Below are 115,343 nucleotides of genomic sequence, written 5' to 3'. Positions count from 1 at the left end.
AGTATTAGTTCAACACTTTACGATGCACAGGCTTGGTCGGCTGATAGCGATACCTTTTTTCAAGAAATTTGGAAATCTACCCTGTTTGCATCCACCTCTCAGCCTGACGATGCTGTCTATCCACTTGGTATTCTAAAGATTATCAACCTCTCTTACGACACAATAACAGTTATAACATCAAAAAAATTAAACAGTAGACTGGAGATTACAGTTCCACCGAATTCCGAAGCCATACTTTCTTCCAGTTCTTTAGCCGATGTCCAGGCTAGTACAAGTGGCAGAGCAAGCAGAGTCAACTTTCTCTTTCATATCTTTTTCTCTCGCGAACCAGCTAGAACTTCCCTCATGCCATTACAGAAATAACAAAAAGGTAATCTTGCCTTTAAATTCTTCTATATTTTTCAACCGGAATAATGTAATCATTACCATGACACATAAAAGGATTTGTTACATGAAATGCAAACACATAAAGTGAAACTTTAATCAGTGGGGATTTTCTTCATCCCCCACTGATTATTAGCCCTCACCAATCGGGCTTTTACGGGCAGTTGGTCCCCCACCTATCTTCCTCGTTTCTCTCTAAATCTTGAGGTGGGGGTCTTACTGCCCGTTAATGCGGGATAAATAAAAAAGGTACATCACCATTATCGCTGATGTACCTTTCATTTCTACAACATAAAAAGTGATAATGCCTACTCCTTTGTCTTTATAAGCTCAATATTATACGTCTCCACATCATTCAACTCTCCTGTATAATACGGATTTTCACGATACCACGACTGCTTTAAAAAGTATAATTGCATACCTTTCGTTTGAAAAACATGCCCATGCCGAGCATATATTTCATTTCTCGCGATCCGCAATTGTTCTTTTGTTAGGGACTGCAGCTCTACACTTGTTAACTTACGAATATGACTATCAGGAAAGAAAAATCCGTTATATACATATTTTGTTGTCACAGTTGATGAAGAAGAAAAGGTTTCTTGTTTTTCAGGCGTCTTCTGAAACGAAAGTGTATAATATTGACTTGTCGATATATTTTCCACCTTTGTTTGTTCTTTTCCATTTGCACCTTCTTTTTCTAAATAAATAGAGACGCTCCCATCCGTAGCTACCGGTCCCCACTTAAATTCTTCCCCTGTCAGTGTCGTAATCGGTTTCTGGTTCGCATATAATGTTGCTCCCGCTACATTTGTTTGAATGGTAATGTAGTGACCTTTTAACGATAAGTCAACTGTTACATTATTTTGATTTTGTTTCATAAGTACAACCTTTTCTTCACGCGCTAGCTTCACATAATCATTTTTAAACTCTGATTGAAACGTTTGAATACCTGGGAAAAATGGTCCATATTGCTTTTCAAACATTTTATCAGCTGTCTTACCTAACTCTTTTCCATTTATTTTTAACAGCGCATCTTTTTCATTCGTAAGGAGCGTTGCATAATAGGTTTTTGCTTTCAATTTATATCGATCAAATAGAAAGAGGTATTTTCCATCCTTAGTTAATACAAAATCTACTTTTTCTACATCATTTTGCTTCTTCTTTTGCTGTTGTATAGAAGCTTTTAAATCATTAACATAGGACGGATATTCTTTTATATACGAAAACAACGGTCTTACACTCTCTTTATCTACTACAAATTGTGGGTCATCTGTTGTAACAATATCAATGAATTTTCCCGTAGCTCTGTCTTGTAAAATCGTAACCATTCTATCAATTTGTGCTTCTGCAGAATAATACTTTGTTCCATACAGGTACGCTCCGCCAAAACCGACAATAAAAAGAATCACAAGCCCAATCCATATCTTCTTCCCCTTGCTCATTTTCTTTCGTATCTGTGGTTCCTTTTCGTTCCCTACTCGCTGGTGCTCATCTCTTCTAGCCCCACACTTTTGACAAAATTGCACGCCATTCTCTAACTGTGCACCGCACTTTACACAAACATTCATCCATTCATCCACCTTTTCATTAGAAGTTTGTTAAACCTCCAGTTAAGGTATCAAGTATTGTTTTTATATAGGACCAAAGCACAATCCAGCTCGCAATTGAAATCAAAATATTTGCGATAATAAGTGTATACACTGGATCTAATCCACCTCTGTCTAACTTTAATATTGAAACAATTGTGCAAATCGTCATCCCTGTTACAGCGAATCCTAAAAATAGTGGAGATAGGAAGCCTAACAAAAAGCTAAATAACAATGCAAGAATAAGTATAGCGACAACCGGTGTTGAAATTGTTCCCCATACCCCTAATGCTTCTAAAAAAGAAAAAGATGATTTCATGAGCCTTCCACTTACAAAAATTACACCCCCAACAAATAGAAATAAAATTAATAAAAATAAAAAGACCTTAGCTGATTCCCCCAAAAAAGAAGGCTGTTCTTCAGGTACAAATCCAGCCCTACTTATAATTCCAGTTGCAATTGATGCCGTTGCACTCATCAGCCGGTAAAACATACAAGCAAAAAAGAAACAAATAAGAACAAGACTTGTAATCCCATTCCTTACCTCAATATGTCCACTTTTCATAATTGCTGTTGGAGCTTTTAATGCATTCTTAAAAAACTGAAAGTAATCACTTGCAAATTGCTTTGCTTGCTCTACCGTTTCATTCGAACGGTTTTCCTGTACAGGTGCTGGTTGGGACAACTGCTGTTCTCCCTGTTCTGCATGATGCTCTACAGCTTGCTCCATAAGTGAATGTCCACAATTACCACAGAATTTCACTTCACTTGCATGCTCAGTTTTACACTCTGGACACATCATCTTACCATCTCCCTTGCATGTATCTTCTAAGCTGCTACAAATTCAATATATGTATAAGGACAGAAAACATGCCTACAAGAAAAAGCTATATATGCTATACATTTCCACCCTATCTATTCTAGTAATCTATTCACAAAGTGGTATGATAAACAGTAGTAAAATACATAGATTGGATGAAGAATATGGAACTAGCATACTCAATTTTTCATATATTCCTTACAAGCTTAATACAATTATTTTCATTACTTGGTGTTATCATTTTAGTTGGTTTTCTATTAGGATATTTAGAATCTCTTACACGAACGTATTGGACGAGGGCTTTTGGTAGAAAAGGATTTCTTTTATCAGCTTGGATTGGTGTTCCTATTCATGAATTAGGACATGCGATTATGTGTGTCGTATTTAGGCATCAAATTGTGGCAATGCAGCTCTTTCCAACCAATACAAATAACGGTTATTTAGGTTATGTCAGGCATCAATATAATCAAAGAAGTATATATCAACGAATAGGAAATTTCTTCATCGGAATTGCTCCTATTTTCTCGGGAATGGCCGCCTTGATCCTTCTTATGTATTATTTCGTACCACAATCTTATTCGGTCTTTATACATGCTCTTGAAACAAATACTCAAACCGCTTCTATCAATATCGATATGTTACAAAATATTTTATTATCAGCCATTCTCTTATTAAAAAGTCTCTTTACAGTTAGCAACTTATTTAATCCTTTGTTTTGGCTTTTTCTTTTTATCGCGATTTGTATCTCTGCACATATTGCCTTGAGCAAGCCGGATATAGAGGGCTCATTAGATGGAATCATCACTATGTTCATTCTCCTATTTCTGTTTAATAGCATAGCAAGGCTTTTTCATTATGACAGTAATCAGCTAATAGGAAATGTAGTGAAATACAATACGTACTTACTCGCTTTCTCTAGCATAGCCATACTATTTTCATGTATCGCTGTATTCATCAGCTTTATTTGCCACAAAATTAAAACAGCTAGTTCGAGATGAACTAGCTGTTTTAATTAATTTTTGCTCTTATAGTTGCAATGCTCCACCGGAATCCGCGCATGTCCCTCTTCGTCTGTACACCAAGACTGCGACTGAAATGCGAGGAAAATGCCAACCCATTGCTGCTTTTTCTCAAAATGGATGAATAGGCCACCATCTTGCCATGTGCCATCATCCCCTTGCCACTTCTCCACATTTCCTTGATTCATATGAATATCATGTATCCCATTACCAGGTTTAAAATGAAAATATCGATCAGGTGTATCATTTTCTGGACCCCATCGTTCTCCAAATGCATAAATAATTGCCTTTTCCTCTATCGCTCGTTTCATATAATGTTCTATTTTTTCATTTAAATCATTGTCAGCTCCCGATTTTTCTGGCGGCAAAGGAATCATCTGTTTTGATTCAAATAAATTTCCCCGCACATAATCTAAAGCCACCTTTGGTTCATTATTTTTCACTTCTGTAAAACCAAAAGGTAATGTCGGTAAAATCGTAATAGCTTCTGATTTAATATTTTCACTTGCAAAATATAGTACTTCTGATGGATAACTCTGCGATTTCACATTAATTGCAATCCGGTAATCTACTCCTGATTCATCTTGCAAATGAACTTGATAATGAGGTGTTTTCCCTTTTCCAATCATAGATTGTAGTGCGATACCTTTTAAAACGCCGTAGTTTTTTAAGGGCATGGGATCATCTCCTCTTCATGTAATGGAAACACTTGTTCTTTTATAAATTATCCACTAACAAACAAAAATCCTCCCAAAGTAGAGGATTTCATCAAATATTTCATCGCAATATATACCAACCTGCAACTTCTACCACCACAATTAACACCGCTCCAAAAATCATAAGCGTTGTCTTTTTTAGTAGTTCATTCTCTCGAAACGGGATATTACATAGATAGGCCCCAAGCGTAATCCGTGACGGACAAGCAACTGTCGCTACGGATGATGCTGTATTTTGCAAAGTCGTAACATATTGCCACGGAAGTCCTACATTCTGCGCCGTTTGCATTTGTAGTTTAATAAACATCGCATTTGATCCTGCGTTACTTCCCGTTAAAAAACCACCAATTGCACCGATGAACGGGGCAACAAAGACAAATAATGTTCCAAATGTTTGCCCTGCTGCGTCCGCTAACAATGTATGCATACCAGCTGCACCCATTAATTCTGAAATGGCAATGAACATTGTCGTTGTAATCGCAAACGGTATCCATTGTTTGATCGTTTGTAATAAAGATTGGTTTATAATAGTAGAAGGAATGCGAAAAAAAACGATGCTAAATAAACATGTAACCCCAAGCCAAAATCCAGGTGAATATAATAACGCTAGTTTGTAAGAATACGATGGTAAATCAAGAATCGCGTAAGATTGTAGCATATTATGTAACGACGGAATGAGACGAGAAAGTAAAATACAAACTGTTAAAAATAAATAAGGGCTTATAATTTTCACGATAGAAACTTCTCGCTGCTTCGTGGCAGCATGCTCCGATAAAAACGCCTTCCCTTGCCTCGCTGTCATTTTAATGATAAAAAAACCAAATGTAATTGTTACAATGGAACTTAAAATCCCGGCTAATTCCACACTTACATATGCATTAGAAAGATAGATTGATATAGAAAATAAGAGAAAAAAACCGAATCCTTCCTTCCACTTTTCCTTCACAGCTTGCCAGCCGCCAACTACATACAAAGAAAGTAAGACAAAGTATGCGAAGAAAGGAATACTGAGTAATGCTGTACTAGATCCTAAGTTCACTAATGGCATGTTGATGAGCTGCGATCCAATAATCGTCCCTGTTGCCATCGCTCCCCAGGAACTCGCCAATAAACCGATAAACGATAATAAAACTGCTTGGAACGGTTTATAACCAAGCGAAAGAAAAATAGGAGCTGCCACCATAAAACCAATTCCAAACCCGCTCACTGATTCGATAAGTGGACAAATTCCAAAGCACATTAAGAGCATTTGTAATAATCGATCATGTGTCACTTGTTCGATAAAGCGTGCAACTTGATCGATGTATCCCATTTTGTTCATGAGGTGAAATAAAAGAATACCAAAAAACAGAACATATCCTACAATAAAACAAATTAACCCGCCCTTAATTGTTGCATGCATAACCTCTCCCATTTGCAGTCGAAACATTGGCGTTAGTAAAACGATTCCAGTACATACAACATAAGAAATCAGCGAGGCTTTCAGCGATGTTTGTTTAAAAATAAATAAACAAATGAAAATCATCATAATTGGAATAAGGGCTAACCATAGAGCCATACCATCATCTCGTTTCTTATAAGATACAATTGTAACTATTATATAATATATGTCAGAATATTCAATTCATTTTATAACAGTTTTTCACTATTCTTTATCAAGTGAATGATCGAAAAAACGATACACTACAAGAAATACTATATTCCTCAAAAGGGGTTATAGATATGAACAAAGGACAATTTTGGCAGCTGATTTCAGAAATGAATCAAAAAGAGGAAACGAGCGAATGGCTGGTGGAACACTTAACTTCTCAGCCCACGAGCGAAATTACAGACTTTGAAATTCATTTCCAAACCGCTCTCAAAGAATCTTATACATCTTCTCTATGGGCAGCTGCTTATATTATTTTTGGTGGATGTTCTGATGATTTATTTGATTTTTAGAGGTTGGCTCATTGCATGTGGACAAGAAACATTTGAATCCGCCCTGCAAAATCCTGAAAATCTAGCAAACTTAATTCCTGCTTATTATGAGGAGGAAGAAATTATTCCTGAATGTGAAGAAATACTATCTGTTGCCCTTGAAGCTTTTTCTTTACAAGAAACGGGAGATATAGAATGGGACGACGATATTTGGGATACATTTGATTCCTTATTAGATGAAAAGGGACATGATTCATCTATGCCTGAAATTGAGTTCGATTGGGAAGAAGACGATGAAGAAGGATTAGCAAAACGTTTTCCAACACTTTGGGAACATTTTGGTGAAAATCCTTTATTATATTAACTGAATAAATTCAAAATACTCGTATATGAAATGGTATAATTTACATAATGAATTCCATTTTATAAAGTGAAACTTTAATCAGTGGGGGTTTTTTGTCTAAAAGAAAAAGAAGATTTTCAAAGAGGCTGAGCATAAATCAAATTTTGACTTATCTCTCAGCCTTATACTATCTTTATGCTTATTGTGCCACGGCTTGTTTGTTTTTTTTCATAGTTCTCATGGATTCGGCTACTTTAACCATCATGGAACATTCTACTCTCTTACGGAAGATGTCACAGCTAAAATCGTAGATTCCATTGATGGAGCCGGTTGCGTGCAGCGCGTTAGCAGGGCAACCGCCACTGCAGTAAAGTTTTGCCCAGCAGTCCTGACATTCTGGCTTCGAATAGCAGTTGCTCTCTTTAAATTGACATTGCATCTCTTGTTTTGTAATCCCATCCCAGATGTTTCCCATACTGTATTCTTTATCCCCGATGAACTGGTGGCAAGGAAAAATCTCGCCCCATGGTGTGACAGCGCAATATTCGGTTCCTGAGCCGCAGCCAGAAATTCTCTTTTGGATGCAAGGGCCTTCTGAGAGGTCAAGCATGTAATGGTAGAAAGTGAATCCATTACCTTCTTCCTCACGCTTTAGCATTTCCTTGGCGAGAATTTCGTACTGGTTATAAATATCTGGAAGGTCCTTTTCGGTGAGTGCATATGGTTCCCGTGGATTACAGATGACCGGTTCCATCGAGAGCTTGTCAAAACCAAGATCTGCGATATGAAAAATGTCATTGGTGAAGTCAACGTTGTTATGAGTATAGGTTCCACGCACATAGTATTCTTTATCTCCACGGCTTTTGACGAATTCTTGGAACTTCGGAACGATATAATCATAGCTCCCCTTTCCAGTTACCGTTTTACGAAGGTGATCGTGGACTTCTTTTCTTCCATCAAGACTCAATACGACATTGTACATTTCTTTATTCAAAAAATCAGTGATTTCATCGTTTAGTAACATGCCATTTGTAGTAAAGGTGAAGCGAAACGTTTTTTTGTACTCTTTTTCTTTACTTCTTGCGTAAGCGACAATCTGTTTTACAACTTTCCAGGCCATGAGCGGCTCTCCCCCGAAGAAATCGATGTCGAGGTTTCGGTGATGACCGGAGTTTTCCAATAGGTAATCGATAGCTCTTTTGCCAACCTCATAACTCATAATCGCTCTGCTTCCATTGTATTTTCCTTGGCTGGCGAAGCAGTATTCGCATGATAAGTTACATGTATGTGCAACATTGAGGCAGAGGGCCTTTACATAAGTTTGGCGGTTTCTTAAATCAATTGAGAGACTCTTATATTCATCCTCAGTAAAGAGTTCCCCATCATTTTTTAGCTCTTCGATATCTGCAATGGTTTCTCGAATGTCCTTCTCAGAGATATCGGAATCATATACGTATTTTTCTAGCATCATTGTTATGATTTCTTCTGCAGCAGTAGTCTCATAAAGCGCGATGATTTCATAAGCGAGGTCGTCGACAACATGTACTGATCCACTGTAGGTATCGAGTACGATGTTGTATCCGTTTAATTTATATTGATGAATCATATTTAATAATCAAACTCCTTTTATCTATAAAGTAAAACTTCCGTTAATGGGGCTTTTACTTCTTGTTCATGCGGGATAAAAATGGCCGCCCATCTGGGAAGCAGTTGGGCGGTACGTTTCTCATTTTCTATCTGTTCATTATGTTTTCACATTTTTGATTTGCAACTCCGCAAGATGTCTTGCAAGCTGATTGGCAAGATGTTTGACATGCACCACAACCACCATGTTTTACTGTATCTGTCAGTTTACGGGTACTTAGTGTTACGATTCTTTTCATGACGTATAACTCCTTTTAAAAATATTTTTAAGAAACAAACTCAATATTTGTGAATATTTTCACATTTAAAACTACAATTTGTGAAATATTTCACATTAATTCCAGTAATAATTTTAACAACACCTTTGGTTTACGTCAATCATTCTTGATATTTTCATGTCAATTGGGGAATCAACTGCCCGTAAAAGCCAATTCGCTCAACTAATAATTAGTGGGAGATGAAGAATCCACCACTAATGTGCAAGGTCTTAATGGCTTGAAACTTGCTCATATAATATAGAGGCCCCTTAACAGGTAGCCTCTTCTTCTTATTTCACTGCAGCAATCAGTTCACAAATTTCCTCTTCTTTTTCTGTTTCTAAAAGCTCAATTACCTTACTTCCCACAACCACTCCATCACATAACGTAATCATTTCCTCAATTTGCTCAGTCGTTGAGATTCCAAATCCAGCAACTACTGGAAGATGTACATGTGCTTTTACTTTTTCTAAGTAGCTATAAATTTCTCGCTTAAAGTCACGTCTAATCCCAGTGACCCCCGCTACCGTTACCGCATAAACAAACCCTTGTGACTCCCTCGTAATCTTTTCAATTCGTTCGATTGGACTCGTTACTGTTACAAGCGGAATAAGTGCGATATGCGCATCACGAAGGAGCGGTGCGATAATATCTTGTTCTTCATATGGCAAGTCTGGAACAATAATTCCATCTACACCAGCTTCAAGACAACTTCCGATAAAACGTTCTTTACCAAATGCTAAAATAGGATTCAAGTATGTCATAAGTACAAATGGAATATTTACTTCTTGTCGGACTTCCGCTAATGCCTGAAAGATTCCTCCGAGCGTTGTTCCACTATCTAATGCTCGTTTTCCTGCCCTTTGAATTGTAGGTCCATCTGCAACTGGATCTGAAAATGGGATGCCAATTTCAACGATGCTCGCTCCTGCTTCATCTAGAAAACGAATTTGCTCCTTTAACTTCTCTAGACCTCCATCTCCTCCCATTACATAAGGAATAAATGCTTTTTTTCCATTTTGAAACGCTGCTGTAATTCTTTCTACTCCCATTTTCTACACCTCTTCCATATAACGTTTTATACTTTCAACATCTTTATCACCGCGGCCCGATAAACAAATGACAAGTCCTTCATCTTGCTTCATTGTAGGCGCAAGTTTTAATGCATACGCCACTGCGTGTGAACTTTCTAATGCCGGGATAATTCCTTCTTTTTTCGTTAGTAACTGGAATGCAGCTAGCGCTTCGTCATCTGTAATTGAGTTGTAAGAGACACGGCCAATATCTTTTAGCAGACTATGTTCTGGCCCAACTCCTGGATAGTCTAGCCCTGCTGAAATAGAGTGCGCTTCCTGAATTTGTCCTTCTTCATTTTGAAGGAGATACATCATCGAACCATGAAGAACGCCAACGCTTCCTTTTGTTAATGTTGCTGCGTGCTTTTCTGTATGAATCCCTTTGCCTGCTGCTTCTACGCCGTAAAGGGCAACTTCTTCATCATGTACAAACGGATAAAACATGCCCATCGCATTACTTCCACCGCCGATACAAGCAACAACTGCTTCTGGTAATTTCCCTTCTAGCGCTTCATATTGTCTCTTCGTTTCTTTCCCGATTACACTTTGGAAATCACGTACAATTTGCGGGAATGGATGCGGTCCAAGAACAGATCCCATAATATAGTGCGTATCGTGCACATGTGCAACCCAGTAACGAAGCGCCTCATTTACTGCATCTTTTAATGTTCCACTACCTGCTGCGACACTTTCCACTTTCGCTCCTAATAGTTCCATTCTGAAGACGTTTAACTTTTGACGTTTTACATCCTCTTCTCCCATAAAAATGACGCACTCTAAACCGAGTAAGGCGCATACCGTCGCCGTTGCAACCCCGTGCTGTCCAGCTCCTGTTTCAGCTACAACCTTTTTCTTACCCATTCTCACTGCAAGAAGCGCTTGCCCAATTGTATTGTTAATTTTGTGAGCTCCGGTATGATTTAAATCTTCACGCTTTAAATAAATCTTCGCCCCTCCGCAATACTTTGTCAGATTCTCCGCAAAATAAAGCGGTGTTTCTCTTCCGACGTACGTTTGTAAGTAATGCTCTAATTCTTGTTGAAATGCTTCATCTTGCATCGCTTCTTTATACGCTTCTTCTAATTCTAAAACAGATTGCATAAGTGTTTCTGGAACGTAACGTCCTCCGTATATACCGTAGTGACCTTTTTCATCTGGATATGCATATTGCATGTTTAACACTCCTTCGCTTTTCTAATAAATTGTTTTATTTTTTCGCTATCTTTCTTGCCATCCGTTTCTACTCCGCTGCTGACATCTACCATATACGGCTTAACAGTTTCAATTGCTTCTTTAATGTTTTCAATGTGTAATCCACCAGCTAAAATACACTTTTTACGAATTTCATTTGGCATATCATCTAGCAACTTCCATGAAAATATTTTGCCATTTCCACCATGAAACTTTTCTTTCGGGCTATCAAATAAGAGAAAATCAGCTTTATAATTTGTTGCTTGTTTTATATCTTCGCTCAAATGTACACCAATCGCTTTTATAGACGGAATATTCAATCTTCTGATATGATGATTTCCTTCATCCCCATGCAGTTGTACATGTGTTAAACCACAATCATTTACAATTTTCTGAATGACCTCTACCGATTCATTTACAAAAACACCAACTTTCATTACATCAGCTGGAAGCTCATCAATAATCTGTTTTGCTCTTTCAGGTGTAATTTCCCTTTTGCTTTTCGCAAATACAAATCCAATAGCATCTGCGCCGTATTCACACGCTTTCTTTGCTGTTTCTACATCGGTAATGCCGCAAATCTTTACTTTCACGTTGTCACCTTCAGTGATTGAAAGAAGTCTCCTACAGAAGGTGCAGTCATCAGCGCTTCCCCAACAAGAATTCCTTTTGCACCTGCCCGCTTCACACGTACGATATCTTCTTCCGTATGAATACCACTCTCACTAATCCAAAGCATATTTTCTTCATTCAATCGTTTCCCTAGATTTTCTGTCGTACTCAAATCCACTTCAAATGTTTTCAAATTCCGATTGTTTATTCCAATCACATGAGGATTTAATGCTAGTGCTACCTCTAATTCTGTCTCATTGTGAACTTCTACAATTGCCTCTAATCCTACTTTTTGCACGTATGCATATAACTCTCGTAGTTTTTCTTCTGATAGTGCAGCAACGATAAATAAAATGAGATCCGCTCCAGCTTCATATGCCCGATCAATTTGAATTGTATCGATAATAAAATCTTTACATAGAAGCGGAATATTACTATTTTCTCGTGCTGTTTCTAAATCGTGAAAAGATCCTTTAAAAAATTGATCGTCCGTTAAAACAGAAACAGCTCCGGCACCACACTCTTCATACATTTTCACTTGTTTCGGTACATCTACATGTAAATTTATATCACCTTTAGATGGAGAAGCTCGCTTCACTTCAGCAATCACTGTAAATTTCTGCAATGCTTCTACAAGAGAGTGTGACTTCCGTTGTTTCTTCACCGGCGTATATGTTTTATACAACGCCTCTACCTCTTTTTTCTTCTGCTGAACAATCTTTTCTAAAATGGTTTCCATTTAATTCACCCTCTCTAATCTTTTATTACTTGCACTAATTAATAGATTCAATTTCGATAACGCTTTTCCAGAATCAATACTTTGAGCTGCAATATGAATGCCTTCTTCAATTGTCCCTGCTTTTCCATTTGCAAAAAGTGCAAGACCTGCATTGAGTAGAACCGTATCACGGTATACACTCTTTTTCCCCTCTAGTACTTGCAGTGTAATATTCGCATTTTCTTTTGCATTTCCACCTCGGATTTCTTCATTGCTTACACGAGAAAATCCATATTCTTCTGGAATAATACTCTCTTCTATAATTTTGTTATCCTTTAAAATCACTACATGATTTTCCCCTTGCAGAGATGCTTCATCTAAAAATCCGCTCCCATTTACAACAAGCGCTTGTTTTCTACCAAGCTTTTGCAATACCTCTGCTACAGGCATTAGCATATCTCGTTTGTATATGCCAACAAACTGCGTTTCTAAATCAATCGGATTTGTAAGAGGACCAATTAGATTAAAAATGGTCGGTACATTTAGCTCTTTTCTTATTTTCATAATGCGTTTAAGTGCTGGATGCATAGCTGGTGCAAATAGAAATGCGATACCAACCTTTTCTAATAAGTAGTCAATTTCTCTTGGCGTACATGCAATATTGACACCAAGTTCTTCTAATAAATCCGCACTCCCTGTTTTACTAGAAACCGCACGATTCCCATGTTTCGCCACCTTCACACCAGCCCCGGCAAGTACGAAAGCAGATGTTGTACTAATGTTGAATGTTTGTGCACCGTCTCCGCCCGTCCCGCAATTATCCATTGCTCCTTTTATATGACTTGTAAATGGTAATGCCTTTTCCCGAAGAGCACGAACGAGGCCATATATTTCATCAGAAGTTTCACCCTTTGCCTTTAACAATGCTAAAAAAGCTGCAATTTCACTTTCTAATATATCTTCACTTAAGAGCACAAGGCCTGCTTCATACATTTCCTGTTCCGTTAAGTTCTGTCCATCTACTAATTTCCGAAGATAACTATTCATACTCGCTCCTCCTCTTTCACACTGGATAAAAATGCACGGATTAATTTTCCGCCCTCTTCAGTCGCAATTGACTCTGGATGAAACTGCAATCCGAAGAGTGGATAATAGTTATGGCGAACTGCCATGATTTCCCCATCATCCATCGCTGTTGCTAATACATCAAAACATTTTGGAATCGTATGCTTCGCCGCTACGAGTGAATGGTAGCGCATCGCAGTTAACGGTTGCGTGACATATGAAAATATCGATGTGCCATTATGCTTTACACGTGATGTTTTCCCATGTTTTATATGCTCTGCTCTTACAATTTCCCCGCCAAATGCTGAAACAATCGCTTGGTGTCCAAGGCAAATGCCAAGGATCGGAATTTGTTTATAAAAATGTTGAATCACCTGGGTGCAAATCCCTGCATCCTCTGGTTTTCCTGGTCCTGGTGAAAGAATAATTGCTTTTGGTTTCATTTCTTCGAGTTCTTGAATCGTCACTTTATCATTTCGCAGTACAACAATCTCTTCCTCATATGCCCCTAACAATTGATACAAGTTATAAGTGAATGAATCATAGTTATCGATGAGTACAATCATTTCATTACCTCCAAAAGCGCCTTTGCTTTATTTAATGTCTCTTCATATTCAGCAATTGGATCTGAATCATAGACAATACCTGCTCCCGCCTGCACATATGCTGTCTGGTCTTTTACAACCATTGTGCGAATCGCAAGCGCCATATCAAGGTTTCCAGAAAAAGCTATATATCCTACTGCTCCAGCATATACATTTCTTTTTTCCGTTTCTAATCCATTTATAATTTCCATCGCTCTAATTTTCGGTGCTCCAGATACAGTACCAGCCGGCAAACAATACGCTAATGCGTCAAAACAACCCATTTGTTTTCGCAATGTTCCGGAAACTTCAGATACAATATGCATGACATGTGAGTACTTCTCTACTTTCATATACTTATCTAGCGTAACAGAACCAATTTCGCTCACCCGTCCGATATCATTTCGTCCTAAATCTACAAGCATCATATGTTCTGCACGCTCTTTCTCATTTGCTAACAATTCTTTCGCGATCTCTTCATCCTCCGTTTTTGTTTTTCCGCGTGGTCTTGTTCCTGCAATCGGATTCGTCATCACCTTATCATCTCGTACGGAAAGTAAGCTTTCTGGTGAAGAACCAAGTACAACATAATCTTGAAAATCAATATAAAACATATACGGTGATGGATTTGCAATTCGAAGTTTTCGATATAATGCAAATGAATCGCCTATAAATTCACTTTGCAATCGCTGAGATAGTACAACTTGAAAAATATCACCATTTCGAATGTATTCTTTTGCTTTCTCCACCATTTCGCAAAACTTTTCTTCTGTTGTAGAAGAAGTAAAGGATAGAGAAGGCTGTATTTCTTTCACTTGTTCTTCTTCTCCATGTAAGACATCTTGTTTATATGCCTGCAATCTCTCGTGAACTTCTTCAAAAGAGTCCGTATCCTCTTCCCTGCATACATATACAAACGATAGTTTTTGGCGTAAATGGTCGTATACAATAAATTCTCGGTACAGTAATACATGAACTTCTGGAATATCGACCGGATCAAACAGTTCTTCTCCAATATCTTCATACTGCCGAATCACATCATAGCCAATATATCCAACTGCTCCTCCGCAAAATGGAAATGGGCTTTCTACCTCCGACGGCGCAAGGGTCTTTTGCAATACTTGTAATACATTTTCTTCTATTTGCTTAGTCCTACCATTTATCGTAATCTCTACCGCCGCACCGCTACTTTTTATTTCTCCGTATGGATCACATCCTAAATAAGAATACCGCCCTTTATCTTGATGAAGCTGTGAGCTTTCAAGTAAAAACTTTTTCTCACCTTTCATTTGGCGATATAAAGCAATCGGCGTCACACTGTCTCCTTCTTCTTCATCAATTACTAAAAATGTCTTTCCCTGCTCCTGTTGCACGTTAAATTGTTCTTTCGTTATCATAACTGTCACCTCACTATTTAAAATAAAAAAAGTCCCCTACATATCGAACTATGTAGAGGACGATAAATTTACCGTGGTACCACCTCGTTTGGATGCATAAGCATCCCACTTTATTCAGGTACAAATATATACCCTATCCTTGTAACGGCGGAACCCGGGTTGCCTACTTATTCAAGTCTGTTCAGCATACCTCTCGTAAGCCCATTCCGCATATGGCACCGCACCGGGCTCCCACCTATCCCCGGCTCTCTGGAACGTCTCCAATATACGTACTCTTCTTACTTAAACGATTTAGTTTATTCAGTTCATTTATTTTTATACACAAAAAGGGAGTACTCATCCTATAGAAAGGACGGGTACTCCCGTGGTGCCACCTTAATTCGTTACAAATGTAACGCACTTTGCCGTATCAAAAGTTAATACGTGTCTCTTGTATCGATGAGATCATGTCGCCAAAGCCTACTTCTTTCGGTTCGGTTTGGAAGCTCCGAAGGCCATTCCATATTAATTCCATACTGATTCGCACCAACCATCAGCTCTCTGACATGTTCATAATACGTACTCTTCTTCATCAACGCTTGCATTTTTTTAAGTTGCATTCATTATATTCTCTCCTTTTCCGAAAAGTCAATGCTTTTCAAAAAAAATATTTTTTTCTTCATTCAATATTATATTGACAAAACAACCTGTTTCTATGTAAATATAATAAATACTCTATTAAAATTAAGGTTTTTTGTCAGAAAATTATATATTCTAAAAATAAAACAATGTCAAAAAACGCTTACATTTCAGAAAATTCGTATTTGTATATGGATTTTCCGGAATAATCATGATAGATTATAAATATGCAAAATTCATCAAAAGATATCACAAAAGGAAGGGGAACTACATGAGTACGCAGATGTTAATTTTAACTTCTATCTCTATTTACATGCTCGGGATGCTAGTCATTGGCTATTTTGCCTATAAACAAACATCCAACTTAACAGATTATATGCTTGGCGGGCGTACACTAGGCCCCGCAGTAACAGCATTAAGTGCGGGAGCAGCTGATATGAGTGGCTGGCTGTTAATGGGATTACCCGGTGCAATGTTTAGCGTTGGATTAAGTAGTAGCTGGATTGCGATTGGCCTAACACTTGGCGCATACGCAAACTGGATCTATGTCGCTCCTCGCTTACGTACCTACTCAGAAATTGCAAACAATTCTATTACTATTCCAGAATTTTTAGAGCATCGTTTCCATGATGCATCTCATATGCTACGTCTTGTTTCTGGACTTGTTATTATGATCTTTTTCACATTTTATGTAGCTTCAGGATTCGTCTCAGGTGCTGTATTATTCGAAAATTCATTTGGCTTAAATTATCATGTTGGACTACTTATTGTTGGAAGCGTTGTTGTAGCTTACACATTATTCGGCGGCTTCTTAGCTGTAAGTTGGACAGACTTCGTTCAAGGAATCATCATGGTGGTTGCTCTTATCCTTGTTCCGGTCGTAACAATTATGAATGTAAACGGCCTTGGACCAGCATTTGATACAATTAAATCTATTGACCCAGCGCTATTAGATATTTTTAAAGGAACATCCGTATTAGGTATTATTTCATTATTTGCCTGGGGTCTTGGTTATGCTGGACAACCTCATATTATCGTACGCTTTATGGCTATCTCATCTGTAAAAGAAATTAAAAGCGCACGCCGAATTGGTATGAGCTGGATGATTTTCTCTGTAGTAGGGGCTATGTTTACTGGTCTTATCGGTATCGCTTACTATTCAAAAGCGGGATTAAAGCTCTCTGACCCAGAAACAATTTTCGTTGAACTAGGTAACATTTTATTCCATCCATTAATTACTGGATTTTTATTAGCAGCTATTTTAGCGGCTATTATGAGTACAATCTCTTCTCAGCTTCTTGTTACATCAAGTGCAGTAACAGAAGACATATATAGAACATTCTTTAAACGTTCTGCATCTGATCGTGAGCTTGTATTTGTTGGTCGTATGGCCGTTCTTGTTATCGCACTTATTGGTTGTGGATTAGCATTTAAACAAAACGACACAATCCTAGCGCTTGTTGGCTATGCTTGGGCTGGATTTGGTTCTTCATTTGGTCCTGTCGTTTTACTAAGCTTATACTGGAAACGTATGACAAAATGGGGCGCGTTAGCTGGAATGATCGCTGGTGCTGCAACTGTTATCACGTGGACACAATTTAAGTTTTTAAAAGATTTCCTATATGAAATGATTCCAGGTTTCACAGCAAGTTTACTTGCAATTATCATCATTAGTTTATTAACAAAACCTTCAAAAGAAGTTGAAAAGCAGTTCGAGGAATTTGAGAAAACTGCATAATATTTTTTTAAAAAGGAACCTCCGCTTTCATCATAAAAGCGGAGGTTCCTTTTTTTATTCATTGTTCGACAATTCTCTCCTTGAAATTAACAATTTCTTTATATTTCGTTAAATCTACCATAACACTACTTCGTTATAGTATGAGTATCAACACTTATACAGAAAGGAGACTTTAGAATAATGCCATCACTACAACACCAAAATTCAAAAAAACTATCACTTATTACAAATTCTTCTTGTCCAAACATACAGTCAAAACCTCAAATTTCACTCGCTCCTTCTGTTGTATCTGTAATTGGTGTGCATATACAAAAAAATAAATTAAAAATAAAAGTAGGGCAAAGCGCTGAATTATCTGCTTCTGTTCTCCCAGTTCAAGCAACAAATCAAGGGCTTATATGGACAAATATGAATCCTGACGTCATAACAGTCTATGCAGATGATGACAAAGCAATCATAACTGGAAGAAACCCTGGACGAGCAGTCATGATTGTAACAACTGCTGAAGGGAAATTTCGAGATTTATGTGTTGTTCATGTTCAGCCTTATATGACAAATCCGAATTGAACTCGCCCCCACTTTATTAAAGTGGGGGCGTTCAATTTTATTTAGTCTTGTGATTTAAAATAATCATGTGCCTTCTCTGCTAACATTTTACGTTCCTCTGGCTTTTGGAGATACTCTAGAACTGTCTCCGCAATCTTTTCATGGGGGACAAAAACAATTCCCGGCCACTCTACTTCATCTTCAGGGCTACTAGATTCAGAAATAATAAATTTATGATTCGCGACAGCGTGAGAAACTCTCGGTGTTTCAAGAATACCAGTTAAGTAGTAGTGTATGTTTAAAATAATTTTGGATCTTACTATAAGTTCATTTCTGAGAATTCCCCATACATTGCTTTTAAAAATAATATTTAAATCTGGTGCAAGCTTTTTTAACTGATCAAAAACTGCTTGACGGCGTCCATTCATAGCACCGATAAACAATACATCAATATCTTCAGAGATAGGCTTTATAAAAGTATCTGTTTTAATTTTCAAAGTAGGAGCATAATTCATTTTGACACGTTTCACTTCTTTTCCTAATTCTTTCTTTTTCAACCAAGCAATATTTTGAGGACTGTAATCCCACACTATCCTGTTTTTTAATATATTACGATAAATAATATTATCATACGGACACCCATCATATAGCTGCTCTAAATTATAAATAATCGCATCTTCTGGAATCTCACCAGGGGTACGGACATATGAATGTGCACCAAAAACTATTGTATCACTCGTGTTTGTTAATAGTGTTTCTGATATAATTACCGTTTTCCCCTGCTGTTCTAACTTCCACTTTAAAGCTCTGGCAACATCTATAAAACTCCCATACGTATATGGCCATATGTAAAGACAATAGTCATAATAACTGTTGAAATACGCTTCAAATGCTTCCACATTATTTTGGTAAAGAACTACTTCAGGATGCTCAGCTAGAAGCTTATCAGCATAATTTTTTCCAATCTTGTATAATCCCGCATAGTACGCTGATACACATCGTTTCAGCTCAACAATTTCTCTTTGACTCGGTGACAACTCCATTTCAAGAAGAATACCTGCAATCAAAAAGGCTTTCAAATGATCTCGATCATAATAATATTCTAATGCAGGTAATAGTTCATTGGGTGTATTACCATGTACTGAGGCTCCTAGTTCAACAGCCCATCTAATTAATTCCATTTTCTTTCCACTCTCCCCTCTGGGAAAAATTAAGTAAGGTTTCTATTTTTTACATAAAAGCAAATTTGATTCCTTTTACTATTTATGAAAATTCCGTTTTAGTTATTCGACTTTTCATACAATTCATACACATATCAACTTCACAACTTATATAGCCAGCAAATATTAAATTTCAATAGCAAAATATAAAGTGAAACTTTAATCAGTGGGAAGTCTTCATCCCCCGCCTCTCTTTCTCGTTTTCCCCTGTATCTTGAGGGAATAAAAATAAGAGTGGCCCTTGAGACCACTCTTATCAATCGTTCATTATATGATTTTCTACTTCAATTTGTGGATGGATACTTTTTAACAAAGAAACAAATTGTTGCTTATCTCGAGGGGAAACAAGGGCTGTTTCAAATTGAGAACCATAAAGTATTTCCAGTCTATCAAAAGACAATGCCGGAGCTGCTAGTGGATTTTGGGTTTTTGAAATTTTTCTTATATCTTTGATTGAAATCTTTTTTTTCATCGGCCCATATCGAATGATGATCTGTTCATTTTCTACCTTATACCCTGTTGTAAACCAGCTCCAAATAAGAAGAATTACAAAAGGAATGGTGAAAAATAGAAGAAAATAATCCCTGCCTGCCAGAAAAGGAGCTAAACAAGCAGCGACTCCCGCAAAATAAATTGGATATAACCATGCATCTTTTTTTGATGGAAAGTACATATAAAACCACCTCCATACCAATTTATACTAGAAAACTTTCGAGACTATATAAATCTATTTTTATTTTTCAACACATAAATCGAGACAGCTACCCTGCATAGACAGTACACCTTACCAAACCTCTATGAACTGTGAGAGGGTCATGCTTTTCTGGTCGAACCCAGAACCTCTAAATAGTGCTGATTGTACATAATGCCTAGAATGTTCCCAAAGGGGTCGACTACGGAGGCAGTGATGAACCCCTCGCCGCGCTCTGTGGGTGCCTCGTACTCTTTTGCTCCCATAGACAGCAGCCTTTTGAAGGTTGCTGTTACATCATCGACGTGCCAGTACACTACAGCACCGGCTGGTCCGTTCACTGAACCATAGGGTGCGTAGCGGCTATCGATTAGGCCCAGCTCGTGCTGGTAGTCACCAAGGCGAAACTCGGCATATCCTGGACGTTCGAAGTATGGTTCGATGCCCAAGAACTCGGCGTACCACTTCTTTGCCGCCGCTAAATCATCCGTCCAAAAACTGACTGTGGTAAGTCCTCGTAATGTCTGTGCGTCGCTCATAATTGATTTCCTCCTTAGTGTTGAGTAATCGGTTTCGATGCGAAACTAAATGCCATCTCCTGAATTAACTTCGATTTACTTAAGAATAATCCTTTCTCTTATTCAAGAAGATGGCACTTGAACGGAATAGCACGAATGACGTTTTTAAACATCTTTATTGTAAATGTAACGATTTTATTTGTAAGTAAACAATTTTATTGTTACTCAACAAAAAGGAGATCTTCACTCGTTTTCTCTCTTTGATTCCACTTGGCATGGGGCTAAAAAAGGCTCTGACCACTTCTATCCATCGGCGGATCCTCTCTCCCAACTAAAAAGAAAGGGGTTTATTTCGTTTTTTCAAATTGCATTTATATTAAAAAAACTACTAGGATTTCTCCTAGCAGCTTACTAACTATCTATAAATACACTACAGCTCTTGCGTAACTGCTGCGCTGTGTACTGGTTCTTTCTGCACGCGCTTTTGCCGCTGCAACAAGAAAATAAATACACCGAACAATACGAGAATACTTCCGATAATTTGCATCATATTTAACTTCTCACCAAGCAAGAAAAACGCAAGTACCGATGCTCCAACAGGCTCTCCTAAAATACTCATTGAAATCGTTGTGGCATTCACATAATTTAATAGCCAGTTATTAATCATATGTGAAGCGGTTGGTACAATCGCAAGCAAACTGAAAATCCACCAGTCCCACGTAGAATATCCTGTAAACGGCACACTCATGATTACGTTATAAATAGCGATAAATATTCCCGCAAATGCAAACACGGTAAAGCTATAAATCCAGTGCGAAACTTTTTTTACCGTTGTTTGCCCAATGAATAAATAACCAACAACTGCAATTACACTTAAAAAGGATAAAATATCCCCGAATATCGCTTCTCTGCTTAACCCTAAATCTCCCCATCCAATACACATTACACCAAGGATAGCAATCCCCATTGTGGCAATCGCTGAATAAGTCGTTCTTTCTTTAAACAGAAAAAAACCTCCAACTAGCGATACGATTGGCTGGAGCGCTAAAATAATCGTTGAGCTGGCAACAGTTGTAAACTTTAAAGATGCGAACCATAAAAGAAAATGAAGTGCTAAAAAGAATCCTGATCCTATTAAAAAACACCAATCTCGCGCTTGAATTCCGCGAAATTCTTCACGCTTTTTCCAAACAATCGGAAGCATAAAGATTACAATAATCCATAACCGATACATACTTAAAATTGAAGATGGCGCTGAGGACATCTTTACGAAAACTGCTGCAAATGAAATAGCTATAATGGAAACTGCTAATGGTAGTGCAATTGATTTTTCTTGTTTCAAAGTTGCTTTACCCCTCTCTCTTTAAAAATTCCCACTTCATTATATATAAACCTAATTTAATCTTTCAACATATAAATCTTCGTTGCGAAAAACAAAAGGGAACCCACACTTACTGCCTCGTTTTGTTTTCACTTGGGATGTGGGCTGAATCACTTCTAACCAGCGCCAGACCCTCTCTTCCGTCTAAAAAAAAGCTTTTACCTCAATCTTTCTTCCATCATATAAATACTAATTTTTTAGATTCTTCTTACCATTATGGTAAAATAGAAAATGAGAAGCACAGTAGTAGATGCATCCTTACATCTTCACTACCTGCGCTACCCTCACAGGGCAACTACAGCATATTTTTATTTAGGGGGATCATATATGAATCAAACAACAGGGAGAATAGAAGAACTTTCATTTTACAGTACATCACTTCAAGAAGAGATTACACTTCTCGTCTATTTACCAGCTAATTACACGCCGCTGCACAAACACACCGTTGTAATTGCACAGGACGGAAGAGATTATTTTCAGCTTGGTAAAGCGCACCGCGTAATTGAACGTCTTCGTGAAAATGAAGAAATTGACCGAACAATTATTGTCGGTATTCCATATAAAAATGTTCACGATCGTAAAGAAAAATACTTTCCAAACGATGTAAAAAATAGCGCATACATTCGTTTCCTTGCGCATGAACTCGTTCCATATATTGATGAAAATTATCCAACCTATCAAATGGGAAAAGGTCGTGTATTAATCGGTGATTCCCTTGGTGGTACAGTGTCCTTTATGACAGCACTTATGTATCCGCATACATTCGGTAAGGTCGTTATGCAATCACCATTTGTTGATGAAACAGTGCTTAGTCTTGCAAAAGATTTTACAGAACCACACGCATTGGAAATTTATCATGTAATTGGGACGGAAGAAACCGCTGTAAAAAGAACGGATGGACAAGTTTCTGATTTTGTAGAGCCAAATCGCGAGCTGCATGCATTACTTACAGAAAGAAACTTCATCACACATTACGAAGAATTTGAAGGCAATCATACATGGAAATATTGGCAAAATGATTTACCAAAAGCATTTTCTTATATTCTATCAATGAAATAATAGGAAGCGGTGTTCAGAATTATTTGATATAATAGAAAAAGAGATTTATTTTCTCGAAATCTAACTAGACTTACAAAGGGAGGAATATAAAGATGAAACTAGGCATTGTGATTTTTCCATCAAAAATGATTCAAGATAAAGCAAACGGATTGCGTAAGCGTTACGATCCGCATTATGCATTGGTTCCACCACATATCACATTAAAAACACCCTTTGAGGCACCAGATGAACAATTAGAAGCGATTGTACAAGAACTACATGCAATTGCAAACAAAACAAATCCGTTTACCCTTCATGTTGGAAAGGTAAGCTCATTTGCACCTGTTAATAATGTTATTTATTTCAAAGTAGAAAAAACACCTGAACTTACATTGTTAAATGAAGAAATGCATAAAGGATTCTTCACACAAGAGCGTGAATATGCATTCGTACCACATTTAACAATTGGACAAAATTTATCAGATGCAGAGCATGCTGATGTATTAGGTCGCTTACGTATGAAAGACTTTTATTACGAGCAACCAATCGACCGTTTCCACCTTCTATATCAATTAGAAAATGAAACATGGACAGTATATGAAACATTCCATATTGGAAAGGAGAACAACTAATTTGCAAGCACAAATCGTACAAACAGACGAACAGCTAAGAGACGCATTCTCTGTACGTAAACGAGTCTTTGTTGAAGAACAACATGTTTCTGCTGAAGAAGAATACGATGAATTTGAAGAAACTTCTAAACACATCGTCATATATGATAAGGATATTCCAGTTGGGGCAGGTCGTTTTCGCATTGTTGATGGCATCGGGAAAATGGAACGGATATGCGTCCTCTCTTCTCATCGCAAAAAAGGTATCGGAAAAATCATTATGGACGCGCTCGAAGCATATGCGAAGGAAGAGTCGCTAGCAAAGTTGAAACTCCATGCCCAAACACAGGCTGAATCCTTTTATAAGAAACTCGGATATCAAACCGTTTCCGATGTGTTTATAGAAGCTGATATACCACATGTTGTTATGATAAAAGAATTATGATTTTCTAAACAGGAGGTAACCCCCTCCTGTTTTTTACATTGCTATTTTCTTTTTCTTCCGCTAAAGTTAAAAGTTGATGCTATAGTTTTGAAGGTGAATATATGACTCAAGAAAAATTTTCACAAAAATCATTAACACACGCTGACGTTCCGCAAGCCACGTATCATATTCCAAAAACTTCTGCCAATTTAATTGTAGAGAAGGATAACGATGCGGCTTATTTTCGCGCCCTAGAGCAGCAAGGTGTGTATTTAAATGAAAAACAATTAGAAGCTGTGCAAACGACAGAAGGTCCTGTTCTTACATTAGCCGGAGCTGGAAGCGGGAAAACATCTGTTTTAACAACGCGCGTCGGCTATTTAATCAATGTAAAAAATGTTCATCCACGCAACATTTTACTGCTTACGTTTACACAAAAAGCTGCTGAAGAAATTCGAAGCCGTGTAGCAAACTTACCTGGCATGAATCATGCTGCAAGCCAATATGTTGTCGCAGGTACATTCCATTCCGTCTTTTTAAAATTACTTCGCAGTCAAGGATACAACCAGCAGATTTTAGCAAATGAAAAACATAAACAAATTATGATAAAGAAAATCTTAAAAGAATTGCGCTTAAAAGACGATTATGACGCTGAAACGATGCTCGCAATGATTTCACTCGAAAAAAACAAACTAAATCGTCCAAAAGATGTCAAAGCAAAAACACCTGTTGAACAAGAATTTCGTGAAGTGTATGAACGTTATGAAGATGTAAAACAAAGATATGGATATATAGACTTTGACGATATCTTACTAGAAACATTCTATATGCTTGAAAATAACGCACCTTTATTAACACAATTACAAAATAGATTCCATTACATTGAAGTCGATGAATTTCAAGATACGTCGTATGCACAATATGAGATTGTAAAACTGTTAGCTTCGCCGCGAAATAATTTATTTATCGCGGGAGATGACGATCAAGCGATATATGGCTGGCGCGGTGCAAGCCATCAAATTATCTTATCCTTTCCAAAAGAATTTGATGATACAACCATTATTGCGTTAAATACAAATTATCGTTCTAATCCATTTATCGTGGGACTTGGAAACGAAGTAATTAAACTCAATCAAGAACGCTTTAAAAAAGAATTATATTCCGTTCATGAAGAAGGTATACAGCCATTTTATGCACGTCCTGCAACTACTCTTGATGAAGCAAATCAAATCCTGCAACTCATTCAAGATAAAGTAGCGAGCGGCGAACGCGAATACAAAGACTTTTGTTTATTGTATCGTACACACTCTGTAAGTCGTTCTTTACTCGACCAGCTTACAATTCATAAAATTCCGTTTATTAAACACGGTGCAAGCCAATCGTTCTATGAGCATTCTTTAATTAAGCCCGTACTCGATCAGCTACGTCTCGCATATGAACCGTTTCGAATCGAATCGCTCTCAAGCATATTGCCGACGATGTATATCGGCCGTGATGAATGCATCTCATTTATTGAACGTGAACAATGGAAATACGGCGAAGGAAGATTCCCTTCCCTCCTACATTTCCTATTGCTGAACCCGAGTTTAAAGCCATTCCAAGTCAAAAAAATAAACGAACGAATTGACTTCATTAAATTCATTAAAGAATTAGAACCAAAGAAAGCACTAAAAGAAATTATTAAAGGTAAAGGGAAATACTTAGAGTACCTACAAAGTAATGACCGTTCTTCCTTTACGATGCATAAAGACATCCAAGAAGAAATGCTTGAAGAACTTATGGAATCAGCAACTCGTTTTACTGATATTCCTGCTTACTTAGAATTTATTAGTGCAGCTATTCAAAGCCAAAAAGAAATGGAAGCATTAAAAACAATGCAACAAAAAGATGCTGTGTCCCTTATGTCCATTCACAATGCAAAAGGACTGGAATTCCCGTGTGTCTTTTTACTCGGAGCAAGCGATGGCATACTGCCTCATTCGTCTTCTTTAAAAGATGCAAATGACCGCGTAACTGACACATCTGAAGCGTTAGAAGAAGAGAGACGGCTTATGTACGTCGCCATCACGCGTGCAAAAGAAGAACTTTATATTTCCTCCCCGCAATTTTTTAGAGGAAAAAAATTAGATGTATCGAGATTTTTATATATTGCCCGGAAAGACTTACCAAAAAATCCAGCACCTTAACATGTGGTGCTGGATTTTTTCATATCTTTCTCAAGTAATATCTGCTTATTGTCCAACACAATTTATAAAAATCTCCTAGACCTCACCTTTGTCTCCCGTAATATCAACTCTTCTCGACTCATATTCTAATAGTAAAAACTTGAGGATAGGGAAGTGAACAATATGACCTGTAATTCTAGCGACGAGCATGATACATACTTTGATGAAAGTTGTGTATGTAATATCGTCAAATTCATATATGAATTACAAGAATGTGCATCCACTGCTTATTTATCACAATATAATGCTCCATTCCTCCGTCCGCAATATACAGCAAAAGCAGCAAACACACGTCCATTTATTTTATTCACAAAATCAGGAGACCCATTTGAAGCATATGTTCCTTCTGCAAATAAAAATTGCCACTCTCCTATTTTCCGTGTAGAAAGTGTAGATGAAAATTGCTGCGCTGTACTTCGGGCATTAATCGTTATTATAGGTAAAGAACCTGACAAGAGCCCAAATCCCGTCTGTACTTACTTAACGATCCCGCATGCTAAATTACGTGCAACCTCTTCTTGTGTCACGGTTGATTTGCATTACTTTTGTGGTATTCAATGTTTACGTGATGCATTTGTTACAAACTGCTGAATATATAACAGCATAGTATAACCTTTTAACATATAATTTTTCTTGTCCATTAACTTCCCGATTCTTCACCATAGTATCTCAATATGTCCGCAAAATTAACCCTTCGCTATATGCCCTGCTTTAAAGGTATATAACTCTCCGATGCAATATAGCTTCATTGTCTTATTACAAAAATTCCTTTTCATATATTTTCATACAAAACAAAAACACTCACGATAACATGAGTGTTTTTTCAACCTTGATTTTGTTGATTAGAAATGTTCTTTTTCTTACCACAATTACAACCCTTTTTCTTTACGAAGCCTTGTTGCTGTAATTGCTGCGCTTGCTGTTGTTGCTGCGCTTGTTCTTCCTGTAACTGTTGTTGCATTTGCTGCCACTGTTGCATATCATATGGATTTGGTTGCAGGTTATCTTCCATAACAAACATCTCCTCCGCTGTGCAATTCTATCTATTCACTATATGAACAGCCTTTCCTTTCTGTTCACCTATTTTTATGTTATTAAAGTCCGATTTTCCAACTAATCATCAGTTAAAAATCCCTATTCTTCAACAAATCTCCCAATTATCGTTTCAATAATAGCCGCTGCCCCTGCGAGTGCCAACAACGCTAATACAGGTTCTGCAACTTTAGGAATCCAATGATAAAAGAGAAGTAAAAATGCACTAATCCATACACCTGTACACCAATAACAACTTAACAATTCACCAATCCATTTTTGAATTCCAGTCCCCTTCACTTTCATATATGTAGACATGGTTCCATCGTGTTCTTGAATTTGTACTTCTTCAATAAAAGGAGAGCGTATAAAGCTGGTAATTTTATCGTATACAATGAGACGCGTAAACCGAAACACAGCTAACGAAAAAATAAAGAATAAAAACCAACTATTGAAGAGCATTCTTCTCATCTCCTTATTTCCATTTACCGAAACATAAAGCATATCGCAGCATCCAACAAGCGGAAGACTTTACTCTCCTTTAAATGAGGACAAATAAAGGCTTATCCTTCTAAAAAAATCATGCTAAGAACCGTAACCGATTTGCTCCTATTTCAATACTCTAATAGTGTAAATGAAAACTAAATATAAGGAGTGAAATTCATGAGTTGTAAAGATGAAAGACATGATCATCACCATCACCGCTCAAACTGCGTATGTGACGTGGTAAAATTTATCGATGAATTACAAGATTGTGCTTCTTCCGCTTGCCCGACAGGCTGTGACGCTCCATTTTTAGGAGCAAATCAAGGTGCTAAATTCGCAAACACTCGCCCTTTTTTGTTATATACTACAGAAGGCGAACTTTTTTCTTCAGTATTCTTCCTAGAAAATGATCCTACAACACCAAATGATGATATCTGTGCACGTTCTCCTATTTTCCGCGTAGAGAGTGTAGATGATTGCTGTGCCGTATTACGGATATTAGTTCCACCTACACTTACACGAGAAACGTCCCAAACACCTGAGGATATTGTTTGTGCGTTTTTAAAACAAACAATACCACAATTAATCTCTACAAATTTATCCATCACAGTTGATTTAAATTGTTTCTGTGCTATTCAATGTTTACGTGATGTAAATGTTCCAGGCGTATAATCGCTTGATTAGAACAATTTGTAAAACTAAAAAACTATGAGGTGGTAGGTATTACTACCACCTTTTCTATATCCCCATAATTTGAATCGATACAATCTCTTCAAACTTCACATGAAATGTTTCAAATGTTTGTGGTGAATTAATAGATACATAACCATCTTGGTAATTGGTAATAAACCCTACGTATATATCCTTCTCTGCTATGACACGGCATTTTACATTTGGAATGTAATGCGGTCTATGCATAAAAAAATATATTTTCTCTTCATTGTTCATATCTTTAAACGATTTTCTCGTCAAATCCTTAAAAAAAACTTGAGATTTCCCATCCTTTCTTTCTTCCGCTTCCTCATCTACCACTTCTGTTGATTTTTCAGCTTCTTCTAGTCCCTCTGCCACATTTGTTACTTCTGTTACTTCTTCCACTTCTGTTACTTCTTCCACTTCCGCTACTTCTTCCACTTCTTCCACTTCTGCTACTTCTTCCACTTCTGCTACTTCTTCCACTTCTGCTACTTCTTCCACTTCTGCTACTTCTTCCACTTCTGCTACTTCCGCTAACTCAATACTTTCTGCAATATCTGAGCTTACTTGTTGATCTACCTCTTCATCCAATGTAACAGTTTCTTCTTGAATCAACTGTTCTACTTCGTCTTCTTTCACAACATTTTGCACGTTCTCCTTTTGTTCAGAAACGCTGTGATTCAATTTAATAATAAACGTTTGTTGTATACTTAACTTACCTTTCTCCAAATTAGGTTCCGCCGTATAAAGAAGCGGCTGGTTTTTTATCTCCTCAGTTTGCTTTTTAGTCAAGGTTCTCCCTCCTGTCAACAACACTTCTCTTCAAAGTATATTCCCAAAAGTGAAGAACTTGCTTTTAAATTTATAAACAATACGGAATCTACATCATTTTACATAAAGATATTTTAAGCTAAGTTTTGATAAAAAAAAGCGCCCTATTTTTAGAGCTACCCAGTACCATTATTTTCCACCTTTCATACAATATATACAAGTTAGACATTTTAAATTATTTTTATCAAAAAGATTAGGAGGAATTAATTTGAATAGGTTTAATAAACATAACTGCATACCGCTTAATTGTTTATTTCCTTTACCTGAACCCGGACCGACTGGACCGACTGGGCCGACTGGGCCGGCTGGGACTGGCGCTGGGCCGACTGGGCCGACTGGGCCGGCTGGGACTGGCGCTGGGCCGACTGGACCGACTGGGCCGGCTGGACCGACTGGGCCGGCTGGGACTGGCGCTGGGCCGACTGGGCCGACTGGGCCGACTGGACCGACTGGACCGACTGGGCCGACTGGGCCTACTGGACCGACTGGACCGACTGGACCGACTGGACCGACTGGGCCGACTGGGCCGACTGGGCCGACTGGACCGACTGGACCGACTGGACCGACTGGGCCGACTGGGCCGACTGGGCCGACTGGGCCGACTGGACCGACTGGACCGACTGGACCGACTGGGCCGACTGGGCCTACTGGTGGTGGTGGTACTATAGTTGCATTTTCATCTGGACTGACGCCAGCTAACATGACTGTTATTGGCCCTGGGTTAATTGGTATTCCGAGTTTCATTGGATTTGGAACTGCTACTCCTGGCGCGGTCGCATTAGGTGCTAATATAAACTTGGCGGGCTTAGCCAATGAAGCATTTACCGTACCTCGTGTTGGAATTCTTGATTCAATATTTGCCAACTACACCGCGACAGGGTTTAATGTGCCTACTACTGCAACCGTTCGAGCACAATTATATATCAATCTCGCTGTCAACAATAACACCAACGTATTTACTCCATTCGGGCCTTTGGTGACATTAGCTCCAGCCATCGTAGGAATTGTAGGTTTCTTAAATGCTGATGGTAATGCAACCGGAATAAATTTACAGGTGAATCCAGGAGATCGTTTGCTAATGGTCTTTTCTTTATTAGGCGGTACTGGTTCTGTTGCTTCTCTTCTTACAGGCAACGCAAGTGCTGGCATTTCAATTCTTTAATTTAATCATCTCACCAAAAAAATCAAAAGACATCGTTACACCTTTTCGACAAAAGAGGGAGATTCTAATCCAGTAAAGATTGAACTATTGACCTAGCGGGTAGGTATGAAAAAAGAGATGTCTTTTTAGATAGCAAGAATTCGATATTCAATCGGATTCTTGCTTTTTTCTTTATCTACTCTCTTATCGCTGTCTGTGGCTATGATTAGAACAATCAAGAGGCTACAAAGATTCCTAAAGTGCATGTGTAATTCTTGTGAAACAATCAAATTTAGTCACCTCACAAGAAAACAAAGTAATTTAGAACTATTTCGGATTAAGACATGATTTTTTTTTAAGCGCCCCTATTTCGTAGAGAGTATCCAGTACCATTATCTTCTATTATTCATACAATGTATGGATGTTTATATTTTTATTAAATTTCATACAAAAGATTAGGAGGAATTAATTTGGATAGTTTTAATCAACATAATTGCATACCACTTAATTGTTTATTCCCTTTACCTCAACCCGGACCGATCGGACCAGCTGGGCCTACTGGGCCTACTGGACCTGCCGGAACAGGTAATACTGGACCAACTGGGCCAACCGGGCCTACTGGGCCTACTGGACCTGCCGGAACAGGTAATACTGGACCAACTGGACCAACTGGACCAACCGGGCCGACCGGACCAACTGGACCAACTGGACCGACTGGACAAGGATGTTGTCCATGTAACAACCTGCTCGACAACCCTGGATTTGATGATGCACCGACAGGGGGGGCAGATCCGGTTCCAGGTTGGAATCAGTCACCGACAGGTGCCCTTGTAGTCGGTCAGCCAAACGCTCACAGTGGCATTTTACTTTCACCAACCGGTGGCACGCCACCCACTGAGCCATTACTCCGTATTCAAGCCGTGCAGATTCAACCAGGCGCATTTATTAGCCAGACGGTCCCTGTTAACCCAGGGTGTTGCTATACGCTTTCCTTTGCCGCAGATATAAGGGATGGTGGCATACTCGTAGCTTCTGTATCTTTCCCAGCCCTTGGTCAGGATTGTCCTCCTACTATTGCGGAAATTATTGCAGATGATATCCCACACATTGTACCATCTTCACCTGCACCTCAATCTGGCTTCCAGCATTTCACTCTTGTTATATGTGTGCCTACTGGCATTCCTGTTGTAGACACAGCTTGCGTCACTTTCCAAAACGCTGCTACACCAGCCTCACCAGGAGGATCGGCCTTTGTTGACAATATCGTATTTCAACCTACTGGCGGACCTTGTGATTCATGTACGCAGAATTTCTAATTTTGACGAAGTGGCAGCTCCCTAGTGGAGCTGCCATTTACAGGCTGTGGAGAAAGTCTTCCCCACAGCCTGTTTCGTGTTTGAATGCTTTTTCATCTGTCATTATGAAATCTCTATTATATATTCTCTCAGCGCTTCCTCCCATTGCCTCATAGGAGCAAAACCATTCAATTCTAGGCACAGATGCTGTAAAACCGAATAGCGTGGTCTTTCTGCTTTCACTCCATATTCTTCTGTTTTTACAGGGATGACTTTAACACCCGCTCCCATTTCCTGAAAAATACGAGTAGCAAACTCAAACCAAGAACATTCCCCCCGATTTGACACGTGGTAGGTTCCATACTGATTCGTTTGTATCATTTCGCCGGTTTTACATACTAGATCTTTTGTATAAGTAGGACACCCAATTTGATCACACACAACGCGTAGCTCCTTTTTTGTCTGAGCCAACGTCTGCATTGTCCGCACAAAATTTGGACCTTCCCCGCCATACAGCCATGATGTTCTCATAATAAAGTACCGACTGTGAAAATTTTTTACTGCTTCTTCCCCCGCTAGCTTGGAAGCACCATATACATTAAGAGGATTTGTTTGATCAAATTCGTGATAATCACGCGCTTGCATTCCATCAAATACATAATCCGTACTAAAATAAACAAGTTTCGCTCCTATTACTTCCGAAGCTACCGCTATGTTCCTTGTCCCCAATGCATTTATAGCATATGCTTCTTTCCAGTTTTCTTCAGCAGCATCTACTTTTGTATACGCAGCGCAGTGAAGGACAAGATCTGGTTTTAGGTTTTTCATGATAGGATTAAGTGACGTAGCATCTGTAACATCTAATTCTTTTCTTGTAAAACTATAGAGTGTATCCCCTTTTTCTGTAAAATAAGCAATAAATTCTTTACCAAGCTGACCTCCTGCTCCTGTAACAAGTACTTTCACTTTATCTCACCTACTCTTTAATGGCTTCCACCATTGTTCATTCTTCCTATACCATTCTATTGTATCCTCTAAGCCTTTTGTAAAGGAGTATACCGGTTTCCATCCCAGTTCTCTCTGTAACTTAGACGAATCGATTGCGTACCGCCAGTCATGACCAAGGCGGTCTGGAACGAAGGATATCATATTCTTTGATTTTCCTAGCTTTTCTAAAATCATTTCCACAATCTCTATGTTTCTCTTTTCATTATTACCTCCAACATTGTATATTTCTCCGTCCCTTCCATTATGCAGAACTAAATCAATTGCCGTGCAATGATCGAATACATGAAGCCAATCCCGCACGTTTTGTCCCCTCCCATATACAGGAAGTTCCTTATCTTCCATTGCATTTGTAATCATAAGCGGAATGAGTTTCTCTGGATATTGATATGGACCGTAATTGTTAGAGCAGCGTGTAACAATTACAGGAAGTTTGTACGTTTCGAAATAAGAAAGAGCAATTAAATCCGAGCTGGCTTTACTAGCAGAATAAGGGCTATTTGGTGAGACAGGAGTCTCTTCTGTAAAATAACCAGTTTCCCCTAGAGATCCGTACACTTCATCTGTTGAAATGTGAAGGAATCGCTGAATACCAAAAGTTTTAGCAGCTTCCAATAATACAGCTGTTCCTACTATGTTTGTCGTATAAAATTGCATAGGACCCTGTATACTTCTGTCTACGTGCGATTCCGCTGCAAAGTGCACAATACTATCAATTTTGTAATCTTGCATTACAGCTTGAATTTTCTCAGCATCTCTTATATCTCCTTGTATAAAGGTATAATTACTAAGAGGTTCTATATCCTTGATACTAGATAAATTGCCAGCGTATGTTAACAAATCATAATTAATAACATGGCAATCAGGATACTTCTTGAGAAAATAACGGACAAAGTTACTACCGATAAATCCTGCTCCTCCTGTGACTAGTACATTCATGTCAATGTCTCCTTAAATTGAAAGTAATGAGTTGTTTCTGTAAATTTAGGCAACATGCCATCTTTTTCTGATAAAATTGGGTTACTAACGGGCCATGAAATAGCAAATTCTTCATCATCCCATGCTATCCCACTATCACATGACGCGTCGTAAAATTCATCTACTTTATAATGTACAATTGTGTGAGGAACGAGTGTACAAAAACCATGTGCAAATCCCTTTGGTACAAGTAACAGTCGATGATTATCACCCGTTAGCAAAAATGATTGCCATTTCTTGTAGGTTGGGGATCCCTTCCTCAAATCTACAATGACATCAAAAATCGCACCTTGTATAACCTGTACGAGCTTTGTTTGAGCTCTTGGTTCTAGCTGAAAATGCAGCCCTCTTATCACACCCGCTTCCTTTGAATACGATGTATTGTCCTGTACAAATTTGTGGTGAATACCGAGATGCCTCAGCACCTTTTCATTATAACTTTCCTTAAAATACCCGCGCGCATCATGAAACACACTCGGCTCAATGAACTTAACATCAGAAAGAGATGCAGGAATCGTCTTCAACTCTTCCCTCCCCCTCCATTAAACTCATCACCAAAATCTACATGTTGCGCTAATGTATTCGCTTTATACAGTGAAGGGTGCGTTCCGGCATCCGTCCACCATCCTTTCAGCGTATCGTAGGTAAGTACTCCTCTTGCCAAATACTCATTATTAATATCTGTTACTTCCAATTCTCCTCGATCAGAGGGTTTTAACTGACTGATCATCGAAAACACACTGTTATCGTACATATAAATTCCGATTACAGCATAGTTGCTCTTTGGAGAAGCCGGTTTTTCTTCAATGCATACAATCTTACCATCTTGAATATGAGGAACCCCAAAACGACGCGGGTCATCTACTTCTTTTAATAAAATTCTGGCTCCTGCCCCTTGCTTTCTGTAATTTTCTACATACGGTTTCAAGCTGTCAGAAAAAACATTATCACCTAAAACGACAATCATCTTCCCATTTCCCACAAACGTTTCGCATAACCCAAGTGCTTCAGCAATTCCTCCCGCTTTCTCTTGTACACGATATGTGAAGGCCACCCCAAAATCAGCTCCACTGCCAAGAAAACTGACTACATCACCCATATGTTCTTTCCCGGTAATGACAATAATATCTGTAATCCCGCATTCCCGAAGCTTATATACCGAGTGATAAATCATTGGATAGCGACCGACGGGAAGCAAATGTTTATTTGTGACCTTTGTAATCGGGTACAATCGAGATCCAGTTCCACCGGCAAGGATAATCCCTTTCATTTTATCCCTCCCCCTTCAAACCATTTGTATTTTTGGTTCATACACTACACCCTTCAATTTTCATACATTATCAATTTAACCTTGTAAACTCTCTGCATACCCTATATATGTGCATAATGCTTTTCTATATTCCTCTTTATCTAATTCCTTGCTTTAAAGTTGATTACTTTCTGTTAAGGGACTACTAAACAACAAGAGCTTATACACTCTCCTGTTTACCATCTGAAATATTGGCACACTTACACTTAAGCTCTTACTATCTATGGTTTTATAAAAAAGGCATATACTCTTGTATAAATACCTTTCTATACGCTTCATATGAAAGCGCATCAAAGTCATCCCCGCAATAATGTATACACCATGATTCTAATTGGCTTGCTACCCCTACTTTATATCCTTTCTTAATAAACTCTAAACACTGCGAAATATCATAAAAGTGGTAGCCCGTAAACAAGTCTTCCCGCCAAGGTAAATCATATTGTGTAACCATTAACAGACCATCTACCGCTTGCACGGGCACATAAGGTATACGATGCTCGTACTGATCAAACGTAAGAGTGCGAAAAGCTCCTCTTCTCTCCTCAATAACTTTCCCAACCATCTCTTTTCCCTCCCACCATACCCCACTCTCAGGAATCTTTTTACATCCAATCATTCCAAACATACCTAATGAAGAGTCATTTTGAAATAAAGATAATACGTTAAATAAAAAATAGGGGGAAATAATGAATGTATCTTGATGTAGATAAATTTTATACTTGGCATCATGTAGCATTGCTTGATTATATCCTTGTGTCATACTCTTAGAATTACGAACCGCTAAGAATTCTATCGTATACGCTTCTGGAACGTACAAACATTGTATATGCCTCTTACATTTTTCATATAGTTGATCATCATTTATACAAGTAACAAATAAAAATGTATTTTCACTCATTATCCCAATTCACTCTCCTTAAATTTACTGTTTAAGAGCCAGTTGAAAATATAATTTGCAACTTTAAACAGCTTCATTACTTTTCATCACTGTTTAAAGTTGCATGTAATTTTGAAAGTAAACAGAGTGTAACAGCTACATTATTATTTAGAAACAGTATTTTTTATTCTCCTCAACCACTTCAACACCTTGATTACTGTGAAATTAGATCTGACTATTGTTCTAGCCATCATTTAGCTTCATTTGATAAACAATTATTTAATTTCGTCTTTTATATAAAGAAAAATACTCGCTACACACTGCTTTTTACGCTCTAACTTATCCTACGTCAGAATAACCATATGGATCTCCAAATGCCTTTAAACAACTCCTATCTTTTATTTTCCTTACACATTATATTTACTACCTACATATATATGTCTTTCGTACAAGCGATCTAGTTGAAAGCGTAAAATAAAGAAAGTTTTTTCATCACCATGGTATGTAAAAAAATAACTATCTACTAAGTTTTAGAATACCTATCATAGGAAAAGGGCTTTCTCATCAGATATAAGAAAGCCCCAGTAATTAAATATATTCTACTTTACATTTCATAATTTCGCTGTAATATTTCTTTGTTCTCTAAGACAGTTTTAAAAATTTCACTATGTCCCTTTGGAAATAGAACTCCTAATCCAAATGAATGTCTAAATTCAATAGAAGGATATTGGGTTTTTAAAGTATTCCACAATTTATAAACCCCAAATTCCCTATCCATCACAGCAATATCATGAAATAAAACAATACCCTTATCCGCTACTTTAGGTAACCACGTTTGAAAATCATGTGAAACTGCTTCATAAGAATGACACCCATCAATATGAAGAATATCAACTGTTTCATTTTGAAACATTTCTAAAGCCTCATCAAATGTATTCTGAACTAAGGTCGCTATATTAGGATAGAATTTATTGACTACTCCTTTAACTGTTTGATAAACATCTTCTCCATAAGAACCGCAATGTTGATCACCTTTCCAAGTGTCAACTGCAAAACATTTAGTTGATAAATTTCCGTCTTTCACAGCTTGACAGAAGCTATAAAACGAAGCTCCATAGTGTGTACCTAATTCAACAATTTTTTTAGGCTTCATAAATCTTACTAAATCATATCCAAAATTCAGATGTCCAGCCCATGCTGACATGCTTATCACAGTAGGATTATAATTATTTATTTCACTTAAAACATTATTATTTTTTTTCCATTCATGATGTATTAAGTCCGGATAATTTTTAAGAAATATTTGTCTTTCTTTTTCAAATCCCTCATAACTGATAATACCGCAATCATGTATGCACCACGGTGTATCTTGCTTAGGAACTCCTATATCATAACCATGATTAATAAATTCAAAACATTGAGAGACATCATAGAAATGCCACCCTTGAAATAAATCTTCTCTCCAAGAAAGATCATATTGTGTAGCCATAATTAATCCATCAATGACTTTTACCTTTTCATATTCATTTTCTACATTATACCTTCCTGTTAAAGATAATTGCCCTTTCCCTGATGGAGTATGATACACCACTCCATAAGGTTGACTACTTTCCCACCATACTCCTTTTGGTACTGTTTTTGAACCAATTACTCCTATCATTCCTAACTTAGCATTTCGATCAAACAGTTCAATTATGTTGGATATGAATTTTTTATTAATAATGGAAACATCTTGATGTATATAGACTTTATATTTAGCATCGCTTTTTTTCATTCCTTGATTATAGCCGGACGTCATACTTTGAGCTCCTTCGATGGTCACAATTTCTATTTCATAACCCTCAGGTATTTCTAATTGTTTGATATGTTTTAAAGCTATACTGTATTCAATAGAATCGTTAACACAAGATATGAAACATATTTTCTTATCATTCATTTAATCATCACCTTAACAAATTAAATTTATTTTATCCTCTGGACAATTAAACATGAAATTCATAAATCCATACATTGAGTAATGAAATACAAAATAGATTATAAAATACTCACCGACTTTAACCCTACAACCTATATACTAGCTGTATTTCGAGTTCCAGCTTCTCTCTTGCTAAAACCCTAACCTCAGTTTATATAACACCTCCCTTTTTTGTTAATGAAAAAGGGAGGATTAGGAAACTTAACGATAACAACAATCATTTTATTTATACATGCTTCTTTTGTATCAAAAGAGGTATGATTATAAAAGATTGTTAATTATACTCTCCTAATCTATTTCTAAAAAATATAGTTTTCACGGATATGATACAACATATTTTATTTTTAATATACCTTTCATCTTACCTTGTATAAAAACCCATTAGGGTGAAAAGTTACAAAGAACTTATGTTTACTCCCATCTATAACAAACTGATTATTTTCCTTTAAAAATTCTGTTAGTGCTTCCATTGGCCCTGGTCCCCAATTTGGTAATACAGGATGACCATTTATGTTCGTATCTTCTACAACTAAATAGCTTCCTGTAGTAACTACCTCACTATATAATTTTAATTCATTCAGTACATGAGTTTTGCTGTGATCGGAGTCCAAAATTACCATAACCACATCTTCCGGATTAATCATGCTTTGTACTTTTCCCATAGCTTCAGAGGATGTTGAAGATGCTCGTAAATAAGTTAATCGTGGGTGAGTAGGAAGGTTTGACTGAGGTGCTATATCAATAGAAAGAACTTGCCCTTTTTGGATTAAATCCAGCATCGATGAAAAAAACAGCGCGCTGCCTCCATCATATGTCCCACATTCAATAATAAGATCAGGCTTAATTTGATAAATTATTTCCTGATATAAAAATAAATCTAAAGGACATTTGTGAATTGGAACACCTAACCATTTGGTGCTTTTTGACCATACTAAGCTATCATAGTAATATTTATGGAACTCTTGAATAAAATCCTTCATATAAAACACCCCCTTTTAAATTTCCATTTATTTCATAAAATTACGTGACACCAAACATAATATGTTTAAAAAGAAAAATTATGAATTCATTCATTCCAGAAAGCAAAGTAACTAAGTTCAGAAAGATGCTATATAATAACACATAAGGTATAGTTCCATGCAACTTATGAAGATCTTGGCGCTGTAAAAAAATACAGATGTTCTTCGTTGTAAAGTATGCTACCTTTTCATTTCTGGGTAATTGTACCTAATATCATTTCCTCTAGGGCATTATCTTTTCTTCTAACACCCATATTCTTCATAACGTAATACAAACGGCCTATAAACATTAGAAATTATGGGTCATCTTGTTCCTTATAAAGACCTCATATTGTAATTGTCGAACTGGTTCCGTTTAAACAAGGCACGTTGGACAAAGTGACTCGCATTGTACCCGATACAGTGTAAACGAATATGATAGTCAATGACGGACATGGATTCCCAAAACTCACCAATCAACACCATAGATTAATAGATGTTTCCCACGCCCTTTCGTATGTTATTAATCGTATTTACATTAAATATGATAAAATTTAGTATACGCTTCTATGATAATTTTCAATTTTATTCTTTATGGAAAAAAGAAATCGTCTCCCTTAATCCTTGAAGCAATGAAAATTTCGGGTGCCAATTCAAATATTTTCTAGCTTTATCATTTGATAAATAACTATGAATAACATCCCCTGGTCTTTCCTCTTTGTATATTCTTTTATCTTCTATTTTCATTAAATTGCAAATTGTATCTAGCAGTTCATTAACTGAAATTTGTTGATTCGAACTAATATTACATATTTGATTGTCAGCATTTCTAAATGCCAAGAAGTTAGCATGTGCTACATCTTTAACAAAGATAAAATCTCGTGTCTGATTTCCGTCACCATATATAATTGGACTATCATTCTTAAATAAACGATCCATAAAAATGGAAATGACACCAGCTTCTCCATCTGGATTCTGCCTTGCACCATAAACATTGGAGTATCTGAGAATTGTATATTTTAAACCATAAAGCTTTGCAAATAATTGAATATATGCTTCACTGGTCAATTTTGATAAACCGTAAAATGATACAGGATTAAGATCATGGTTCTCATCAATAGGTAAGTATTGGGGATTACCGTATACAGCAGCAGTTGATGCGTAAATAATTTTTTTTACATTGTACTTTATACAAGCTTGAAGAATATTAACAGTAGCCATGACATTTTCACTGCAATCGTAAAATGGCTGTTTTACAGATTCCTGTACAGATACTTGTGCTGCTTGATGTATTACAAAATCAGGTTTTTCAACCATGAAAATTTTATCGATATTTGGATCCCTTATATCAAAATGATAGAAAGCAACTTTTGATGGAATATTATACTTATGCCCAGTAACTAAATTATCAACAACCACTGTATCTATATTGTTTTCTAATAAGAATTCAACAATATGTGAACCAATAAAGCCAGCTCCACCTGTGACTAAAACTTTCAAATATTTCCCCTCCCAAAAAGTTATATTCCCTTACATATAAGACAACTAAAAATATTCATTTCATTCAATTAATTGAATGATTATTTCTATAAAATCAATGTTGTTACAATTTATGTTGACTATATATTTTTTGATACAGTAAGCCTTATAACTATTCAATGCCGAATTAAAGAGACTCACAAAATTAAATCCGACTGCATATGATAAATCTAGCGCATGCCTAATATGGTTTCACACATAAAGTAAAACAAAATACTTACATGCTTTACTATTGTAATTAATTACGTATATGAAGTTGCACATACCCAATAGCGCCCCATTAGATTGCAAGGCGAATGATTAAAATGAGGAGAATTTGTAAGATTGAGAGTTACTAGCAATACTTTAGAGAACTTATAACTCTTTATTAGCATTTGTTCAAAGTATATAAAATCAGATGTTGTTGAACGAATAAAACCTTTTGAACAAAATAGGGGGGAAAATAGTGGCTAAAAACAAATCAAAAACAACAAAACACATAAAATCGCAAAAGAAAATATGTCTTTGTATGATTGTAAAAAATGAATCGAAAATTATAGAAAGATGTTTAAATCCGACTAAATCTATCATTGATTTTGTTTCTATTTGTGATACGGGTTCGACTGATGGAACACCTGAAATTATTGAAAACTGGTGCAGAGAAAATAACATACCTGGTACTGTGCACCATGAACCTTTTAAAAATTTTGGATATAATCGAAGCTTAGCTGTATCTTTGGCGCAAAAAACTTATCCAGAGGCAGATTATTTGCTGTTGCTCGATGCTGATATGGTCTTAGAAGTTAAGCCACATTTTGATAAATGTAAGTTAGATAAGGACCATTATTTGACTATGCAATATGATCCTCAAATAAAATATTGGCTTTCTCGTCTACTTAAGGCATCTTTGCCATGGCGATCCGTTGGAGTTACACATGAATATTGGGATTTAGATCGTTCTAAATTAAAGGCTGATCAAGTTACTTACTTTGATACAGTTGAAAAACTTGATAGTCTAATTATCAATGACCAAGGAGACGGTGGGAGTAAGAGTGATAAATTTGAACGAGATAAACGGTTGCTATTAGAAGGAATTCATGATGAAGCAACCCCGCCCGATTTAAAAATCAGATACATGTTTTACTTAGCACAAACATTATCCATTCTCAATGAATTAGATGAAGCAATCAAATGGTATAAAAAAAGAGTTGAAGCGGGCGGATGGGCGGAAGAAGTATTTTATGCCCTCTTACGAATAGGTCTCTGTTATGAACGTTTGGCAAATACGGCTTCTTTCCAACGTGAACAATTAATTACAGAGTCTGAAAAAAACAAATCAAAAGTTGATCAATCTACAATAGATACCTTCATCCATCAGGAAGAACAATTTTTTGCTCTTGCTACTACTTATCTTCAGAATGCTTGGGAGTACAGACCCTGTAGAGCGGAACCTTTGTCCCACCTTGCAAGAATGTATCGACTGAAAGCTAAAAATAATTTAAGCTTGATGTATGCATTACAAGGAAAAGAAATTCCATTCCCAAAAGAAGATATTCTTTTTGTAGATTACCACGTCTACGACTACCTTTTTGATCATGAAATTTCCATATGTGCGTATTATATCGAAAATAAACGTAATTTAGGTCGCGCTGCTCAGAAACGTCTCCAATCTAAAATCAAACAATTACCACCACATATAGCGGAGGTTGTTGAAAATAACTCGAAATTTTATTAGTTCATATAAGAAATAAAAAACACCTTTTATACCCCATTTCATTGGGTGTAGAAGGTGTTTTTTCATCATTTTATATTTTATATTTAATTACCTAAAATATGATACCCAAAATCCCCATGAATGTTCTCACCAGTAACACGACTTGCTAAGTTACTAAATAAGAATAAAGCTGGATTACCAACTTCCTCTTGTGTTACGTTACGGCGAAATGGTGCGCGCTCTTCGATTTGTTTTAAGATGCTGTTGAAATCACCAATCCTTTTTACTGATAACGTACGGATTTCTCCTACTGCCACAGGGGACACACGAATATTATGTATGCTATCCTAAGTCGTTCGCTAAATACCTTTTACTTGTGTCTAGCGAGTCTTGAATCACCCAAATATTGTTTAATGACATGTAATGTTTCTTTATTAGACTTGTCATCCATCATACAAAGTTCCCATTCATTTAAAGATTGAATACGTACACTTTCCATTGCTTTACCTACTAATACAGACTTGTTTAACAAGTAAAAATGATTACAACCTTTGAATTCAAAACCAATCCTGTATATAGTAAGTTGATTCATATAGAATTCATCAATATATATAATCTCTCAATTGAACTTTTACTCTTTAGTAGTGTATGAAGCTTTCCCGAAAACATATAGCCACTAGCAGGGCATGTTAAAGACATACTCCCTCGCTTTTTAATTATCTGCATTAGGTAATATAAACTACAAGCATAAATTTGAATTGGTATAAGAGAGTGTATTCACTAGGATGTTCTCTGCACAAAAATATACCTATAAACATATAGTATAAGTGTTATTAAATATTAACTTAATGAATAAGAAGGAGGGAACATTTTCCCATGGCATGTAACAGTAGTATCTGCCAACTGCTGTTGTTCTCCGGCATATTGCCAGGAACTATTATAACAGTTGTAGGTAAGTCCGGTTTTGTTTATGGACCTGCCAAGTTTATAAGCCTTAATATAGGAAATTGCATAGTTACATTGGAAGAGCAAGATTTACCATCTCCAGGTTTTACGACTACTATTCTAATTAGCTGTGACGATATTGAGAGCATCATAACAACAGGTGATTAGAAAATGACCACTACAATTGTTGATGTATAGTGAAGCTATTGTATATCTCTTCCGATTAACTCGGTATTTACAATTATTTAGATCAGAGTATGAAAGCTGAGCTAAGCAATAATGGCTATGAATGGACTTACTTTCATCCATCGGAGCCGATAGAAAAGCTACAATCTATTGTTGCCACGTTTTAACCACAGCTAGCCCTTACAATATTAGGAGACCGTCTTTCTGTACTAATTATTCAATATTAAAAAAAAGTGGTATAAAGCTGGCTTGTTGGATAACTGAAGATCCTTATTATTTTGATAAGACTATTCAAGTCATTAATAGATTTGATTATATCTTTACCATCGATACGGGATCTTTAAAGCACTATCAATCCGTTCATTCAAATGCCTATCATCTACTGTTAGGGACAGATCCTACTATCTTTAAGCCTCGGTTAGTGGAACATGCATACAAGAGTGATTTGCTTCTTGTAGGATATCCATATCCAACCAGGGTGAACTTCATCCATTTTCTTAAAAAACACTAACTATCAAATCACACTCATTGGAAAGGGCTGGCGTAATAGACTGCACAATTGTTCTTGTATCCGAATGTGCTCTTTTACACTTTCTAGTTGTACTTTTATGACTTCGACCGGATTCAAATTTGGATTTTCTATCATCTCTTTAATCTCAGCCAAAGCAAAACCTAACTGTTTAAGTGACATAACTTGTTGCAGCTTTGCAATATCTGTTTCAGTGTAGAGCCTTTGTCCCTTATCGGAAGACTGCGGGGGAGAAAACAACCCAATTTTATCATAATGATGGAGCATCTGTACCGTAGGTTTGCTTAGCTAACTCTCCTACTTTCCAGATTTTTCCATTCAGAATCAACCCCTCATTTCGCACGAGTTAATTTTGCCAGCAACATTACTAACCTGACACCGTGTTAGGTTCAAGTAGCTTTTTTAAACTTTTTGCTGTTTATATAAATAACGCCCTTCATATAAAACGCCTTCTTATTTAAGAATCGTGCCTGATTGCGGAATTCATAAATCTTACACCAATATAGCTTTTCAATAAAATGTAACCAAAAACACCTTCCCCTATTTACATTGCATAAAAAAAATCCATTTTGAAAAAATTGATCAAAATGGATTTTTTTATATAAATCTTTATATGGATTCTATAGAAATAACACTGTGTTACCTACTTTTTCATGTTACTTTATGACAATTTCTTGCATTTTCTTCATTTTATTTTAAAATCCCGTTCCCCCTTTTATTAATAACTGCTGAATTTCCTATACTACTCAAATGAACATTATACTGCTCCCAGTCATACCTTTTCATGCGCTATGCTAGTGAATATATCCTTAAAAATAAACGTTTTAATTTATGAAAGTACTATTTTCACGAAACTCTATCTATTTGCATATAATAGTATATATGTTATCAAATATTAACAAAGGAGGAAGATTTATTTATGTTTCTATGGATATGTAAAAGTAGCATCTGCCGTCAATTCTCCAACATACCACTTGGAACGATTATAACAGTTGTAGGTAAATCAGGTTTTGTTTATGGACCTGCCAAATTAACAAACTTTAATAAAAAAACTGGTATCGTTACATTAGAAGAAGAGGCTCTACCATCTCCAAACGTTACAAATGTTATACAAATTAATTGTAAGTGTGTTGAAAGCATCATAACAGCAAAAGATTAAAAATGATGAATACAATTGGTGATATGTAATGAAGTTATTGTATATTTCTTCTGGTTATCTTGGTATTTATGATTATTTAGATCAAAGTATGAAAACTGCGCTTAGTGATAACGGATATAAATGGACCTGCTTTCATCCATCAGAGCCAATAGAAAATATAAGGTCAATTGTTACCACGTTTCAGCCACAAGTAGTCCTAACAATATTAGGAGACAATCTCTCTATACAAGCTATCCAGTATTTTAAAGAGAATGGTATTCAATTGGCTTGTTGGATGACTGAAGACCCTTATTATTTTGATAAGACTTATCAAATCATTGATAGGTTCGACTATATCTTTACCATCGATACTGGAGCTTTAAAACAGTACCAACTCGTTCATCAGAATGCCCACTATTTACCGTTAGGTACGAATCATTCCATTTTTAAACCGCGCTCAGTAGAGCATGTATATAAAAGTGACTTGCTTCTTGTAGGATATCCATATCAGACAAGGGTAAACCTTATTCATTTCCTTCTAAAGAATACAAATTATGCCCTAACACTAATTGGAAAAGGATGGCGTAATAGACTACAAAAGGTTTGGAGAAACAACGCAAGGGTTATGATTGAAGATACATGGATGAATCCAGAAAAGGTTTCTTATTTTTATAACGGAGCTAGCATTGTATTAAACCCTCATCGAAGTAACAATTTCTTATATAATCAGAATACGTCCAAGGTTATGAACGAAAGCATTAATAATCGAACGTTTGATATTGCAGCATGTGGAGCTTTTCAATTAATTGAGGAAAAGCCTAATCTTCGTTCTTTCTTTACTGAAGAAGAAATGATATCTTATCAGGATTATGAAGATTGCCTATGTAAAGTGATTACCTATATGAATGATAAAAAAAAGAAGGAGATTATTGCTCAAAAAGCTCAAAAAATAGTTATAGGACAGCATACATTTTGCCAAAGAATAAAAGAAATGGTGAAGATTATTCAATCATAAAAATCATGTTCTACAACGAATATAACTCATCAAAAAAAATAATATCTAATATCCATTCATTACACTCTAAACAATCTGTGTTTAAACCAAAACTTATTGGGGACAAATCTTACTTTCCACATTATCAAAAAGAAAAATCATCGGTTATATTATCGATGATTTTTCTTTTTATAAAGCATTTCATTAACCTATCTTTCTCGGGATATATAAACGAAAAGATTTCAAACATATAAAAAATGCACCAAAAAACTTAGATACAACCTTCACATTCTTTTAGCTTACAAACTGAATGATAAATCATTGAATAACGTCCAACAGGTAGCAAATGTTTATTGGTCACTCTAGTGATAGGATATAATCTCGATCCTGTACCTCCAGCTAAAATAATCCCTTTCATAAAATTGCTCCCTTCTTCTCTAACAATCTAAAACGTACCCCGATGTTTTAAGTAAAAATAGAGTAATATTCATATTTCCAAAGTATCTAAAGGTCATCTTCCGTATCCCTCATCAAAACCCCCATTGTACTAATAAAATTCCTTTGCAGTATTAATACAATTCTTTAGGGCTCATTGAATTAACAATCGTAAATTTCTTTCTAACAACGGTTTCAAAACTAAATGCTATGATTGATTTATTATAAAAAAACACGCTTTAGAAACTTTGATTCTTCATTCTATGAAATAATAAAAACCCTTGTTACCAAGGGTTTTTATCTAACTAAGGAAGTTACGTTAAGCCTCATAGAAAAAAGGACTCAACTGTTATTAGATATTATTTCAAATAAATCAGGAGCTAATGTTCGAACACTCACTTCATTTTTATTCATTTCTATTAAATCCAATTTTTCAAAGAAACTTTTTATTTCTTCCTCTGAAGTCAACGTATGATCCCCTTTTATTGTAGAGAGCGCTCTTACTGAAGATTCCTCAATGGAACTTTCACCCGTGAAACTGATTGTATCTAATAAACGGATAATATTTTGATAAGCATAATTTTCTACATCCATGGACCCATAATAATTTTTTGATAGACTCTTTTTTTCTTCACCTATTTCCCCTTTAGATAAACAGAAGTCGACTAAGTTGAATACTTCACTACTATTCACTGATTTATAGGTAACTGCATTAGGTAAATATTTTTTCTCTTTTTCATAATTAATTGGCATATAAGCAATGACTGGTTTATCAAGTAGCAAAGCTTCAATGCCTGTCGTACAACGATTGTGTATCACGACTTTTGAGGCCAAAATCCACATAACCACATTACCATCATGGGCAACAAACACATTTTTATAATCCGACAATTCTTTTCGATAACTATCTACATTTTCATGAATATGAGGACGAACAACAATATTGAGATTCGGATATTTCTCACTTAATTCTTTAATTAATTGGATAAAATGTTCGTATACCTTCTTTATATAATGTTCGTTAGGATTGAACCCTCTTATAAAGTGATTATATTGCGTAAATCTTGTATTTACTAAAATAAAGTCTCCAAACCGCCGTTCAATCATTTTCACTTCATCATTATATAACCCCCGGAACTTTTTCTTGAGTAAATCGAACCGTGGATGACCAGTTAAATGAAATTTTTCCTTAAATTTAGGAAAAATATTTGTAACTATTTCCTTATGAGCATCTCCCCAGCAATATACATGCTCAAGTATTTTAACATACGTATCATCTTTTCCAAGACGACTATAATTATTACTATTAAGGAATAATCCTTCTTCTTCATCCAATTCAACAATAGAATATCCTAGTTTGTATGCACGAGTCATATATTCTTTCCTTGCATCACCATAAGGAGTTCCCTTTGAACAAATGATTCCCTTAGGTAATAACTCCAAGTGAGAGAGAATAGGCGTGTGCGTTCCCAGAATAATTCGATAATTTCCTTTAATTGCATAATAGGTTAAGAGTAATTTTGCGTCTAATTCCCTTGTTTTTGATTCGATTGGTAAGTAGAGAAACTTTTGTGACATAACCATCACCCCTTCTTATTTTTTCAATCGAAAATAACCTTGTCTTCAGTATCATTTATTATATTCTTTCTTATAAAAGATAGCACAAAGACAATAATGGCATTTATTACATAAAAGATCCCTATTTTCACTACAAATCTATTAGATATGTGGACCTTATCCTAAAATTCATTTCCTTCCCGCAAATCTCTTAATTTCTTTGCTTTTTCGTGGATTTGTTCTCTATTTTTTAATAAGTTTTTTAATAAATTTAATATTTCATTACTATTCATGTTGTCAAGAATCCATCCACACTGATATTTTTCTACTCGTTCAGCAGGGGCGCCTAGATCAAATGTAATAATGGGGTATCCCGATAACATTGCTTCACTTGTTGTATAGGAATATGTTTCAGGGCAAATGGACGGATTAATAACCAATGCTATTTCATTTTGAGCTAATATATCAGATAAATTATCCACCTGATATCTTCCTGTGACTTCAAACTTTCCTTCAGCACTTTTGTGTGGATTAAAATGAATATTTGTTATACCAATCACCTTTATATTTATTGGTAAATTTTCTTTAACAATTAAATCCTTTAGCTCATATATAATACTTGATCCTTTCGGATAATCAATGGCTCCCATAAAAGCAATATTTAAAACTTTTTTATTTAAAAATTCCTCCTTAAAGGAGTATGATATTTTTGGATTAATAACATGCTCTCTTACTTCTATCTCAATATCTTTATAGTATTTTAGAATAATATCTTTCGTGTTATGACTAGGGGTAATTACCTTTTTCGCACCCATTAAAAAAGAATGAAACGCTTCTCTCCAACCTTCAATATGAATAGCTTCTTTCGGTAATATTTTCGCAATACATCCCTGACAGATATCTACATTTGTTTCAGCATTACAATACTTCTTTTGATGATTTATTAAATTATAGCTTGGGCAAACACAATAAAAATCATGAATGTAAAAATAATAATCCACAAGTGAGTGTTTTATTAAACGAAACATTTTTTCAATGGGATACTTAAATAAATGATTAATAAAAATCAAATCAATGTTTAGAGCACTTAATAATTTTTTAAAGTTCATTTCAGTTAGTTTACTTATTTTAAGATTATAATTTATTGGTTCGGAATGATTATGATCAGTTAAAATCACATAATCTGTCCCAGGTGTTAACGTGTATATTCTCTCATCATCTTCTAATGTTTTTATATAGTTAGTTTGATAGATTGAGGCACCACCACCTAAGCCATGATCGATAAATAATCTGCCCTTTCTATAAGAATATTTATCGGCAACCATTATACTTTTCATGAATTCTCTTATATTTTTTATTGGATCCAGCCTTATAAAGTCTTGTATGATTTTATTATAATCTGGGTATCGGTTAAGTAGTTTTTTTAAATTACTTGACATTAGCTCTTGTTTACTTCCATCTATTTGATTAAAACTTACACCATGTTTATGATAAACAAACACATTTGGAATCAATATATTTTGATATCCTTTATGACGTGCTCCCATACACCAATCATTTTCCTCGCCATACCCCTTGCCAAAAACCTCATCATCAAAGATTCCGATATCATGAATAACATTTCTATTTAATGCCATACAGAAGCCTACACCTGTTGGGATTACTATCCCTTTGTTAATGACATATTTTGAAAAATAAGCATCGACTTCATTTGCAGTCATATTGTATGGCAATTCATTATCTTGAACAAAATTAGGATAGGAACAAATCGTAGCACTATTTGAGAAAGGAGTAACGGATGAAATTTTATCATTTACTAAAATAGGGTTGATTAAGCGCCGAAAACAATGAGGTGGAATTTCTGTATCGCTATTTAATAAGATGGGGTGATTCGTTGTTAAAAGTAAGCCTTTATTAATACTTTGTACATATCCTAAGTTTTTATCATTGTGTATAACCACTAATTTTTTTAAGCTTTGAGGTAATTTGTTAGATTTCAAGCTTTCCAAAAAACGATATATCTGTTGATCTGTACTAGCATCATTAATCAAAAATAAATTACAACGAATGTCTATATTATTGTATATACTTTCTATACATCTCTTTGTAAATTCGTAGCCATTATATATTGGTATAATCACATCCACTTCAGTATCTTCAAGTAATTCATTATTATATTCAATATAATTTGATTCATTTAATGTTTCTAAACTAAATTGATTACGAATAGAATCATTTAAAAAAGATGGTTTATCAGCTTCCTCGTTTGTATTCGAAATAGATTGGATATATGTTGGCTTTTCGTAGTTCCAATTTAAAATCAATCCTTGTTCGTCACCATTTAAACATTTATCCATATGGAGCTTAATCTCTTTTTCGTTTTTTGAATAACCCCAAATCCTCAAACTATTCATTTTTCCTTCAAAATATCCGTATGCTCCACATCCTCCAATACTTCCTGAGGCAAAGACATTAGTCTTAGTACTTTTTAATCCTCTTTTTACAAAACTTCCATTCACATATAAATTTGGAGTTTTATTTTCATAAACAATAGCTATATGAGTCCAATCGTCTATTTTTATTTCATATGTGAGTAGAGGAGGTAAATAATTGTGACTGTGTTCATATACCGTTATACCATTCGTTCCAACCGATATTCCGGCACCCGATTCATCTTTTCGTTCAATTACAGGATGCCCTGGACCAATAATATATCTTTGACCAAAAATTCCATGTTTTCCTTGATCCGATTCCTCATTTAATTGAATTTCCTTTTGAGGCTTTATCCAAAATTCATAGGTGAAATCATTTTTAATATTTCTAAACAAGTCCTTGGTCATTATTATTTCTTGCCCTTTAAAATTTAAAAACCCTTGAAACACATTGTTCACCCTCGCTTATATAATTCAAAAAACCAAAAAATAACTATTAAAATTAAAAGATATATATTTTTTTATTAATTAATTGCGCCATTCAACATCTATTTCAAAGTTCTTTGAATTACGTGTTTTTATTACTGAAGATACATTTCTATTATTTAAGTTTTTTAATCAACTAGTTGTACACGATCGATGTTTTTATTAATTACTAATTAGTGGTATAAACTATGCGATCGAACAATAGAAAGCAGATTTAGGCTTTTACTTTTACTATGCTATGTTTTGTTTGTCTTTTTGTATAGTTACATAGTCTAGCTTGAAAAAAGATGGTGCATTATCTCTATATTAAATACATAATCCCGCTCTGAACTTGAACAGCTTATGAACATGTAACACTTTTTGATTAGAAAGCCTGAAGATACCTCTTATATCTAAAAACGAAGATTTTGATTTCTAGCCTCTCAATAATATAGAAAACTATTTAACATATTTATCATTTCCTGAACCAAGAAATAAATCACAAAACAGTTAAAAGTAGACTTCAATCTAGGCTTATTCACCATTTCGGGAAAATTATAAGGAAATGTAGAGATGATACCCAAACGTTTTCCCGAAATATTCATAGTAATAAATAGTGAAAATGGATTCAATAAAAAAAGGCTGTGAAAAAATGGATTTAACAGAAAAAACAATTTTAGTTACAGGTGGAACAGGCTCTTTCGGAAAGAGATTTATAAAAAAAGCCCTAGAACTTGGTGTAAACAAGATTATTGTTTTTAGTCGTGATGAATTGAAACAATACGAAATGGCTCAAGAGTATACAGATTCGCGTATTCGTTTTTTTATTGGGGATGTACGTGATAAAGCTCGTTTATACCGTGCTTTTGCTGGGGTGGATATTGTAGTTCATGCAGCTGCTTTGAAGCATGTCGGTGCATGTGAGTACAATCCGTTTGAAGCAATTAAAACAAATATCTATGGCGCTCAGAATGTAATTGAAGCTGCTATGGATTGTGGTGTGAAACGTGTCATTGCTTTGAGCACAGATAAAGCTGCCTCTCCAATTAACTTATACGGTGCAACGAAATTAGCATCAGATAAACTTTTTGTTGCAGCAAATGCTTATGCAGGGAAAAAGGACACCAGATTTGCAGTGGTACGATACGGAAATGTAGTAGGCAGCAGAGGCAGTGTAGTACCATTTTTTAAAAGCATAAAAAAAACCGGAAAAATTCCTATAACGGATGAACGTATGACACGATTTTGGATAACACTTGATCAGGGAGTACAATTTGTTCTTGATAACCTTCAGCGAATGAAGGGCGGGGAAATTTTTGTCCCTAAAATCCCCAGCATGAAAGTAACAGACTTGGCAAAAGTAATTGCACCTAAATGTAAAATTGAGTTTATAGGCATCCGTCCAGGAGAGAAGCTTCATGAGGCTATGATAACTGAAGATGATGCCCGTCATACTTTAGAATTTGAAGATTATTATATCATTCAACCAGAATTTAATTGGTGGGATAAAGCGTATATAAGTGAAGGCAAACCACTTCCAGAAGGTTTTAGTTATACAAGCGACAAAAATGAACATTGGTTAACAAAAGAAGAGTTAAAACGGTTAATTAGTGAATAAGATAAAAAAACAGTCTAAATAAGTCAAAACAACATATAAGGGAGTATTAAGGATCATGAAGTATTGTTTAGCAATTCATGGAGGAAAACCCGTACGGAATCATTATTTGCCATACGGCAAGCAATCCATTGATGAAGATGATATTCAAGCCGTAATCAACGTTTTAAAAAGTGATTTTATTACAACCGGTCCAACAATAAAACAATTTGAAAATCAAGTGGCAGCATATGTAGGTGCGAAATACGCCGTAGCATTTTCAAGTGGAACAGCCGCCCTACATGGCGCCTGTTTTGCAGCGGGGATATCCAATGATGATGAAGTCATCACGACATCAATGACGTTCGCTGCCAGTTCTAACTGTGTCCTTTATCAAGGTGGAGTTCCGGTATTTACGGATATAAAATCCGACACTTACAATATTGATCCTAATTTAATAAAAGATAAGATTACAAATAAAACAAAAGCAATTATACCTGTACATTTTACTGGACAGCCAGGTGAACTTGAAAAAATTTCAAAAATTGCCCAAGAATATAACCTAACAGTAATCGAAGATGCAGCTCATGCATTAGGCTCTACTTACAAAAAGAAAAAAATTGGTTCAATTAGTGATATGACCATGTTCAGTTTTCACCCCGTCAAACATATTACAACAGGCGAGGGCGGAATCATTACAACAAATAATGAAGACTACTATCAAAAACTTCTTCAGTTTAGAACACATGGAATCACCCGTAACCCTAATAACCTAACTGAAAATCATGGACCTTGGTACTATGAAATGCAATTTCTTGGCTATAATTATCGGATGACAGATATTCAAGCTGCTCTTGGATTATCACAACTGCAAAAATTAGATTCTTTTATTGCTAAAAGAAAACAATATGTATCAATGTATAATATGGCACTAAAAGATTTACCTGAAGTTATTCTTCCAAAACAATTAGATCATGTTGATTCAAGTTGGCATTTGTATATCATTCAGTTAAATTTACCAATGCTAAAAGTTGATCGAAAAGAAATCTTTCAAGCGTTACAGCAAGAAAATATTGGTGTCAATGTTCACTACATTCCAATTCATTTACAACCCTACTATCAAAAATTAGGTTATCAAAAAGGAATTTGTCCTAATGCTGAAAAATTATATGAAAGCATCATTACTCTACCATTATTTTCAGAAATGAGTGAACAAGACGCTAATGATGTCATTCAAGCAGTTAAAAAGGTAATCAATTTCTATAAAAAATAAGTGAATAAAAAGGTGATGAAATGAAAGTTGCCGCTATTATTCAAGCTCGAATGGGCTCAACTAGACTTCCGGGGAAGATAATGAAGAAAGTTCTTGATAAAACACTATTAGAATATCAAATTGAACGAGTAAAAAGAGCAAAAACAATTAACCAAATTATTGTAGCGACTACTACAAATCAAAATGATAATCCAATCATTGAGCTTTGCGAACAACTTTCTGTTCCTTATTATCGTGGATCAGCAGATGATGTATTATCACGTTATTATGAAGCTGCAACACAATTTTCTGTAGATGTTGTAGTTCGATTAACTTCAGATTGTCCCGTTATTGATCCTGATATTATTGATAAGATAGTTAATTGCTATTTAGAACATCAAAATAAATATGATTATGTATCTAACACATTAATCCGTACTTATCCAAGAGGTTTAGATACAGAAGTTATGCCCTACCGAATTTTAAAACAAACATATGAAGAAGCAAATCAGCCATCCTATCGCGAGCATGTGACCGCATATATATATAACACCCCTAAAACGTTTAAACTGTTCAATGTCCAGAATCACTTAGATGAAAGTAAACATCGCTGGACTGTAGATACGAAAGAAGACTTTATCTTTATAAAAAAAATTATTACAGAACTATATCCAGTTAATCCCCAATTTTCTTTCATTGATATTTTAAATTTATTAAAACAAGAACCAGACCTGTTTTATATTAATAGCCATATAGAACAAAAAAAATTAGGGATATAGTTTACATGAACATACTCATTCGTGTTGACGCTTCTATAGAGATTGGAACAGGGCATGTTATGCGATGTTTAACCTTAGCAAAAGAGTTAAAAAATCAAGGACATCAGATCTCCTTTATATCTAGGGAATTGGACGGTCATATGTGTAACTTTATAAAATCTCAGGGACACACAGTATATATGTTACCCAAAATGAAGTTAGTAAGAAATAATTGTAATACTAAACATGCTCAATGGCTTCAAACGAGCTGGGAAGTTGATGCTCAACAAACAATAGAAATGATACGTAAAAGCATTCGCTTTGCTGATTGGCTCATTGTAGATCATTATGCTTTAGATAAAAAGTGGGAAGAAAAGTTAAAGGAGTTCGCCCACTATATAATGGTTATAGATGATTTAGCAGATAGGTTACATATATGTGATCTACTGCTAGATCAAAATTATTATGCAAACATAGATCAAAGATACGAAGAATTAATCCCTATAAATTGTATAAAATTATTAGGCCCCAAATATGCATTGCTAAGATCCGAATTTTTAAAAGAACGAAAAAATGTAAGAAAAAGAACAAATCCCCTTAAAACAATACTCATATTTTTTGGTGGAAGTGATCCCACTAATGAAACTTCCAAAGTAATCAAAGCTCTAGAAGCAATAGAATATACGCAGCTTCTTATTCATGTAGTTATCGGTCGATCAAATCCTCAAAAAGATTTCATCCAAAATTTATGCAAAAAGCATCCAAATATGGTCTTTCATCATAATATTGATTATATGTCTAGATTAATGAATGAAGCGGATTTAGCCATATGTGCTGGAGGTTCAACCACTTGGGAAAGATATTGTTTAGGATTACCCGCACTATTAATCTCAGTAGCACATAATCAAGTTGAAATATGTAAAACAGTAGGAGATTTAGGGATTGATTTTTACATTGGAAAATCAGAAGAAATTTACGAGAAGGATATTTGTAATGCCCTTGAGATTGTTAGGAGCGGAAACTTTGATTTAGAGGGATCTTCTAGAAAAGCATTGGAGATTGTAGACGCTTTTGGAAAAACACGTGTAGTATCAAAAATTTTACAATATTAAATGTTAAGGAAGATATTATGAACATTCTATTATTAGGATCTAAATGTAATAATTTGTACAGTTTTCTTAAATCATCTGGAAATAGTGTTGTTTTCTATGAAAATAGAATAGACATTCACTCACCTATTCTTATTAACATTGACTTTATCGTCAGCTATGGATACAGATATATGATTCCTCCTTCTATTATTGAGAAATTTAATAACAAAATTATTAATTTGCATATCTCTTATCTTCCTTGGAATAAGGGTGCTGATCCAAATTTATGGAGTTTCCTTGAAGATACACCTAAAGGGGTTACAATTCATTATGTGAATAACGGGTTAGATACGGGAGATATTATCACTCAATCGGAAGTTCCCTACAAAGAAAATGATACATTAAAAACCTCCTACGATAGACTATGCCAAGAAATAGAACGACTTTTCATTGAAAATTGGAAATTCATTTATTCTGGAAAAGTTATGAGGAAACCGCAACCTTCTGGCGGTAGTTATCATAGATTAAAAGATAAAAAAATATATTTGCATTTACTTACTAATGGATGGAATACGTCAGTAAAAGATATAATCGGTAAAGCAAAAATGAATGGTTAAAAAGGAGAAGATAAAATGAATGAAATTGAAATTAATGGAAGGAAAATCAGTCGCAACCACCAACCATTTATCATTGCTGAAATGTCTGGAAACCATAACCAGTCATTAGAACGTGCATTGCAAATAGTTGAAGCTGCAGCAAGAGCTGGCGCACATGCTCTAAAAATTCAAACTTACACAGCCGATACTATGACACTTGATATCGATAACAAAGATTTTAAAATAGAAGATACAAACAGCTTATGGAAAGGAAACACACTTTATAAACTATACCAACAAGCTTACACACCATGGGAATGGCACAAACCACTCTTTGATAAATGTACAGAATTAGGTATCATCCCATTCAGCACCCCATTCGATGAAACAGCAGTTGATTTTCTAGAATCTCTCAATGTCCCTTGTTATAAAATTGCTTCTTTTGAAAATACTGATATTCCTTTAATCCGCAAAGCTGCCTCTACCGGAAAACCTCTTATTATCTCAACAGGTATGGCTACAATTTCAGAATTAGATGAGACTGTCACGGCTGCTAGATTAGCAGGGTGTAAAGATCTTATTTTATTGAAATGTACAAGTACTTATCCTGCTTCTCCAGAAAACACTAATATTCATACAATCCCCCACATGAGAGAATTATTTCAATGTGAAGTAGGTTTATCAGATCACACATTAGGAGTGGGAGCTGCAATCGCGAGTGTTGCAATGGGTGCAACTGTAATCGAAAAGCATTTCACTTTATCTAGAGCTGATGGAGGAGTAGACTCCGCGTTTTCAATGGAAGCAGATGAACTAAATTCTCTTGTTGTTGAAACAGAAAGGGCATGGAAGTCACTAGGAAAGATTTATTACGGACCGACTGATATGGAAAAAAGCTCATTAAAGTTTCGACGTTCTCTATATGTGGCACAAGATATGAAAGCTGGGGATCTTTTAACAACAGAAAATATAAAAGCTATTCGACCTGGTTATGGTTTAGCACCAAAATACCTCCCTATTTTACTAGGAAAAAAAGTGAAAAAAGATGTTGCTAAGGGGACACCTGTAAGTTGGGATTTGATTTAACGAAAAGCCTCTTAAAAACATAAAGTAAACTTCCTATCTCTGTAAATCAAATTCTCGCATAAATTTCATCGTTCTTTTTTACCTATGAAATATTTCCTACGGGGGCTATTGTTATTTCCTGTAAAACAGCCCCCTTCACTTAATATGATTAAAAAAAGCATCTAAAAACATCTTTATCAACAATAGAACGATTTAATGCGACTCTTCTACATACACAATTATCATTTTTGAATTCGAGTTACAAAACACGATAATATCTTAATGCATCTTTTGAAAAGATTAGAAAATCCCTTTATTTTGACAGACTACTGATAGATTACCCGCTTTTTCTAAAATCTCACTGCGATTTACTAAGAGCTTTTGTAACAATTGTAAGACACTCCTACCACTCACTTCTTTCAAAATCCATCCCCCGTTATATTTTTTGATTAGCTCCGCTGGCGCTCCCATATCAAATGCAATGACAGGATACCCTGAAAACATAGCCTCATTAGTTGTATAAGAAAATGTCTCTGGACATATCGAAGAAGTTATAACGATAGCTATTTTATGTGTTGCCAAAAGATTAGAAAATTCCCTATTATCATATGGTCCTGTTACAACAAAATGTCCGCTTGGACTGACAAATCTTCTTTTGTGCCTATCTGTTAACCCAATTACTTTTATACAAAAAGGTAGCTTCCTCCTTTCAATTTCCATTTTAAGTTTATATAAAATGTGTGATCCTTTATTTTTGTATATATTTCCTACGAAGGCAACATTAAGCTGTTTTTCATTTGCAAATTCAGAGGTATATGTATAGTAGATATTAGGAGATAAAGGATGTTCCTGTACATCTATAATAATGTCAGGAAAATGTTTTTTTATAATTTCTTTTGCACTGTTGCTTGGAGCGATTACCTTCTGGGCATTTGATAAAAAAAACTCGAAATTTTTTCTCCAAGTTTGAATATCTGTTTCTCTCCCTCCATCCAAACATGCCTTACATATATTCACATCTGTTTCATTATTGCAGTAAGGGCCATTTCTTTTAATCAAGTTAACTAGAGGACATACACAAAAAAAATCGTGTATAAAATAAATATACTCAATCCCACAATATTGAATAAGGTTTATAAACTTAAATATAGGGAATTTAATGAGATGATTGATATAAATTAGTTCAATATCCATTGACTTGAGTAGCGATCGAAAACTCGTTTCATCATAATTATGAAACTCTAAATCATAGTACAAGGGGTGTTCCTGATTCATATCTTCTATACAAAACATTCCAGCTCTAAACGTCATCTTATAAATTCTATACTTATGCCGATTCTGTTCAATATACATATTTTGATAATGTTCTACTCCTCCACCTATAGGATTCATCACAAATAAAACGCCTTTCTTTTTTGGAGCACCAGCACTCTTCGACACCGCTCTCCCTCCTTGATTTAAATTTTTCATCTTATCATTTCAACTCGTTTTCTTCAATAATTTATAAATATATATTTTCGCAAACAAAAATATTTCACCATTTATTTTCACATAAAATAATAAGACGAGATTATGCCTTTCGCTTCAAGTAACCGCTACAATAAGATGAATGATTATTAAAGTTTATTTCCGTCATCTTGAGAAAATCACCTACATCCGGTTCGGTTTACTTAGACATTTTATACTTTTCATACGTATATACAATTATCAAATTTAAGTAATCCTTTTTATTACTTCCTCAACACTTGCTCTCCCATCTGAAGCATAATAGAAAAACGCTATCCTTTCTGCATATTTTTGCAAAAAGGATAGCGTTTTTTCTTTATGTTATATGAATATAAGCTTATCTTAGTTTGATGAACATGTGTGGTGCTTTTCCACCTAAAATATTACATCTAATTTCAACTCTGATTCTTCATTAACCTAAAATATGATACCCAGAATCCACATGAATGTTCTCACCAGTAACTCCGCTCGCTAGATCACTGAATAAGAATAGTGCTGTGTTACCAACTTCCTCTTGTGTTACGTTACGACGAAGTGGTGCGCGTTCTTCGATTTGTTTTAAGATGCTGTTGAAGTCGCCAACACCTTTTGCTGATAGCGTACGGATTGGTCCTGCTGATACAGAGTTTACGCGAATGTTGTGCTGCCCTAAGTCGTTTGCTAAGTATCTTACGCTTGCGTCTAGTGATGCTTTTGCAACGCCCATTACATTGTAGTTTGCTACAACGCGCTCTCCACCAAGGTATGTTAATGTAACGATGCTGCCGCCTTCTGTCATTAATGGCTTCGCAGCTCTTGCTACAGCTGTTAATGAGAATGAGCTAATGTTTTGTGCAAGTAAGAATCCATCACGAGATGTATCAACAAATTCACCTTTTAAGTCATCACGGTTTGCGAATGCGATGCAGTGTGCTAATCCGTGAACAACTCCAACTTCTTCTTTAATAGACTGGAAGCAACGCGCGATATCTTCATCGTTTGTTACATCACATGGTAACACAAGTGATTTTTGTCCTTCTAATGATTCTGCTAGATCACGTACGTTTTTTTCTAGACGCTCACCTGCATATGTGAAAATTAAGTTTGCTCCTGCCACGTGTAGTGAACGAGCGATACCCCAAGCGATGCTTCGTTGGTTCGCAACTCCCATTACGATAATGTTTTTTCCTTTTAAGTTGAGAAGATTCATTTATTTATCCCCCTAAATTTATTAAATAATATCAGTTATTAGTACCTGGTAATATATTTATATCATATCACAAATTTAAAATAAGGCAAAACAAAATTATTAGTATAACTGGTTCTTTACTTCTCTTTTGCTCTTTCACTTTCCTGCTACTACGAAAGCTCAATCTTTATTTCCTCTATTTAAAAGTACTTGCTGGATAAATCACGGCTATGAAGAATAAAAAGGAACCGCTCTCACTTCCTCCCTTTGTTTTAAACTTGGCATGGGGCGAAAATAAGCCCTAACCGCTTCTATGCATGGTCGGACGCTCTCTCCCATCTAAAAAAGAAAGGTTTTATCTCAGTTTCTCAATTTATATCTATATAATCTAACATCTCACACTCAAAATCCAAACAACATATTTGCAAACCATCCAAAATCCGCTAATATGGTAATAGCGTCTTTTTTTGTATTACGCAAAGAGCAATAGAAAGGACTACGTACGTTGAAAGATAAGAATTCTCAATATCGAATAGATTACATATTAATCCTGATTGTACTCGTAATCGGGGCTGTGAGTTGTTTTGCTATCGCAAGTGCACAACCATCTTTACCACCGGCTTTACAACAGGTAAACTTTGTTGCGAAACAAATTCAATGGTATTTCATTGGGGCCATCGCAATTTTTGCGATTATGGTTATTGATTTTGACCGATATAAACAAATCGCTTGGTACTTGTATGGATTTGCGATGATTTTACTTATTGGACTTGAATTAAAAGTTCCTGGAGCTGTAACAATTAAAGGGGCTACTGCTTGGTACAGTGTTCCAGGCCTTGGTAACTTCCAGCCTTCCGAGATTATGAAGTTATTTTTAATCATTGTCGTTGGCCGCATTATCGTCAATCATAATGAAAAGTATCCGTTTCGGACGCCGCGTGAGGATCTCATTTTACTCGGCAAAATATTTGGCGCAAGTTTACCACCACTACTTTTAATTGCGAAAGAACCAGACTTAGGAAATACAATGGTTATTTCAGCGATGCTCGCCGCGATGATTTTAGTTTCAGGTATACGCTGGCGCTTTATTTTCGGTTTAGCTACACTTGTTATAGCAGCTGGTTCTGCGTTAACGTACACTTACTTTGCGCATACAGCATTCTTTAAAGAACATATTTTAAAAGAATATCAATTAGATCGTTTCTACGGCTGGTTAGCACCTTATGAATATGAAACACAAGGATATCAGTTAAGGCAAGCTGTTTTAGCAACCGGATCAGGTGAATTACACGGTAAAGGCTGGGAGAATGGTCAAGTATACTTCCCAGAACCGCATACCGATTTTATTTTCACAAACATTGCTGAGCAATTTGGATTTTTAGGAGCAAGCGTTGTTATTTCACTGTTCTTCCTATTAATTTATCGTATGATTCATATCGCTTTAGAAAGTAATGATCCATTCGGTAGCTATTTATGTGCAGGAACGATTGGAATGTTTACATTCCAAGTATTCCAAAATATTGGGATGACAATTGGATTACTTCCGATTACAGGGATTACTCTTCCTCTTATGAGTTATGGCGGTAGTTCCTTACTGACATATATGATTGCGATTGGCTTTGTACTGAACGTACGATCGCGAACAAAAACGTTTATGTTTGATTAGACCATATCCAGCGGGTATGGTTTTTTCTATATCCAATTTAGGTATACTAAGTAAAAATAAGATGGAGGTTGTGAAATGAAGTACGATATTATCGGAGATATCCATGGCTGTTTAGAAGAGTTTCAAACATTAACAGCGCAGCTCGGTTATAACTGGGATAGCGGTCTTCCTGTCCATCCAGAGAAGAGACAACTTGCTTTTGTCGGAGATATTACTGACCGTGGCCCGGCATCCCTAAAAATGATTGAAATTGTATGGGAGCTTGTAATAAATAAAAAAGAAGCTTATTACGCTCCGGGAAATCATTGTAATAAGTTGTACCGATTTTTCATCGGACGTAACGTAACAATCGCACACGGATTAGAAACAACCGTCGCTGAATATGAAGCCCTTCAAACTCGCGAACAAAAAATAGTACAGAAAAAATTTATCGATCTTTACGAACAGTCACCTCTCTATCATGTGCTTGATAACAAAAAACTCATCGTCTGTCACGCTGGTATTCGCCAAGATTATATCGGAAGAAGTGATAAGAAAGTCCAAACTTTCGTATTATATGGGGACATTACTGGAGAAAAACATCCTGATGGTTCACCTGTCCGCCGTGATTGGGCGAAGCATTATGAAGGAGAAGCTTGGATTGTGTATGGTCACACTCCTGTGGCAGAACCTCGTTTTGTCAATCATACGGTAAATATTGATACAGGAGCTGTTTTTGGCGGGAAACTAACAGGGCTGCGCTATCCAGAGATGGAGACGATTTCAGTTCCTTCTTCGATGCCGTTTGTGCCTGAGAAATTCCGTCCAATTACATAACTAAAAAATAAAGCTGCCCTCATGTGAAGGCAGCTTATTTTAATAATTCTTTCATATCTTCTGGCACATCCGCATGAAATTTTATCTGTTTTTCTAAAATAGGATGATAGAAGGTTAAACTCGTACTATGGAGCGCTTGTCGTTTCATCTGCGACTTACTTCCCCCATACAAGTCATCCCCTAATAGCGGATGGCCTAAATATGCCATATGTACACGAATTTGATGTGTTCTTCCTGTTTCTAACTGCAGTGAGACTCTTGTTTTATCAGGAAATCTCTCCATCACCTGAAAATGCGTAACTGCTTTTTGACCGTCTTCACATACCATTCGTTCAATAATGCTATCGCCTTTTCTTCCAATTGGCGCATCAATCGTTCCCGACTCTTCTAGCAATTCTCCATGAACGATTGCTTCATATGTTCGCTTCACTTGCTTTTGCTGATGCTGTTTTGATAAAAGATGGTGAATGAAACGGTTTTTCGCAATAAGCATAAGTCCTGACGTATCACGGTCCAGTCTCGTTACAATATGCACCGTACTTGCAAGATTCTGCCTGTCATAATGATAAAGAAGCGCATTCGCAACACTTCCTGCCGGATGTTCCCTTGACGGAATGGTTGACATGTATGGTTCTTTATTGATTACCATTACGGATTCATCCTCATACAGGACAGTCAGTGGAATATTTTCAGCCAGCATTCCTTCACTTCTCTCCTCAACCGGAAAAAACACTTGCAATACTTCCTCGGCCTGTAATACGTGCCGAACCGTCGCATGCTTACCGTCAACTTCAATTGCCCCACCTTGAAACTTTATATCTGTCAAAGCAGCTTTAGAAATCCCTTTCGTTTTTAGAAATTCCCGAATGAGCATTCCCTTCTCTGCTTCTGTCATACACCATTTTAATGTAAATCTTCTCAAATACATAAATCCTCTCTATTCACCCGCAACGAACGAATCGCGAACACGTTTCCAAAATGGGAATGGGCGAAAACGAACGAATCTCACCTTCTCGTTTGCAACGCGGTATTGAATTGACTTTACGTCTTGATGAACCATCGTTAAATGATCGACCGTAATTTGTAAATTCATTCCTGCCGATGGCTTTAAAACACATGTATGGTGCTTCGGTAAAACAAGCGGTGAACCAACTGTACGGAACACACGGTTATTAATCGAAGCCATTTCCGCAATTTGTATCGCTTCAATCGAAGGATGAATGATTGCTCCGCCTAGCGCTTTATTATAGGCTGTACTTCCAGAAGGAGTAGAAATACAAAGACCGTCCCCGCGGAACGTTTCAAAATATTCTCCGCGAATTTCCACCTCTGTTACTAATGTTCCTTCTGCGCTTTTTACTGTCGCTTCATTCATTGCTAAATACTGTGATTCCTTACTTCCATTCACATAGCGAATAATGACTTCTAAAAGCGGATATTCCACCACTTGAAACGGTGTTTTCGCAATTGCAATCACAAGTTTTTCTACTTCTGTTGGCAACCAATCTGCATAGAACCCTAAATGTCCTGTATGTACACCAACAAAAGCTGTCTCATCTAATCGATTATAGTAACGATGAAACGCGTATAAGAGCGTCCCATCCCCCCCAACAGAAATTACAATATCGGGTTCCGCCTCATCCATTGTAAACCCAAAATCTTGCAAGTAACCTGTCATTGTACTTGCAAGTGCGTTTGATGATTGATCTCCCTTTGACATAATTGCAAATTTCATCGCCCAACACCCTTTAGTTTATGATTCGGATTCTTTCGCTTCTTGTTTGCGCGAAAAAACCTTTTGTGCTTCTTGAATTTCAAGACGAATCGAAGACATTTCTTCATCTAATAAAAATGCTGCTTCTGCCGCACGCTGAAGGCGCACTTTAATATCTTCTGGAAAACGCCCACTATATTTGTAATTTAAAGAATGCTCAATTGTTGCCCAAAAATTCATTGCTAATGTTCGAATTTGAATTTCAACTAATACTTTTTTCTCTCCACAAATCGTTTGAACAGGATAACTAATTACAACGTGATATGAACGATAACCACTTTCTTTCTTTTGCGTCACATAATCTCGTTCTTCCACAATTTCAAAGTCATTTCGTTTTCGAAGATATTCGACAACAGGCTTAATCTCATCAACAAATTGACACATCATCCGAAGACCAGCGATGTCCTGCATTTCTTCTCCGAGTCGGTCAAGCGGTACATTTCTCTTTTCCGCCTTATCAATAATACTTGCAACCGACTTTACCCGACCTGTTACAAACTCGATCGGAGAGTGTTCTGTTAACATTGTAAACTGAGAACGCATTCCTTTTAATTTCACTTTTAGCTCTGCCACCGCTTGGTGGTACGGCGCTAAAAATTCTTCCCAATTACGATTCATTTCAACCACCACCAAAGTCAATCCATTTGCTTATAGAAATACCTTTTCTACAGTCGTTACAAGTTCTTCTCCGTAATTTGCATTACCTTCAATATTTTCAATTAAATATTCCACTTCTTCTTTCAATTGTGCTAATTCAATTTCAGTATTATTTACACGAACAAACATTGCTTTATCATTCTTCATTGCACTGTGCATTGCTTCCCAACATGTATGCGGAATACTTACATAAATGAATGCTGATTCGTTTTCTAAAATATATAAAAATGATAAATGATCTGAGTCTACAAGTACGTGATTACGCGCCTTTAACTCCTCCACTTGTATTTCAATATTTTCCGCACAAAAAATAAGAGCATTCTCTCTTTCTTCTACGCTCTTAACTTGGATTTTATTTTGCATGCTCTAACTCCTCCATATCAACTTCCTGTCTTACTTCACACTATTATTGTATCATAACATAGACGCAAACAAATAAAACATTGAACCAAATTTGCGAAAAAGCGATAATGTCTAAAGAATTACTCTTAAGAAGGAGCTTATACAATGACACAAGAAATTGAAATTGAATTTAAAAATATGGTCACAGAAGAAGAATTTCAAGCATTATGCGATGTGTTTTCTATCGAATCATTTACAAAACAAGTGAATCATTACTTTGAAACACCTCATTTTTCTTTAAAAGCAGCAGGCTCTGCTCTTCGTATTCGTCATAAAGACGGAGCTTATACATTAACTTTAAAACAACCAGCTGAAATTGGGTTACTGGAAACTCATCAACCTTTAACAGCACGAGAAGCACAACTAATGATGGAAACAAACGGGCTCATTCCAGGCCCTGTAGCAGATCAACTACATGCCCTGCAAATCCCTGTTTCTACTTTAGCTTATATGGGAAGCTTAACAACAGAACGAGCAGAAACTACATTTAAGGGCGGCACACTTGTATTTGATCATAGTTTCTATTACAATCACGATGATTATGAACTTGAATATGAAGTACAAGATGAAGCAGCGGGCAAAGCTGATTTCCTCAATTTATTGAACAAATACCATATACCTGTTCGCCATACAAAAAATAAAGTGCAACGCTTTTTTCTTGCCAAACAAAACAAAGCACGCTAAAGTGAAACTTCCATTAGTAGAAGTTTTTTCTCACTGATGGAAAGCCCTCACCAATCGGGCTCTTACGGTCAGTCCTTCCCTCTTTGTTTTTTCTTCTTTGAAAAGGAAGGTTACTGATTGTGAGTAGCTGGGTAAAATGGAACTTCCATCAGTAGGTGCTTTTCCTACTAATGGTTCACCTTTACCAATGTTGCACTTATATTTAGCTTTATCTTAAGGAAAAAATGGGCAAAGGATTACACAAGAGCTGTTTAGTTGCTCTTCGTGACAATCCATTGCTACAATAGATATACATTTGATGGAAAAAGGAGTTTATACAGGATGAACAAGCAACCGATGACACCATTTGAAGCAATTGGCGGTGAACAAGGCATTGCAGCATTAGTCGATACGTTTTATTCCTATGTCAGTAAACACCCTGACTTATCTCCCATCTTCCCAGACGATTTGACAGAAACAGCCAGGAAGCAGAAGCAATTTCTAACGCAGTATTTAGGTGGGCCGAATTTGTATACAGAGGAACATGGTCACCCTATGCTAAGAGCACGCCATCTCCCTTTTGAGATTACATCAAAGCGCGCGAAAGCCTGGTTAGCATGTATGGAGCAAGCAATGGAAGATACAGGAGTACAAGGGCAGATTCGAGAATTTGTTTTTGAACGTTTAGCATTAACTGCGCAGCATATGGTCAACACTCCAAACGAAACAGGTGAAGCGTAATGGATAAACAGGAAGCAAAGCATATGCGCATTCCTTCTCTTTCCAAATGCGAACATAAATCTGTGGAAGCCTATTTGTTTATTGATCCACTTTGCAAAGATTGCTGGGAAATCGAACCAGTCATCATTAAATTATGGCTCGAATACGGAAAATATTTTTCGATTCGGCACATATTAACCGGCAAAGTGGAAGGGGCAATCGCCTCCCCACACAAATGGAATAAACCTGCTAATATTCGATTTGTGTGGGAAAAGACAACAAGTTTGCACGGCTTTTCATGCGATGGAAAAGTACATATGCAGGACGCCTCATCTACACCGTATTTAGTTTCTATGGCAATTAAAGCAGCTGAGTTGCAAGGTCGAAAAGCAGGTTCGAAATTTTTACGGAAACTTCAAGAATACATTTTTCTTGAAAATGTATCAAAACCAGATTTGGAATCACTACTTGCATGCGCACAGCAAAGCGGCATTGATGTAGAAGAATTTAAAAAAGATTTACATTCGATTAGTGCAAAAAAAGCATTTCAGTGCGATTTAAAGTTCACAAACGAAATGCACATTACCGAAATCCCTTCTCTCGTATTCTTTCATGCAAATTCAGATGAAGAGGGCATTAAAATTGCAGGAATTTATTCGTATGATGTGTACGTACAACTCTTAAAAGAAATTGTAAAATGTGACATTGAGCCAGCACCTTTACCACCACTGGAATTCTTATTAGAAATGGTCCAATTTATGTCATCAAAAGAAATTGCATTTATTTATAACTGCTCAGAGCAAGAAATAGAACGAGAACTAAAAAAATTGTCATTAAAAAGAAAAGTACGAATGATTGAAGTGAAATGCGAACGTTATTGGAAATGGATTGCAAAAGAAAAAGACCTGGTGTAAACACCAGGTCTTTTTCTTTACGGCTTATAAAAATATTAAAGGGGATGGGAGAAATTTTCACGTTCAAACAAAGGGGTATATGTTTGTATGTGAATTCGTTCACGCTTATTATATTACAAGATTCGACGTCAGATGACAAGCCTTTTTGTCGAATTTCACACTTTTGTCACATTCTAAACGTTTTCATTACTGAATAAGCTATGAAAAGAAGCTTTTTAGGAGGGATTTTATGAAAAAAACACATATCTTCTTTCTACTATTTGGCATTTGTATTTCTTTTTTTCTGTACATCCTTTCACTATTACAAGCATTTCCAAAGATGATTGCCTTGCCTCTTTTGTTTGCAGTCATTGTTATTGGCCTCTCTTATTTCAATCATAGAAAGCGGTTCAAAGGTTTTTAAAAAGAAAGAAGGCGAGAAATCCCACTCTCGCCTTCCCTCTTTCGCTATTATTTACCTTCAAATAATAGCGCTTCTAATTCATTTAACTTCTCTTCAAATACTTGTAATGCCTCTTTAACAGGCTCTGGTGATGCCATATCTACTCCTGCTTTTTTCAATACTTCAATTGGATAGTCGGAGCTTCCAGCTTTTAAGAATTCGTTAATATAACGTTCTACTGCTGGTTGTCCTTCTTCTAAAATTTGCTTTGATAAAGCTGTTGCCGCACTAAATCCTGTTGCATATTGATAAACATAATAGTTGTAATAGAAGTGCGGAATACGAGACCACTCTAAACCAATTTCTTTATCGATGACTAAAGCATCGCCAAAGTATCTTTTATTTAAATCATAGTAAATCTCTGTTAACATATCTGGCGTTACTGCATGGCCTTCTTGTACCTTTTTATGAATGATATGTTCAAATTCAGCAAACATCGTTTGACGGAATACAGTTCCACGGAATCCTTCTAAATAATGATTTAATAAATATAAACGTTCTTTCTTATCTTCTGTCGTTTTTAATAAGTAATCATTTAAAATTGCTTCGTTACAAGTTGATGCAACTTCCGCAACGAATATGGAATAGTCACCATATACATGTGGCTGTGTTTTTCTTGTATAGTAGCTATGCACAGAATGACCAAACTCATGTGCAAGTGTAAATAAATTATTTACATTATCATGCCAGTTCATTAAAATATACGGATTTGTTCCATATGCACCAGATGAATACGCACCGCTTCGTTTTCCTTTGTTTTCATATACATCTACCCAGCGATTTTCATATGCTTCTTTCAAAATCTCAACATACTCATCACCAAGGACGTTTAAAGATTTCAACAGAATCTCTTGTGCCTCTTCATATTTCACATTCATTTTCACTTCTGGTACAAGTGGTGTATATAAATCGTACATATGCAGTTCATCAAGACCTAGTGCACGTTTACGAATATCAATATAACGGTGCAATAAATGTAAGTTATCATTTACTGTCTCGACAAGTTGGTCATATACTGTTTCAGGTATGTTATTATTGCTTAACGCAGCTTGGCGTGCAGAATCGTATTTACGAACGCGCGCGTTGAAATTATTACGTTTCACTGCACCACTAAGTGTGCTTGCAAATGTATTTTTATATTTCCCATACGTTTCAAAAACAGCATGGAATGCATCATGACGAACACGACGATCATCGCTTTCTAAAAATTGAATATAACGGCCATGTGTTACTTCTACTTCTTCACCATTTTCATCTTTAATAGATGGGAATTTTAAGTCCGCATTATTAAGCATACCAAATGTATTACTTGATGCACTCATAACCTCAGATGCTTCTGCTAACAATGCTTCTTCCGCCTCTGACAGTACATGCGGACGCTGACGTGTAATTTCTTCTAACGCATGTTCATACACACTTAATTCTTTATTTTCTTGTAAGAACGACTGTAATTGTTCTTCTGAAATTGTTAAAATTTCAGGAACGATATACGCCATGCTGCTGGACGCTTGAGAATATAAGTTTGTTGCTCGATCATTTAGCGCTTGATAAGCAGAATTTGTTGTATCTTGATCGTAACGCATATGAGCATATGTATATAATTTTCCTAATCTCATTGAGACTTCATCTTCATATTGTAAAGCTTCTAATAATGAATCAGCAGAATCACCAAGTTTCCCCTTAAATTCAGTTAACTTTGGTAGTAATTCTTTTACTGCTTGAAATTCTTTTTCCCATTCTTCATCAGTTTGGAAAACATCTTCCAAACGCCATGTGTTCATTTCTTCAATCTCACTGCGGTCTGGCAATGTTTTTGCTGTTTTTTGATTAGACATCAATAAAAACCCCCTTTTAATCTCTACTAGTACAATTCGATTCTGCTTATGTAATTCCTTCAGGATACTCCTTTATTATATCCGCTTTTCCTTTTCCCATGTTGTACTTTGTTTCAAACAAAGATAGTGCATGTGACAAACAAAGCGCATCATATTCCTTTATTTCTCCCTCTGTTTTTGGCATTGCAAATTGTCTCGTTTTTCGATACTTATGCACATCCACTTTTTCAATCATTCCTACTTTACATAAAAATGTTACATACTCTATGATTGCCAATTGCCATACATGTTGCGAAAAATACGGTAACGCGCGCCTTTGAATACTACGCTTTTTATTTACATAGTAAAAAACAGCATGTAATGAAAAATATTCTCCAATTTTAAATTTGCCAATAAAGTCTATACAAAGAAGAGCCTGCCATACAAAAGGATGTGTTTGAAATGCAAATGCAGATGGAAGAGGAACACCAATTTCAGATGGAAAACAAGAGGGAGAAAGGTGATATTGATATAGAAGATGTAAAAGTAATTTATGACTATAATTCCATATTGGAAGGACATTCGTTCGAAAGTAGGTCTTTTTATTCTGCCATTCCCGCTCCAATCGTTCTTTCGTAATTGGTGCTTGGCAAAAGAGTTTCTCAAAAGTAACGGTACGTACCGGGAAATACATGATCTGTGAAAAATAAACCTTTGCAGAAAACGGGGTAAGAAGTTCGCATTTCAGAAATGATTTTTTATTTGGACAAAAAAAGAGAAGTGAAGGCTGAGGATAAGATTGTATGCAGAGAAAATGAAACGAGGATAATGAGATCCAATAAGCAGAGTGCCTTTTCAGTTGATTTCCACCTAATATCCAAATGATTTGTATCCCTATTTCCCAATAGGAACGCGTTCGTTTTAATAACTGCTCAGTGGATAAAGAGGCGCATTGATATTCAATTGCAATCCGTCTTCCTTTCATTTCAATAAACAGATCGGGTCTTTGGCGAATCTCTGGGAGGTAATGTTCGATTTTTACATGAAATCCTTGCGACTTGAGCCATCTATATAACTGGTCCTTCCCGCGCATATGATAAGCGGATTCAGGCTCAAATGAAACGAGGCACTGATTTAATTTTTTATGAGCAAAATGCCATCTCTTTTGCTTCCCTAACTTGAGCTGCACCTCTCGCCTGCAAATCGGGCAAAAAAAGCGTTCCTTCTTTCGCATTGCAAGTAGCTCCTTTTCATTGCAGCTTTCAAGAAGGTGAACTTTCCCTCCATTTTCTCTCCTTGCAACAAACATAATACCACATCCTTTCTATACCGCTTTGTATTCTACAATTTATTACAAATTCCTTTTTAGACAAAAAGAGGACGTCCTTGTAAGAACATCCTCCTCATAATAAAGGTGATAATAAACGATATGCCGATTCTACAATTCGCCTATGAAGGCGGCGTTTATGAAAATGATCCACATGAATTTCACTGGATTCTTGTAAATCCTCCTCAAAATCCTTAACAAGCTTTCGAATACTATCCGTATCATATAAAAAGGCATTCACCTCAAAGTTTAAATGAAAGCTTCTCATATCCATATTCGCTGTCCCAATTGATGCTAAATCAGAATCGACAATGACAATTTTACTGTGAAGGAAACCTTTTTCATATTCGTATACCTTTACCCCTGCATCTAATAACTCTGGAAAATAAGACCTTGATGCATAAAACACCGTTCGTTTATCCGGTTTACTCGGCATTAATAAACGGACATCAATGCCCGCAAGAGCTGCTACTTTTAATGCAGATAAAATATCATCATCTGGAATAAAATAAGGTGTAGCAATCCATATAGACTTCCTTGCCGAAGCGATCATTGCAAAATAAAGATGCTTAATTGTCTCCCATTTATTATCTGGCCCACCTGCGACAAGTTGGACACCGCCCCAATGATCTCCATCCACTGCTTCCGCCTGTAAATATTCAGGTGCTAATACTGCTTCCCCTGTCATATAAAACCAGTCTTGTACGAATATGAGCTGCAGGCTTTGAACGGCCTCACCTCGTAAATACAAATGCGTATCTCGCCAAAATCCAAAATATTTATTTTTCCCTAAATACTCATCACCAATATTCAGTCCGCCCACAAAACCTTCATTTCCATCAATGACAACGATTTTTCGATGATTTCGATAATTAATTTTATCGTTCAAAATCGGAAAACGCACTGGAAAGAAAGGAATCATCTCGACACCTGCATCGTTTAATTCATCAATATAAGCATTTGACAGCTTAAAACTTCCAACCGCATCATATAAAAAACGGACGGTAACACCTTCCTGCGCCTTCTGAATTAAAATGTCTTTAATTTGTGTACCAAGCTTGTCATCACGTACAATATAATATTCCATATGGATATGATGCTTCGCTTTTTGCAATCCTGCTAAAATCGCTTGAAACGTTTCATCCCCATTCGTTAACACTTTTGTTTCTGTCTGAAATGAAATATTTAACGCACCAAGCCGATCCGCTAAATGAAATAGCAGTTCTTGATGTTTATGATTCTGTAAAATGCGTTCTTGATAATCTTCATGTCCTTTGTACTGTAAGAAAGCTTGTTCATCCAAAAGAGCCTTCTTTTGAAACATTCGTTTTCTGCGGAAGTTTTGTCCAAACAATAAATACGCAAAGAAACCAAATACAGGAAAAATACCGAGTACAATTAACCATGTCAATGTTTTAGATGGATGCCGATTTTCCAAGAAAATAACACAGCCAATTAAAAATGCAGAAATAGTAAATACAATACTTATAATTCCTAAAAACGAAATATCTTTTATGCCTATAACATCCGAATAAAATGCTACATCAATAAACATTCGTAACGAAACAAACACTGCGAATAAACCTAGAAAAAAGAAAAGTAACTTTAATGTATTTTTCATTCCTACCCCCCTTACTTACATAGCTTTTCTACTCTTATCATACCCATCATATAAAAAGCCGATTTCATAATATTGAAATCGGCCTACGTTTTAGGAGAAAAATGACTGCGAATCGTCTCAAGTGCGCGTTCTTTAACAACCTGTTTACCGTACTCACTTACACGGTGAACCGTTAAAGTAGACTCTTCCCCATATTCTAAAATAATACTTAAAATACGGTCAATTTCTTCTTCATCGTGTAGCACTTCATCAAATTCAACATATACATAATAGCGGTCTTCAAACGAATACAATTCATCTTTTATATCTTCAAATATAAGACGATGACTTAACGAAATAACGTCTTCAAAATCATCAAATTTAATTAAAAAACCAAATGTTCCATCTTCGTTAAAGTTTGTTCCCGCTTCCATCTCTTCCTCTAACTCTTGTTGAAATAGTGATTCAATCCGCTCATCTAGAGGAATATCAATGATTTTATCTAGACCTATTGGTAATTCTAATTTTTGTCCATCTTTTGAAAGCTGTGCTTTCGTTACAAGTACTTCAATGCCTTTATCCATCGCCTGTACTTGGATCCATAGTGGCCCATCAATAAAGAAATCATCATGATCGCGAGCTTCATCCATCATTTCCCAAAACAATTGTTCGCTTCGTTCACGACTGGACCAAATCTCTTCTCGATTAAACCCTCTATCTTCTATATCAACGTACGTAATAAAAAACTTCATCGTATGATCGTTAATTCTTTCAATGTCCAAAATCCAACTCTCCCTTCCTATTCGGAATTGTTATGAAGGGATTCCCCACTCATATGACAAATCAATAGATTCTTGTACTTTCATTTTATGATAAGATTCTCCAGAATGGAAATAAAATCGTTTCATTTTAGAAAAACAGTCATTCGCCTAGATTATTCTATGCTAATACATCATACTTTCTTCCTCTTATATATTCCATTATATACACTTGCGATATAAATTCCCTCATTCCTTCTTAATAAAAAATCGGACATACAATTCCACCTAGCGCCGTACAATTGTAATAGAGCTGGTCAAGCTTTTTCGTTTCATACATACAACTGCACCTATATTACTGATTAAAACAGAATAAATGGAGGCAAAATGATGGAGTTAGATTTTTTGACATCTATACTAATGATTGTCGGTATCGATGTTGTACTAGGCGGTGATAACGCAATTGTAATTGCGCTTGCAAGCCGAAACTTACCTGAATCTAAACGGAATAAAGCTATTTTTATTGGTACGGTCCTAGCAATCGTGCTGCGAATTCTCCTTACAATACTTGCTGTATACTTACTCGATATTCCCTTCTTACAACTTATTGGCGGCATCCTACTTACACTGATTGCCGTAAATTTACTAACCGACAATAATAATGACCTTTCTTCTATACAAGGAAAAACGACATTATTTCAAGCAATCCGTACAATTGTATTTGCCGATCTCGTTATGGGTTTTGATAATGTCCTTGCGATTGCTGGAGCGGCTCATGGGAATTTTACACTCGTAATTATCGGATTATTAATTTCTATCCCTATTATTATTTGGGGAAGCAAACTCATCTTACTATTTATGGAGCGGTTTCCTTTTCTCATTTATTGCGGAGGAGCAGTTCTTGCTTACACGGCTGGCAGAATGATCACCCATGAAGCGAGACTTGCGAACTTTTTCCAGCACAACCCGGCCTTTGCAACAAGTATACCCTTCCTCTTTATTTTCACAGTATTAACAATCGGGTTTATTGTTCAGCATATCAAATTAGGGAATGTAAAGTAAAACTTGTATTTCTTGATTTGATATAGATTTATATAAATCCAAATTAAAAAACCAACATCAAACCATTCTTTTGGGTGGAAGAGAGCATCCGGCCATTCATAGAAGCAACTTATATAGCAAGGTTATATACAAATAACGAGACAAATAATGAATATATGTATGCAAAAACCTTCTACTGTAAAGTAGAAGGTTTTCATATACAAAACTTTTATTGTTAATTTACAAGACGCTGTGCCTCACGTAACTGAAATGTTCTTACTGTACGTGGTAAGAAACGACGAATTTCATCTTCGTTATAACCTACTTGAAGACGTTTTTCGTCAATCATAATAGGACGACGTAAAATGCCTGGGTAGTCACGAATCATCTTATATAAATCTTGAAGTGGTAAAGATTCTAAGTTAACGTTTAACTCTTGGAAAACTTTCGAACGAGTTGAAATAATCTCATCCGTTCCGCTTTCTGTCATGCGTAAAATTTCTTTAATTTCCTCAATCGTTAATGGATCTGAGAAAATATTACGTTCTGTATAGGGAATATGATTTTCCTCTAGCCATAATTTCGCCTTTCTACAAGACGTACAACTTGGAGAACTATATAGTGTTACCATACAAGACTCACTCTCCTTAAAGAGTACAGATTCTGTACTAATTACAGTTTGAATTTCTATTTCCCAGCAATTCTTCACCATGACTTGTCTTACAACAAAATGAAAAATTGCTTTCGATGTAAACAACAACTTATGAGCAAGCAACTTTTAATAAACAACAATTACTTTAAATAAGTAACTTCTATAATCATTATACAATAGATTCAGAAAGAAATACACAGTAAATTTCCTTATTAATAGGGAAAACACCATATGTCTTTAACTGTTGCTTAGGACCAGTAAAGCTGGCATAAATACTTGAAGACATAAGCCCTATATCCCATTCGTATACGTCTTTAGAACTATTTTTTGATAGACTCTCTTTCATATAATGTACTTCACCACATGTTTCCGATAGCGCTTTATTACCTTTTTCTGATAAAACAATGGTGAAATGTAAGACTTACCGCTATGTAAAACAGCTATGAAAAAGGAACGTTTGTTCTTGTTAATTTTATCAAACCTCATTATTATTGTCTAGACTATTTTTAAGTAAAATAATTATTTTCTAACTTTTCTTTCTTTTTAACTTTTTTTCTCATACAATAATGATACAGACAAGCAAAGGGGGAATTTTCATATGGTTGCTTTTTTTATTGATTTTGCAATTGTCGCTGCCCTCGTCATCGGAATTACAGCATTGATTGGTGTCATTACGAATGGCATCGGTGAAAAGCTATTTGGTGGGAAAGAGAAAATGAAATTTGTTGATAAAAGTGCGGAAGTACAATCTGGATGGAAGCAAGTTGGCGGCAAAGGGATTTATAAAAAACGAACATACTAAAAAGAAGCAGGAAATTCCCTGCTTCTTTTTAAATTATTTTCCGACAGATGCCCACTTGAAGCTTAAATCTCCGCCATAATTATGCTTATAAATATCTTTAACTGTTCCTCTTTGTAAATAAGCCGTGCTACGTTGATATACAGGAGCAATTGCTGCATCATCCATAAGGATTTTTTCTGCTTCAAGTAAACTATTCCAGCGCGCTTGTACATCGCTACCGTCAGTCTTCGCTTTCATAATAATTTCATCGTATTTCGGATTAGAGTATTTCATTTTATTTTGCGTGCCATCTGTTATAAACATATCAAGGTAAGTTACTGGATCTGGGAAGTCTGGACTCCATAAAGCAAATGTCATTTCATAATCTCCACTTTCTTCAAGTTTAAGCTTTTGCGCAAATGGCTGCTGCTTAATTTTCAATGTAAAACCAGGTAAGTTCTTTTCTAACTCTCCTTTTAAGTACTCCCCTGTTCTCTTAGATAAATCTACATCTTCATTTAATAGCTCAATCTCAATCTTATCTTTTCCTAATTCTTTTTTACCAGCTTCCCAATATTTCTTCGCTTCTTTCGCGTTCGCTTTTACTAACTCCCCATTTTCAGCTCGGAAGTCTTTTTTATTTGGCCCTGTAATAAATTTGCTTGGAATTAATCCTGTTGCTTCAGTAGAGCCATTGTTTAAAATCGTCTCAACAAGTGGTTTACGTTCAAAGGCAAGAGAAATTGCTTTACGTATGTTTTTATTTGCTAAAGCTTCATTTTTCTGATTGAAACGAAGATAGGATACAGTAGCTTCATTTGCCGTTTTAAAATCTTTATCCCCTTTATATTTATCAACAAACTCAGATCTTAAGTTAGCACGGTCTATCGCTTTTGTATCATATAAGTTAATCGCTGTTGCCATGTCTTTTACAATATTAAAGTTCACTTCGTCTAGCTTCACTGTTTTATTGTCCCAGTATGATGGGTTTTTCTTAATTTGGAAACTTCTTTCATGCTTCCAGTCACTTAATACAAATGGTCCATTATATAATGTTGTGTTTGCCTCTAGACCAAACTTGTCCCCTTGCTCTTTCGCATACTTTTCATTTACAGGATAAAACAGTGGATAAATCATTAAGTTTTCAAAGTACGGAACTGGATGCTCTAATTCTACTTCTAATGTATAATCATCAATGGCCTTTACACCTAATTGATCTGGTGTCATTTCTTTTTTATTAATTTTCTGTGCGTTTTTAACATCAAACATAATATATGCTGATAATGCTGCTTTATCTGGATTAATTGCTCGTTGCCAAGCATATACAAAGTCTTTCGCTGTTACAGGATCTCCATTTGACCACTTCGCATCTTCGCGTAATTTAAAAGTATACTTTTTCCCGTCTGCTGATTTTTCACTTGATTTCGCTACACCTGGAATGAGTTTATCCCCTTTATCAAGGCGGTATAGCCCTTCCATCGTATTATTCATCACTTGCGATGATACTTGATCAGCTGATAACGCTGTGTCCATCGTTGGAATTTCTTGTGTTTCAGTTAAATTTATAACTTGTTTCACATTATTATTGCCGCTTTCCCCTTTTGCTTTCGCTTGCGACTCATCTTTTTGATAACTACATGCTCCTAAAACCATGCTCATCGCTAATGTCGACGCTACTAAAACTGGTACTTTTTTCTTCATCCTTCCATCCCCCTAAAAAAAATGTTAGCCCTTTCATTTTCAAACAGAAAGAAATATTTATATGTTCTAATAATTCATATTATACATATAAATATATTATTTGTATATTTGTTTTTCTATCTTATTAAAATTTTCTGTTAACATAATATTTTCTGTAAAGGGCTTATATTACTTATTTTCCTGCCTGAAATACTGAATATACCTGTTTTTATAATCGTCTAAATTATCAGAGTATAATTAATTTTATATCACATAATATCTTTTGTATAATTATTCCCTTCTAATATGCACCATTTTGATCTTTCAACATATAAGTCACAGCTTTGAAAATAAAAGAAGATCTCCACTCCTTTTCTCCTTTTGTTTTCACGCGGCATGGGGCGAAAAAAGGGGATGACCGCTTCTACGCATGAGCGGACGCTCTCTCCCAACCAAAAAAAGGATTTTTATTGATTTTTCAATTTGTACTTATATATGTCCTATTTTTTCGAAATATATATTTATCATTTCAACCGAGAAGACCCCCTCCTCTAAATGAAGTGAAGGTGGGGGTAGTTCAATAACCAAGCTGCAAAATGAATGCAAGTGTTGCTGAAGTGTGTTAAGATACATTTTGTTTCAAAAAGGATATCGGTAAAGTGGGGGATGATATGACAGTGACTACGTCCAAAAAAGGGCAGGGAGAAAAATTAAATTTATTTTTCTTAACATGGCCCATTTTTTTAGAGGTTTTTCTTTTTATGTTAATGGGGATTGCTGATACTTTTATGCTAAGTGCACTATCAGATGACGCGGTATCAGGTGTTGGGGCAGCGAATCAATACCTTCATATCGCAATATTAGTACTAGAAGTAATCGGAAACGGGGCCGCAATTGTTGTTTCTCAATACCTTGGTTCTAAACGATATATGGAAGCATCAAAAATATCAGCTTTAGCGGTAACATTAAACTTAGGAGTCGGGCTCATCATAAGCGCCGGTTTTCTTTTATTTTCGAAAAATATGATGATGACGATGAATTTACAAGGTGACGTATTAACTTACGCACAAAATTATTTATCAATTGTTGGAGGAGCAATCTTTCTTCAAGCCATTATTAATTCACTGGCTGCTATTATTCGTGTTCATGGATTTACAAAACAAGCAATGTTGATTTCATTAGGAATGAACATTTTTCATATTGCTGGAAACTATGTACTTATTTTCGGGAAATTCGGTTTTCCAGAAATGGGCGTTCAAGGTGCTGCTATATCATCATCTTTCAGCCGTTTAATCGCACTCATTGTCTTCTTCTGGTTACTATACCGCGTCATGGAATATCGCGTGAAGTTGAACTACTACATTACCTTATCAAAAGAATATATCGGCAAGATTTTAAAGATTGGTATTCCATCGGCTTTTGAACAAGTTATGTACCAAGCATGTCAAATTGTCTTTTTATATTATGCGACATACTTAGGAGCAGAATCATTAGCTGCAAGACAGTATGCAACAAATATTTCAATGTTTACTTACTTATTCGCTATCGCCATCGGAATGGGAACAGCGATCATTGTTGGGCGTTTAGTCGGTGGAAATGAGAAAGACGAAGCATATGTACGTGTATGGAAAAGTGTAAAGTGGGCCATTGGTGTTACGTTATGTATGGTCATTCTCGTCATAACATTTCGCACGCAGTTAATGGGGTTATTTACAGATAATCCTCATGTCATCGCTTTAGGCGCAACCGTTCTTTTATTAAGCATTCTACTAGAAACAGGCCGAACGATGAATATTGTCATCATTAATTCCTTGCGGGCTGCTGGTGATGCAAAATATCCAGTTTTAATTGGCGCATTCTCAATGGTATTAATGAGTTTACCACTTGGCTACTTTTTTGTATTTTATTTGCACATGGGACTGCCCGGCATTTGGTTAGCCATTGCGATTGATGAATGGACACCTGCCATCATTATGTTCTTCCGCTGGAAAAGCAGAGCATGGGAAAATTATGCCCTTGTTAAACCGGAGACTTCTGAAGAATCAGCTCCTGTTCAAGCTTAATATTAATGTTGATATTCAGAAAAAACAGGTTGGAGAAAGCCTTCTCCAACCTGTTTTTGTGCTGTTCTTTATCGGAACGCCAATATATTTTGAGGAACGGTCGATATATTTGGACTTGCGCCGATAAAATTTCATTTACTATTTTTCTATCCCCCACTCTATTGCTGAAATCTCTACTCCAGCTTTTCCTTCTCTCCTTTTGTTTTCACTCGGCATGGGGCGAAAAAAGGACCTGACCGCTTCTATGCTTGGGCGAATCCTCTCTCCCATCCAATAAGAAAAGGTTTATATCAGTTTTCTTATTGGTATGTATATAAAAAAGAAGCGACCTCTCCAGCCGCTTCTTTTCTATTATTGATAGATTTCTTTATATTTCTTGTATTCTGCTTCTGAACAAAGAACAAAATGTCCAGGGCGAATTTCTCGCATAGTAGGCGTTTCATTACCATATTGATGCTGAGATGGATCATATACGATACGCTTACGATTGCGTTCATAATCCGGATCTGGAAGCGGAATTGCTGATAATAGTGATTTTGTATACGGATGAATTGGATTCTCGTATAGCTCATCACTGCTTGTTAATTCAACAATTTGTCCACGGTACATAACACCAATGCGATCACTGATGTATTTTACCATCGATAAATCATGGGCAATGAATAAATATGTTAAGCCTTTTTCTCTTTGCAGTTGTTTCAGTAAGTTTACAACTTGCGCCTGAATGGATACGTCAAGTGCTGAAATTGGTTCATCCGCAATAATAAATTCCGGTTCTACCGCAAGTGCACGAGCAATTCCGATACGTTGACGTTGTCCACCAGAGAACTCATGCGGGAAACGATTGGCATGCTCTTTATTTAACCCAACTGTGTTCAATAATTCATGCACACGATCCATACGTTCTTTTTTGCTTTTTGCTAAACCGTGAATATCAATGCCTTCTGCAATAATATCCCCAACTGTCATACGAGGATTTAATGATGCGTATGGATCTTGGAAAATCATTTGCATTTTACGATTAAATTTCTTTAATTCTGCTCGTGATTTCTTACCATGTACATTTTCACCGTCGAACAGCACTTCTCCAGCAGTTGCATCATATAACCTGATAATCGTTCTTCCAGTTGTTGATTTTCCGCAACCAGATTCCCCTACAAGTCCAAATGTTTCTCCGCGGTAAATATCAAATGAAATGTCGTTGACCGCTTTTACAACACCACCACTAACGTTGAAGTGCTGCTTTACATTTTTTACTTCAATTAATTTTTCACGTTGATTAGTCATGTTGTTCACCTGCTTTCATTTGAAGAATTCGTTTTTGAACGACTTCTGGCGGTTGTACTTCTGGTGCTTGCTCATGAAGTAACCATGTTGCCGCATAATGTGTATCACTAACTTTAAAGAATGGTGGTTCCATTTCAAAGTCAATTTTTAGTGCCTGTGGGTTACGTGGTGCAAATGCATCCCCTTTTGGCGGTTTTAATAAATCTGGAGGTGTTCCAGGAATTGCATATAACTCCGCTTCTGAGCCATCTAAACTTGGCATAGATGCGATTAATCCCCATGTATACGGGTGTTTTGGGTTGTAGAAAATTTCATCAACCGTACCAATTTCAACGACTTTACCTGCATACATAACAGCAACTCTGTCCGCAACGTTTGCTACTACACCTAAATCATGCGTAATGAAAATAATCGCCGCTTCTGTTTTCTGTTGAATGTCCTTCATAAGCTCTAAAATTTGTGCTTGAATTGTAACGTCAAGTGCTGTTGTCGGCTCATCCGCAATCAATAGTTTCGGATTACAAGCTAATGCCATCGCAATAACAACACGCTGTCTCATACCACCAGAGAATTGGTGTGGGTATTGTTTTAAACGCGCTTCTGGATTTGGAATTCCAACAAGATCAAGCAGTTCTAACGCAACTTTACGCGCATCCGCTTTGCTCATCCCTTGGTGTTTAATAAGACCTTCCATAATTTGATTACCGATTGTCATCGTTGGATTTAGTGATGTCATCGGATCTTGGAAAATCATTGCAATCTCTTTCCCGCGTACTTGCTGCATTTCTTTTTCCGTTAATTTTGTTAAGTCACGACCATCAAAGACAATTTCTCCATTTTTAATACGTCCTGGAGGATTTGGGATGAGTCCCATTAGCGCTTTCGAAGTAACTGATTTCCCAGAACCAGATTCTCCTACAATCGCTAATGTTTCTCCCTTTTTCAAATCAAATGTAACTCCGCGAACAGCTTGTACTTCACCAGCATGTGTATCAAAGGAGACTTGTAAATCTTTTACCTCTAACAATGTTTTCATTTTCACTTCTCCTCCCTCGTTTACTTACGCATTTTTGGATCTAACGCATCGCGTAATCCATCTGCCATTAAGTTAAATGCTAAAATTAACATACTGATGACAACCGCAGGGATGAACATCATATGTGGATATGTTTGAATTGACTTATATCCATCATTTACAAGAGAACCAAGTGATGCAGTTGGCGGCTGAATACCAAGACCAATGAAGCTTAAGAATGCTTCACCAAACACCGCTGTAGGAATTGTAAACATTGTCATAACGATAATTGGTCCCATTACGTTCGGAATTAAGTGCTTCACAATTAATTGTGTGTTTGTTGCACCTAATGTACGAGATGCTAATACATACTCTTGGTTTTTTAATTTTAATACTTGTCCACGTACAATCCGCGACATTCCAATCCAACCTGTAATTGCCATCGCGAATGTAATTGATAAAATACCTGGATCCATAATAATTACCATTAAGATTACAATGATTAAATATGGAATACCGTTAATAATTTCCATAACACGTTGCATAATGTTATCCACTCGTCCACCATAGAACGCTGAAATACCTCCGTATGCAACCCCAATTACTAGGTCAATTGCCGCTGCTAAAAGAGCGATATATAATGATACGCGTGTTCCTTCCCATGTTCTTGTCCAAAGGTCACGTCCAAGATCATCTGTACCGAACCAGAAATACTCTTTAATATCACGTTTCTCATATTGATCAACACCATATTGATCTGTACCATCAAATGGTAACCAATGAATATTTTCTATCACTGGAATTTTCGGCGGCATTTTTGCACGTCCTAAATCTTGGTCTTTATAGGAATGTTTACTTACCATCGGTCCAAAAATTGCTAAAAGCGCAATGATGACAAGCAATACAAAACCAAACATTGCTCCTTTATGTTTAAACAAACGTCTTCTTACATCTTGCCAAAACGTTAAGCTTGGTCGGGCAATGACTTCATTATCAACATTGCTTTGATTGGCTGGTTGAAATAAATCTGGAGATAATTTTTGTACGTCTTTCATCATTTTTTCCCTCCCGCTAAACGAATACGAGGATCAATTATTCCGTATAAAATATCAACAATGAAAATTACTAAAATAAAGATTGCACTATAAAAAATTGTCGTTCCCATAATAACCGTATAATCATTCAATTGAATCGATTTAACGAATTGCTCCCCAAGTCCAGGTACAGCATAGATTTGCTCAATAACAAGCGTCCCTGTAATTAATCCCGCAACCATTGGTCCTAAAATTGTAACAACCGGAATCAATGCATTACGAAGTGCATGTTTTATAATAATGACACCTTGACTAATTCCTTTTGCTTTTGCTGTTAAAATATAATCTGCTTGCATTACTTCGATTAACTCCGCACGAGCGAAACGTGCAATTGTCGCAGTAACTGCCATCGATAAAGCAACCGTTGGCATGACTGTAAATTCAGGACCTTTCCAGAATGCAACTGGGAACCAACCAAGTTTTACCCCTACAAAATATTGTAGTAACGCTGCGAATACGAAGGATGGTACCGACATTCCGAGTACAGAAATAATGGTTGCCCCGTAATCCACCCATGTATTATTACGAAGTGCTGCGATAATCCCTAAAATTAGACCTATAAATGTTCCTAATACGATCGCCTGGAAACCAAGCTGTGCTGATGGTCCAATACGATCAACAATCATATCCGTTACAGGACGGTTATCGTACTGGAATGATACTCCTAAATCACCTTTTACTAAGTTCCCTAAGTAGCGCGCATATTGCACTGGCACCGGATCATTCAAACCATATTTTTCTAAAATGATTTCTTTCTGCGCCGGAGATAATTTCTCTTGGTTTTTAAGCGGAGAACCCGGCAGTAATTTCATTAAAAAGAATGTCAGCGTAGTGATTAAAAATAACGTCAAAGCCATGTACACGAAACGTTTTAATGCATAACGTCCCATAATCAAGCACCTCCCCATTTTTCTCAAAAGCAATAAGATAGTTTGAAATATTCTTACTTTTATTTTTTTAAATAAGAGCATATGCCCATCATAGGCATATACCCTTATTCATGATGGAAACCATTTTTATTTTTTGACTTCAACCCATTTGTAGCTAAATTCGCCACCATATTTATGTTCTAGCAACCCTGTAATAGAGCTGCGTTGTAAATATGCTTTTCCTGGTTGATATACTGGAGCAATTGCTGCATCATCCAACAATTGTTTTTCAGCTTTCAACAGTGCATCCCAACGAGATTGTACATCTGTCTCTACTTTTGCCTTCTTAATTAATTCGTCATATGCTGGATTTGCATAGTTGACTTTGTTTTGCGGATTTCCTGTTGTATACATATCTAGGAATGCCATCGGATCCATATAATCTGGGGCCCATCCTGCATACGACATTGCATATTCTCCACTTGCTTCAAGTTTTAATTTTTGTGCAAATGGCTGCATTTTCATTGAAATTGTTAAGCCTGGTAAATTCTTTTCAAATTGCCCTTTTAAATACTCACCGATTTTCTTAGCATCATCTGTATCAAAGTTCAGCAACTCTAAATCTACTTTATCAACACCAAGTTCTTTTTTACCTGCTTCCCAATATTTTTGAGCCTCTTTTATATCTTCTTTGATCAGATTTCCATTTTCTTCACGGAAGTCTTTTCCATTTGGTCCTTTCGCTAAACTTTTCGGAACAAAACCGTACATCCCCTGTGAACCATCGTTTAAAATAACTTTCCCGATATTTTCACGTTCAAAGGCCATTGATATTGCTTTACGGATGTTCTTATTCGCTAAGAACTTGTTCTTTTCGTTTAAACGAATAAACTGTGTAGAAGGTTTCTTAATTGTCTTGAAATCAGAATCTTTTTTGTATTTATCTACAAATTCTGATGTCAATACGACACGATCAATTGCATTTGTTTCATATAAATTTATTGCAGTTGAACGATCCTTTAGAATATTGAAGTTTACTTCTTCCAGCTTCACTACTTTATTGTCCCAATACGTCTCATTTTTCTTAAGCTGGAAACTTTGTTCATGTTTCCACTCATTTAAGACGAACGGACCGTTATAGAGCGTCGTATTAGATTCTAATCCAAATTTATCCCCTTGTTCTTTTACGAACTTTTCATTTAATGGATAGAATGTTGGATATACCGTTAAGCTAACAAAGTAAGGAACAGGGTTGTCTAATTCCACTTCTAGTGTGTGATCATCAATTGCTTTTACGCCAAGTTCTTCAACTGGCAACTCTTTTTTATTAATTTTTTCTGCATTCTTTACATCGAATAATATGTAAGCAAATTTTGCACCTGTATTTGAATCGACAGCTCGTCTCCAAGAATATACAAAGTCTTTAGCTGTTACAGGTTCCCCATTAGACCACTTCGCATCATCACGTAATTTAAATACGTACTTCTTACCATCTTCCGTTTTCTCATAAGACTTTGCCACACCTGGAACGAGTTTATCGTCTTTTCCAAGGCGATATAATCCTTCCATTGTGTTATTCATTATGTTAGAAGATGCCGCATCTGTTGATAATGTTGTATCCATTGTCGGAATTTCAGCAGCTTCAGGTAAATTTAGTACTTGTTTGCCTGAAGCACTGCCTTCTTTCGTACTCGCTTTCGTATCTTCTTGCTGATAACTACAAGCACCAAGCATACTGACCGTCAATGTCGATGCAAGTATTAGTGGTATCTTTTTCTTCATATTGTACTACCTCCCCTAATTGCACCTCCTGTACCCCCACTTACTAAAAAGCAGAATTGAAAGAATAATCTCCAAGTTTCTACAATTTTCATTATACATATAATGTGACGATTGTGAATATAGTTTTTTGTTTTTTTGTTAAAATTTTTAATAAAATGTTTATTTTTTTTATTTTTTGTAAATGAGGCACTTAACATTGCTCCCATCATATTGAAAGAAAATACAAAATTGCGTATAATTTTCAAATAATTATCCCTAGTACTCATTATAACTTTTATAGTATAATAATTCTAGTAATATTTTGACGGAGGGGAACATTTTGAATAGACTTTATTCTCACACTTGTATATTAATATTGTTAGCTATAATCGTTTCTAGCATTGGTGCATTCCTATTTTCAGCTCAATTTTTGTTGAATTTTGTCAATATCATGTTTTACATTGCATTATTTTTTGTTATTTTAGGAGGTTTTTTATTTCTATTTCAAAGTGGATTTTTCAACATAACAATGTACGCTTTCCAAAAAGTATTTGGAACAAATAAAAAGGTAGAATCTTTAATTGAAGAAGAAGAATCAGCAATAGATAAAAAAGAAAGAATATATAAAACGTATTCTTTCACATGGACATACCCCATCTGCATTACAGGTGTTCTTTTAGGCCTCATCTCTACGATCATTAGCTTTACTATTTTGATGTAGTTTGCAAACGTTTTTCCATATGATATAATTACTTGCAAAACATTTTGTTATAAAAAGCGCAAGTGGCTCGCTCAGAATGCGAGGGGGATGGAGCTCCTGACGTAGAGGCGCTTTTTGCCTCGCTGGAAGGCGCGAAGCCACCGAGTATTCTTGCCACTGGAGCTGGATTACTCAAAAAGCGCAAGTGGCTCGCTCAGCTGTTAAAAACAGAGCTATATTATAATAAATTCATATGCATGCGATGAGAAAGAAGAGTACATATTGCAGCAATTTCAGAGAGCTTGTGGTTGGTGAGAACAAGTAATTGTACAGTATGGAATGGGCTTTTGAGCACCAAACCGAAACAACTTAGGAGTAGGCTTTGGCGTTATATCCAGGCGTTATAATGGATAAAAGAGATTTCACTATTTGTGAAATAATTAGGGTGGTACCGCGGTCCATTCGTCCCTAGATCATTTGGGATGAATGGGCTTTTTTGTATTTAAAAGCGGAAGCGTCTTGCTTAGAATGTGAGGGGGATGGAGCTCCTGATGTAGAGGCGTTTTTTGCCTCGCAGGAAGGCGCGAAGCCACCGATCATTCTTGCCGCTGGAGCTGGATTATATAAAAAGCGCAAGCGGCTCGCATTGACCTACTTCCCCCACTCTTCAACAATACATACAAATTTCAAGGAGGCATTATTATGTCAGTTATTTTTTCTGGTATTCAGCCAAGCGGAACAATTACGCTTGGAAACTATTTAGGAGCAATGAAACAATTTACAGAATTACAAAACGAACATGATTGTTATTTCTGCATTGTAAACCAGCATGCGATTACAGTTCCTCAAGATTCTGTACAACTTCGTAAAAACATCCGCAGCCTTGCTGCGCTATATGTAGCTTGTGGTATTGATCCTGAAAAATCTACTTTATTTGTACAATCAGAGGTATCTGCGCACGCTCAACTCGGATGGATTATGCAATCTATCGCATATGTTGGAGAATTAGAACGTATGACGCAATATAAAGATAAATCATCTGGTAGAGAATCTGTTCCAGCTGGATTACTTACGTATCCACCATTAATGGCAGCTGACATCTTACTTTACAACACTGAGATTGTGCCAGTTGGCGACGACCAAAAACAACATATGGAATTAACTCGCGATTTAGCAGAGCGTTTCAATAAACGCTTCCGTGAAATTTTCACAATTCCAGAGATTCGCATTCCAAAAGTAGGAGCTCGTGTTATGTCATTAACAGAACCTACGAAAAAAATGAGCAAATCTGATCCAAATCCAAAATCAATGATTAGTATGCTTGATGAGCCAAAAACAATCGAAAAGAAAATTAAAAGTGCAGTAACTGATTCTGACGGTATCGTAAAATACGACAAAGAAAACAAACCTGGTATTTCCAACTTATTAACAATCTACTCTTCATTCTCAGGTAAAACAATTGAAGAACTAGAAGCTTACTATGAAGGAAAAGGATACGGCGACTTTAAAGGTGATTTAGCACAAGTAGTCGTAGAAGCAATTCGTCCAATTCAAGAAAAATATAACGAACTAATTAACTCCCCTGAATTAGATGAAATTCTTGACAAAGGTGCTGAAAAAGCAAACCGCGTTGCAATGAAACAACTACGTAAAGTTGAAAATGCAATGGGATTAAGCAGAAAACGTAGGTAATGAAAAAAGCGGAAGTGGCTCGCTTAGAATGTGAGGGGGATGGAGCTCCTGACGTAGAGGCACTTTTTGACTCGTAGGAAGACGCGAAGCCACCCATCATTCTTGCCGCTGGAGCTGGATTATACAAAAAGCGGAGGTGGATCATTCAGCTCTGACGGGCTAAGGTTTTTTCGCATAGAAGGCGTTCTTTTCCTTCTTATGCGGAAGGTTCTTAGACACGAAGAGCTTGCCACCGGAGCTGGATAAAATTAAAAAACCGCCAATTTGGCGGTTTTTTAATTTACCTTTTGTTCATTTTCCATTTCCCATAACTTTTCAAAGAATGGTTGCCCTTTTACAAGGCGTTCACATAGCTGTTCATGCTTTTTTGACCAACCATATTTCGCTTCCTCATAAAGGCGCTCCCAGACGTCTTCAAATTTCATATGTTGAACAGTCCCATATGCAGATGGATCCCATTCTGTATACCAATAGCGAATTTCAGCTGGATTTTTCGTTGTATGTAGTTGATCTAGCGCCATAAAAAGCAATTGTTTTAATTGTCGTTCTTTACGAGTTAAGCCATTCATAATATATGGCGATGGTGATAAAATATGATGCTCTTTTTGTGATTCTTCCACTTGAAACTCATACTTTTCTGCTTGGACATTTTCCACCATCTCATATACCATCTGCTCTTGACGAGGAATAAGCCTACTTTTTCGAATCGGTACATTGTACCCAATTGAATCCACTGCAATAATTCCTTTTCCATCTGTAACAACAAAACAATACTCTTGTTGCAAACGCTCATGATTTTTACGAATATACGCCTTATGATGTACGTCTTCCAATAGTTTTTGCGGAAGTTCCAATAATTCGTTCTCGATGTAATGATATAATGTAGAATCTACTTTTAATAATGGCACTTGATCTAATAATTCGATCGTATCATCCTTCCGCCATTCGTAAAAATGACAAACGTTATACCCATTTTCTTCACCTTCAAACCAATTTACCCACACATCATGTAGATATAACATTTTCTACCCCTCACTTCACTACTGTTTGTACATCTCATTATGTTCATTTTTTGTGAAATTTATTCCATCCAAGGGAATATATTCTACTTATTATTTCTTCACTACTTCTCACTTCCATTTTCATCATGCAAAAAAACTTGGCAGCGCCAAGTTTTTTATATTTATCACCTATTAAGAGGTAAAAGTATTTGCTTTATTTAATATACATATGGCATCCATGGACAATAAAGAAAGCGTGTTATCTTTCTCAAATTCCACACAATCTTTTACAATATGAAATCCAACGCCATATCCAAGCATCTTCGGGTACATTTGCATTCCATTTAGTACGCAGTCATGCTCCCTTGTTCCTCTCTTCATATCCTGTTTCTTTTTTACAACCTTCTCCCAATAATGAACCGCTTCCTCTTTTGTATAGTACGATGTCCACGGTGCATAACTTTTTTCTGAGTGCCTTTCATACACCGCTTGCTCTGCAAGCCCCTCCATTATCATTGTATCAAGTAATGTATAATCCTTTTCTTTCTTTTCAATTTGATGTAACCGACATATGTGATGATATTCATGGGTAAGCAATGCTTTTAATTCCTTCACTGTATTCCGTCCACAGACAAACAGGAAAATCACATGACGCATTGTTAAGCCAGCTTTTCCGTTATATTCCGCTTGTACCGTGCGATTATATGAATCTGATAACAAAATAAAGATAGGGACATCTGGCCCTTGTAACCAGTGCTTTAGTTCCTCATACTCCTCAGAAAGCTCTTTCCAAATCTGCTTTTCCTCTAGTCGCTCAATTTCTTTTTGTCCTTCCATCACTGGACGATACATACCTTTAGAAATTAAAAAACGGTACAACCTCTCCTTTGGTAATGGAATGTATTTTGTAAACTTCTCACAAAGCTTTTCTGGACGCCCATAATAAAGGTGCAGCCAATCTGCCGTTTGAATAACCCCCATCTTCACTCCTCCCTTTTCTTCTATATATATGCAAGAAAAGGAGCGAACGCGAAGTGATAAAATGAAACTTTTGATTGGCTTTACTTTGTTTCTGATTGCGTTACTTCATCTTTCCCGCATGCGCCCAAAAAGATTAGTAGTAAAGTCATGATGCCGAAACAAATCCCCTTCATTTTTACTACAATTATTTATAAGCTTTAAATACCAACACTACGTTATGACCACCGAACCCTAGTTATGGCTATGAAATCAAAAGCTGACCCGCTCTCACTTTCTACTTTTGTTTTTACATGGTATGGAGCGAAAACAGGCACTGACCGCTTCTACACATGATCGGACGCTCTCTTCCATCCAAAAAAGGGTGTTTTAAGAAGTAGCTCTCCTTTGCTACTTCCCAAAACACCCTTTTACTACATTATTTATAAGCTTTAAATACTAACACTGCGTTATGACCACCGAACCCTAATGAGTTACTTAAAACAGTGCGTACTTCTTGATGTCTCGCTTTGTTTGGTACGTAATCTAAATCACATTCTGGATCTGGTGTTTCATAGTTAATTGTTGGCGGAATCACGCCATCTGTAATAGATTTAACAGAGAAAATCGCCTCAACAGCGCCTGCTGCTCCTAATAAATGACCAGTCATTGATTTTGTAGAGCTAATCGCTACTTTATATGCATGTTCACCAAATGCTTCTTTAATTGCCATCGTTTCGTATTTCTCATTCGCATCTGTACTTGTACCATGCGCATTAATATAATCGATATCCTCAGGCTGAAGACCCGCATCTGCTAATGCTTGACGTATCGCACGAACACCGCCCTCACCGCCAGGAGCAGGCATTGTAATATGGAACGCATCACCTGTTGCACCATATCCGACAAGTTCAGCATAAATACGTGCACCTCGTGCTAACGCATGCTCCAACTCTTCTAGTATAAGAATACCAGCTCCTTCTCCCATTACAAATCCACTACGATTTTTATCAAATGGACGACAAGCAGTTGCTGGATCCTCATTAAATGTTAATGCTTTCGCTGAACTAAATCCTGCAAATGCCATACTTGTTAACGGCGCCTCTGCACCGCCTGTAATCATTGCATCTGCATCACCGCGCTGAATGACTTTAAATGCGTCACCAATTGAGTTTGCCCCAGATGCACAAGCTGTCACAGAACAAGTATTAATTCCTTTTGCACCTGTAGCAATTGAGACTTGACCCGCAGCCATATCAGGAATCATCATTGGTATCAAAAATGGACTTACACGGCGCGGGCCTTTTTCCGTAAAGATTTTAAATTGCTCTTCATACGTTTCCATGCCACCAATACCAGAACCTATCCATACACCAATACGCGGTGCATTTTCTTCTGTAATGTCCAACTTTGCATCTTCAACTGCCATTTTCGCTGCTGCTACCGCATATTGTGTGAAGCGATCCATACGGCGCGCTTCTTTTTTCTCAATATATTTTTCAGCTTCAAAGTCGTTAATTTCCGCTGCTACTTTTGCTGGAAATTGTTCCGGATCTAAGCGTGTAAGCCGTCCGATTCCAGATACACCATTTTTAATGTTTTCCCAAGCTGTTTCTACATCTGTTCCGATCGGCGTAACAGCTCCTAGTCCTGTAATTACGACACGCTTCTTTTCCATACAAAATACACTCCTTTTTTTCTCTCAGTCCTTATTTGCCCCAACGAAGAGCGACTGCTCCCCATGTTAATCCGCCACCAAAGCCGACTAATATAATTAAATCACCGTCTTGAATACGTCCATTTTGCAATTCCTCTACCATCGCAATTGGAATTGAAGAAGCTGACGTATTCCCAAACTTTTCAATTGTTGTACTCATTTTTTCTTGTGGCAAACCTAATCGTTCCCTTGCCGATTCCATAATACGAATATTTGCTTGATGCGGAACTAAAAAGTCCACATCTTCTTTCGTAAGACCTGCTTTTTCTACAACACGAAGACAAGAATCACCAAGTTGACGAACAGCGAATTTAAAGACTTCTCTGCCATTCATCATAACATATTCATCTTGATAAAGGTGCTTGCCACCACTTCCATCTGCGCCTAATTCAAATGAAAGGATACCCTTTCCTTCTGAAACAGCTCCCATTACAACAGCACCTGCTCCGTCTCCAAATAACACTGCCGTATTGCGGTCGTTCCAATCTACAATTTTAGATAATTTATCACTACCAACTACTAATACGTTTTTATAAGTTCCAGTTTGAATAAATTGCTGCGCTGTAATCATTCCGTACATAAAGCCCGCACATGCTGCACCTAAATCCATTGCTGCTGCATGTTTCGCACCAATTTGTTCTTGAATTACACAAGCAACGGCTGGAAAAGAGCGATCTGGCGTTACTGTTGCAACTAAAATAAGGTCAATTTCTTCTCCACTAATCCCTGCATTTTCAATAGCTTTCTTGGCAGCTTCTACCGCCATATATGAAGTATCTATTGTATCATCGGCAATGCGTCTCTCTGCAATTCCCGTTCTCGTACGAATCCACTCATCAGATGTATCCATGATTTTCTCTAAGTCGTGATTTGTGACTACTTTTTCTGGCACATATCTTCCGATCCCTAAAATGCCTACGTTCACATCGCAGCCCTCCGTTTTATATCAATTATTATGACTTGGTACTAATTCTAAAACATAAATGTTTATTTGTCTAGAATATATTTCTAAGTAAAAAAATAAAGCCGACATATTGTCGACCTTATCTCATAGTAGAACCAAAAGCAAACTACCTATATATCCCGCTCTTTTCCAATTGAACTCCCCCCTCCTTCACTTTGCTTAGAAGAGGGAGTCTTCTCGGTTAAAATGACAAAAATACTTCCGTATCTGCTTTTACTTGGCGTGGGGCAGAAAAAGGCTCTGACCGTTTCTATGCATGGCTAGATGCTCTCTTCCTCCAAAAAAAGGGTTTTATGTCTAGTTCACCTTATTTTCCCGCTTTTCCAAGCTCATATGCTTCGTTCATTACTTTCATTAACAACTCTAGTACTGGCTGCGCTTTTTCCATATCAAGTGCAATCCCATTATCATCCAAAATGGCCTTTGCTTCCGGCAGATGTTTCATAGCGATTTGTAAAAACTGCATATTTTTTTCATTCATATTTCTTCATCCTTTCCATAAAAGGAGCACTAATCTCCTTACTTCTACACTATATAAATTCCTTTTGATTTTTCAACATATAAGTCGGTGCTACAAAAACAAAAGGTGACTTGCACTCGTGTTCTCTCTTTGTTTTTAACTTGGTATGGGGTATGGCTTCTATGCATGGGCGGATGCTCTCTCCCACCTAAAAAAGAAAGGTTTTATATCGGTTTTTCAATTTGTATTTATATTGATTTTCCAACATACAAACCACGGCTATGAAAATAAACGGAGATTTTCACTCGTTTTCTCCTTTTGTTTTCACTTGGCATGGGGCCAAAAAAGGACCTGACCGCTTCTATGCATGGGCGGATACTCTCTCCCACCTAAAAAAAAGGTTTTATATTGGTTTTTCAATTTATATTTGTATAGTTTAACATATGTTGTGTTCTTCGTATAACTCTTTATATCGTTTTAAATGTGTCAATTGCTTATTTAAACCGAATTCTAACGGCGTGTTTTTCACAATACAAACACTCTTTATCTCTTCTCCTTTTACTTCTTTAACAGTTTTTTTTACTTTATGCTCGGCATTTAAAAGGATAATTCCTTTTTCCCATAGATTTTCTTTACCACTGATCATATTATATACACCTAAATTTTCTATGTTTTTGCCTTTTTCCCATAAATATTCACACACATCTTCTACATAAAGAAGATCCGCTCCATTTTCATTTTGAAGAAGCTCATATTCCTTTTCCATAAGTTCAGAAAGAATAAGCCTGTGGTACGTCATAAAGGAAGGCTGCCATGGGCCATATAAAGTTGGAACACGAAGTATACTATAACGAATATTCCCCTTCTCCACTTCTTCTTCTACTTTCATAAATAATCGTTTATTTTCAGATTGATCTTGCACATTTGCTATTTCAATAGAAGAAAGTACATTTAGCTTCACTTGTTTTCTTTCGCACATATGAATGACACGCTTTAAATATTGTAAAATGATTCGTTCATTTCGAAATCCGCTTTGCCTGTTCGGTTCACATAAACAAAAGTAAGCCGCATCAAATTGATCGGTTTCTACTGTCTTCCATCCGCTCTCATCTCTTATAGACGAATACATAAACAAATCATTCCGCCCAATTAAAAATAACTTTTCTTCACTTACTTTTGACATACTTTCCAGATCAGCAAAATCAAGGCCATATACTTCTACTTCTTCCGCAAGCATTTTATTTACAAGATGATAGCCTACAAACGAAAGTGCTCCTATAATTAGTACGCGCTTCATGTCACCAACCCTTTCTCCCTCTAAACAAATAGCTCCTCATTTATGTATATTGGAGCTTCATAAATCTTCTTCATATTTTTTAAAGAAATGACATGTATGTTGAACCATCTTATATTTTACATGTTGCAAATGAAACGATAGTGAGGTCTCACAATTTTTATTTATCCGCTTTTTTTCATATTCACGTAACAATTGCTTGCGCGCTTTTTGTTCTTGTGTGGATACAAATATTTTTACAGGCACACAAGAAGGTAAATAAGAAAAAGACTTCTTAGCAATTTCCGCTTCTAACTGAGCTTCCTTCACATCATACGCAAGCAATAACTCTCTCACTAACCTTTTATAGAAAAATTTATGCTCTTTTTCAAATTCCACATGTGCAGGCAAATCTAGGCATGGAGTAAGCATCACTGCAGATCGAATACATTCTGGGTATCGATTCATCATTTCAAGAGCCACAAGAGCCCCCATTCCATCTGCAATGATATGAATTTGTTCGTTTAGTGTTTCTTTTTTCATAACAACATGATACAAACGCTTCGCTAAACGAACCGATTGATCATTCCCCCAATGTCTCCCGTATAAATTAGATGAAAAAACGGTATATCCATTTTCTATCAACCCATTTAAAAAATGAGCGCGCCCCGCATGCTGCGTCCATAAACTTGTACCATTCTCAATAAAATAATTGTAATCACCAAGAAGCATGACACCAAATCCATTGGGCCTCTCTGGCAAATAAATCACACATGGTTCTTGTTCTAAGTAAAAAAAACGTTCCGTAACACTCATCATTCTCCCGCCTTATTTTCTAAACATAAAAACTACTCCTTTATAATGTATGAAAGGAATACAATTTTGCTTTGAAAAATCTACAAATATTTTTTCTATATTCTTTTTTCAATTGTGTTACAATAAGGACAGATTGAACGAATAGGGGTGTGAAAAGATGCGTGTAATTTGGGCCTTTATTTGGTCGTTTATGCTTGTACATATGATGAGCTACGTAATTAGCTCTATGACTGGCGGTGTATACGATTTCGCGCTAGCGTCTAAATTCTCAATTGTTCTTGCTGTGCTTGTAATGGCAATTGCAGCAGCAATTCCAAACGAACCAGTAGAACAACACTAATAAAGAAAGAGCCCGGATTCAACCTCCGGACTCTTTTTTTATTGGACATGAACAACTAGTTCGTTATTTTCCACATCAACAACTACATGACTATTATCAGTAATTGTTCCCGCAATCAATTCACGTGCTAACTTTGTTTCAACTTGACGCTGTACATATCGTTTTAATGGACGCGCTCCATACATCGGATCGAACCCAGATTCCACAACAAACTCTTTTGCTACTTCTGTTAATTCCACTGTAATATGACGATCTATTAAACGCCCTTGTAACTCTTTTACAATTTTATCAACGATTCCTTTGATCTCATTTGTTGTAAGTGGTTTAAATAAAATAATTTCATCCACACGATTTAAAAACTCTGGGCGAAAATGTCCTCTAAGCTGCCCCATAACAAGATCTCTTGCTTCCTCTTTAATTGTACCATCTTCTTGTAACCCTTCTAATAAATGCCCTGAACCAATATTTGATGTCATAATAATCACTGTATTTTTGAAATCCACTGTTCGTCCTTGTGAATCCGTAATACGCCCATCATCTAACATTTGTAATAAAATGTTGAATACTTCTGGATGTGCTTTTTCAATTTCATCTAATAAAATAACGGAATATGGTTTACGGCGTACGGCTTCTGTTAATTGTCCACCTTCCTCATATCCTACATATCCAGGAGGAGCTCCAATCAAGCGAGACACAGCATGTTTCTCCATATACTCGGACATATCAATGCGAATGATTTGCTCTTCACTATCAAATAAAGATTGTGCTAATGTTTTCGCAAGTTCTGTTTTCCCAACGCCTGTTGGTCCTAAGAAAATGAATGAACCGATTGGACGATTTGGATCTTTAATACCAGCGCGAGCACGAAGAACTGCATCCGCCACAAGACTAACTGCTTCCTCTTGTCCAATAACACGTTCTGATAAAATTTGCTCTAAACGTAGCAGTTTTTCACGTTCACCTTCTACAAGTTTTGCAACTGGTATGCCAGTCCAACGTGAAACGATATTTGCAATTTCTTCTTCACTTACTTCTTCACGAAGCAAACGGTTCTCTTGTTCGTTATGCGCTCCCGTTTCTTCCGCTTCTCTTAATTCTTTTTCCACTGCTGGAATTTTACCATGACGAAGCTCTGCTGCTTTATTTAAGTCGTAATTCCCTTCTGCTTCTTCTAATTCACGACGTAAACGTTCAAGGTGTTCCCTTAAGTCACGAACTTTATGGATTTCTTCTTTTTCTTTTTGCCATTGCGCTCGCATTCCATTTGCAACTTCTTTTAAATCAGATAGTTCACGTTGCAATGTTTTTAGTCGCTCTTGACTACCACGATCCGTTTCTTTTCCTAAAGCAGCTTCTTCAATTTCCAGCTGCATAATGCGGCGCGTTACTTCATCCAATTCTGTTGGCATAGAATCAATTTCTGTTCGAATTGTTGCGCACGCTTCATCAACAAGGTCAATCGCTTTATCTGGTAAAAAGCGATCAGATATATATCGATCAGACAATACAGATGCCGCTACAATCGCACGGTCATGAATATTTACACCATGATAAATTTCAAAGCGCTCTTTTAAACCACGTAAAATAGAAATTGTATCTTCTACCGTTGGCTCTTCTGCTAACACTTGTTGAAAACGACGTTCTAGCGCTGGATCTTTCTCAATATATTTTCGATACTCATCTAAAGTAGTCGCTCCAATACAATGAAGTTCACCGCGCGCAAGCATTGGTTTTAACATATTCCCTGCATCCATCGCCCCTTCTGTTTTACCAGCACCAACAATTGTATGGAGCTCATCAATGAATAAAAGAATACGCCCTTCACTTTTTTTGATTTCATTTAACACAGCTTGCAAACGTTCTTCAAACTCACCACGGAACTTTGCACCCGCCACAAGCGCGCTCATATCTAATGCAAAGATTGTTCTATCTTTTAATCCTTCTGGTACATCTTTTCGTACAATTCGTTGTGCCAATCCTTCAACAATTGCTGTTTTCCCAACGCCTGGTTCACCAATTAAAACAGGGTTGTTTTTTGTTTTACGAGAAAGAATGCGGATAACCCGGCGAATTTCGCTATCACGACCAATGACAGGATCAATTTTCCCTTGTCTTACTTCTGCCACTAAATCACGGCCATACTTTTCTAACGCTTCATATGTTACTTCTGGATTTTGACTAGTCACTCTCTGATTCCCCCGAACTTCCATTAAAGACTGTAATAATGTATCCTTCGTAATGTGAAATGCTGTGAACAAGTGATTCATATCACCTTTTTCCTCACAAAATGCGAGCAATACATGTTCCACTGAAATATATTCATCTTGCAGTTTTTTTGCCTCTGCCTCTGCTTTAACGAGTAATTGCCCTAAAGCATTTGTCACATACACTTTGCCAGCTTCTACACCACTTCCTGTAACAGATGGTTTCTTTTGAAGCAATCTTTCTACTTCTTTCGTTAATTGTTCTATATTGACATTCATTTTTTGAAAAATACGCACTGCTAATCCATCTTGCTGCTGTAATAATGCAAGTAATAGATGAACAGTATCAACTTCTTGATGATGATGAGATACCGCTAAAGATTGAGCACTCATAATTGCTTCTTGTGTTTTCGTCGTCATTTGATTTAAGTCCATCTTCACAAACCTCCAAACATTGGAATCCTCTTGATGTTTGACCTTTTTTGATTTTTTGACTTTATTTGACCTTTAATTTAATTATACGCCAATTGTCTTTTTTATACAATGAATTTGATTATGAAATTTGAACTTTGTTTCCCCAAAAAAGTATGTATACCTCTGCTCTTCAATCACAAAAGCCGCAATATAAATTGCGGCTTCTCTTATGGCTTTCTTTTATATGTCCACTGGCGGTTCTGATTCGAATTCTCAGGAAACCTTTGACCAGCAGTTAATTTTACCAGTTGTGGATCTTTAACCATACTTCCTGTTTCACCAATTTCTACATAAATCCCATCATTTGGTGCTTTCTGTCCAGAACGAAACCTATGATTTTGTCCCATTTTCATTCTCCTTCCATGACATCTTTACACCGTTAGTATATCCATTTTTGAAAAAGCCTTTCTGTTATGTTTAGGAAACGAGTCATATTTTTTATTACTGTTCATATGTATGACTTTACATGATAAAGCAGGAGAAAAAGCATCACTTGTTGAAAAAAAAGAAACCGACCTATTCTAGGCCAGTTCCAAAGGAGAGTCAAACATATACGAGAAGATTACATGTTCATTATATGTCTTGCTGCGCCCGTAATGTAACCCTTTTCACAAATTGTACAAAATGAAAGAAACATTATTTGAACTTTCAAAAAAATCATTGACTTTTCTGATTTTGGGTAGGAAATAGTGGACACTAACATGTTTCGCGACGTAAGATGAATATATAATGAAACTTCCATTCATGGTTGTTTCTCCCGCATTAACGGGGATGGAGCCCCCCCGCTGATGGAAGTTCCACTTTATCTATACACTTTCCAACCTCTTATTTCTGCATCTTAAAACGGAAATACAGATAGAAACAAAAAATTTTTCATAAGAGGTGAAAACATGAAAAAACAACATTTAATCGCATTAGATTTAGATGGCACTTTACTTACAGACAATAAAATTATTTCCGCACGAACAAAGCAAACAATTGAAAAAGCAAAAGAACAAGGACATGTTGTTGTCATTTCAACAGGACGTCCATTTCGCGCTAGTCACGCTTATTATAAAGAACTTGGTTTGAATACACCTATCGTTAACTTTAACGGCGCTTATGTTCATCACCCACTTGATACAAATTGGGGAACGCACCATTCCCCCCTTGAGCTTTCTACTGCACAAGAAATCGTTCGCGCTTGCTTTGATTTTGGCGTTAAAAACATTTATGCCGAAGTAATTGACGATGTATATGTTCGCGAAATTGATGAGGATAAAAAGCATATCTTTGAATTTGGCTCTCCAAATATTTTTACAGGAGACTTACTAAACATTTTGCAAGATCATCCAACATGCTTATTAATCGATGCACTGGATGAGCAATCAACAGCTATTCGTAAGCATTTAACAGATATGCATGCAGAAGTGATTGATCATCGAAAATGGGGTGCTCCTTGGCCGATTATTGAAATTGTGAAAAGCGGCCTCAATAAAGCGATTGGACTTCAAAAAGTTTCTAGCTATTATAACATTCCACAAGAACGAATTATTGCGTTCGGTGACGAAGACAATGATTTTGAGATGATTGAGTTTGCAGGTCACGGCATCGCCATGGGTAATGCCATTCCTGAATTAAAAACATTAGCGAATCATACGACATTAACAAACGAAGAAGATGGAATTGCTCTTTATTTAGAAGAGGTTCTTGGATTGTAATCTAAAAATTCCCTACTTATAGTTTGGCTCAAAACGCTCATACTATAACTAGACACAGCGATGTGTCAGTTGTTTTCTGCTAAAAAAGGGGGAATTACGAATGGGTAAAAAGAACAAATCAAAACGTTTCACCCAACAAGGGGCCGATGCTGTTATGAAGCATGCTGAAAGATTCCCGTACCGCGGTACATTAGCTGATGCAGAAAAAGAACGAAACAACTCTTCTCTCGGAGGGGTTTAAATGGGTAACTTATTATTTCAGCAAGCACGAGATGCTGTTGCAGGCGCCGTTTCTTGTTCAAGCGGCACAGAACAGCGGGAACTCGTTTATAGAGCCAAAAATGCTTTGCAATCCGCTTATGCTAATTCTTCAACTGCTGAAAAGGTACAACTGCGCGAGATGCAACAGCAACTGCAAAACATTACTAACACACATTAAAACAAGAGGACCGATTCCCGGTCCTCTTTAATCTTTCCGAAACAACCCAAATATACCGACTGTTTGAATAACATTTGTAAATGCGCCAGGATCTACCTGTCTAATAATTCTCTCTAGTTCATATAGCTCGTAACGGGTAATCACAATCATTAGCATTTCTTTATTTTCATTTGTATATGCCCCTGTCGCTGGTATAGTTGTAATACCGCGTACTAAACGTGCTTGAATCGCTTTTCGTACATCTTTACCATTTTTCGTAACGATAAATGCTGTAATTTTCACATGACGAGTATGAATTGCATCAATAATCCTCGATGATACATATAGTGTCACTAACGTGTATAACGCTTTTTCCCATCCGTACAAATAGCCAGCTGCAATAATGATGATTGCATTAAAGAAAAAGAAATATGTTCCGACAGGCTTATCTTTTATTTTTGACAAAATCATTGCAATGATATCTAAACCACCTGTGGAAGCTCCCCATTTTAAGGCAATTCCTACCCCTATCGCTGAAATGAGACCACCAAAAATAGCATTCAATATAATATCATTTGAAACAGCCTTCACTGGTATAATTTCTAAAAACAGTGTCATAAATACAACACATAAAAAACTAAATAACGTAAACGCTTTTCCGACCTTTTTCCATGCTAAAATAACAACCGGAATATTAAATAAAGCAAAAAGTACTCCCGTCGATATGTGAATCGATGCAAAATCACCTAACACTTGCGAAAGCAATTGAGATAATCCCGCGAAACCGCTCGCATATACTTTTGCTGGCGTTAAGAACAAGTTCATTCCAATTGCATTTAATAAACCTGCGATGATAACAACAATTAGTTTTTTCGTTAATTCGGCATAATTTAATTTTAAGTCCATACCCCATCCACCTTTATACATAATAGGTTCACCACTACTCGTATACATAGTCTTTACGAAAACGGAAATGATAAACGTACAACTGTTTAGAAATGGAGTTGATATGTATGCCGCATACAAGCGATAATGACAAAAAAGCACGCGATAATAATGCAAAGCGCACACAAAAAAATGAACAAGAACAAAAAAATATTCAGCAAGGAAAACGTGCATACTCTAAAAAAACAGATCATCTTTAATTATTTCGTACATCAACATAATTGTTGATGTACTTTTTTATTTCACAAAAAACATCTCAAATTCACTTCTTGTTCACTTCTCTATTTTACAATAATAACAGCATAATTAGATGAGGTGTTAGGATGAAAAGAAAACAATTATGGATAGCAACAGCTGCGCTCGGAACGTTAATGCTGTCTGCTTGTGGTCCAAAAGATAACTCAGAGGCGATTGCAACATCAAAAGTTTCAACCATTACAAAAGGTGATTTTGACAAGCAGTTAAAAGAACGGTACGGAAAAGATATGCTATATGAAATGATGGCACAAGATATCATGACAAAAAAATATAAAGTATCTGATGATGAAGTCGATAAAGAATTCAAAAAAGCAAAAGATCAATTTGGTGATCAATTCAAAACGGTATTAGAAAGTAACCGCCTAAAAGATGAAGATGACTTTAAAAATCAAATTAGGTTCAAATTAGCAATGAACGAAGCCATTAAGAAAAGCATTACAGATAAAGATGTAAAAGCAAACTATAAACCTGAAATTAAAGCCAGCCACATTTTAGTAAACGATGAAAAAACGGCAAATGATATTAAGAAACAACTGGATGAAGGTGCTTCATTCGAAGAGTTAGCAAAACAACAGTCACAGGACCCAGGTTCAAAGGAAAATGGCGGAGACCTTGGATACTTCGGTCCAGGTAAAATGGTACCTGAATTTGAAGAAGCGGCTTACAAATTAAATGTCGGTGAAATTAGCAAACCTATCAAGTCATCACAAGGCTATCACATTATTAAACTTACCGATAAAAAAGAATTAAAACCATATGATGAGGTAAAAGATTCCATTCGTAAAAATCTGGAAGAAAAGTTGTTAGCAGATCAAACTACCGGTCAAAAAATATTGTTAGACGAATTCAAGAAAGCTGATATTAAAGTAAAAGATAGTGATTTGAAAGATACATTCTCTCGTCTTTCCGGACAACAATAAAAAATCTAGCAACAGAGTGGGCTAGTAGAAAAATAGTAAATGAAATTTCACCCCGCATTAACGGGCAGTAAGACTCCCACCTCAAGATTCAGAGAAAAACGAGAAAGATAAGTGAGGAATCAACTGCTCGTAAAAGCCCGATTGGCGAGAGCTAATAATCAGTGGGAGATGAAGAAAACCCCACTGATTAAAGTTTCACTTTACCGGAGCAAATTCGAATATATCGACGTTCCGACACATAACGACAAAAAATAGGAGCCTGCTGACTCCTGTTTCCCAACACTCTGAAAATCCGAACAGGCATGAGCCTGTTCGGATTTTTTTATTTCTTGAAGTACGTCCAACCTTCTTCTTGATAAACCTTTTCTTCTTTCATCAACTTACCAAGCGCACGTTTAAACGCTGCTTTACTCATATTAAAACGTTCTTTAATGTCTTCTGGATGGCTTTTATCCCAAAACGGCATTGCTCCTCCGCGGCTCTCCATGTACTCATAAACCACCGCAGCATCATCTTCCATTCCCTCTTCTTTACGCGGAAGAAGTGAAATATTAATCGTACCATCATCTTTCACATCAATAATACGGCCCGTTACACGCTCACCAATACGAACTTGTTCTTTTCTTTCTGTGTGGTGTAAAAAGGCACGGAAATGTTCATCCGTTAATACAAACGAACCAACTTGAAGTGAGCGATATACACGTCCGTTCACATTTTTATTACGCATAGATGGCGTTGCCTCTACAATAATTTCCTGCATATCTGAATCTCTTGCCGGAAGAGCAATAAGACGGCCGCGATTTGTTAATTTTAATGTACAATATAACTCATCGCCTTCTTCTGGCCAAACTGGTGTATAAATTGGAAACTCATCAGCTGGGATTAAGATATCCTTAGAAACACCGATATCAACGAACACACCTAAATCAGGTTTTACTTCTACAACTTTTACCCAATTCCAATCACTTATCGTAATAAGCGGCGTCTTCATTGTCGCAGAAATTCGCTCTTGATGATCAAGATATAGAAATACATCAATCGTATCGCCTTCCTCAATTTCTCCCGCTACTTCATTTTTATGTAAAAATACTTCTTCATAACCATCCTCATCGTCAAATCCAACCATATATCCAATTTCCGTTTCTCGTAAAACAGTTACCTGTTCAATCGATCCTGGCTGCAAATACATATATTTTAATTCCCTTCTATATATAAAGTATATTTTTATCATTCCAAAGAAAGCTTCATTATAACACGAATTTTCCTTTATTTGTCCAACTCGCAAAAATTCACTATAATAAGAGATGGAATTTAATTTGGAGGTGCTTACTATGGCAAAAGATAGTTCTTTTGACATCGTTTCAAAAGTAGAATTACCAGAAGTAACAAATGCTATTAACATCGCATTAAAAGAAATTCAAAATCGATATGACTTTAAAGGAAGCAAAAGTGATATTAAATTGGAAAAAGAAGTAATCGTTTTAACTTCTGATGATGAATTTAAATTAGATCAAGTAAAAGATGTTCTTATTTCAAAACTAGTTAAACGCGAAGTACCAATTAAAAACTTAGACTACGGAAAAGTAGAAAGCGCTACTGGTAACACAGTACGTCAACGTGCAACACTGCAACAAGGTATCGATAAAGAGAACGCTAAGAAAATTAATAACATTATTAAAGAGTTAAAATTAAAAGTGAAAACACAAGTACAAGATGATCAAGTACGCGTAACAGCAAAAAGCCGCGATGACTTACAAGCAGTAATCGCAGCGGTTCGTAGCGCTGATTTACCAATCGACGTACAATTCATTAACTATCGTTAATAGAAAAATAATAAAAAATGATAAACACACGTAAAATAGCGCTTCACCTAACCCTTTTTGGTCAGATGAAGCGCTATTTTTTCATATTTTGGCACGCTACGATGAGATAGGCCTGCATTTGGACAGACTTCAGCCCTCAGAACCGAGCGTATCGATAACCATCTACTTTTGTCTATAATTGAAATTTATCAGGACTACACTTTTTTTCAAATATTCTCATTAATCAATTCTATTTTACAGAAAAAAACTGTTTCACCTTCTAACTAATTGAACTACCCCCACCTTCACTTCATTTAGAGGAGGGGGTCTTCTCGGTTAAAATGATAAAATCCATTATTCTACCTATGATATTCCTTATATATAAAATTATAAATTATAACATAAAAATATAATAACTTCGTATGCAATATTGCATACTAAAACAGATTGCAAACCATCTATTTTCTGAATATAATAAACATAAAATATGGCTAAATTTTCAGAAAATAAATAAAGGTAATTTTAAAGAGCGGATTGAATACCAAAAACGTTCATCTAATAAACGAATTATTAATTGTGTTTATTTTCAAATAGCTAGATTTCACCTTTCAAAACTCATTTTTTTGAAAAGATTTTTAATAGTATAGAATAATATTTATATCAAGAAAGTTAGTCCAATACATAGTAATCTTAATAAAGGTTATAGCTCAGATAAGTCAACAAATATTATCAGACATTATAAGATTCTAAAATAATCATTATTTTAATTTAAATTTTCAGAATAATCAAACTGAAATGTCCGAAGTAAGAAAAATTAACATGTACATATTTATTACTAAAACTTTAATGAATGGTGGGAATGAAATGAAACGCAAAGTATTAACAAAATGGTTTGGAATTATAAGTTTAATCATTATGTTGCTAGGAGTTTCTATTCCACAAGCAGCAGCTGAGATAATACATCAAGAAAAGTTTCAAATTAACTGGAATCACATTAAATTCAAAGGTGCTGAAGTAAAAATAAAGGCAGATCTCTTAAAAACTTCATCAAAAGATGTTGCATATTGTTTATCACCTGATTTGAATTCACCAAACGGAGAGGAACTTCCTGAAATCGGGAAAGAAAATGATTTTGTATATCGTGTTTTACTTTATGGCTATCCTCAAAAAACACCAGCTGAACTGGGAGTTTCTACAAAAGAGGAAGCATACTATGCAACTCAATTAGCTATCTGGGTTGCATCTAAAAAAATCGAAATTGCTGATTCAAAACCAGAGAACCAACCGGTATATAATCTTGTAAAACAGCTGATAGACAAAGCTTCTAAAGGTACTGAAGTACAGGAAACATACTTAAACATAATACCTAATGAAAAACAGACAGTAGAGCAAAATGGGGACTATCTTGAAACCAAATTATATACGGTTCAATCAAATGCCTTATCTGGAGTATATTCCGTTCAATTGGAGGGGGCACCAGAAGGAGTGAAAATTTTAAATGAACAAGGTGAAGAAAAGAATGAATTCTCTATAAAGGAAAAATTTAAAATTTTAATTCCAAAAAAATCGACAAATGGAACTTTCAAACTAAGAGTACATACAAAATTGCAAAGTTTACAAGCAGTTATTTTTGATGGCAAACAAAAGGTTCAAAATACCACAGCTTTATTGCCAAGAATGAGTGAAAAAAGTAGTACTGATATAGCAGTGCAATGGGAATCATTAGGATCTCTAAAAATTACGAAGGTAGGAGAGAATAGAGAAACTTTAAAAGGAGCGGTATTTGAGGTTGCAAGTGAAAATGGCGATTTTAGGAAAGAAATCACTACAACTAAAGATGGAGTTGCACTATTAAATCAGCTTCCTATTGGTACATATATTATAAAGGAAATTCAGGCACCAGAGGGTTATGTACTGGACCCTACAATACAGAGAATGGAAGTAAAGAACGGCGAAATAGCAAAAATAGAAATAAAGAATAAAAAAATAAAAAACGAGCTGCAAGTTACAAAAATACATGATACATATAAAAACACTAAACAATCTGATGATATACAAAATAAAGAGTACACAGAAGAAAAAGAGCATGTAAGTCAAGAACAATATTACTTACCATCAACAGGAGGAAAATTTCCAATTACATCATATATAGGAATATCATTTGTTGTTTTAGGACTCTACATATTGAAAGCAAAACACAAATAAGTTACAAATAGTAGAGGCTTATTATTAAAATTTATAGAAGGTAGTAGCTAATACTTAATATTCAAGATACCTTAATAGCCCTATATAATGTTAACAGATGTTTCGTGAAAATGTAGGTTATAATGATTCTCAAAAATGAAAACGCTTGCAAAATTAAAGTTTATTAAACTATAGGTATGTCTTTTTATCCTAGAAACTATGAGAGACGCCTACTAAAATAAATGAACATTAATTTTGCATTCAGGAGAATCCATCCAATTTTGCAAGTGGTAATAGTTTAGTAAATAGGTGAGATAAAGAATAAGCCAAAAAAACAAATTTATCCAATAGAACCGTATAATGCACAAAAAGGGTATTCATTGGCGGCAATTACATTTACATACTAAAGCATAAAAAGCTTTTTCACCATGAAACTGATACTGTTGAACCTATGTCCACAGAACAGGAGGAGCTACTTAAATAGAATCTGCGTTGTCTTTTCGGATCTCTGAACCATTTAAATAACGTTTTACAGCCTTTAATTTCTCTTCGATTGTAAATTAAAAAGCACCTCCAATTGTTAAACTGCGTCTAACAATTGGAGGTATTCTTCATAATCTCCTTTTATTTTCATAACTACGGCTTGTATATAGTCTAAAACCTACCCACTCCTATTATTTCTTCTTTTTCTTTACCGCGATTAAAAAAGCAATAAACAAAACATTTACCCCAATTAGTAAAGAGATAAAAAGCCAATTAACCCCTGTTTTTTCTCTAACTTGATATACATTTGCTTCTTCTCGCTTCAATACGAGATAATAATTCCCATCTTCTTCTCTAATGATTTCATCTTCCAATAATCCCTTTAATTCTCGATTTTCTCCTATCTCATTTGCCGAAAGTGAAACTTTTTGTGTCTCTTTCGTGTTGTTAATTGCAACAAGTGTCACTTCATCTTTATACGTCCTTTTTAGCACACTCATCCCAGTCTTATCATATAACAACTCAAATGTCCCACGGCGAAGAGAAGGGAATTTTTGACGAATCTCTCCCAATCTCGTTACATACTGTAAAAACTTTTCATCTGTTTTAAAGTCCATTAAACGGCGATTATCTGGCACTCCTCCGCCATCAAGCGCAATTTCCGTTCCGTAGTAAACAATCGGCATCCCTGGTGTTGTATATAAATAAGTAAGCGCAAGTTTTAAACGAGTCGGCGGATAATATGCGTTCTCTTTCGCGATTCTGACAAACCGCTTTGTATCTTGATTATCTAAAAAATTACTTGTTACTTTACCATATTCTATTAAACTAACGTCATAAAGTGGTTTAATAGGTGTATCCGTTTTCGCAAAGACATCTGTTATGTGCTTATAGTACTCATTATGTATACCCTCTCCCTCATCAGCCATAACGAGGAAATCTTTTTTTATTCCTTGAACACTTTGTTTTACTGTATTTAAAAAGGCACGAGATATTTCTTTACTATGCATAAGATAACTTCCATCTATGTTTGCTTCTTTCATCCACCATTTTATCGAATCAATAAGCGTTTCTTGCTCTTTTTCTACAACAAATTGAAACACCACTTTCATATCTCGTTTATGTGCTTCTTGTACAAGTTGTTTCACATCTTGCATTGACCCAAAATGTTCATTCACTTTTTGCAAATCAACCATACCATACCCATCATACGTTTCACCTTTAAAAATTGGCGAAAGCATAATAGTAGTGAATCCCATCTCTTTTATGTAATCTATTCGCTTTACAATCCCTTGTATATCTCCCCCTTGGTATCTTTCTAAATTCCCTACATCAAGCTGTTTATCATTTTTTGCATCTCCATTATTAAAACGGTCAACCATAATAGAATATACTACTTCATCTTGCCACTCTCTTTTTTCTTCCGCTAATGTATGTATAGGCGCTAAGAAAGCAAATACCATACAAAAACAAATCAACACTCCTCTTCTCCATATCTTCTTCACATAATATCCCCCAACTTCTTTTTAATTGTAAGAATAGTATATCAATTTTCCGAACAAACCGCACTTACACAAACGACATGTTAGGTTTCCTTACGCAACATTTGAAATTTTCTGAAAAACATGTTGATTTTTTATTTATTATTGAATATGATATGAAACATAACATTGAATGTAATATTTTATAACATTATAGGAGGGGAAAAGAATGAACATGGGAGATACTGTGTTTTTATTTTTAGCGACGGTAATGGTTATGATTATGACGCCAGGTTTGGCACTTTTTTACGGCGGGATGGTTCGTAGCAAAAATGTACTGAGTACTACAATGCATAGCTATAGCGCGATGGCGATTGTTTCCATTCAATGGATTTTTATCGGTTATTCTTTATCATTCGGGCCAGATTGGAATGGCGTCATTGGTACATTAGATTGGTTCGGCTTACAAAACGTAACTTACGCGCCAAACACAGACTACTCCGCTACTATTCCTCACAATTTATTTATGATGTTTCAACTTATGTTTGCAATCTTAACACCAGCGCTCATTTCAGGAGCATTCGCTGAAAGAATGCGATTTTCTGCTTTTCTCATTTTCATCCTTCTTTGGACGACAATCGTTTATAATCCCGTTGCCCATTGGGTATGGGGCGTTGGCGGATGGCTTCGCGAACTCGGAGCATTAGATTTCGCTGGCGGTAACGTTGTCCATATCACATCCGGTGTTGCTGGGCTTGTATTAGCGATTTTCCTCGGTAAGCGAAAAGACGTAAACGGATCTTCTCCCCACCATCTCCCCTTTACACTTTTAGGCGCAGGCTTATTATGGTTTGGATGGTTCGGGTTTAACGTCGGTAGCGCCCTTACACTGAACGATGTAGCACTGACCGCATTCATTAATACAAATACCGCTGCAGCAGCTTCCGCTTTAACATGGATCTTAGCAGAGTGGTTCTTCCAATCAAAACCGACCGTAATGGGAGCGGCTTGCGGCGCTGTATCAGGCCTCGTTGCTATTACACCAGCTTGCGGATTCGTCACTCCTTTCTCCGCTCTTTTAATCGGAGCGATCGGAGGCGTTCTTTGCTTCGGAGCTGTCTTCTTTTTAAAACATAAACTTGGCTATGATGATGCACTTGATGCATTTGGATGTCACGGTATCGGCGGAACATGGGGCGGCATTGCAACAGGACTATTTGCAACCACTTCTGTAAATAGCGGCGGCGCTGATGGACTATTTTATGGAAATGCCGCACTCCTTTGGAAACAGCTCACTGCAATTGGAGCGACTTATGCATTTACAATCGTGATGACGTACGCCATTATTAAAGGAATTAGTTTCTTCCTTCCCGTTCGCGCGCATGAGCATGAAGAGCAAATGGGTTTGGATATTTCGATGCACGGTGAGAAGGCTTATGAATATAGTGAGAAATCACTAGGCGAGGTGGAAATACAAAAAGAGGCTAAGTGATGCATTTTATAAGTATATAACTTTTATAATAGAAAAAGGTTTATCTCTTTTTAAATTCGAATTTAGAAAGTAAAAAATCTAATAAAAAATAAAGTTCTTATAAGTATTTTAAAAGAAAAGACGACTGAAAATTCAGCCGTCTTTTTATTCATTATATTAGTAGACACATATAGCAATTAAAATTTGAGAATAAAATAGAACCAGGAATATTATTATTTCTTAGGATTTCCTACATACGCTGAAATATCAACGTTTAATGCTTTTGCTAAGCGCATACCGTAATCACGATCTGCACGGAAGAAGTTACAGATTGCAAGTAATTTTGTTTGCTCATGCACATCTTTTAAATCGTTTGTTAAGTTGGCAATTAAGTTATCTTGTTCCTTTTTAGAGAATGAACGGTAACGCTCACCCGCTTGCTGGAAGTCGTTTGGTTTATCGATTTTTTCACGAGATACATAACCTTCAAGCTTCATAGTTGAATCACGGTATGCTGGATCCTCAACTGGATTTTCAGCATGACGACTTGGCTCGTAGTTAATTGTTGATGGTTGTTGATTCATTTGCATTGCACCATCACGTTGTTGATTACGAACAGCTGCATATGGGCAGTTCACAGGGATTTGTAAGTAGTTGGCACCAAGACGGTATCGCTGTGTATCTGGATAAGAGAATAAACGTCCTTGTAATAATTTATCTTCAGACGGTTCAATACCAGGTACAGTCGCACTTGGAGTAAACGCAGCTTGCTCTACTTCTGCAAAGAAGTTTTGTGGGTTGCGATTTAACGTCATTGTTCCGACTTCTATTAATGGAAAGCGATCTTCTGGCCATACTTTTGTTGGATCTAATGGATCAAAGTCTAAAGAATCCATTTCATCAAGTTGCATTACCTGTACGTGAAGATCCCATTTTGGATAATCTCCGCGCTCGATTGCATCAAATAAATCACGAGTTGCATGGTTGAAGTCTTTTCCTTGTACTTGTTCTACTTCTTTTGCACTCAAGTTACGAACACGTTGCTGTGGTTTCCAATGATATTTAATATAAACAATTTTACCTTCTGCACTAATCCATTTAAATGAATGTACACCGAAACCTTCCATTTGACGATAGTTTGCAGGAGTACCGTAATCAGAGAATACCCATGTCATCATGTGTGTAGACTCTGGAGACAAAGTCATGAAATCCCAGTAACGATCTGGCGTTTGAATATTTGTATCTGGTGCTGGTTTTAAAGAGTGCACCATGTCAGGAAATTTAATTGCATCACGAATGAAGAAAACTGGTAAATGGTTACCAACGATATCATAGTTTCCTTCCTCTGTATAAAACTTTACAGCGAAACCACGTGGGTCGCGAGCTGTTTCCGGAGAACCTTGCCCATGAATAACCGTTGAGAAACGAACGAATACAGGCGTTTCTGTTCCCTCGTTTTGTAAAAACGCTGCTTTCGTATATGCTTTCATGCTATTTTTCGTTACGAAAACACCATGAGCACCTGCGCCACGCGCATGAACAACACGTTCCGGAATACGTTCACGATCAAAATGAGCAAGTTTTTCTACTAAATGATAATCTTCTAATAATACCGGTCCACGGCGACCAGCTGTACGAGAATTTTGGTTATCTCCTACCGGAGCACCTTGGTTTGTTGTTAAGCGATTATTTGGATTCATCAAGAGGAACCTCCTATTATTTCATAATAATAATTACTTATTTAAAATTATTATAATTTAATTATTGTTCAAAATTAATTTTTTGTCAATTATTTTATTCACTTTTTTGGAAACAATTTCTACTAAACAAGCAATAAATAAGCCTTGAGCATTCGGCATAGCTGGCCTGAAATAGGATACACCTAGTTCATCCGTTACAACTTTACATTCATAATCGTTGTCATACAGCACTTCTAAATGTTCTGCCACAAACCCGACAGGACAGTATACAAAAGATTCATAACCATGCTTTTCGTATAAATCTTTCGTTACATCTTGTATATCTGGTCCAATCCATGGATCTGGTGTATTTCCTGCACTTTGCCAGCCAATTGTATAATTTTGAATACCTGCTGCTTCAGCAATTAAATCTGCCGTATGCTGTAGTTGCTTCACATACGGGTCTCCTGCTGCAATAATCTTCTCCGGTAAACTATGCGCTGAAAAAATTACAACAGCTTTCTCCCCGTCTGTAATTCTAGTAAATGTTTCTTTTATTCGGTTTGCCCAATACGCAATAAATTTCGGTTCATCGTACCATTGCTCAATCGGCTCTATAACAGGACCATTTATGTTCTCAGAAATCTTTTGGGCACGCTCGTTGTACGCTTTAATACTAAAAGTTGAATAATGAGGTGCTAACACAATACTAATTGCTTCCTCAATACCATCCCGCTTCATCTCTTCCACCGCATCTTCAATAAATGGAGCGATATGTTTTAGTCCCAAATAACATACAAATTCAAATTCTGAAAAACTCTTATTTAACTCATTTGTTAATTTTCTAGCTTGTTCCTTTGTAATTTTCGCAAGTGGTGAAATACCACCAATCGCTTTATAACGCCCCACTAAATCATCAAGCGCTTCTTGAGATGGTTTACGTCCATGACGAATATGCGTATAATACGCCTCTACATCCTCAAGTGATTCTGGTGTTCCGTACGCCATCACAAGTAAACCTATTTTCTTCTTATTCATCTATATTCACCTCAATATCAGAAATGAGAATCTTTTTCAAGAACATTCGTTTACAGTATACCAACCGATAATGAGTACGTCAAAAGAATAATTATAAATAAGTATTATTTATAATATGATTTTTAATTTTATTTGACAATTTATTTAATATCATTTGTCATATTCTGGTTTGCTTCCACTGAATTTTGAGATAGGGTCTTACTGTCCGCAAATAGCGAGATAAAAATGTAACAGTTAACATTCTAAAATCAAAATAAAATGAATAACAAATGAATAAAAATTATACGTAAGATATAAGATCATTAAGATATTCAGTTACATAAAGATCATTAATATGTTGATACACAATTAATGACGATACTCATTCAATTTGTTAGTATATAAATGACTTAACCACGAATAATCAATAAACATTCTAGTTTATGAATTTTTATTCGAAACTAAGTATATCTCAACTATTTTCAGGAGGTTTTTTTCGAATGAAGTTACATAAGGTGAAACATTTGCTACCTATATCTGCTGCAACAATTACACTCGTATCTAATCAAGGAACAGCTAATGCCGCAACGGTTTATACTGTTAAAAAGAATGACACTCTCTGGGATCTCAGCACCCACTATGGAGTTTCACTTCAAGCCATTAAACAAGCGAATCATAAGACGAATGATCGAATTTATATTGGAGAACAATTAACCATTCCAGTCTCGCCTTCATCAAGCGAATCTACACAACAAAAAGATGTGGCAGCTTCAAATCATTCAACTCAAGCTGTTTATCAAGTTCAACGAGGAGATACATTAGAAGCTATCGCAAAACGATACAATGTATCCATACAATCAATTAGACAAGCTAACAATACAAACGGCGATCGGATTTATGCAGGTCAACACTTAATTATTACGACAGGTATTTCAGAACAAGAACTGGACTTAATGGCTCGTTTGGTCACTGCCGAAGCCGGAGGAGAGCCTTACGCTGGGAAAGTCGCAGTGGCCAAAGTTATATTAAATCGCGTTGATGCAGTAGGATTTCCAAATACAATTACCGATGTTATTTATGAACCTATTAAATACGGCTATGCCTTTACACCAGTTACAGATGGAAGAATTGATCAACCAGCAACCCGCGAAGCGAGAATGGCGGTAGAAGAAGCAATTTCTACTAAAGGAATTAATTCTGATTGGCTTTATTTTTATAATCCAAAAACCTCTACCGACAAATGGATTACGACACGCCAAACTGTTGCAGTAATTGGGAATCATGTGTTTGCTAAATGAGGAATTGATTCATTAACTATATTTACTCTCGGACAGATCTCTTCCCTTGGAAGGTCTGTCCCTTTTCATTTCTCTTCTATAGATTCATAGAGAATATTCAACTACCCCTACCTTCACTTCGTTTAGAGGAGTGAGTCTTCTCGGTTAAAATGATAAAGAAGACACTCTAACAAGTGTCTTCTTTCGTTGTAAAAATCTCTTAAAATATGTATCTAGTATCCTACATACTCATAAAAAAACTTTCGTTACATCATAGCGCCGTTATCTTTGAATGAATACCATTTCCCATCAATGAAATGTTTGCCTGTTGCCATCGCACCGCTAGACTGTAAATAATACCATGTGCCATTATCTTGCACCCAGCCTGTTGTCATTGGGCCATCATAAAAGTAATACCATTTCCCGTTATAACTTAACCAACCTGCGTGGCTTGCTCCAGTTTTATCATCAAAGTAATACCAATCACCATCAACTAATTCCCATCCCGTTACCATTGATCCATCTGGATTGAAATACCATACAGTACCACCTTCAGCTAGTTTTCCTGTCCGCATAGCACCACTGTCATCAAAAAAGTAACGCTTTCCTCCTTCATCTAACCAACCTTCGTTCCACCCATTAGCTGAGCTTTTCATTGTGCCATTTGCATTTAAGTAATACCATGCGCCCTTATCTTTTAACCAGCCTGTTTTCATCGTTCCATCTGCATTCAGGTAGTACCAATTCCCATTATCTTCAATCCAACCTGTTTGCATCTTAGAAGCCACAAAGTAATACCAGCTTCCTTTATAACTTAGCCAACCATTATGAGTATTAAAATGCGTCCGGCTTTCTTCGAAGTAGTACCATTCATTATTAATCAAATTCCAACCAGTTGCCATTGCTCCATCAGATAAGAAATAATTACCATCAGGATGTGAACCTATCCAATTGTTTACTTTCATATCTCCAGAGCCTGGATTCATGTAGTATATCTTACCATTATATTCAAGATAGCCCTCGTGTAAGTTTCCTCCTTGGTGAACGTAATACCATTCTCCTTCGTACTGAACCCAGCCTTCGTTCGTATATAACGCACCGTCTGCTCCTAATAAATAACATGAACCTTGATTAAAAATATTACCCGTTTTCATTGCTCCACTTTCAGCAAAGTAGTACCACTTTCCAGCATCACTTAACCAGCCATTACTTTTCATTGCCCCATCCGCATTCAAGTAATACCATGTACCATTATCTTTTAACCACCCTGTTTTCTTCACACTATTTTGATCATAGAAATACCATGTATTTCCCTCTTTTACCCACCCTGTTTTCTGCATTGCCTGTTCTGTTTTTGGAGTAAGTTGTTTTACAGCTTCTTGGTTTTCAGCATGAGATACTGCAGG

At 36.3% G+C, this 115,343-nt stretch carries 108 protein-coding genes, 4 pseudogenes and 3 other annotated features (1 of these 115 running past the window's edge); of the genes and pseudogenes, 44 read left to right on the top strand and 68 right to left on the bottom strand.

Features of this window, described 5'->3' with window-relative positions:
* Positions 1–363: the 3' portion of a hypothetical protein gene (locus C564_RS0100575; RefSeq protein ID WP_018764068.1), read on the top strand. 69 nt of this gene lie to the left of the window's left edge; the window shows 363 of its 432 coding nt (coding positions 70–432); the start codon falls outside the window, past its left edge; the stop codon is at positions 361–363.
* A gap of 329 nt (positions 364–692) precedes the next feature.
* Here the strand turns inward: C564_RS0100575 and C564_RS0100570 are convergent, their stop codons facing one another.
* Positions 693–1,952 carry a TcaA 3rd/4th domain-containing protein gene (locus C564_RS0100570; protein ID WP_018764067.1) on the bottom strand — a complete coding sequence of 420 codons (1,260 nt, stop codon included), beginning with the start codon at positions 1,950–1,952 and terminating at the stop codon, positions 693–695.
* 19 nt (positions 1,953–1,971) lie between these two features.
* Positions 1,972–2,772, bottom strand: coding sequence for a zinc ribbon domain-containing protein (locus C564_RS0100565; RefSeq protein ID WP_018764066.1), 801 nt, complete (start codon positions 2,770–2,772; stop codon positions 1,972–1,974).
* Between the two features lie 182 nt (positions 2,773–2,954).
* On the opposite strand from C564_RS0100565, the gene C564_RS0100560 reads away from it, so the two are divergent.
* Positions 2,955–3,788, top strand: a complete 834-nt coding sequence (locus C564_RS0100560) for a hypothetical protein (protein ID WP_018764065.1) — start codon at positions 2,955–2,957, stop codon at positions 3,786–3,788.
* Positions 3,789–3,802: 14 nt separating this feature from the next.
* Here C564_RS0100560 and C564_RS0100555 read toward each other — a convergent pair whose 3' ends face one another.
* Both C564_RS0100555 and C564_RS0100550 read right to left on the bottom strand, forming a co-directional pair.
* A complete protein-coding gene (locus C564_RS0100555; protein ID WP_018764064.1) occupies positions 3,803–4,486 on the bottom strand; it encodes a DUF2278 family protein in 684 nt (227 codons plus the stop codon).
* Between the two features lie 100 nt (positions 4,487–4,586).
* A complete protein-coding gene (locus tag C564_RS0100550; RefSeq protein ID WP_018764063.1) occupies positions 4,587–6,083 on the bottom strand; it encodes an L-lactate permease in 1,497 nt (498 codons plus the stop codon).
* 164 nt (positions 6,084–6,247) lie between these two features.
* Between C564_RS0100550 and C564_RS38150 the strand changes: the two are divergent.
* Positions 6,248–6,809, top strand: a pseudogene (locus C564_RS38150) (DUF4240 domain-containing protein).
* A 178-nt stretch (positions 6,810–6,987) separates the two neighbouring features.
* Here C564_RS38150 and scfB read toward each other — a convergent pair.
* From scfB to trpE, 9 genes are all read right to left on the bottom strand, one after another.
* A complete protein-coding gene (gene scfB, locus C564_RS0100540; RefSeq protein ID WP_018764062.1) occupies positions 6,988–8,394 on the bottom strand; it encodes a thioether cross-link-forming SCIFF peptide maturase in 1,407 nt (468 codons plus the stop codon).
* 127 nt (positions 8,395–8,521) lie between these two features.
* Positions 8,522–8,671, bottom strand: a complete 150-nt coding sequence (gene scfA / locus C564_RS31610) for a six-cysteine ranthipeptide SCIFF (protein WP_016113838.1) — start codon at positions 8,669–8,671, stop codon at positions 8,522–8,524.
* A 308-nt stretch (positions 8,672–8,979) separates the two neighbouring features.
* Positions 8,980–9,741 (bottom strand): tryptophan synthase subunit alpha, encoded by a 762-nt coding sequence (gene trpA / locus C564_RS0100530; RefSeq protein ID WP_018764061.1) that lies wholly within the window; start codon positions 9,739–9,741, stop codon positions 8,980–8,982.
* A gap of 3 nt (positions 9,742–9,744) precedes the next feature.
* Positions 9,745–10,938 carry a tryptophan synthase subunit beta gene (gene trpB / locus C564_RS0100525; RefSeq protein ID WP_018764060.1) on the bottom strand — a complete coding sequence of 398 codons (1,194 nt, stop codon included), beginning with the start codon at positions 10,936–10,938 and terminating at the stop codon, positions 9,745–9,747.
* Between the two features lie 2 nt (positions 10,939–10,940).
* Positions 10,941–11,549 carry a phosphoribosylanthranilate isomerase gene (locus C564_RS0100520; RefSeq protein ID WP_018764059.1) on the bottom strand — a complete coding sequence of 203 codons (609 nt, stop codon included), beginning with the start codon at positions 11,547–11,549 and terminating at the stop codon, positions 10,941–10,943.
* Positions 11,546–12,307, bottom strand: a complete 762-nt coding sequence (trpC, locus tag C564_RS0100515; protein WP_018764058.1) for an indole-3-glycerol phosphate synthase TrpC — start codon at positions 12,305–12,307, stop codon at positions 11,546–11,548. Before trpC ends, C564_RS0100520 begins: the two co-directional genes overlap by 4 nt.
* Positions 12,308–13,333 (bottom strand): anthranilate phosphoribosyltransferase, encoded by a 1,026-nt coding sequence (gene trpD, locus C564_RS0100510; RefSeq protein WP_018764057.1) that lies wholly within the window; start codon positions 13,331–13,333, stop codon positions 12,308–12,310.
* Entirely contained in the window at positions 13,330–13,917 is a 588-nt protein-coding gene (locus C564_RS0100505; protein ID WP_018764056.1) for an aminodeoxychorismate/anthranilate synthase component II, read from the bottom strand. Before C564_RS0100505 ends, trpD begins: the two co-directional genes overlap by 4 nt.
* Positions 13,914–15,332: an anthranilate synthase component I gene (trpE, locus tag C564_RS0100500; protein WP_018764055.1), complete on the bottom strand. Its 1,419-nt coding sequence runs from the start codon at positions 15,330–15,332 to the stop codon at positions 13,914–13,916. Before trpE ends, C564_RS0100505 begins: the two co-directional genes overlap by 4 nt.
* 52 nt (positions 15,333–15,384) lie before the next feature.
* Positions 15,385–15,628: a binding site (T-box leader), on the bottom strand.
* A 49-nt stretch (positions 15,629–15,677) separates the two neighbouring features.
* Positions 15,678–15,916: a binding site (T-box leader), on the bottom strand.
* Positions 15,917–16,221: 305 nt separating this feature from the next.
* Between trpE and putP the strand changes: the two genes are divergently transcribed.
* On the top strand, positions 16,222–17,688 hold the full coding sequence (putP, locus tag C564_RS0100485; protein WP_018764053.1) for a sodium/proline symporter PutP: 1,467 nt from the start codon (positions 16,222–16,224) through the stop codon (positions 17,686–17,688).
* 180 nt (positions 17,689–17,868) lie between these two features.
* On the top strand, positions 17,869–18,255 hold the full coding sequence (locus C564_RS0100480; protein ID WP_018764052.1) for an Ig-like domain-containing protein: 387 nt from the start codon (positions 17,869–17,871) through the stop codon (positions 18,253–18,255).
* Positions 18,256–18,296: 41 nt separating this feature from the next.
* Here the strand turns inward: C564_RS0100480 and C564_RS0100475 are convergent, their stop codons facing one another.
* The 4 genes from C564_RS0100475 to C564_RS0100460 form a co-directional block, all read right to left on the bottom strand.
* On the bottom strand, positions 18,297–19,415 hold the full coding sequence (locus C564_RS0100475; RefSeq protein WP_018764051.1) for a glycosyltransferase: 1,119 nt from the start codon (positions 19,413–19,415) through the stop codon (positions 18,297–18,299).
* Between the two features lie 295 nt (positions 19,416–19,710).
* Entirely contained in the window at positions 19,711–20,127 is a 417-nt protein-coding gene (locus C564_RS0100470; protein ID WP_018764050.1) for a PH domain-containing protein, read from the bottom strand.
* 140 nt (positions 20,128–20,267) lie between these two features.
* The gene (locus C564_RS0100465; protein WP_018764049.1) at positions 20,268–20,684 is read right to left on the bottom strand and encodes a VOC family protein; all 417 of its coding nucleotides are present in this window, start codon (positions 20,682–20,684) and stop codon (positions 20,268–20,270) included.
* 409 nt (positions 20,685–21,093) lie between these two features.
* Positions 21,094–22,005: a DMT family transporter gene (locus C564_RS0100460; protein WP_018764048.1), complete on the bottom strand. Its 912-nt coding sequence runs from the start codon at positions 22,003–22,005 to the stop codon at positions 21,094–21,096.
* Between the two features lie 366 nt (positions 22,006–22,371).
* Here C564_RS0100460 and C564_RS0100455 point away from each other — a divergent pair, with 366 nt between their 5' ends.
* The 5 genes from C564_RS0100455 to C564_RS0100435 all read left to right on the top strand — a co-directional run bounded on the left by C564_RS0100455 (position 22,372) and on the right by C564_RS0100435 (position 26,933).
* Positions 22,372–23,103 (top strand): alpha/beta hydrolase, encoded by a 732-nt coding sequence (locus C564_RS0100455; RefSeq protein WP_018764047.1) that lies wholly within the window; start codon positions 22,372–22,374, stop codon positions 23,101–23,103.
* Between the two features lie 92 nt (positions 23,104–23,195).
* Positions 23,196–23,714, top strand: a complete 519-nt coding sequence (locus C564_RS0100450; RefSeq protein WP_003195963.1) for a YjcG family protein — start codon at positions 23,196–23,198, stop codon at positions 23,712–23,714.
* Position 23,715: 1 nt separating this feature from the next.
* Positions 23,716–24,138, top strand: coding sequence for a GNAT family N-acetyltransferase (locus tag C564_RS0100445; protein WP_003195962.1), 423 nt, complete (start codon positions 23,716–23,718; stop codon positions 24,136–24,138).
* A gap of 101 nt (positions 24,139–24,239) precedes the next feature.
* Complete coding sequence (locus C564_RS0100440) at positions 24,240–26,303, top strand: ATP-dependent helicase (protein ID WP_018764046.1); 2,064 nt, start codon at positions 24,240–24,242, stop codon at positions 26,301–26,303.
* A gap of 162 nt (positions 26,304–26,465) precedes the next feature.
* Complete coding sequence (locus tag C564_RS0100435; protein WP_018764045.1) at positions 26,466–26,933, top strand: CotY/CotZ family spore coat protein; 468 nt, start codon at positions 26,466–26,468, stop codon at positions 26,931–26,933.
* 232 nt (positions 26,934–27,165) lie between these two features.
* On the opposite strand, the gene C564_RS0100430 is transcribed toward C564_RS0100435, so the two are convergent.
* Positions 27,166–27,363: a hypothetical protein gene (locus C564_RS0100430; RefSeq protein WP_003195959.1), complete on the bottom strand. Its 198-nt coding sequence runs from the start codon at positions 27,361–27,363 to the stop codon at positions 27,166–27,168.
* A 113-nt stretch (positions 27,364–27,476) separates the two neighbouring features.
* Positions 27,477–27,836, bottom strand: coding sequence for a DUF1360 domain-containing protein (locus C564_RS0100425; RefSeq protein WP_018764043.1), 360 nt, complete (start codon positions 27,834–27,836; stop codon positions 27,477–27,479).
* Positions 27,837–28,037: 201 nt separating this feature from the next.
* Here C564_RS0100425 and C564_RS0100420 point away from each other — a divergent pair, with 201 nt between their 5' ends.
* Entirely contained in the window at positions 28,038–28,532 is a 495-nt protein-coding gene (locus C564_RS0100420) for a CotY/CotZ family spore coat protein (RefSeq protein ID WP_003195957.1), read from the top strand.
* A 66-nt stretch (positions 28,533–28,598) separates the two neighbouring features.
* Here C564_RS0100420 and C564_RS0100415 read toward each other — a convergent pair whose 3' ends face one another.
* Positions 28,599–29,348: a CotO family spore coat protein gene (locus tag C564_RS0100415; RefSeq protein WP_018764042.1), complete on the bottom strand. Its 750-nt coding sequence runs from the start codon at positions 29,346–29,348 to the stop codon at positions 28,599–28,601.
* Between the two features lie 247 nt (positions 29,349–29,595).
* Here C564_RS0100415 and C564_RS37230 point away from each other — a divergent pair, with 247 nt between their 5' ends.
* Positions 29,596–30,549: an exosporium glycoprotein BclB-related protein gene (locus C564_RS37230; protein WP_018764041.1), complete on the top strand. Its 954-nt coding sequence runs from the start codon at positions 29,596–29,598 to the stop codon at positions 30,547–30,549.
* Positions 30,550–30,998: 449 nt separating this feature from the next.
* Positions 30,999–31,844 (top strand): hypothetical protein, encoded by an 846-nt coding sequence (locus C564_RS36040; RefSeq protein ID WP_018764040.1) that lies wholly within the window; start codon positions 30,999–31,001, stop codon positions 31,842–31,844.
* Positions 31,845–31,946: 102 nt separating this feature from the next.
* On the opposite strand, the gene rfbD is transcribed toward C564_RS36040, so the two are convergent.
* The 9 genes and pseudogenes from rfbD to C564_RS0100360 form a co-directional block, all read right to left on the bottom strand.
* The gene (rfbD, locus tag C564_RS0100395) at positions 31,947–32,789 is read right to left on the bottom strand and encodes a dTDP-4-dehydrorhamnose reductase (protein WP_018764039.1); all 843 of its coding nucleotides are present in this window, start codon (positions 32,787–32,789) and stop codon (positions 31,947–31,949) included.
* Positions 32,790–32,795: 6 nt separating this feature from the next.
* Complete coding sequence (gene rfbB, locus C564_RS0100390; RefSeq protein ID WP_018764038.1) at positions 32,796–33,767, bottom strand: dTDP-glucose 4,6-dehydratase; 972 nt, start codon at positions 33,765–33,767, stop codon at positions 32,796–32,798.
* The gene (rfbC, locus tag C564_RS0100385; RefSeq protein ID WP_018764037.1) at positions 33,764–34,330 is read right to left on the bottom strand and encodes a dTDP-4-dehydrorhamnose 3,5-epimerase; all 567 of its coding nucleotides are present in this window, start codon (positions 34,328–34,330) and stop codon (positions 33,764–33,766) included. The genes rfbB and rfbC overlap by 4 nt, the downstream gene beginning before the upstream one ends.
* On the bottom strand, positions 34,327–35,076 hold the full coding sequence (locus tag C564_RS0100380; protein WP_003203906.1) for a sugar phosphate nucleotidyltransferase: 750 nt from the start codon (positions 35,074–35,076) through the stop codon (positions 34,327–34,329). The genes rfbC and C564_RS0100380 overlap by 4 nt, the downstream gene beginning before the upstream one ends.
* Positions 35,077–35,344: 268 nt before the next feature.
* Entirely contained in the window at positions 35,345–36,013 is a 669-nt protein-coding gene (locus C564_RS0100375; RefSeq protein WP_018764036.1) for a glycosyltransferase family protein, read from the bottom strand.
* 583 nt (positions 36,014–36,596) lie between these two features.
* The gene (locus tag C564_RS37225; protein WP_051107050.1) at positions 36,597–37,268 is read right to left on the bottom strand and encodes a class I SAM-dependent methyltransferase; all 672 of its coding nucleotides are present in this window, start codon (positions 37,266–37,268) and stop codon (positions 36,597–36,599) included.
* 21 nt (positions 37,269–37,289) lie between these two features.
* Positions 37,290–37,928 (bottom strand): annotated as a pseudogene (locus tag C564_RS37220) (glycosyltransferase family protein); the annotation flags it as partial.
* Between the two features lie 395 nt (positions 37,929–38,323).
* A complete protein-coding gene (locus tag C564_RS0100365) occupies positions 38,324–38,947 on the bottom strand; it encodes a CmcI family methyltransferase (protein WP_018764034.1) in 624 nt (207 codons plus the stop codon).
* 603 nt (positions 38,948–39,550) lie between these two features.
* The gene (locus tag C564_RS0100360; protein ID WP_018764033.1) at positions 39,551–40,465 is read right to left on the bottom strand and encodes an NAD-dependent epimerase/dehydratase family protein; all 915 of its coding nucleotides are present in this window, start codon (positions 40,463–40,465) and stop codon (positions 39,551–39,553) included.
* A 547-nt stretch (positions 40,466–41,012) separates the two neighbouring features.
* On the opposite strand from C564_RS0100360, the gene C564_RS0100355 reads away from it, so the two are divergent.
* On the top strand, positions 41,013–42,218 hold the full coding sequence (locus tag C564_RS0100355; protein ID WP_051107049.1) for a glycosyltransferase: 1,206 nt from the start codon (positions 41,013–41,015) through the stop codon (positions 42,216–42,218).
* Positions 42,219–42,301: 83 nt separating this feature from the next.
* Here C564_RS0100355 and C564_RS0100350 read toward each other — a convergent pair.
* Together C564_RS0100350 and C564_RS0100345 are read right to left on the bottom strand one after the other, a co-directional pair.
* Positions 42,302–42,584, bottom strand: a pseudogene (locus C564_RS0100350) (SDR family oxidoreductase); the annotation flags it as partial.
* Positions 42,568–42,789 carry a hypothetical protein gene (locus tag C564_RS0100345; RefSeq protein ID WP_018764031.1) on the bottom strand — a complete coding sequence of 74 codons (222 nt, stop codon included), beginning with the start codon at positions 42,787–42,789 and terminating at the stop codon, positions 42,568–42,570. The pseudogene C564_RS0100350 and the gene C564_RS0100345, both read right to left, overlap by 17 nt.
* Before the next feature lie 642 nt (positions 42,790–43,431).
* Between C564_RS0100345 and C564_RS34190 the strand changes: the two genes are divergently transcribed.
* Positions 43,432–43,839 (top strand): DUF3880 domain-containing protein, encoded by a 408-nt coding sequence (locus tag C564_RS34190; RefSeq protein ID WP_231382293.1) that lies wholly within the window; start codon positions 43,432–43,434, stop codon positions 43,837–43,839.
* A 3-nt stretch (positions 43,840–43,842) separates the two neighbouring features.
* Here the strand turns inward: C564_RS34190 and C564_RS0100335 are convergent, their stop codons facing one another.
* Entirely contained in the window at positions 43,843–44,124 is a 282-nt protein-coding gene (locus C564_RS0100335; protein ID WP_018764029.1) for a MerR family transcriptional regulator, read from the bottom strand.
* 652 nt (positions 44,125–44,776) lie between these two features.
* On the opposite strand from C564_RS0100335, the gene C564_RS0100330 reads away from it, so the two are divergent.
* Together C564_RS0100330 and C564_RS0100325 are read left to right on the top strand one after the other, a co-directional pair.
* Entirely contained in the window at positions 44,777–45,016 is a 240-nt protein-coding gene (locus C564_RS0100330) for a hypothetical protein (RefSeq protein WP_003203888.1), read from the top strand.
* 28 nt (positions 45,017–45,044) lie between these two features.
* A complete protein-coding gene (locus C564_RS0100325; RefSeq protein WP_018764028.1) occupies positions 45,045–46,010 on the top strand; it encodes a CgeB family protein in 966 nt (321 codons plus the stop codon).
* Positions 46,011–46,272: 262 nt separating this feature from the next.
* On the opposite strand, the pseudogene C564_RS34185 reads toward C564_RS0100325, so the two are convergent.
* From C564_RS34185 to C564_RS0100315, 3 genes and pseudogenes are all read right to left on the bottom strand, one after another.
* Positions 46,273–46,407 (bottom strand): annotated as a pseudogene (locus C564_RS34185) (sugar phosphate nucleotidyltransferase); the annotation flags it as partial.
* Positions 46,408–46,766: 359 nt separating this feature from the next.
* Positions 46,767–48,002: a surface carbohydrate biosynthesis protein gene (locus C564_RS0100320; protein ID WP_018764027.1), complete on the bottom strand. Its 1,236-nt coding sequence runs from the start codon at positions 48,000–48,002 to the stop codon at positions 46,767–46,769.
* A 161-nt stretch (positions 48,003–48,163) separates the two neighbouring features.
* On the bottom strand, positions 48,164–50,863 hold the full coding sequence (locus C564_RS0100315; RefSeq protein ID WP_018764026.1) for a glycosyltransferase: 2,700 nt from the start codon (positions 50,861–50,863) through the stop codon (positions 48,164–48,166).
* 667 nt (positions 50,864–51,530) lie between these two features.
* Here C564_RS0100315 and pseB point away from each other — a divergent pair.
* Genes pseB through pseI form a run of 6 tightly spaced genes read left to right on the top strand, consistent with a single transcriptional unit; the run spans position 51,531 to position 57,255 of the window.
* Positions 51,531–52,496 carry a UDP-N-acetylglucosamine 4,6-dehydratase (inverting) gene (gene pseB, locus C564_RS0100310; RefSeq protein WP_018764025.1) on the top strand — a complete coding sequence of 322 codons (966 nt, stop codon included), beginning with the start codon at positions 51,531–51,533 and terminating at the stop codon, positions 52,494–52,496.
* Between the two features lie 55 nt (positions 52,497–52,551).
* Positions 52,552–53,745 (top strand): UDP-4-amino-4,6-dideoxy-N-acetyl-beta-L-altrosamine transaminase, encoded by a 1,194-nt coding sequence (gene pseC / locus C564_RS0100305; RefSeq protein WP_018764024.1) that lies wholly within the window; start codon positions 52,552–52,554, stop codon positions 53,743–53,745.
* Between the two features lie 20 nt (positions 53,746–53,765).
* Positions 53,766–54,503 carry a cytidylyltransferase domain-containing protein gene (locus tag C564_RS0100300; RefSeq protein ID WP_018764023.1) on the top strand — a complete coding sequence of 246 codons (738 nt, stop codon included), beginning with the start codon at positions 53,766–53,768 and terminating at the stop codon, positions 54,501–54,503.
* 5 nt (positions 54,504–54,508) lie between these two features.
* Positions 54,509–55,594, top strand: a complete 1,086-nt coding sequence (gene pseG / locus C564_RS0100295) for a UDP-2,4-diacetamido-2,4,6-trideoxy-beta-L-altropyranose hydrolase (RefSeq protein WP_018764022.1) — start codon at positions 54,509–54,511, stop codon at positions 55,592–55,594.
* Between the two features lie 17 nt (positions 55,595–55,611).
* The gene (locus C564_RS0100290; RefSeq protein ID WP_003195948.1) at positions 55,612–56,190 is read left to right on the top strand and encodes a formyltransferase family protein; all 579 of its coding nucleotides are present in this window, start codon (positions 55,612–55,614) and stop codon (positions 56,188–56,190) included.
* Between the two features lie 15 nt (positions 56,191–56,205).
* Positions 56,206–57,255: a pseudaminic acid synthase gene (gene pseI / locus C564_RS0100285; RefSeq protein WP_018764021.1), complete on the top strand. Its 1,050-nt coding sequence runs from the start codon at positions 56,206–56,208 to the stop codon at positions 57,253–57,255.
* Positions 57,256–57,534: 279 nt separating this feature from the next.
* Here pseI and C564_RS0100280 read toward each other — a convergent pair whose 3' ends face one another.
* Together C564_RS0100280 and fabI are read right to left on the bottom strand one after the other, a co-directional pair.
* Positions 57,535–58,674 carry a glycosyltransferase gene (locus tag C564_RS0100280; RefSeq protein WP_018764020.1) on the bottom strand — a complete coding sequence of 380 codons (1,140 nt, stop codon included), beginning with the start codon at positions 58,672–58,674 and terminating at the stop codon, positions 57,535–57,537.
* Positions 58,675–59,152: 478 nt separating this feature from the next.
* Complete coding sequence (gene fabI, locus C564_RS0100275; protein WP_018764019.1) at positions 59,153–59,929, bottom strand: enoyl-ACP reductase FabI; 777 nt, start codon at positions 59,927–59,929, stop codon at positions 59,153–59,155.
* Positions 59,930–60,413: 484 nt separating this feature from the next.
* Between fabI and C564_RS0100270 the strand changes: the two genes are divergently transcribed.
* Positions 60,414–61,574, top strand: coding sequence for an FtsW/RodA/SpoVE family cell cycle protein (locus C564_RS0100270; protein WP_018764018.1), 1,161 nt, complete (start codon positions 60,414–60,416; stop codon positions 61,572–61,574).
* A gap of 75 nt (positions 61,575–61,649) precedes the next feature.
* Positions 61,650–62,390 (top strand): bis(5'-nucleosyl)-tetraphosphatase PrpE, encoded by a 741-nt coding sequence (prpE, locus tag C564_RS0100265; RefSeq protein WP_018764017.1) that lies wholly within the window; start codon positions 61,650–61,652, stop codon positions 62,388–62,390.
* Positions 62,391–62,424: 34 nt separating this feature from the next.
* Here the strand turns inward: prpE and C564_RS0100260 are convergent, their stop codons facing one another.
* The 4 genes from C564_RS0100260 to C564_RS0100245 are packed head-to-tail and all read right to left on the bottom strand — an operon-like array spanning position 62,425 to position 65,184.
* On the bottom strand, positions 62,425–63,312 hold the full coding sequence (locus tag C564_RS0100260) for an RluA family pseudouridine synthase (RefSeq protein ID WP_026008407.1): 888 nt from the start codon (positions 63,310–63,312) through the stop codon (positions 62,425–62,427).
* Positions 63,313–63,327: 15 nt separating this feature from the next.
* The gene (locus C564_RS0100255; protein WP_003195940.1) at positions 63,328–64,125 is read right to left on the bottom strand and encodes an NAD kinase; all 798 of its coding nucleotides are present in this window, start codon (positions 64,123–64,125) and stop codon (positions 63,328–63,330) included.
* A gap of 18 nt (positions 64,126–64,143) precedes the next feature.
* Positions 64,144–64,782, bottom strand: a complete 639-nt coding sequence (locus C564_RS0100250) for a GTP pyrophosphokinase (protein ID WP_016113795.1) — start codon at positions 64,780–64,782, stop codon at positions 64,144–64,146.
* Positions 64,783–64,812: 30 nt separating this feature from the next.
* Positions 64,813–65,184, bottom strand: a complete 372-nt coding sequence (locus tag C564_RS0100245) for a hypothetical protein (RefSeq protein ID WP_006093951.1) — start codon at positions 65,182–65,184, stop codon at positions 64,813–64,815.
* A gap of 144 nt (positions 65,185–65,328) precedes the next feature.
* Between C564_RS0100245 and C564_RS0100240 the strand changes: the two genes are divergently transcribed.
* The 4 genes from C564_RS0100240 (at position 65,329) to C564_RS36035 (ending at position 67,901) form a co-directional block, all read left to right on the top strand.
* Complete coding sequence (locus tag C564_RS0100240) at positions 65,329–65,907, top strand: CYTH domain-containing protein (RefSeq protein ID WP_006093952.1); 579 nt, start codon at positions 65,329–65,331, stop codon at positions 65,905–65,907.
* Between the two features lie 321 nt (positions 65,908–66,228).
* Complete coding sequence (locus tag C564_RS0100235) at positions 66,229–66,627, top strand: globin domain-containing protein (protein WP_018764015.1); 399 nt, start codon at positions 66,229–66,231, stop codon at positions 66,625–66,627.
* Positions 66,627–67,520 (top strand): ClpXP adapter SpxH family protein, encoded by an 894-nt coding sequence (locus C564_RS0100230; RefSeq protein ID WP_018764014.1) that lies wholly within the window; start codon positions 66,627–66,629, stop codon positions 67,518–67,520. Before C564_RS0100235 ends, C564_RS0100230 begins: the two co-directional genes overlap by 1 nt.
* A 267-nt stretch (positions 67,521–67,787) precedes the next feature.
* Positions 67,788–67,901, top strand: coding sequence for a hypothetical protein (locus C564_RS36035; RefSeq protein ID WP_157837860.1), 114 nt, complete (start codon positions 67,788–67,790; stop codon positions 67,899–67,901).
* A gap of 69 nt (positions 67,902–67,970) precedes the next feature.
* Here the strand turns inward: C564_RS36035 and pepF are convergent, their stop codons facing one another.
* The 4 genes from pepF to mecA all read right to left on the bottom strand — a co-directional run bounded on the left by pepF (position 67,971) and on the right by mecA (position 73,485).
* Positions 67,971–69,797, bottom strand: a complete 1,827-nt coding sequence (gene pepF, locus C564_RS0100220) for an oligoendopeptidase F (RefSeq protein WP_018764013.1) — start codon at positions 69,795–69,797, stop codon at positions 67,971–67,973.
* A gap of 46 nt (positions 69,798–69,843) precedes the next feature.
* Complete coding sequence (locus tag C564_RS0100215; protein ID WP_018764012.1) at positions 69,844–71,085, bottom strand: competence protein CoiA; 1,242 nt, start codon at positions 71,083–71,085, stop codon at positions 69,844–69,846.
* 94 nt (positions 71,086–71,179) lie between these two features.
* Positions 71,180–72,724 (bottom strand): cardiolipin synthase, encoded by a 1,545-nt coding sequence (cls, locus tag C564_RS0100210; RefSeq protein ID WP_003195932.1) that lies wholly within the window; start codon positions 72,722–72,724, stop codon positions 71,180–71,182.
* Positions 72,725–72,807: 83 nt separating this feature from the next.
* Positions 72,808–73,485 carry an adaptor protein MecA gene (gene mecA / locus C564_RS0100205; protein ID WP_003195931.1) on the bottom strand — a complete coding sequence of 226 codons (678 nt, stop codon included), beginning with the start codon at positions 73,483–73,485 and terminating at the stop codon, positions 72,808–72,810.
* Positions 73,486–73,851: 366 nt separating this feature from the next.
* Here mecA and C564_RS0100200 point away from each other — a divergent pair, with 366 nt between their 5' ends.
* A complete protein-coding gene (locus tag C564_RS0100200; protein WP_018764011.1) occupies positions 73,852–74,523 on the top strand; it encodes a TerC family protein in 672 nt (223 codons plus the stop codon).
* A 214-nt stretch (positions 74,524–74,737) separates the two neighbouring features.
* Here the strand turns inward: C564_RS0100200 and spx are convergent, their stop codons facing one another.
* Positions 74,738–75,133, bottom strand: coding sequence for a transcriptional regulator Spx (gene spx / locus C564_RS0100195; RefSeq protein WP_000258267.1), 396 nt, complete (start codon positions 75,131–75,133; stop codon positions 74,738–74,740).
* Between the two features lie 619 nt (positions 75,134–75,752).
* Here spx and C564_RS0100185 point away from each other — a divergent pair.
* A complete protein-coding gene (locus C564_RS0100185) occupies positions 75,753–75,956 on the top strand; it encodes a hypothetical protein (protein WP_000225326.1) in 204 nt (67 codons plus the stop codon).
* Positions 75,957–75,989: 33 nt separating this feature from the next.
* Here the strand turns inward: C564_RS0100185 and C564_RS0100180 are convergent, their stop codons facing one another.
* The gene (locus C564_RS0100180) at positions 75,990–77,636 is read right to left on the bottom strand and encodes a peptide ABC transporter substrate-binding protein (RefSeq protein ID WP_018764009.1); all 1,647 of its coding nucleotides are present in this window, start codon (positions 77,634–77,636) and stop codon (positions 75,990–75,992) included.
* A 650-nt stretch (positions 77,637–78,286) separates the two neighbouring features.
* Here C564_RS0100180 and C564_RS0100175 point away from each other — a divergent pair.
* Positions 78,287–79,678: an MATE family efflux transporter gene (locus C564_RS0100175; RefSeq protein WP_018764008.1), complete on the top strand. Its 1,392-nt coding sequence runs from the start codon at positions 78,287–78,289 to the stop codon at positions 79,676–79,678.
* 351 nt (positions 79,679–80,029) lie between these two features.
* On the opposite strand, the gene C564_RS0100170 is transcribed toward C564_RS0100175, so the two are convergent.
* From C564_RS0100170 to C564_RS38360, 6 genes are all read right to left on the bottom strand, one after another.
* The gene (locus C564_RS0100170) at positions 80,030–80,965 is read right to left on the bottom strand and encodes an ABC transporter ATP-binding protein (RefSeq protein WP_017152841.1); all 936 of its coding nucleotides are present in this window, start codon (positions 80,963–80,965) and stop codon (positions 80,030–80,032) included.
* On the bottom strand, positions 80,958–82,001 hold the full coding sequence (locus C564_RS0100165) for an ABC transporter ATP-binding protein (RefSeq protein WP_018764007.1): 1,044 nt from the start codon (positions 81,999–82,001) through the stop codon (positions 80,958–80,960). The genes C564_RS0100170 and C564_RS0100165 overlap by 8 nt, the downstream gene beginning before the upstream one ends.
* 20 nt (positions 82,002–82,021) lie before the next feature.
* On the bottom strand, positions 82,022–83,038 hold the full coding sequence (gene opp3C / locus C564_RS0100160) for an oligopeptide ABC transporter permease (protein ID WP_018764006.1): 1,017 nt from the start codon (positions 83,036–83,038) through the stop codon (positions 82,022–82,024).
* A complete protein-coding gene (gene opp3b / locus C564_RS0100155) occupies positions 83,035–83,964 on the bottom strand; it encodes an oligopeptide ABC transporter permease (protein ID WP_003195920.1) in 930 nt (309 codons plus the stop codon). Before opp3b ends, opp3C begins: the two co-directional genes overlap by 4 nt.
* Before the next feature lie 126 nt (positions 83,965–84,090).
* Positions 84,091–85,725 (bottom strand): peptide ABC transporter substrate-binding protein, encoded by a 1,635-nt coding sequence (locus tag C564_RS0100150; RefSeq protein WP_018764005.1) that lies wholly within the window; start codon positions 85,723–85,725, stop codon positions 84,091–84,093.
* The gene (locus C564_RS38360) at positions 85,722–85,934 is read right to left on the bottom strand and encodes a hypothetical protein (RefSeq protein ID WP_026008405.1); all 213 of its coding nucleotides are present in this window, start codon (positions 85,932–85,934) and stop codon (positions 85,722–85,724) included. Before C564_RS38360 ends, C564_RS0100150 begins: the two co-directional genes overlap by 4 nt.
* Positions 85,935–86,089: 155 nt before the next feature.
* Here C564_RS38360 and C564_RS0100140 point away from each other — a divergent pair, with 155 nt between their 5' ends.
* On the top strand, positions 86,090–86,425 hold the full coding sequence (locus tag C564_RS0100140; protein ID WP_371388987.1) for a DUF3899 domain-containing protein: 336 nt from the start codon (positions 86,090–86,092) through the stop codon (positions 86,423–86,425).
* Positions 86,426–86,657: 232 nt separating this feature from the next.
* Positions 86,658–86,877: a binding site (T-box leader), on the top strand.
* A gap of 229 nt (positions 86,878–87,106) precedes the next feature.
* Positions 87,107–88,096 carry a tryptophan--tRNA ligase gene (gene trpS, locus C564_RS0100130; protein ID WP_018764002.1) on the top strand — a complete coding sequence of 330 codons (990 nt, stop codon included), beginning with the start codon at positions 87,107–87,109 and terminating at the stop codon, positions 88,094–88,096.
* A 275-nt stretch (positions 88,097–88,371) separates the two neighbouring features.
* Here the strand turns inward: trpS and C564_RS0100125 are convergent, their stop codons facing one another.
* From C564_RS0100125 to C564_RS0100095, 7 genes are all read right to left on the bottom strand, one after another.
* Entirely contained in the window at positions 88,372–89,118 is a 747-nt protein-coding gene (locus C564_RS0100125; RefSeq protein ID WP_003206164.1) for a YjbA family protein, read from the bottom strand.
* A 171-nt stretch (positions 89,119–89,289) separates the two neighbouring features.
* A complete protein-coding gene (locus C564_RS0100120; RefSeq protein ID WP_018764001.1) occupies positions 89,290–90,078 on the bottom strand; it encodes a DUF2268 domain-containing protein in 789 nt (262 codons plus the stop codon).
* Between the two features lie 415 nt (positions 90,079–90,493).
* The gene (gene fabF, locus C564_RS0100115; protein ID WP_003195912.1) at positions 90,494–91,732 is read right to left on the bottom strand and encodes a beta-ketoacyl-ACP synthase II; all 1,239 of its coding nucleotides are present in this window, start codon (positions 91,730–91,732) and stop codon (positions 90,494–90,496) included.
* Between the two features lie 31 nt (positions 91,733–91,763).
* Complete coding sequence (fabH, locus tag C564_RS0100110; RefSeq protein ID WP_018764000.1) at positions 91,764–92,696, bottom strand: beta-ketoacyl-ACP synthase III; 933 nt, start codon at positions 92,694–92,696, stop codon at positions 91,764–91,766.
* A gap of 346 nt (positions 92,697–93,042) precedes the next feature.
* Positions 93,043–93,216 carry a ComZ family protein gene (locus tag C564_RS0100105; protein WP_003195910.1) on the bottom strand — a complete coding sequence of 58 codons (174 nt, stop codon included), beginning with the start codon at positions 93,214–93,216 and terminating at the stop codon, positions 93,043–93,045.
* Positions 93,217–93,631: 415 nt separating this feature from the next.
* Complete coding sequence (locus tag C564_RS0100100) at positions 93,632–94,492, bottom strand: NAD-dependent epimerase/dehydratase family protein (RefSeq protein ID WP_018763999.1); 861 nt, start codon at positions 94,490–94,492, stop codon at positions 93,632–93,634.
* 57 nt (positions 94,493–94,549) lie between these two features.
* Positions 94,550–95,284, bottom strand: coding sequence for a hydrolase (locus tag C564_RS0100095; protein ID WP_018763998.1), 735 nt, complete (start codon positions 95,282–95,284; stop codon positions 94,550–94,552).
* A gap of 157 nt (positions 95,285–95,441) precedes the next feature.
* On the opposite strand from C564_RS0100095, the gene C564_RS0100090 reads away from it, so the two are divergent.
* Entirely contained in the window at positions 95,442–95,624 is a 183-nt protein-coding gene (locus tag C564_RS0100090) for a YjzD family protein (protein WP_016113766.1), read from the top strand.
* Between the two features lie 38 nt (positions 95,625–95,662).
* On the opposite strand, the gene clpB is transcribed toward C564_RS0100090, so the two are convergent.
* Together clpB and C564_RS0100080 are read right to left on the bottom strand one after the other, a co-directional pair.
* Positions 95,663–98,263 (bottom strand): ATP-dependent chaperone ClpB, encoded by a 2,601-nt coding sequence (clpB, locus tag C564_RS0100085; protein WP_006093925.1) that lies wholly within the window; start codon positions 98,261–98,263, stop codon positions 95,663–95,665.
* Between the two features lie 206 nt (positions 98,264–98,469).
* Positions 98,470–98,649 carry a YjzC family protein gene (locus C564_RS0100080; RefSeq protein WP_018763997.1) on the bottom strand — a complete coding sequence of 60 codons (180 nt, stop codon included), beginning with the start codon at positions 98,647–98,649 and terminating at the stop codon, positions 98,470–98,472.
* A gap of 543 nt (positions 98,650–99,192) precedes the next feature.
* On the opposite strand from C564_RS0100080, the gene C564_RS0100075 reads away from it, so the two are divergent.
* The 3 genes from C564_RS0100075 (at position 99,193) to C564_RS0100065 (ending at position 100,441) form a co-directional block, all read left to right on the top strand.
* Positions 99,193–100,002, top strand: coding sequence for a Cof-type HAD-IIB family hydrolase (locus C564_RS0100075; protein ID WP_003195903.1), 810 nt, complete (start codon positions 99,193–99,195; stop codon positions 100,000–100,002).
* A gap of 100 nt (positions 100,003–100,102) precedes the next feature.
* Positions 100,103–100,243: a hypothetical protein gene (locus C564_RS0100070; RefSeq protein WP_003195901.1), complete on the top strand. Its 141-nt coding sequence runs from the start codon at positions 100,103–100,105 to the stop codon at positions 100,241–100,243.
* Positions 100,244–100,441 (top strand): DUF3813 domain-containing protein, encoded by a 198-nt coding sequence (locus tag C564_RS0100065; protein ID WP_003195898.1) that lies wholly within the window; start codon positions 100,244–100,246, stop codon positions 100,439–100,441. It begins immediately after the preceding gene.
* Between the two features lie 27 nt (positions 100,442–100,468).
* On the opposite strand, the gene C564_RS0100060 is transcribed toward C564_RS0100065, so the two are convergent.
* Complete coding sequence (locus tag C564_RS0100060) at positions 100,469–101,326, bottom strand: YitT family protein (protein WP_033798724.1); 858 nt, start codon at positions 101,324–101,326, stop codon at positions 100,469–100,471.
* A gap of 107 nt (positions 101,327–101,433) precedes the next feature.
* Between C564_RS0100060 and C564_RS34175 the strand changes: the two genes are divergently transcribed.
* Together C564_RS34175 and prsA are read left to right on the top strand one after the other, a co-directional pair.
* The gene (locus C564_RS34175; RefSeq protein WP_001120851.1) at positions 101,434–101,565 is read left to right on the top strand and encodes a DUF3941 domain-containing protein; all 132 of its coding nucleotides are present in this window, start codon (positions 101,434–101,436) and stop codon (positions 101,563–101,565) included.
* Positions 101,566–101,688: 123 nt separating this feature from the next.
* On the top strand, positions 101,689–102,543 hold the full coding sequence (prsA, locus tag C564_RS0100050; protein ID WP_003195894.1) for a peptidylprolyl isomerase PrsA: 855 nt from the start codon (positions 101,689–101,691) through the stop codon (positions 102,541–102,543).
* Positions 102,544–102,865: 322 nt separating this feature from the next.
* Here prsA and C564_RS0100045 read toward each other — a convergent pair whose 3' ends face one another.
* The gene (locus C564_RS0100045; protein ID WP_006093927.1) at positions 102,866–103,732 is read right to left on the bottom strand and encodes a CvfB family protein; all 867 of its coding nucleotides are present in this window, start codon (positions 103,730–103,732) and stop codon (positions 102,866–102,868) included.
* A gap of 142 nt (positions 103,733–103,874) precedes the next feature.
* Here C564_RS0100045 and C564_RS0100040 point away from each other — a divergent pair, with 142 nt between their 5' ends.
* Together C564_RS0100040 and C564_RS0100035 are read left to right on the top strand one after the other, a co-directional pair.
* A complete protein-coding gene (locus C564_RS0100040; RefSeq protein ID WP_018763995.1) occupies positions 103,875–104,366 on the top strand; it encodes a YajQ family cyclic di-GMP-binding protein in 492 nt (163 codons plus the stop codon).
* 843 nt (positions 104,367–105,209) lie between these two features.
* Positions 105,210–106,550, top strand: a complete 1,341-nt coding sequence (locus C564_RS0100035) for a SpaA isopeptide-forming pilin-related protein (RefSeq protein WP_018763994.1) — start codon at positions 105,210–105,212, stop codon at positions 106,548–106,550.
* Between the two features lie 653 nt (positions 106,551–107,203).
* Here the strand turns inward: C564_RS0100035 and C564_RS0100030 are convergent.
* Positions 107,204–108,475 carry an alpha-amylase family glycosyl hydrolase gene (locus C564_RS0100030; protein WP_018763993.1) on the bottom strand — a complete coding sequence of 424 codons (1,272 nt, stop codon included), beginning with the start codon at positions 108,473–108,475 and terminating at the stop codon, positions 107,204–107,206.
* A gap of 247 nt (positions 108,476–108,722) precedes the next feature.
* On the opposite strand from C564_RS0100030, the gene C564_RS0100025 reads away from it, so the two are divergent.
* On the top strand, positions 108,723–109,985 hold the full coding sequence (locus C564_RS0100025; protein ID WP_018763992.1) for an ammonium transporter: 1,263 nt from the start codon (positions 108,723–108,725) through the stop codon (positions 109,983–109,985).
* A gap of 212 nt (positions 109,986–110,197) precedes the next feature.
* Here C564_RS0100025 and C564_RS0100020 read toward each other — a convergent pair whose 3' ends face one another.
* Both C564_RS0100020 and hemH read right to left on the bottom strand, forming a co-directional pair.
* The gene (locus tag C564_RS0100020) at positions 110,198–111,664 is read right to left on the bottom strand and encodes a catalase (protein WP_018763991.1); all 1,467 of its coding nucleotides are present in this window, start codon (positions 111,662–111,664) and stop codon (positions 110,198–110,200) included.
* A gap of 57 nt (positions 111,665–111,721) precedes the next feature.
* Positions 111,722–112,681 (bottom strand): ferrochelatase, encoded by a 960-nt coding sequence (gene hemH, locus C564_RS0100015; protein WP_018763990.1) that lies wholly within the window; start codon positions 112,679–112,681, stop codon positions 111,722–111,724.
* 479 nt (positions 112,682–113,160) lie between these two features.
* Between hemH and C564_RS0100010 the strand changes: the two genes are divergently transcribed.
* The gene (locus C564_RS0100010) at positions 113,161–113,958 is read left to right on the top strand and encodes a LysM peptidoglycan-binding domain-containing protein (RefSeq protein ID WP_018763989.1); all 798 of its coding nucleotides are present in this window, start codon (positions 113,161–113,163) and stop codon (positions 113,956–113,958) included.
* A gap of 245 nt (positions 113,959–114,203) precedes the next feature.
* On the opposite strand, the gene C564_RS0100005 is transcribed toward C564_RS0100010, so the two are convergent.
* The coding region (locus C564_RS0100005) for an N-acetylmuramoyl-L-alanine amidase family protein (RefSeq protein ID WP_018763988.1) at positions 114,204–115,343 on the bottom strand (1,140 nt) is incomplete at its 5' end.

It is taken from the genome of Bacillus sp. 105MF (genome assembly GCF_000374885.1).
GTDB lineage: Bacteria > Bacillota > Bacilli > Bacillales > Bacillaceae_G > Bacillus_A > Bacillus_A pseudomycoides.
The sequence above is the reverse complement of the archived record's forward strand: the minus strand, read 5'-3'. Positions and strand labels throughout refer to the sequence as shown.

Coding starts and splice junctions, on each gene's coding strand:
- C564_RS0100380 (WP_003203906.1), bottom strand. CDS start 35,076: ATGAAAGGGATTATCCTTGCCGGTGGAACTGGATCTCGATTGTACCCG.
- C564_RS0100435 (WP_018764045.1), top strand. CDS start 26,466: ATGACCTGTAATTCTAGCGACGAGCATGATACATACTTTGATGAAAGT.
- C564_RS0100180 (WP_018764009.1), bottom strand. CDS start 77,636: ATGAAGAAAAAAGTACCAGTTTTAGTAGCGTCGACATTAGCGATGAGC.
- C564_RS0100165 (WP_018764007.1), bottom strand. CDS start 82,001: ATGAAAACATTGTTAGAGGTAAAAGATTTACAAGTCTCCTTTGATACA.
- C564_RS0100475 (WP_018764051.1), bottom strand. CDS start 19,415: ATGGAATTAATTAGATGGGCTGTTGAACTAGGAGCCTCAGTACATGGT.
- C564_RS0100060 (WP_033798724.1), bottom strand. CDS start 101,326: ATGGACTTAAAATTAAATTATGCCGAATTAACGAAAAAACTAATTGTT.
- C564_RS0100465 (WP_018764049.1), bottom strand. CDS start 20,684: ATGAGCGACGCACAGACATTACGAGGACTTACCACAGTCAGTTTTTGG.
- scfB (WP_018764062.1), bottom strand. CDS start 8,394: ATGATTCATCAATATAAATTAAACGGATACAACATCGTACTCGATACC.
- C564_RS0100070 (WP_003195901.1), top strand. CDS start 100,103: ATGGGTAAAAAGAACAAATCAAAACGTTTCACCCAACAAGGGGCCGAT.
- C564_RS0100240 (WP_006093952.1), top strand. CDS start 65,329: ATGACACAAGAAATTGAAATTGAATTTAAAAATATGGTCACAGAAGAA.
- trpD (WP_018764057.1), bottom strand. CDS start 13,333: ATGAATAGTTATCTTCGGAAATTAGTAGATGGACAGAACTTAACGGAA.
- C564_RS0100505 (WP_018764056.1), bottom strand. CDS start 13,917: ATGATTGTACTCATCGATAACTATGATTCATTCACTTATAACTTGTAT.
- C564_RS0100320 (WP_018764027.1), bottom strand. CDS start 48,002: ATGTCACAAAAGTTTCTCTACTTACCAATCGAATCAAAAACAAGGGAA.
- C564_RS0100230 (WP_018764014.1), top strand. CDS start 66,627: ATGGATAAACAGGAAGCAAAGCATATGCGCATTCCTTCTCTTTCCAAA.
- C564_RS0100030 (WP_018763993.1), bottom strand. CDS start 108,475: ATGGTATTTGCTTTCTTAGCGCCTATACATACATTAGCGGAAGAAAAA.
- C564_RS0100565 (WP_018764066.1), bottom strand. CDS start 2,772: ATGATGTGTCCAGAGTGTAAAACTGAGCATGCAAGTGAAGTGAAATTC.
- trpA (WP_018764061.1), bottom strand. CDS start 9,741: ATGGGAGTAGAAAGAATTACAGCAGCGTTTCAAAATGGAAAAAAAGCA.
- pseI (WP_018764021.1), top strand. CDS start 56,206: ATGAATGAAATTGAAATTAATGGAAGGAAAATCAGTCGCAACCACCAA.
- C564_RS0100090 (WP_016113766.1), top strand. CDS start 95,442: ATGCGTGTAATTTGGGCCTTTATTTGGTCGTTTATGCTTGTACATATG.
- C564_RS0100450 (WP_003195963.1), top strand. CDS start 23,196: ATGAAACTAGGCATTGTGATTTTTCCATCAAAAATGATTCAAGATAAA.
- C564_RS0100250 (WP_016113795.1), bottom strand. CDS start 64,782: ATGAATCGTAATTGGGAAGAATTTTTAGCGCCGTACCACCAAGCGGTG.
- C564_RS0100550 (WP_018764063.1), bottom strand. CDS start 6,083: ATGGCTCTATGGTTAGCCCTTATTCCAATTATGATGATTTTCATTTGT.
- C564_RS0100555 (WP_018764064.1), bottom strand. CDS start 4,486: ATGCCCTTAAAAAACTACGGCGTTTTAAAAGGTATCGCACTACAATCT.
- C564_RS0100170 (WP_017152841.1), bottom strand. CDS start 80,965: ATGACTAATCAACGTGAAAAATTAATTGAAGTAAAAAATGTAAAGCAG.
- C564_RS0100345 (WP_018764031.1), bottom strand. CDS start 42,789: ATGAATCAACTTACTATATACAGGATTGGTTTTGAATTCAAAGGTTGT.
- C564_RS0100045 (WP_006093927.1), bottom strand. CDS start 103,732: ATGTATTTGCAGCCAGGATCGATTGAACAGGTAACTGTTTTACGAGAA.
- C564_RS0100025 (WP_018763992.1), top strand. CDS start 108,723: ATGAACATGGGAGATACTGTGTTTTTATTTTTAGCGACGGTAATGGTT.
- C564_RS0100455 (WP_018764047.1), top strand. CDS start 22,372: ATGAATCAAACAACAGGGAGAATAGAAGAACTTTCATTTTACAGTACA.
- C564_RS0100470 (WP_018764050.1), bottom strand. CDS start 20,127: ATGTACTTTCCATCAAAAAAAGATGCATGGTTATATCCAATTTATTTT.
- C564_RS0100245 (WP_006093951.1), bottom strand. CDS start 65,184: ATGCAAAATAAAATCCAAGTTAAGAGCGTAGAAGAAAGAGAGAATGCT.
- pseB (WP_018764025.1), top strand. CDS start 51,531: ATGGATTTAACAGAAAAAACAATTTTAGTTACAGGTGGAACAGGCTCT.
- pseC (WP_018764024.1), top strand. CDS start 52,552: ATGAAGTATTGTTTAGCAATTCATGGAGGAAAACCCGTACGGAATCAT.
- pseG (WP_018764022.1), top strand. CDS start 54,509: ATGAACATACTCATTCGTGTTGACGCTTCTATAGAGATTGGAACAGGG.
- fabF (WP_003195912.1), bottom strand. CDS start 91,732: ATGGAAAAGAAGCGTGTCGTAATTACAGGACTAGGAGCTGTTACGCCG.
- C564_RS0100075 (WP_003195903.1), top strand. CDS start 99,193: ATGAAAAAACAACATTTAATCGCATTAGATTTAGATGGCACTTTACTT.
- trpS (WP_018764002.1), top strand. CDS start 87,107: ATGTCAGTTATTTTTTCTGGTATTCAGCCAAGCGGAACAATTACGCTT.
- C564_RS0100150 (WP_018764005.1), bottom strand. CDS start 85,725: ATGAAGAAAAAGATACCACTAATACTTGCATCGACATTGACGGTCAGT.
- scfA (WP_016113838.1), bottom strand. CDS start 8,671: ATGAAAAGAATCGTAACACTAAGTACCCGTAAACTGACAGATACAGTA.
- C564_RS0100185 (WP_000225326.1), top strand. CDS start 75,753: ATGGTTGCTTTTTTTATTGATTTTGCAATTGTCGCTGCCCTCGTCATC.
- hemH (WP_018763990.1), bottom strand. CDS start 112,681: ATGAATAAGAAGAAAATAGGTTTACTTGTGATGGCGTACGGAACACCA.
- trpB (WP_018764060.1), bottom strand. CDS start 10,938: ATGCAATATGCATATCCAGATGAAAAAGGTCACTACGGTATATACGGA.
- C564_RS0100425 (WP_018764043.1), bottom strand. CDS start 27,836: ATGCTCTTCAATAGTTGGTTTTTATTCTTTATTTTTTCGTTAGCTGTG.
- C564_RS0100125 (WP_003206164.1), bottom strand. CDS start 89,118: ATGTTATATCTACATGATGTGTGGGTAAATTGGTTTGAAGGTGAAGAA.
- trpE (WP_018764055.1), bottom strand. CDS start 15,332: ATGATAACGAAAGAACAATTTAACGTGCAACAGGAGCAGGGAAAGACA.
- C564_RS0100430 (WP_003195959.1), bottom strand. CDS start 27,363: ATGTTTGTTATGGAAGATAACCTGCAACCAAATCCATATGATATGCAA.
- C564_RS0100120 (WP_018764001.1), bottom strand. CDS start 90,078: ATGGGGGTTATTCAAACGGCAGATTGGCTGCACCTTTATTATGGGCGT.
- opp3C (WP_018764006.1), bottom strand. CDS start 83,038: ATGATGAAAGACGTACAAAAATTATCTCCAGATTTATTTCAACCAGCC.
- C564_RS0100175 (WP_018764008.1), top strand. CDS start 78,287: ATGACAGTGACTACGTCCAAAAAAGGGCAGGGAGAAAAATTAAATTTA.
- C564_RS0100065 (WP_003195898.1), top strand. CDS start 100,244: ATGGGTAACTTATTATTTCAGCAAGCACGAGATGCTGTTGCAGGCGCC.
- C564_RS34175 (WP_001120851.1), top strand. CDS start 101,434: ATGCCGCATACAAGCGATAATGACAAAAAAGCACGCGATAATAATGCA.
- C564_RS0100365 (WP_018764034.1), bottom strand. CDS start 38,947: ATGAAGGATTTTATTCAAGAGTTCCATAAATATTACTATGATAGCTTA.
- C564_RS38360 (WP_026008405.1), bottom strand. CDS start 85,934: ATGATGGGAGCAATGTTAAGTGCCTCATTTACAAAAAATAAAAAAAAT.
- C564_RS0100355 (WP_051107049.1), top strand. CDS start 41,013: ATGATTGTAAAAAATGAATCGAAAATTATAGAAAGATGTTTAAATCCG.
- C564_RS0100325 (WP_018764028.1), top strand. CDS start 45,045: ATGAAGTTATTGTATATTTCTTCTGGTTATCTTGGTATTTATGATTAT.
- C564_RS0100255 (WP_003195940.1), bottom strand. CDS start 64,125: ATGAAATTTGCAATTATGTCAAAGGGAGATCAATCATCAAACGCACTT.
- C564_RS0100035 (WP_018763994.1), top strand. CDS start 105,210: ATGAAACGCAAAGTATTAACAAAATGGTTTGGAATTATAAGTTTAATC.
- C564_RS0100560 (WP_018764065.1), top strand. CDS start 2,955: ATGGAACTAGCATACTCAATTTTTCATATATTCCTTACAAGCTTAATA.
- C564_RS0100080 (WP_018763997.1), bottom strand. CDS start 98,649: ATGGGACAAAATCATAGGTTTCGTTCTGGACAGAAAGCACCAAATGAT.
- opp3b (WP_003195920.1), bottom strand. CDS start 83,964: ATGGGACGTTATGCATTAAAACGTTTCGTGTACATGGCTTTGACGTTA.
- rfbB (WP_018764038.1), bottom strand. CDS start 33,767: ATGAATGTACTAGTCACAGGAGGAGCAGGATTTATCGGTAGTAACTTT.
- trpC (WP_018764058.1), bottom strand. CDS start 12,307: ATGGAAACCATTTTAGAAAAGATTGTTCAGCAGAAGAAAAAAGAGGTA.
- C564_RS0100235 (WP_018764015.1), top strand. CDS start 66,229: ATGAACAAGCAACCGATGACACCATTTGAAGCAATTGGCGGTGAACAA.
- C564_RS0100375 (WP_018764036.1), bottom strand. CDS start 36,013: ATGAGTGAAAATACATTTTTATTTGTTACTTGTATAAATGATGATCAA.
- C564_RS0100020 (WP_018763991.1), bottom strand. CDS start 111,664: ATGAATCCAAATAATCGCTTAACAACAAACCAAGGTGCTCCGGTAGGA.
- C564_RS0100200 (WP_018764011.1), top strand. CDS start 73,852: ATGGAGTTAGATTTTTTGACATCTATACTAATGATTGTCGGTATCGAT.
- fabI (WP_018764019.1), bottom strand. CDS start 59,929: ATGAATCTTCTCAACTTAAAAGGAAAAAACATTATCGTAATGGGAGTT.
- putP (WP_018764053.1), top strand. CDS start 16,222: ATGAGTACGCAGATGTTAATTTTAACTTCTATCTCTATTTACATGCTC.
- C564_RS0100105 (WP_003195910.1), bottom strand. CDS start 93,216: ATGAATGAAAAAAATATGCAGTTTTTACAAATCGCTATGAAACATCTG.
- pepF (WP_018764013.1), bottom strand. CDS start 69,797: ATGTCTAATCAAAAAACAGCAAAAACATTGCCAGACCGCAGTGAGATT.
- C564_RS0100440 (WP_018764046.1), top strand. CDS start 24,240: ATGACTCAAGAAAAATTTTCACAAAAATCATTAACACACGCTGACGTT.
- clpB (WP_006093925.1), bottom strand. CDS start 98,263: ATGGACTTAAATCAAATGACGACGAAAACACAAGAAGCAATTATGAGT.
- spx (WP_000258267.1), bottom strand. CDS start 75,133: ATGGTAACACTATATAGTTCTCCAAGTTGTACGTCTTGTAGAAAGGCG.
- C564_RS0100215 (WP_018764012.1), bottom strand. CDS start 71,085: ATGTTTGTTGCAAGGAGAGAAAATGGAGGGAAAGTTCACCTTCTTGAA.
- C564_RS0100330 (WP_003203888.1), top strand. CDS start 44,777: ATGTTTCTATGGATATGTAAAAGTAGCATCTGCCGTCAATTCTCCAAC.
- cls (WP_003195932.1), bottom strand. CDS start 72,724: ATGAAAAATACATTAAAGTTACTTTTCTTTTTTCTAGGTTTATTCGCA.
- C564_RS0100570 (WP_018764067.1), bottom strand. CDS start 1,952: ATGAATGTTTGTGTAAAGTGCGGTGCACAGTTAGAGAATGGCGTGCAA.
- prsA (WP_003195894.1), top strand. CDS start 101,689: ATGAAAAGAAAACAATTATGGATAGCAACAGCTGCGCTCGGAACGTTA.
- C564_RS0100480 (WP_018764052.1), top strand. CDS start 17,869: ATGCCATCACTACAACACCAAAATTCAAAAAAACTATCACTTATTACA.
- C564_RS0100010 (WP_018763989.1), top strand. CDS start 113,161: ATGAAGTTACATAAGGTGAAACATTTGCTACCTATATCTGCTGCAACA.
- C564_RS0100095 (WP_018763998.1), bottom strand. CDS start 95,284: ATGAGTGTTACGGAACGTTTTTTTTACTTAGAACAAGAACCATGTGTG.
- C564_RS34190 (WP_231382293.1), top strand. CDS start 43,432: ATGGACTTACTTTCATCCATCGGAGCCGATAGAAAAGCTACAATCTAT.
- C564_RS0100335 (WP_018764029.1), bottom strand. CDS start 44,124: ATGCTCCATCATTATGATAAAATTGGGTTGTTTTCTCCCCCGCAGTCT.
- C564_RS0100290 (WP_003195948.1), top strand. CDS start 55,612: ATGAACATTCTATTATTAGGATCTAAATGTAATAATTTGTACAGTTTT.
- C564_RS0100040 (WP_018763995.1), top strand. CDS start 103,875: ATGGCAAAAGATAGTTCTTTTGACATCGTTTCAAAAGTAGAATTACCA.
- prpE (WP_018764017.1), top strand. CDS start 61,650: ATGAAGTACGATATTATCGGAGATATCCATGGCTGTTTAGAAGAGTTT.
- C564_RS0100100 (WP_018763999.1), bottom strand. CDS start 94,492: ATGAAGCGCGTACTAATTATAGGAGCACTTTCGTTTGTAGGCTATCAT.
- C564_RS0100300 (WP_018764023.1), top strand. CDS start 53,766: ATGAAAGTTGCCGCTATTATTCAAGCTCGAATGGGCTCAACTAGACTT.
- C564_RS0100420 (WP_003195957.1), top strand. CDS start 28,038: ATGAGTTGTAAAGATGAAAGACATGATCATCACCATCACCGCTCAAAC.